Consider the following 112508-nt stretch of genomic DNA (forward strand, 5'->3'; position numbering starts at 1 on the left):
TCCGCAGACCGTCCTCAAGCGTCGAATGGTCCGGGCGTCCGAGACTCGGGATCGCACGGGGGGCGCCGATCCGGCGCAACGCCCCTGATCAGCCAGACGCGACGAAGGGCGTCACCATGCAGCAGAGCACCGTTCACCGCAAGCGCACGGCACGCACCATCACCGCCTTCGGGGCGGCGGGGATCGCGGCCGCCGGCCTGATCGCCGGGGCGGTTCCGGCCGGGGCCGCCACCCTGCAGGCGGCCGTGTTCCCCGACCACGTCGAGTTCCTCGGCAACGAGAGCAACGCCAACGTCTCCGGCCCGGTGAAGCTGTCCATCTGGCCGGACGGGACGTGGAACATCTACTCGCAGACCCGCAACGGGCGCCCCGCCTTCCGGAACGTCCACTGGACGTGCGTCGTCACCGTGACGATCGGCTCGACGAGCACCGCGACCAGTGTCAGGACCAACACCGTCAAGATCAGGACCAGGCAGAGCCACACGTTCAACGTGTCCGGCACCAACGCGGACCTCGCCGCCAACTACACCTCGATCATCAACCCCACCTTCGGCAGGGTCGACTGCGACATCCACTTCGGCTAGCCGACCGGCGGACCGCCTCGGCCGGAGGTGACCGCCGGTGGGCCGCCCGCGCGGAGGCTCCCCACCGGCGGTCACCTGATTCAGGAGAGGCGTTCGAGGAGTTGCTCGGTGCGGCGACCGATGTGTGCGAAGCCGAACTGAGCGGCGGTCGTCTTCGCTTCTGTGGCGAGAGAACGCGCCCGGTCGGGTTCGGCTTCGGCTTCGGCTTCGGCGAGCAGTTCGGCATGGGCGAGCCGGGTGCGGGCGACGAACAGGGGTGCCCACAGGCGGTGGTTGACGGTGAGTGCGAGGTCGTAGGCGTCGGCCGCGTCCTCGACGCGGCCGACGGTCGCGAGCGCGAGACCGAGCCCGTACGCGATCGCCCCCTCGGTGGTCGCTCCCGTGCTGGCGACCTGGCCCCGCCAGCGGCCGAGGACCGGCACGAGCCGGGACGCGGAGCCGGGAAGGGCGAGCGCATGGCAGACCTCCGCCCACAGCATCAGGGTCGTCGACCAGAACTGGGGCGCGCCGCCGGACGAGACGTCGAGGTGCTCGGCGAGCGCCCGTGCCTCCGATTCGCGGCCGAGTTCGCACCACACGTAGGCGAGTCCGGCCCTGAAGACCTCCAACGAGGGGTTCTCTTCATGGATCTGCTCGATCGGCTCGGCGACTTCGGCGAGGCGGTCCTGCGCTCGGCGGATCTGGAAGAGCTGGCCGGCGTAGCCGAAGAACGCCTCGGGCTGCCCGGTCGCGACCCCGATGTCGAGCGCGGCGTGGGCGGCGGCCTCGGCTCCGTCCAGATCGCCGTCCAGGAAGAAGTGGATCGAGCGCGTCTGCTCGTTGGTCCAGCGGACGTACGGTTCCGGGCTGCGCCGGGCGAACGAGTCCCGGATGCGCTTCTCCCGGTTCATCGCGTCGCGGTCGCCGCGTTCCAGCGCGATCTCCTCGTAGGACATCGAGAGCATGCCGCGCAACTGGGCGTCGCCGGTGCGTTCCGCGGCGGCGACGCCCTCGTGCAGCAGGACGACACGGCGTTCCAGCGCGTCCGGGATGCGCAGCGCACTCTCCGCGAGGCGCGCCGCACGCGCGATGACGCGATCGTCACCGGCCTCGCGGGCGAGTGCCAGCGCACGCGAGGCGGCCTCTTCGACCTGCTCGTCCGGGGCGCCGTGAAGCTCGATGGCGAGGATCGCGTGGAGGAGCGCACCGTCCGATACCCGGGGCCGTGTCGCGATCGCGCGGCGCAGGATCTCGACCCGCTCCTCGTCGATCATCGCGAACTGGCTGACGTCGCCGCGGTTGTTGGCGAGCGCCGCGCGGACGAGGAGGTCGTCGTGCCCGAGGCCGATGGCGAGGCGGCCTGCTTCGAGAAGCGTTCCGCGATGTGCGGGGTCACCGGCCTGGCGTTGCGCGGTGCCGAGACCGACCAGGGTCTCGCAGCGCTGCGTCACGTCTCCGCCGGGCAGGAGTTCGAGGGCTTGGCCGTACCAGGTGACCGCTTCGTCGGGCGCGAGGTGGGCCAAGGCATAGTCGCCCGCTCGCCGCGCGTACTCGGCGGCCTTGGCGCGGTTGTGGGGGGCGAGCGCGTGGATCCAGTGGTGGGCGATCTCGCCGGCCCGCTCGTCCGTGTCGCCGTCGTTCCGCCGCTCCAGCGCCGTGGCGACCGCCTGGTGGGAGATCGCCCGCGCGGTGGGGCTCAGCTCCGCGTACAGGGTGTGGGCGACGATGGCGTGCGTGAACGCGAACCGTCCGGCGGTGTCGGTGACGAGCGCGTTGTCGACGGCGGGTGCGAGGCGTTCGAACGTCCGGGCGGGGTCCTCGCCGAGCAGGGCGGCGAGCAGGTCGAGCTCGAAGTCCCGGCCGATGACCGACGCAGTGTCGAGTGCCTCGCGGGTCTTCGGCCCGAGGCGCTCGACGCGGCGGACCACGACCTCGCGCACGCTGACGGGGAGCCCGCGGGAGCGCAGGTGGTCCGGAGCCGTCCAGCGGCCGTCGTCCCGCTTGGCGACGGCTCCGGTCTCGGCGAGGTGGCGGAGGATCTCGGTGACGAAGAACGGGTTGCCCTCGGTCTCGGCCCGCAGCATGTCCCGTAAGGCGAGTCCATCGCGGTCCATCTCGTGGCCCGCGACGGACTCCAGGAGGTCGAGCACCTCGCCGTCGTCGAGACCGCGTAACGCCAGCCGGGTGACGCCCGGTTCGCGATGGGTCGCGGCCAGCAGCGCGGCCAGCGGATGCGAGGCGTCGAAGTCGGACTCCCGGAACGTCCCGATCACCAGCACCGGCGTCGTCAGCGCCCGCCCGACGAGGTGGCGCGCGAGAGCGAGCGTCTGCACGTCCGCCCAATGCAGGTCGTCGAGGACGACGAGCGCCGGTCCACCGCGCACCGAGACCGCACCGAGCACGTCGACGACCGAGCTGTAGACCGCGAAGCGTGCGGAGTCCGATTCGAGGTCGGCCGCGCCCGTCCCGCCCAGCAGCGGCGCGAGCGCTTCGCGGCGTCCGGCGAAGACGTCGGGGGCATGGTGGTCGAGGCTCGTCAGCACCTCCCGCCAGGGCTGGTACGGGATGGACAGCTCCTCGTCGCAACGCCCGTACAGCACCACCGCCTCGTGGTGCTTCGCCGCCGCGAACACCGAGCACAGCGTCGTCTTGCCGATCCCGGCCTCTCCGCTCACCAGAACCACCCGGCGCCTGCCCGAGGCGAGGACATCCTTCCAGGCGTCGGCGAGCACCACACGCTCATGGTCTCGGCCCGCGAACCCCAAGCCCGAGGACGCCGCCAGCCTGGCGGGCAGGGGGACGTCGCGCCGGGTTCCCGGGCCGTCCGCGGCCGGCGCCTGCTCGACCGTCCCGACGAACTGGTAGCCGCGCCGGAACACCGTGCGGATCAGCCGCTGCTGCCTGCCGGTGTCGCCGATCGCCATGCGGGCCGTCCGGAGCGCCGTGGTGACCGCCGCCTCGCTCACGAAGCGGTCGCCCCACACCGCGTCGAGGAGCTCCTCCTTGGACACGACCCGGTCGCGGTGCTCGATCAGGTGGTGGAGGACGTCGAGCGCCCTCGGCTCGACCGGGATGCGTTTTCCCGCGAGCCGTAATTCACAAAGGGAGGTGTCGAGCTCGAATCCGTCGAAACGGTACAAACCCCCATGCACGCGTGGATGCTACCACTCGGGCCCGCCCGAACTCCGCGACGCACCCGGGCACTACCTTGGCCAATTCCGGTCCGCAGCCCGGCCACACCGGACGGGCGCCAGATGGGACCGAGGACACCGAAATGCCCAAGAAATAACGTCCGCATCGGCCCCGAAAATGTCAGCCGCTACTCCACGCCGCTTTGCGGAAATTGGATTTGTATGATCGTCGCGGCTCCGCGCATTGGCCGCCCCTCGTGCATGGTGATGACGTCACCCGGTGCGAGATGGCACCAGTGGAGCGGCGTGAGCGGGAGCAGCCTGATCGCGCCGGATCCGCCTGGCGGGATCTCGGGCGCCGACTCGACGCGGATGGCGGCGACGCTCAGGTCATCGTGTCCCTCGGGGGCCGTCCGGCCGATGGACCACAAAGGCCGGAGCCGTCCATCGCTCGGGACGGGAAGGCTGCGTCCGCCCTCGTCCGGGGGAAGCAGCCGCAGGTGCGCTCTGATCAGGCCGTTCAGCGTCTCGGACCGTCGCCAGCGGAGCCAGGCGACGTCGCTTTGCAGCCACAACTGCTGAGCCGCGTCGATGAGCAGGTCCCAGTACTGGGCCGACTGCCACCGGATGCCGTCGAAGTCCTCGAGTACGCCCAGGGCGACCTCCCACTCGTCATGGCCGAGGTAGTCCCGTACGTCGTCGGCGCCGAGGCCCGCGTCGCTCCTTGCGTCCGCCGGAATGAGCTCAGTCGCACGGCGCAGGAGGTCGGGCACGTCCATCGAACGATTGTGACCTCCCACGGCTAATGGCCACATCCTCACGGCCTGCCCTGCCCGCCGAAGCTAGCTGAAGCCTGCGAGCAGGGAGGTCGAGACGTGGAAAGCCCGTCCGGTTCCGTTGGCCGGACGGGCTTTCTCACGCGTTCTCAGATCGGCTCCGGGGGTGGGTCGCCGGCCCTCGGGTCAGGCGGTGGCTCGTAGGTGGGGGGTCACGCCTCGGCGGCGGAGTTCGGGGAGGACGCCCTCGCCGAACCAGTAGGCCTCCTCGATGTGCGGGTAGCCGGAGAGGATGAACTCCTCGATGCCGAGGGAGGCGTACTCCTCGATGCGGTCGGCGACCTCGGTGTGGCTGCCGACCAGGGCCGTTCCGGCGCCGCCGCGCACCAGGCCGACGCCCGCCCACAGGTTGGGGTAGATCTCCAGCTCGCGGGGGTCCGTGCCGCCGCCGTCCCGGTACCGCTCGTGCAGGGCGCGCATGCGCCGCTGACCGACCGATTCGCTGGCGGCCAGGGCCTGCTGCGCCTTGGCGACGGACGCGGGGTCGAGGCTCTCCAGCAGGCGTCCGGCCTCGCGCCAGGCCCGCTCCGGGGTGTCGCGGCTGAGGGTGTGCAGCCGGATGCCGAACCGGAGCGTGCGGCCCTCCCGCTCGGCCAGCTCCCGGATGTGGGCGATCTTGGCGGCGACCTGGTCCGGCGGCTCGCCCCAGGTGAGGTAGACGTCGGAGTGGCGGGCCGCGACCGGGCCCGCTGCGGCCGACGAGCCGCCGAAGTAGATCGGCGGGACGGGGTCGGGCGGCTGGCGGACGGTGGCGCCCTCCACCTGGTAGTGCTCGCCGTCGTAGTCGAAGGGCTCCGCTCCCCAGGCGCCCCGCACGACGGACAGGAACTCCCCGGTGCGGGCGTAGCGTTCGTCGTGGTCGAGGTGGTCGCCGAATCGGCGCTGCTCGGCCGCCTCGCCTCCGGTGACCACGTTGAGCGCGAGCCGTCCGCCGGAGATGCGCTGGTAGGTCGCGGCCATCTGGGCGGCGAGGGTGGGCGAGATCAGGCCGGGGCGGAAGGCGACCAGGAACTTCAGCCGGCGGGTCTCGCGGATGAGCGCCGCGGTCACCAGCCAGGCGTCCTCGCACCAGGTGCCCGTGGGGGTGAGGACGGCCTCGAACCCGAGGTGCTCGGCGGTGCGGGCGATTTGGGCGAGGTAGTCGATGTCGGGGGCGCGGAAGCGGTCGGCGGTGCCGGCCTGCTCGGCGGGGACGCCCACGCCCTTGGGGACGCTGTGGCCTCCGCCGACGAGGGTCCGGCCGTCGCCGGTGGTGGGCAGGAACCAGTGGAATCGCAGGGTCATCGTGTTCACTTCCCTTCCTGTGCCGCCGCGGCGAGGTCGTTGAAGCGCCGGTCGAAGAAGTCGGCGATCGTGACCTTGCCGGGGATCAGGCCGACGCCGGAGAAGGAGTCGGCGATCTGCTGCTCGGAGGCGATCACCTGGTCGTCGATGGGGATGATGTCGGCGAGCCGGCGGTCGACGGCGCGCCGGGCGACCGGCTCGGCCAGCCGGGTCTGCTTCGCCCAGATGGCGGCCCATTGATCCGGGTGGGTGTTGGACCACTGGATCGCGCGCTGGTAGCGGGCGAGGAAGTCCTTGAGCGCGGCGGTGCGCCGCTTGTCCTTGAGGGTGTTCTTCGACGTGACCTGGAAGCCGTAGCCGTTGGTGTAGCCGCGGCCGTCGGCCAGGATGCGGGCGCCGTTCTCCAATTCGGCCTGGGCGGTGTAGGGCTCCCAGGTGGCCCACGCGTCCACGCGTCCGCCGGTGAGGGCGGTGAGCGCGTCGGCGGGCTGGAGGTACTGCGGCTGGATGTCGTCGAACCCGAGCCCGTTCTTCTTGAGCACCGACAGCAGGTGGTAGTTGGCCGAGCTGCCCTTGGCGACCGCGACCTTCTTGCCCTTGAGCTCGGCCGGCGAGCGCAGCGGCGAGTCCTTGGGCACGACGATCGCCTGCCCCGTCAGGCGGGACTCGGTGGCGCCGACGATGACGATCCGGGCCTTGGACGCCGCCGCGAACACCGGCGGGGTGTTGCCGACGGAGCCGAAGTCGACGGCCCCGGCGTTGACGCCTTCGAGGATCGGCGGGCCGGACGTGAACAGCGACCACTTGATCTTGTAGGTGAGGCCGTCGAGCTGGCCCGCGGCGCCGAGCATCTCCTGCAGGCTGGCGCCCTTCTGGTCGCCGACGCGCAGCACCACCTCCCCCGATTCGGTGCCCTCGTCGCCGGAGGAGCAGGAGGTGGCCGCCACGAGGAGCGCGGCCAGCAGGAGCACGGCGGCATGCCGTCTGGTCATGTCGTTCCTTCAGTGGTGACGCCCAGCCGGGCGAGGAGGGTGGAGCGCAGTTCGAGGAGTTCGCCGTGGTCGCGGCGCCGGGGGCGGGGCAGGTCGACCGCCGACTGGTGCGCGATGCGGCCTTCGTCCAGCACCAGCACGCGGTCGGCGAGCAGCAGCGCCTCGTCCACGTCGTGGGTGACCAGCAGGACGCCGGGACGGTGCCGGGCCCACAGGTCGAGCACGAGCCGGTGGATGTTGATGCGCGTCAGCGCGTCCAGCGCGCTGAACGGCTCGTCGAGCAGCAGCAGGCCGGGGTTGCGGACCAGGGCGCGGGCGAGGGACACCCGCTGGGCCTCCCCTCCGGAGAGGGTGAGCGGCCACACGTCGCGGCGGTCGGTCAGGCCGACCTCCTCCAGCGCCTGCTCGGCGGCGGCGACCGGGTCGCGGGTCCGGAGCCCGAGCGTGACGTTGGCCAGGACGCGCTTCCACGGGATCAGGCGCGGTTCCTGGAAGGCCACGGCCACCGTGCCGTCCACGTGCAGGTCGCCGGTGGCGTCGCGGTCGAGCCCGGCGAGGACGCGCAGCAGCGTGGACTTGCCCGAGCCGCTGCGGCCGAGCAGGGCGACGAACTCCCCGCGCTCGATGTCCAGGTCCACGCCGTCGAGGACGGTGCGGGGCCCGAACCGCTTGGCCAGGCCCCGGATCCGGACGACCGGGCCGGTGGGCTCCGGGTCCGCCGCGCCGGTGGGCCCGGGGTCCGTTGTGCCGGTGGGCCGCTCGCCGGTGCCGGCGGCGGTCACGTCCCGAGCAGTCCGCGTCGCCATGACAGCGCCCTCCTTTCCAGCAGGCGCACCAGCGCGTCGGTGGCGAGGCCGAGGATCGCGTAGACGAGCAGGCCGACCACGACGATGTCGATGCGCAGGAACTCGCGCGCGTCGTTGATCATGAAGCCGAGGCCGGAGCTCGCGTTGATCTGCTCGGCCACGATCAGGGCCAGCCAGGCGGTGCCGAGGCTCTGCCGCAGCCCGACCAGCGTCTGCGGCAGCGCGCCGGGCAGGACGATGTGCCTGATCAGCGCGGTCCGGCCGAGCCGCAGGACCTGGCCGACCTCGGCGAGCCCGGCGTCCACCCCGCGGATGCCCGAGTAGGTGTTGAGGTAGATCGGGAAGAACACGCCGAAGGCCACCAGGACGACCTTGGGAGTCTCCCCGATCCCGAACCAGAGGATGAACAGCGGGATCAGGCCGAACAGCGGGAGCGCGCGCAGCATCTGCATCGGCGGGTCGACGATGCTCTCGCCGAGGCGGCTGAGCCCGGCCAGCAGGGCGAGGACGAGGCCGGCGGCCGCTCCGATGAGGAAGCCGATGACGGCCCGCTGCAGGGAGATCGCGGCGGCCTCGCCGAGCGTCCCCTCGCGGGTCAGGGTGATCGCCGTGGAGGCGACGGTCGCCGGTGAGGCAAGCAGCCGCTCGGGCAGGACGCCCGCGCTGCTCGCAGCCTGCCAGAGGATCAGCAGCGCCAGCGGGCTGAGGGCGCGCAGCCCGACGCGGGGCCGCGGCAGGGAGGGAAGTTTGGGGCGCGCCCGTGCCGCCGGGCGCGCGAGATCGACGGAGGATGTGGACATGGGACTCCAAGCCCCTTCGTGAGAAGCCGGTCGGCGGACAGGGTCGGTCGGCGAGCAAGCGGGCGGGGCGGTGCGCCCCGGCCTCGCCGGATCGCGTCGTCAGCGCGGACACAGGGCGCTCGCCTGCAGCCGGAGATCGACGTGCAGGCGGGCGACGAGGGGGACGAGGGGACTCACGGCAGTCACTCTGAACGAGAATTCCTAGTAAGTCAATAGGAAATACATGGATTTGGCCGGGGGACGTCCGGCGGCGGGACGGTTCACGCGACGGTGCTCCGGCCCCCGAGGACGGCGGCCACCTGGGGCGCGACCCGGCCGGCCCAGCCGTCCAGGATCTCGCCCGCCCGGTCGATCTCCGCCTCCAGCAGCACCGCCCCGGGCGTCGGGACGAACGCCCCCAGTTCCACCAGCACCGGGCGCAGATGCACCTCGACGGCCAGCGCGTGCCGGGCGTCACCCATCACCAGCAGCGGCAGCGCCGCGGCCGAGGCCAGCGCCCCACCGGGCAGGCGGTCGAGGAAGAGCTTCAGCAGCCCGGTGTAGGTGCCCTTGTAGGTCGGGCTCGCCACCACGAGCACGTCGGCGTCGAGGACCGCCTGCTGCGCCTTTTCGACCGCGGCGGGAGGCGAGGCCGAGACCAGCCCCACCGCCAGCGCCGAGAGGTCGATGATCTCTTGGTCGGCCGCGCCGATGCGTCCGGCGACGGCCTCGGCGGCCAGGGCCGCGACCGCGCGGGTGCGCGACCGCGGCCGGGGGTTGCCGACGAGCGTGACGACGCGCGCGGCCGGCCGCGTCACCGGCCCGCCCCGTCGGTCAGCTGCGGCCGCGTCCGTGGAGAAAGCCCGGAGTACATGCGATCAGCATGAGCGGCATTCCCTACTTAGTCAACCGGAAATCCATGTATTTCGTCACCGCGCTCGATCCAGGACGTACTCGGCGATCTGGGCGTGGGTGGCGTACCAGACGCCCTGCTGCGCGTCGATGTGCTCCAGCAGCTCGCGCAGCGCGGTCATGCGCGACCGGTGGCCGATGACCTGCGGGTGCATGGTGAGCTGGAACAGCCCGCCCTCCTCCAGCGCGGCGTCGAACTCGTCGCGCCAGATCCCGGCCGCCTCCCGCGGCGGCGTCGTCGGCCGCAGCGTGCCGTCGAACTCCTGCAGCAGGTACGGCACGTCGTCCCGGATCCACTCGACCGGGATCTCCACGACGCCGGTCGGCTCGCCGTCGGCCAGCAGCTCGTACGGCTCGTCGTCGGCCATGAGGGAGGAGTCGTAGCGCAGGCCCAGCTCGCGCGTGATGGCCAGGGTGTGGTCGGAGAAGTCCCACGCCGGGGTGCGGATGCCGACCGGGCGGGTACCCGCCAGCTTCTCCAGGGTGTCGGCGGCGCGCAGGGCGAGTTCGCGCTCGTCGGCCGGGTCCAGCGTCATGTTGCTCTCGTGGATCCAGCCGTGCATGGCGACCTCGTGGCCCGCGGCGACGTAGTCGCGCACCTCCTCGGGGTGCAGCAGTGCCGAGACCGCCGGGATGAAGAACGAGGCCGGGATGCCGAAGCGCTCCAGGAGGCGGAGCACCCGGGGAGAGCCGACGCGGGAGCCGTACTCGCCCTGCGCGAGCTTGCCCGGCGCGGTCTCGCCGACGCGCAGGGCGATCGTCTCGTGGTCGCAGTCAAAGGACAGCGCGACCGCGACGCGCGCGCCGCCCGGCCAGGAGTCGGGGTGCAGGGAACGCCCGGCGCGGACCCGTGCCACGTGGCCGCGCCAGGTCTGCTCGTCCCACTGCCAGGGCTGCTGTTCGGTCACGGGAGGTGCTCCGTTCTGGAGTAACTGGCGGCGGGGCGGCTCATACGCGGTCGTGGTCCAGGTCGGGCAGCGCCTCCGCGAGCTGCTGGCGGGACGTGATGCCGAGCTTGGTGAACACCTTGCTCAGGTGGTACTCGACGGTGCGCGGGCTGAGGAAGAGCCTGGCACCGATCTCCGGGTTCGAGAAGCCCGCCCTGGCCAGCCGGGCGATCTGCCCCTCCTGGGGGGTGAGGCTGCCGCCGGGCGCGGCGGCCGCGCGCTTGCGGACGGTCTCGCCGGTCGCGAGGAGCTCGCGCTGGGCGCGGCTCGCGAACGCGGTGGCGCCGAAGTTCTGCAGCATCTCGTGGGCGGTGCGGAGCTGCTCGCGCGCGTCGGTGCGCCGCTTCTCGCGGCGCAGCCACTCGCCGTACACCAGATGGGTGCGGGCGAGGTAGACGTCGGCCCGGGTGCGCCGCAGGCACTCGATGGCCTCCCGGTACAGCAGGTCGGCGGCCTCGCCCTCGGCGAACATCGCCTTGGATCGGGCGAGAATCCCGAGGGCCAGGTCCGTCCCGCTGGCGGTGGTGCGTTCCTCAAGCTGCCGCAGCGCCGCCTCGGCCGCCTCGGGGGTCTTGCTGTAGGCGGCCGCCTCGGCCAGCTCGACGAGCGCGAAGCCGGTGACCCCCAGATCGTCGTGCGCGCACGCCTGCTCAGCGAAGTCCAGGGCTTCCTGGTACCGGCCGAGGGCGTTGTACACCAGGGCGGCCATGTAGCGGCACTGGCTGATCGCCCGTCCCTCGCCCCAGCTCCGCGCCGCTTCGGCGGCGGCCTCCAGCTCCGCCGCCACGTCGCCCTCGCCGCGCCAGCTCCGGAGCAGGTTGACGGCGAAGCCGAAGTAGGAGTTGCCGGTCACCTTCAGGATCGCGTCGGACTCCTCGATCAGCGTGGCCGCCGCGTCGAACTGCCCGGCGTAGACGTGGACGGCGGCGCGGTAGGTGAGGGCCTGCGGGAGGAAATGGAGCGCGCCGATGTCGCGCGCCGCCCGGAGCGCGTGGTCGGCCAGCTCGTGCAGGGTCCGGTCGTCCCACAGGTCCGCCGCGACGAGGAACGTCAGCCAGAGCCAGCGCATGTTCTCGTTCGGGTTGCCGCGGGCCTCCCGGCGGAACTCCCGCAGGACGCGCCGCAACTCCGGCGCCCCCTCGCCGAAGCCGTCGCAGAACCGTCCGGCCAGCGCGTCGAGCAGCGCGTCGACCGGCCGCGCCGGCAGCGGCCCCGCGGGCGCGGTGCGCGCCGCCTCGGCCACCGTCCGGACGAGCCCGGGCGCGCCCAGCTTGCCCGCGAAGACGGCCGAGCCGATCGCGTCGATGTACGCCTCGCGGGCCAGGCCCGCGTCGACGCGGGCCAGCCGGCCGGCCGCCTCCAGCAGCGGCTCCAGGGCCTCGCCGCCGCGCTTGCGCGCGAGGATGATCTGCGCCCGCAGCCACGCGACCCGTCCGCTCTGGACCTCGGTCAGCGGCCCCCGCTCCGCCGAGACGAGCAGCTCCAGCGCCATGTCCGGGGCGCCGGCGTCGAAGGCGGCCCGGGCCGCGGCCATCGCCCGCGTCCCGCGCCGGGCCGGATCGGGCGTCAGCTCGGTCGCGCGCCTCAGGAAGGCCGCCGCCGCGGCGATGCCGCCGCGCACCTGGGCCCGGTCGGCCAGCCGCTCCAGCTCGCCCGCCACGGCCTCGTCGAACCCCACCGCCGCGTGCGCGCGGTGCCAGGCCCGGCGCTCGGGATCCGACGCGGGGTCGGTCGCCTCGGCCAGCGCGCCGTGCGCCGCGCGCCGCTCCGCCGGCGACGCGGCCGAGTACACCGCCGACCGCACCAGCGGATGCCGGAACCGCAGCCACGTCCCGACCTCCAGCAGGCCGTCGTCCTCCGCGGGCTCCACCGCGGAACCCGGCACGCCGAGCCGCCCCGCCGCGCGCCGGATCAGCACCGGGTCGCCGGTCGGCTCCGCCGCCGCGACCAGCATGAACGACCGGGCCTCGGCCGGCAGCTCCGCCAGCCGCCGGCGGAAGCCCTCCTCCACCCGCGCCGGGACGGCCTGCGCCCCGACCAGCCCGAACCCGCCCGCGAGCTGCGCGGGGCCCAGCCCGCGCGGCAGCTCCAGCAGCGCCAGCGGGTTCCCGTTCGTCTCGGCGAGGATCCGCTCCTTGATGCGCTCGTCCAGCGGGAACCGGACCACGGTGCGCAGCAGCGCCTGCGCGTCCTGCTTGGCCAGACCGCGCACCTCCAGGTCGACCAGCCCGTGCAGCTGCCGGCCCGGCTCGCGCGCCGCGAAGATCAGCCCGACCGGCTCGGCCAGCAGCCGCCGGGCGACGAACGCCAGCACCTGCGCCGACGACTGGTCCAGCCACTGCGCGTCATCGACGACGCAGAGCAGGGCGCGCTCCTCCGCCGCCTCCGCCAGCAGGTTCAGCACCGCCAGCCCGATCATGAACCGGTCGGGCGCCTCGCCCTTGCGCATCCCGAACGCGATCTCCAGCGCGTCGCGCTGCGGGCCGGGCAGCTTCCCGATCCGGTCCAGCAGCGGCGCGAGCAGGAGATGCAGGCCGGCGAACGCCAGCTCCATCTCCGATTCCGTGCCCACGGTGCGGACCACCCGCATGTCGGCCGCCCGCCCGACCGTGTGCCGCAGCAGGGCCGACTTGCCCACGCCGGCCTCGCCGCGGAGCACCAGCGCCCGCCCGCGTCCGGAGCGCACATCCCTCAGCAGGCCATCCAGCTCGGCGCGCTCGTGCTGCCGGTCCAGCAGCGGCGTACGCCCAGATAGCGGCTCCATGCCCGTCATGCTCCCGTTTCAGCACCGACCCCGCGGCGCAGCCAAATCAGCAGCTATCGGGCGCTTTGTCGGAATGTCGCTTCCGCCTGACCTCGAGCAATGCTCGCCCGGTAACGTCGTAACTGTAGCGATATAGACATTCCGGCCGCGTTCCACAGCCGGATGGCGGCGGAGCCGCTGCCGACGGGAGCGGGTGTCCCGGCCATAGCCCTAGTCGCCCTGGTCGTCGCCGCGCAGGTGCCGAGCGAGGTACTGGCCGGTGATGGACGCGGGGTCGCGGGAGACCTGGGCCGGGGTCCCGGTGGCGACGATCTCGCCACCCGCCTCGCCTCCACCGGGCCCGAGGTCGATCACGTAGTCGGCGTTGGCGATCAGGTCGAGGTCGTGTTCGATCACGATGACGGTGGCGCCGCGGTCGGCCAGCCGCTGCAGGACGGTCAGCAGGGTGCGCACGTCCAGCGGGTGCAGGCCCACGCTCGGCTCGTCGAGGACGAACACGGCGTCGGTCTGGTCCCGGTGCATCTGGCTCACCAGCTTCAGCCGCTGGGCCTCCCCGCCGGACAGGGCCGGAGTGGCCTCGCCGAGGGTGAGGTATCCCAGCCCCAGTTCGTCCAATGCCGCCAGGCGCTTGTGGACCCGCCGCAGGTCGCCGGTGTTGGTGAGGGCTTCGCGGATGGTGCACCCGAGCAGGGCGGGCAGGGAGACGCCGTTGCGCCGGTAGGCGTCCGCGCGGGGAGCGAAGCGGCTTCCGCCGCACTCCGGGCAGACGATGTCCACATCCGGCAAGAACTGGACGTCCAGGGAGATCTCCCCGGTGCCCGTGCAGCGCGGGCAGGCCAGCGAGCCGGTGTTGTAGGAGAAATCGGAGGCCGTCAACCCGTCGCGGCGGGCCTCCGAGGTCTCGGCGTAAGCCTTGCGCAACTCGTCCATGACGCCGGAGTAGGTGGCCACCGTGGAGCGGACGTTGATGCCGATCGGGGTCGCGTCCACGACGTGGACCTTGATGCCCTCGGGTGCCTCCAGGTCGCGCACGTGCGCCGGCACCGCCGCCGACCGCGCCCGTGCCTCCAGGGCCGGGACCAGGCATTCGAGGACGAGCGTGGTCTTGCCCGAACCGGAGACGCCGGTGACGGCGGTCAGCCGGCCGAGGGGGAACTCGACCTCCAGCGGGTGGACGGTGTGGACGGCCTCGGTCTTGAGGCGGACCGCCCCCTCGCCGAACACCGCGTCCGGCTCGGCGCAGGCGCGGACGACCACCGGCTCCTCGCCCGTGAGGAAGCCGGCGAGCAGCGAGCGCGGCGCGGCGGCGAGGTCGCCGGGGCCGCCCTCGGCGATGACGGTGCCGCCGTCGTCGCCCGAGCCGGGGCCGATCTCGATCAGCCAGTCCGCCTCCCGCAGGATCTGCACGTCGTGGTCGACGAAGACGACCGAGTTGCCGTCGGCCAGCAGGTCGCGCATCACGCCCAGCAGCCCGTCGACGTTGGCCGGGTGCAGGCCGATGGACGGCTCGTCCAGGACGTAGAGGACGCCGGTGGTGCGATTGCGGACGGCCCGCGCGAGCTGGGCACGCTGCCGCTCTCCGGTGGACAGCGTCGACCCCGCCCGGTCCAGGGTGAGGTACCCGAGGCCCAGCTCGATGAGGCGCCGCCCCATGTCGAGCAGGGTGCCGGCCAGCGAGTCGGCCATCTCCCGCATGTCGGCGGGGAGGGTCTGCGCGATGCCGGGCGCCCAGGCCAGGACGTCGTCCAGGGTCATCGCGGTGACGTCGGCCAGGTTCCGGTCACCGATCCGCGGCGCCCGCGCGGCGGGGCTGAGGCGGGTGCCGCCGCAGTCCGGGCAGGTGCCCTCGCGCAGGAAGCGGCTGACCCTGGCCAGCCGCTTGTCGGTGTCGGCGCGCTTCAGTTCCTCCGTCACCGTCAGCCGCGCGTTGCGGAAGGTGAAGTCGAGCTCGTGGATCCCCTTCTTGCTGGTGACGGTGATGTGCTTGCGCTCCTCCGGACCGTTCAGCACGATCTCCCGCTCGGCGTCGGTCAGCTCGCTCCAGGGCACGTCGGTGCGCACGCCGAACTCGCGGGCGATGTCGGGCTGCACGTTGAACCCGAACATCTGCCAGGGAGCGACCGCACCGCCGTCCAGCGTCTTGGACGGGTCCGGGACGAGTGTCGCGTCGTCCACCGTGCGCACCACGCCGATGCCCTGGCAGCGGGGGCAGGCGCCGGTGGAGTTGAACGACAGGTCCTCCGCACCCGGCGGGCGCACCCGCTCACCGCAGACGGGACAGGTGAACGGCACCTCGGCCGCCACATCGATCGTCGGCGGGACCCGATGCCCGTTGGGACACACATGGGACGACAGCCGCGAGAACATCAGCCGCAGCACGTTCAGCAGTTCGCTGGAGGTGCCGAACGTGGACCGCACACCGGGCACACCGGGACGCTGCCGCAGTGCCAGGGCAGCAGGGACGTGCTCCACCGAGTCGACGGCCGCCCGTGGCGCCTGGGCCATCCTGCGTCGCGTGTAGGTCGACAGTGCCTCGATGTAGCGGCGGGAGCCCTCGGCGTACAGCACCCCCAGGGCCAGTGACGATTTCCCCGACCCGGACACGCCCGCGACCCCGACCAGGGAGCGCAACGGCACATCGACGTCGATGCTCCGCAGGTTGTGCACGCGCGCGCCGCGCACCATGAGCTGGTCGGGCTGAGCGGACCTCATCGCCGCATGCTCCCCCCGGGCGGTGTTCAGCGAACGTCTCCGGATCGGACGCCCATACCCCCAACACCGCCCGTGAACTCATCCGCTGCGGTCGAGTGATCTGTCGATGCGGTTCCGCAGGGAGTGCAGGGCGTCCCGTAGTTCTGCCGGTTCGATCTCCGTCATGTCGGCGTCGAAGGTCAGTAGGAGTCCCGCCAGCCCCGCCCATGACCACGCGCCGAGCGTGAGCCGGCAACCGGAGTCGGTGTCGTGCTCGACGGTCGACCCGCCGGGCGCGAACCTGGCGACGACGGGCGCGGGCAGGGCGATGAGCGCCGAGCCGCGGCACGGCCATTCCGCCGGGGTGTCGCCGCGGTCGTGCGTGCTCATGACGAAGGCGGCCGGGTCGCCGTGCGGGACGTCGCGCCGCTGGAAGGGCGTCCCCGTGGGCATGCGCGGTTCGAGGCGGTCGACACGGATCGCCCGCCACCGGCCGGCGTCCGGTTCGAACGCGACGAGGTACCAGCGCGCCGCCCAGACGACGAGGTCGTGCGGTTCCAGGACGAGCGTCGCCGTGCCGTCCTCGCCGGTGCAGTCCGCGCGGACGACGTGCCGCCGGTTGATCGCGGCGCCGAGGGACCGGACGGCCTCCGCCTCGATCGGCGCCGCCGGGAACTCCCAGTAGTTGCGCGCCGCGGAGACGGTGAACGCCTCGGCGTGGACGCGGCCCCGGGCCGGCATCGCCTGCCGCAGCGTGGCGAGGGCGCGGGCGGCGTTCTCCCGGATGCCGGACAGGATCGCCGGGACGGTCTGGAGCGCGACGGCCGCCGCGACGGCCTGGTCCTCGTCGAAGACGACCGGCGGCAACCGGGTGGCGCGGCCGAGCCGGTAGCCGCCGCCCGCCCCGCGCACGGCCTCGATCTCGTACCCGAGCTCCCGGAGCGTGTCGATGTCGCGCCGCACGGTCCGGACCGACGTCCCGAGCGCGGCGGCGAGGTCCCCGGCGGTCGGCGTCGCGCCGGTCCCGAAGATCGACAGCAGCTTGAGCGTCCGCGCGGAGGTGGCGGCCATCGATCCCACCCCTCACAACGAGCGGACAAAGCGGTCACTCGGCGGCAACTATAGCGGCGATGGTTGCCGGCATGACCGCTTCACAACTCCCTGACGAGGGCACACGGACGCCGGATGCGGCCCCCGTCTCCGGCGCGGGCGCGAGCGCCGCGCTGCTCGTGGTGCTCTCCGGTTCCTTCCTGGACCTCCTCGACGGGACGATCGTCACCGTCGCCGCCCCGGCGATCGCCCGTGACCTGGTGGCCGGTGACGCCCAGATCCAGTGGACGATCGCCGCCTACCTCCTCGCCCTCGGCGCGGGCCTGATCACCGGTGGGCGGCTCGGCGACCGGTACGGCCGCAAGCGCCTGTTCCTGATCGGCCTGGCCGGGTTCACGCTCACGTCCGCGCTCTGCGCGCTGGCCGCCGGGCCGGGCATGCTCATCGGCACCCGCGCCGCGCAGGGGCTGACCGCGGGGATTATGGTCCCGCAGGTGTTCGGGATCATCCGGGCGTTGTTCGCCCCGGGCGAGCGCGCCAGGGCATTCGGCGCCTACGGCGCGGTGCAGGGCCTCGCGTCGGTCGCGGGGCCGCTGCTCGGCGGGCTGCTGGTCGACGCCGACCTGTTCGGCCTGGGCTGGCGCACCATCTTCTGGATCAACGTGCCCGTCTCGGTCGCGGCGCTCGTCCTCGGCGCGACGGTGCTGCCCGAGTCCCGCTCGGCCTCGACCGCGCGCCTCGACCTGCCGGGCGCGGTGCTCGCGGCCGCGGGCATCCTGCTCCTGCTGCTGCCGATCATCCAGACCGGCTCCCGGGGATGGACCAGGTCGAGTTACGCCCTCCTCGCCGCCGGGGCCGCCCTCCTGGCGGTCTTCCTCGTCCACGAGCGGCGCCTCGCCGGACGCGGGAGCGAGCCCATCCTCGATCCGGCCCTGCTCCGGATCCGCGCGTTCGCGGTCGGCCTGTGCGCGTCCCTGCTCTTCTTCGGCGGCATCGGGGCGTTCTTCCTCACCCTGTCGGTCTACCTCCAGGACGGCACCGGCCGCACGGCGTGGGAGGCCGGCCTGGTGATCCTGCCCTACGCGCTCGGCTCGATCGTCACCTCCGGACTCGGCGTCGCCCTCGCCGCCAAGGCCGGACGGACCCTGCTCGTCGGCGGCTCGCTCACCGTCGCGGCGTCGCAGCTCATCCTGTGGACGGCCGTCGGAGACGGCGGCGACCCCGGATACCCGCTGCTCGCCCTCGCCCTCTTCATCGGCGGGCTCGGGCTCGGTCTCTGCGCCCCCATCCTCGTCAACGTCGTCCTCGCCGGAATCCCCGCGCGCGACGCCGGCGCCGGGGGCGGCGTGCTCTCCACGGTCAACCAGATCGGCGGCGCCGCCGGCATCGCCGTTCTCGGCACGGTCTTCTTCACCGCCGCCACCGGTTCGGCGACCGGCGCGCCGGAACGGGCCGACTACGGTGACGCGCTCAGCGTCGTCCTCGCCATCTCCGCCGTGCTCTACGTCGTGGCGGCCCTGGTGATGCTCGCACTCCCGAAGAGCACGGCCGAGCACGCCGACCGATGACGCGCGCGGGCGGACCGCTGCGCTCAGCTCGCCTGGGGTTCCTGGGCGGCCGGGCCGGTGCCGGCGTGGTGGTTCGCTCGCAGCTCGATGCGCTCTTGGGACGGCCAGCGGACGTCGTAGGCCCAGCCCGCCTTCTCCAGGAGCCGGATCAGGGCGGCGCTGGGGTCGGTCTGGCCCTTGAGGACGCCGTGGCGGGCGCTGGTCGGCTCCATGTGGTGCCAGTTGTGCCAGCCCTCGCCGAAGGTCAGCAGGGCCACCCAGCGGACGTTCGACGAGCGGTCGCGGGTGGGGAACGCCTGGTCGCCGTAGCAGTGCGCGATCGAGTTGACCGACCAGGTGACGTGGTGGACGACCGCGTAGCGGACGAGGCCGGCCCAGAAGAGCGCCGTCCAGAAGCCCGCCCACGACCAGGTGAGCAGGCCGCCCATCACGGCGGGCAGCAGGAAGGACGCGGCGGTGATCGCCGGGTAGGCGGCGTCCACCCGGCGGATGTCGCGGTCGGCGAGCAGGTCCGGAACCCAGTGCGCGCGGTTGGAGCGGTTGCGGGCGCTGTAGAACCAGCCGACCTGGGCGTGCAGCAGGCCGCGCAGCAGCGCGAAGCCGCTGTCGCCGTACGCCCAGGGCGAATGGGGGTCGCCGGGCTTGTCGGAGTACTTGTGGTGCCTGCGGTGCTCGGCGGCCCACAGTGAGGGCGGCCCTTCCAGGGCCAGGGCCCCCGCGAGCGCGAACGCCACCCGGACGGGGCGGGCGCACTTGAAGGAGCGGTGGGTCAGCAGGCGGTGGTAGCCGACGCTGATGCCGAAGATGCTGACGGTGTACATGACCAGGGCGAGCAGGACGTCCACCGGTCCGACCATGCGCCCCCAAGCCGCCGCCACCGCCGCGATCAGGGCCAGCGGAGGCACGACGACCAGGACGACCAGGTAGGCGTGCCTGCGGGTGCCGGATACCGGGACCGTCTCCCCCAACGCCCGATCCGCCATCCGCGCCTCCCCACCAGCCGGTCCCGCCCACAGGTCGGGCCCATTGAACTGCGGAGACGCGGTGGACGGCAGTCGCCTGGCAGATAGGCGACCATCACCGAGTGAAGCTATTTAACTACTCAAAGTGCCAAATCTCTTGGCGGTGACGGTTTGGACTCTTACTCTCTGGATCCGGCCGATCACGACTTGGGAGCTGATGCCATGCAGCCAGACGGGTACCTCGCCGCCTACGACGCGCTCGTCCAGGCCGATCCGGCCGCCGCGCAGGCCCGGCTGGCCGGGTGGCTGCGCACCGAGTGGCGGGAGCTGTTCGCCGAGCTGCGCGCGGACCGTCCCGTCCTCGCGGCGCCGGCCTTCACCCTGGTCACCCGGCACGCCGACGTGGCGGAGGTGCTGTCGCGGCCGGACGCGTTCCCGGTCAGCGCCTACCGCCCGGCGATGGAGTCCGCGCTCGGCGCGCCGATCATGCTGACCCGCGACGGTACCCCGATGAACTGGCGGGAGAAGGGCCTGATGCAGGTCATGCTCGCGCCCGAGGACGTGCCCGCCGTGCGCGCGCTCGCGGGAGAGCTCGCCGACGCGGCGCTGGACGCGGCCGGCGGGGAGCTCGACGCGGTCGGCGCGCTCTTCCGGGGCGTCCCGCTGAAGGTCTGCGCCCGCTACTTCGGCTTCCCGGGGCCGGACGAGCCGACGCTGTCGCGCTGGTCGCGGGCCGTCATGACCGACGTGACCGCCAACTTCGCCGGCGACCCCGGGGTGCGCGCGGCGTCGGTCGCGGCGGGCGCGGAGATGATGGCCCACCTGCGCGGCCTGGTCGCCGACCGGCGCGCCGCCGGCGACGGTACCGACGTGCTCGGCAGGCTGGTCCGCACCCGGCTGCCCGCCGAGCTCGGCTTCGACGACGAGCGCCTCGCGATCAACGTCGCCGGGCTGCTGCTCGGGTTCGTCGAGAACGCCGCCGGGTCCATGACGAACGTGGTGTCGCTGCTGCTCGGGCAGCCCGAGCTGCACGCCGCCGCCCGCGCGGCCGCCGGCGATCCCGGGCGGTTCGACGGCCATGTCTGGGAGGCGCTGCGGTTCGATCCCTTCCTCAAGATGATCGTCCGGTACTGCGCGCGCGACCACGTCCTGCCCAGCGGGGAGACCGTCCGGGCCGGGGGTCTGGTCCTGGCCGCGGTCGCGTCCGCGATGTTCGACGACGACGCCGTGGAGGACCCGGCCGCCTTCCGTCCCGACCGCGCCGAAGACGCCTGGATGCACTTCGGGCACGGCCCGCACACCTGCCTGGGCGTGCATCCGGCCCGGGTCGTGATCGCCGAGACCGTCCGCCGGGTCGTGCTGAGACCGGGCCTGCGCGCCGGCGGGGACGTGCGCCGCGACCGGGACGTCTTCCCCGACTCGTTCCCGCTGCGTTTCGACGCCCCCGCGCGCCTCGACCCTCCGGCACACCTCGACGCTCCGGCGCACCTCGACGCTCCGGCGCGGGAGGGGGCGTGACCGTGGCAGAGTCCCGTCCGAAGAGCGCCCGCGGCTTCGCGTCCGACGGCGCCCGCAACCGGCTGCGGTTCCTGGCGGTCACCCGCGGCCGGCCGCTGTGGCGGCTCGCCGAGTCGTCCACCGCGCTGCGCCGCCGCATCAACGCCGCCGTGATCGACCAGGCCGTCCGGGAGATGCCGCCGCGGCCCGAGCCGCTGAGCACGATGGCGCCGTACACGTCGTGGTCGTCGCTGACCGACCGCACCTACAGCGGCCGGCACCTGCCGCCCGTCCCCGACCAGGAGACCGGCCGCCCGACCGTCGAGCGCGCCGCCGACCTGTTCACCCGGGACGGGGAGATGGTGCCCTGCCCGCGGTCCACGGTCCTGTTCGCCTACTTCGCGCAGTGGTTCACCGACGGGTTCCTGCGCGGGGAGTCCGAGGAGCCCCGCGACCCGCGCCGCAGCACGTCCAACCACGAGATCGACCTCAACCCGCTGTACGGGCTGACCCCGGAGGCCACCGACGCCGTCCGCCTGCACGAGGGCGGGCTGCTGAAGAGCCAGCTGCTCAACGGCGGCGAGTTCCCGCCGTACCTGTGCGAGAACGGCAAGGTCAAGCCGGAGTTCTCGGCGCTGACGGCGGTCCGCATGGACATGCTGACCGACGCGCGGCGCGACACCCTGTTCGCGACCGGCGGCGACCGCGGCAACGTCCAGGTCGGCTTCACGATGATGACGGTGCTGTTCCTGCGCGAGCACAACCGGGTCGCCCGGACGCTCGCGAAGGAGAACCCCGGCTGGGACGACGAGCGGCTCTTCCAGACCGCCCGCAACATCGTCATCGTCGAGGTCATCCGGCTGGTCGTCGAGGAGTACATCAACCACATCACGCCGTACCACTTCCGGTTCCTGCTCGACCCCCGCCTCAGCCGGATGCTGCGGCGGGCGCCCTGGCACCGCCAGAACTGGGCGTCGGTCGAGTTCAACCTCGTCTACCGCTGGCACAGCCTCATCCCGTCCAGCCTGGTCGTCGGCGACACCGAACTGCCCACGGCCAGGACGCTGTTCGGCGGAGACCTGATCCCCGGCCCCGGGCTCGGCCGGCTGTTCGAGGACGCCTCCGAGCAGCGCGCCGGACGCATCGGCCTGTTCAACACCGACCCGGTCCTGCGCGACGTCGAGGTCTCCTCGATCGCCGACGCCCGCGCGCTGCAACTCGCGCCCTACAACGACTACCGCGCCCACTGCCGGTTCCCGAGGGCGCGGGACTTCGCCCAGGTCTCGGGCGACCCGCGCGTGCGGGAGGCCCTCGCCGACCGGTACCGGAGCGTGGACGACCTGGAGCTGTACGTCGGGCTGTTCGCGGAGGAGCCGGGCTCGCCCGCCGCCGTCCTGCCGCCCCTCCTCACCAAGATCATCGCGATCGACGCGTTCTCGCAGGCGCTCACCAACCCGCTGCTGGCCCCGCGGGTGCTGACCGCCGCGACCTTCACCCCCGGCGGCCTGCGGACGATCGCCGCGACCCGCACCCTCGGCGACGTGGTCGCCCGCAACACCCCCGAGGACCCGCGGCCCCGGTTCGTGAGCATGACGTGGCGGGGAGCCCTGCGATGACCGCCGAGAGCGTCGTCCCGGGCGCGCTTCTCCCGGAGGCCGCGCGGGAGCTGGCCGAAATCGCGAACACGCTCCGCGAGGCGTCCGTGCACGCCACGGCCGCGCTGTCCGACCCGCAGGTCGCCGCGGCGGTGTGCCGCGCGCCGCGGGACGGGTGGCGGGCGCAGCGGGCGCTGGCCCGCGCCGTCACCGACCCGGCCGGGCTCGGCTGGGCCCCGGCGGGCGGCGTGCTCGGCGTCCTCGGCGCCAAGCTCGGCGGGTTCGCCGGGGCGCCGAGCCTGCCCGTCGCGGTCATGACCACGTCGCTGCGGCTCCGCATCGCCGCGGTCGCCCTCGCCGAGCCCGCGCTCACCGGCGACCCGCTCGTCCGGCGGCTGATCGAGGCGGCCGGGGAGGGCCGCGCGGGCGTGCTCGGCGCGCTGCGCGACCTGGTCGCCGACCGCGGCGCGGCGGGCGCGCTGAGCGCCGTGGCCCCGGTGTTCGGCGAGGTCCTCGCGCTGCGCGCGCTGCTCGACCGCAACCCGCTGAACGACCGCACCGCCTGGCTCATCGCCACCGGCGCGGGCGCCGCGACCGCCGACCCGGTGACCGGGCTCAGCAACCGCGCCATCGCCCGGCTGGACCGGGGCCGCGGCGGCGCCGTGCGCGCCGAGCCGGCCCCGGCGGAGGCCGCGCTGTTCTGCTCCGAGGCGTCCCTGCCCGGCCTGCTCGGCGACCTCGTCGCGATCGGGCCGACCGGCCGCGCGCTGCTGCTCACCGTGCGCGGGCCGGACGGCGCCGAGCGGTACGTCCTGCTGGCGCCGGGGATGCGGCTCGGCGCACCCGACGGCGAGTCACCCGCCGACCTGCTCGGCGCGTTCAGCAGCACCGTCCAGGACAGCGGCCCCTACAGCCGCGCCCTCGCCAAGGCCATCGACGACTACCGGATCCCGGAGGGCGCCGACCTCGCCCTCATCGGCCACAGCGCCGGCGGCGCGGCGGTCATGAGCCTCAGCCAGGACGCCGCGCTCAGCGCCCGCTTCCGGATCACCCACGTCATCACGATCGGGTCGCCGATCGACTTCAAGGACCCCGCCGACCCGCAGACCTGGGTCGCCAGCGTCACCAACCGGCACGACATCATCCCGAGCCTCGACGGGCAGGGCGCGGGGAACTGCTTCACCGACCGGCCCGGACGGTACGTCGTGGACTACACCGACCCGACGCACCTGTTCCCCGCCTGCCACCGGCTTGAGCACTACGCGGCCAACATCGAGCACGACCTCCCCGAGGCGCGCGCGCACATCGAACAACAGCTCGCGCCTTACTGCGGCCCCGTCCTCCACCGGCGGCTCTACCAGCTCTACGACAACGCCCGCCGTCCGGAGGGCTTCCCCTTCCTGACGGTCGCCGCCCGAGCCGAGCCCACGCCGGACGGCCCGGTGGAGTTGCCCGTACGAACGTCGGACGCGGCGACTCTCACTGCTTGGTTCGCGGTCGACGCCGCTTCGGCCGCAGCCGTCCTGGGGGAAGCCGACGGAGCGGTCCCCGTGCGGGCCGGTGCGCGGGCGCTGGCCGCGCTGACCGTCCACGACCACCGCGCGAGCACGCTCGGGCCGCACCGCGAGGTCACCCTCGGGCTGCTCGTCCACGACCCGTGGTGCCCCCGGCCGCTCGGCGTCTGGTTCGGCCTGCTGCGCCGCCCGCACCTGCGCGGCGCCGGCCTGTGGACGCTCGCGACCGCGCTGAGCACTCCCGCCGCCGGCGCCGCCCACCGGCACCTGTGGAGCGAGCACGCCGCCACCGCCCCGATCCACGTCCGCCTGGACGGCCGGGCCACCGCGCTCACGGTCGGCGCCCCGGACGCCCCCGTCCTGGCCTTCGCCGGGCCGCTCGGCCCGAGCAGCCCGGGACGCTCCGGTGACCTGGTCGTCTACTCCACGCTCGCGGGCGAGACGCTGCGGACGCTCGTCCACACCCATGGCCAGGCCAGGCTGCATCCCGCGCCCCAGGCCAGGCCGGAAGCCGGGGCGGGCGACGACCCGCTGGCAGTCCGGCTGCGCGCCCTCGGCTTGGACGGCGCCCGTCCGATCCTCTGCATCGGCAGCCCGCACCGGATGCTCCGGCGCGATGCGGGCTCCCCCGTCTTCCCCGCTTAGGAGGCCGCTTTGCCCGCCCGCCGCTCGGTCGCCGAGTCCGCCGCCCTGCTGCGCGCCGACGCCGAGGCCGTCGAACACGCCGCGGCCCGCCTGCGCGCCCTGGTCGAGCGCCTGAAGGACGACCCGGCGACGCCGCCATGGTTCACCGCCGCGGCCGAAGCCCACATCGCGGCCGCCACGACCGCCGCCACCGACCTGGCGAGCGCCGCCGCCCACCTGCGCAGCCTGTCCCACTCGGCCGAGCGTCCCGCCGTCCCTCCTCCCCGCGCACCGGTCGGCCGCCGCGCGGGCGACTGACCGCGAGCCGTACCCCGGCGAGGCGCCGCCGCCCCCGCTGATCCGGGGATATGCCCGCGACCCGCGGGGGAAACGATCGGCGAACATTCAGATGTTCACATCATCCGGATGTTGCGAGTATGGTGGCGCCATGCGGAACGCCGAGGAGGCCCGATGGTGCGGTTGACGCGGGCTCAGCAGCAGGCTCGGACGCGGGCCGCCGTGCTCGCGGCGGCGGAGGAGGAGTTCACGGAGCACGGGTTCGCCGCCGCCAAGGTCGACCGCATCGCCGACCGCGCCGAGCTGACGCGCGGCGCCGTGTACTCGAACTTCCCGAGCAAGCGGTCGCTGTATCTGGCGGTGCTGCTCGCCTCCGTCGAGCGCGAGGCCGCGGCCGGGACGCCGGGTCCGGCCGAGCCCCTCGACCTGGCGGACGGTGCGGAGGCGTTCGCCCGCGCCTGGCTCGAACGGCTGCCCCTGGCGGGCGACACCCCCGACGCAGGGAGGGTGCGGTCGCGGTCGCTGACTGGGGTGTTCGAGGACGAGCCCGGCCGCGCCGCCATGGCCGGGCTCGCCAGGCTGGACGGTCTGCTGGTGGCGCTCGCCCTGGAGTCGTGCCGGGCACCGCGTCCGGGACGGCGGGTGCGGCTCGCGGAGCTGCTCCTGACGCTGCTGCACGGCGCCGGGCATCTGGCCGAGACGGCGCCCGGCTTCGGTGACCCGTTCGACGTGGCCCGCGCCTGCCGGCGGCTCGCCGCCGACGCGCCGGACGACGCGTGGGACCCACCGCACCTTCCCTACGTCGCCGCGCCGCGTTCGTGCCGCGATGCGTGGACGCCGCCCGCCGGTCTGACGGACGCGCTCACCGGCCGGGCCGTGGACTTCGACGACGGTGTCATCGTGGTCCTCGGCACGGGCCGCCTCGGTGCGGCCGAGGAGGCGGTGCGCGCGGCCCGGCCGGGGGAGGCCGCCACCGTGGCGGTGGTGACGGACGACCCGGCCGAGACCGGGGCGCTCGTCCGGCTGCGGATCACCGACCTCGCCGGATGCCTGCGGCGGGCGTTCGGGCCCGATGCCGGTCTGCCGCTGCGGCTCGTCCTCGACGACCGGGGCGCGCTCGCGACCGCCATCGGCGCCGGGACGGCCGCGGACACCGAGGCCGCCGTCCGCGTCCAGGACGGCGCGATCATCGCGCGGGCCTCGGGGAGGGGCGCCGGGTACGCGGCGGCGACCGCCGGGCGGCCCGCCGGAACGGAGCGGGCATGACCGGCCCCAACGGAACGGCCGTGCTGCACGTCCTGCGCTGCATCGGATACGCCGAGCTGCCCCGCGTCGCCGACGCCGCCGGACTCCCCGGGAGCGACGCGGAGTCGCACCTGATCGACCTCGCCGCGGCGGGGCTGGCGACGCGGGCGTCCGGGGCGTGGGGGCTCACCGAGGCCGGGCACGCCGAGGACGCACGGCGCACCGCCCGCGAGCTCGACACCGCCGGAACCCGGGACGCGCTGACCGCCGCGTACGAGCGGTTCATGGTGCTGAACCCTGAACTGCTGGACCTGTGCTCGGCCTGGCAACTGCGCTCCATGGACGGCCGCTCCGACCCGTCCTATGACGCCCGCGTCCTGGAGAGGTTCGCCGACCTGCACCTGCGCGCCGATGACGTCATCGCGGACCTGGCCGCCGCGCTCCCCCGGTTCGTGCGGTACCGGGTCCGGTTCGGCGCGGCGCTCGACCGCGCGCGCGCCGGTGCGATGGAGCACCTGGCGGACAGCATGACCTCGTACCACACCGTGTGGTTCCAGCTCCATGAGGACCTGCTCGCCACTCTCGGCATCCCGCGCCCGTGGACCGCCTCCCGATGACCTGGATCCATCCGCTCGACGCCGCGACCCGGGAGCCCGCGGACGTCCTCGGCGGCAAGGGGCACGGCCTGATCGTGATGCGGCGGCTCGGCCTGCCCGTTCCGCCGGGGTTCGTCATCGGTACCGCCGCCTGCCGGGCCTTCCTGCGCGACGGGCGCTTCCCGGACGGCCTGGACGCCGAACTCGCCGCCGCCGTCCGCGCACTGGAGGACGCCACCCGGCGGCCCCTGGCGGTGTCGGTACGGTCCGGGGCCGCCGTGTCGATGCCCGGCATGATGGACACCGTGCTCAACCTCGGTCTCACCGCCGGGACGACCGCCGCGATGGAGCGGCTCCACGCGGCGGTGCGGGCGGTTTTCGAGTCCTGGCACAGCGCGCGCGCCACGACGTACCGCGAGTTGAACGGCATCCCGCACGACCTCGGCACGGCGGTGGTCGTGCAGGCGATGGTGTTCGGCGACCGTGACGAGCACAGCGGTTCCGGCGTCGCCTTCAGCCGCGACCCGAACACCGGCGAGAAGGTCCCGTTCGGCGACGTCCTGTTCGGACGGCAGGGCGACGATGTCGTCTCCGGACGCTCCACCACCCGGCCGCTGTCCGACCTCGCCGCCCGCGAACCGGCGGTATGGGAACGGCTCGCCGCCGCCTTGCACCGCCTGGAACGGCACTACCGCGACGCCTGCCATGTGGAGTTCACCTACGACGCTGGCGTCCTGTGGTTGTTGCAGGTGCGGCCCGGCGGCCTCACCGGCCGCGCGGCCGTCCGTACCGCCGTCGACCTCGCCGACGAAGGGCTCATCGACCGTCGAACCGCCGTCCGCCGGGTCTCCCCGCGACACCTGCACGACGCCCGCACACCGCGCATGGAAACCAGCGGGACCGCCCTCCTCGCGCGCGGCCGGGGCGCGTGCCCCGGCGTCGTGTCCGGACGCGTCGCGGTCATTGCGGACCAGGCCGCCCGCATGGCCGCCGGCGGGCCCGTGATCCTCGTCCGCCCGGTCACCTCGCCGCTCGACATGCACGGCCTGGCCGCGGCCGCCGGGGTGGCGACGAGCCGGGGCGGCCCCACCAGCCACGCCGCCGTCGTCGCCCGCGCCATGGGCAAGCCCGCCGTCGTGGACGCCGCCGCCCTCACCGTCGACACCGCTGCCGATCAGGTGCGCGCCGGTGAACGCGTCGTCCCGGCGGGCACGCTCATCACCATCGACGGCACCGGCGGCGAGATCGCCCTCGGCGAACCGGCCGTCATCAGCGGGGCCGCCGACGTCCACCTGCACCGCCTGCTCGCGTGGGCGGACGAGGTCTCCGGCGACCGTTCACAACGCTCCGACCAGGAACGCCTCGGCGCGGCCCACGCCCTGATGAGGGAACCCACCGCCACCTAGGCGAAACGCAAGGTGTGCGGGAGCCGTCCGCCCGCCCAGACCATCCGGCTGTGCGGCACCCGGACGAGAGCCTGGATCTGGTTGGCGCCCTGCATCGGGACGTCCGCGACGGTCCAGGTGGTGCCGTCGAAGTGACGCAGCGTCCGGTACATGCCGTCCCCGACCCACACGCCGCCGCGCCCGTCCGTGGCGAGCGAGCCGAGGAACCCGACCGCCGACATGGTGCCCACGGCACTGGACGGTCCGGGCAGGCTGTGCACGGTGAAGCCCGTCCCGTCCCAGTGGACCAGGCGGGCGGTCATGTCCAGCGGATGCGTCCGCACCGTCAGGAACCAGGCTTCGCCGGACGAGACCTGCTCGATCTGGAGCACCCAGTGGCCGTATCCCGACGGGTCGGGGATCGTCCGGTCCGTCCAGGTCTGCCCGTCGAAGTGGCGGAGCGTGCCGTAGCCGCCGAGCCACATGTCGGACGCCGTCCGCACCGACAGCGCGGTGAACACCGTCTGGATCGGTTCGTACAGCAGCCGCGTCCACCCGGTCCGGTCCCGCCGGTAGACGGACGTGATCGGGCCGAGGTGGTCGTCCACCTCGCCGCCGATCATCCAGGGGCGGCCGTACTGGTCGAGGTCCAGCGCGACCCACTCCCCGATGGGCGCCTCGACGGCCTCCCACGCGCCGCCTCTCCAGCGCATCATCAGCGGGTCGTCCGTCCAGACCGAGGACTGGGCGATGGCCCAGGCGCGGCCGGGCGTGCGCGCGGCGACGTCCACCAGGTCGGGCACGACCCCGGCGGGGACGGGCACGCGCCGCCACGCCCCGGCCTCCCAGTGCAGCGCGACCGGGACCCTCCCGGCCGTCCCGGTCTCGACGCCGACCGCGAACGCGCTCCGCCGCGCCGGGGCGGCGATCGCGTTGATCGTCGTGTCCGGCCGCGCCTCCGGGATCGGCTGCGTCGTCCAACCGGCGGGGCCTGCGGCGCGCGCGGACCCCGGCAGCGACGGAACGGCCGCCGCGCCCAGCAGCGCGGCGGCGCCGAGCGTGAAGGCGCGGCGGGACGGGTGGGGGTTCGGGACGGATCGGGGCACGGTGCCTCCCTGGCCGGACGAACATCCACGCCAGTATTTGGTGGCATCGTTATGGCGATCCACCCCGTGGCCTGATACGGCCACCCCCGCTGGGCCCGCCGCTACGCGGTTATGCGCAGGAAGTCGGCGACCGGGCGGGTGCGGCGCGACGGCCGCGCGCACATGAACACGATGATCGCCGGCGTCACTCGGGGGCGACGTCCACGAGGACCTTGCCGACGGCGCCCTCCTCCAGGGCTCGATGGGCGGCGGAGGTCCGGGACAGCGGGAAGCGGTGGAGCGGCAGGCCGTGCTCCTCTCCCACCGGCAAAGCGTTGTCGCGGACGGCGGCGGCCACGTCTTCGACGGCCGCGGTGCGCACGTCCAGACCGGCCGTGTAGAGCACGAGGAACTGGAGGCGCGTGTTCAGCACCATGTTCCGCATCACGTCGAGGTCGACGGGCCTGCCGCCGTCGTTGGCGTAGGTCGCGATGGTGCCGCGCGCGCGGAGGACGGCCAGGTCCAGGGCGAGGTTCGCGCCGAGCGCCACCTCGGCGACGATGTCGACGCCGTCCGGGGCGACCGCGCGGATCGCGGCGGCCGGATCGCCCTCACGGTAGTTGACCACATGGTGCGCGCCCGCGGCGGTGGCGAGCCGGGCCTTCTCCGGGCCGCTGACCGTGCCGATCATGGTGGCGCCCGCCCAGCGGGCGAGCTGGATCACCGCGTGCCCGACGGCCCCGGCGCCGCCCGCGGCGAGCACCGTCCGGCCGGCGAGCGCGCCGGGCCGCAGGCGGCGCGGGCCGTCCTCGGACACGGTGAGCGCGCGGTGCGCCGTGAGCGCGGGGACGCCGAGGGCCGCGCCGGCGTCGAAACCGGCCGCGCCGGGCAGGGGGACGGCCTGCTCGGCGGGCACGACCGTGAACTCGGCGGCGGTGCCGGTGGGCCGTCCGGCGGCGGCCATGAACAGCCAGACCCGCTCCCCGGCCCGGCCGGGGTCGACCCCGGCGCCGACGGCGTCGATCACGCCCGCCCCGTCCAGGTGGGGCGTGACCTCGGGGAACCTCAGCGGACCTCCGGACCGGGCCTGGACGTCGGTCGGGTTGACCGCGGAGACCGCGACCCGGACACGGACCTCGCCGGAACCGGGCTCCGGCACGTCGCGGTCGACGAACTCGAGGACGCCGGGGCCGCCGTTGGCGCGGTAGACGATCGTCTTCATGGTCCGTCCTAGCCGATCGGGACTTCGCTGGAGCGGGACTCGACGGCGTCGAGGGCGGCGCGGGCGGCCCGGTCGAAGGCGATCTCGCCGACCGCCATGTTGGCCTCCAGGTGCGCGGGGTCGGCGGTGCCGGGGATCAGCAGCACGTTGGGAGCGTGGTGCAGCAGCCACGCGAGGCCGACCTGCGCGGGCGTCACGTCCAGCGACTCGGCCGCCGCGTGGACGGCCGGCTCGTCGGTGACCTTGGGGAGGCCCGGGAAGGCCCCGCCGAGCGGGAAGAACGGCACCCACGCGATGCCCTCCGCGGCGCAGAGCGCCAGCATGGCCTCGTCGTCCCGGGACACGACGCTGTAGGCGTTCTGCACGCAGACGATGCCGGCCGGCAGGGCCCGGCGCAGGTTCGCGAGGCTGACGCTGCTCAGACCGATCGCGCCGATCTTGCCTTCGTCGCGGAGGGCCGTCATGACCGCGAGCTGGTCGTCGAGGTCGACCACCTGGTCACCCGTGGGACGCAGGCCGGGGCCGGTGTCGAGGCGCCGGAGGTTGACCACGGGGAGCCGCTCGACGCCGAGGCTGCGCAGGTTTTGCTCGACGCCGGCCCGCAGCTGCTCGGGCCGCTGCGCGATCCGCAGTGGCAGGCGTCCGCCGGGGTCGGGCTCGGCGCCGACCTTCGTGACGACCAGCACGTCGTCCTCGGGGCGCAGGGCTTCGCGGATCACCGAGTTGGCGAAGCCGAAGCCGTAGAACTCGGCGGTGTCCACGTGGTCCACGCCCAGCCCGATCGCGCGGCGCAGCAGCGCGACGGCGTCGCCGGGACGGTCCCGCAGGCGGTCGAGCTGTGCCGCGCCGTAGCCGACGCGGAACACGGTGCGCCCGGCGAACGAGGCGGTCGGGGCTGCACGTCCATCCGTTGTCTCCATGGCCCGCACCGTACGGACAACAAATGACAGATGTCAATATCTGTCACCCAGACCAAGGTGACGCGCTGACAGACTTTGACATCCGTCAGTCCGCTGCCGTACGTTCGCGCCCAAGGCAGGGATGGGGAGATCTGATGCGCGGAGGCCCGCTCGACGCGGAGACGATCGTGTCGGCCACCGAAGAGGTACTGCGCCGCCACGGCCCGGAGAAGACGACCGTGCTCGACGTCGCACGGCTTCTCGGGGTGAGCCACGGCAGCGTCTACCGGCACTTCCCGTCCAAGGCGGCGCTGCGTGAGGCCGTCATACGGCGCTGGTTGGACCGGGTGCGCGACCAGCTCACCGCGACGGTCCGCGCCTCGGGACTACCGGCGCCGGACCGGCTGCACCTCCTGCTCACCACCATGTTCGCCACGAAGTGGACGAAGGCACGGGAGGACCCCGAGCTCTTCGCCACCTTCCGGGTGCTGGCGGCGGACCACAGCGAAGTCTCCGCCGCCCATGTCGACTTCCTGCTCGCCGAGGTCCGCGCCATCGTCGCCGACGGCATCGAGACGGGCGCCTTCGCACCCGGCGACCCGGAGGCGGTCGCGCGAGCCGTCCTGGACGCGACCACCCGCTTCCACGACCCGACCCACGCCGCGGAGTGGCAGTCACCGGCAGCCGGAGCGGAGTCCGAGGCCGTCATCTCCCTCCTCCTCAACGGCCTCCGAGCCCGCTAGACGAGCCGCGCACCACTTCGCGCGCGACCACGTCCCTTGGTCAGAGGGTGAAGGCTTCGATCAGGGTCCAGATGGCCAGGCCCGCCATGCACAGGCCGCCGATGCGCTGGACGGTCTTCAGCGGCACCCTGGTGGCGATGAAGCGGCCCGCCAGGAGGGCCAGGGCCGAGACCGACATCAGGGCGGCGGCCGAGCCGATCGCCGTCGGCAGCCATCCGTTGGTGGCGGCGAGGTTGGCGGTGGTGATCTGGGTCAGGTCGCCCCACTCGCTGATGAACACGGCCGTGAAGGCGGCGGCGTAGGACGGCCAGAACCGGGTGATGGCCTGGCCCGCCTTGTCGTCCTCATCGTCGTCCCCTCCGCCGCGCATCAGCATGAAGGCGCCGAAGGCGAACAGGGCCGCCGACACGAGCTTGACGGCCATGCCCGGCAGCAGGCTGAGCAGGCTGCCGGCGCCCACGGCGATCGCGACGTGCACGATGAACGCCGTGGACGTGCCGAACCACACGTAGAGCGGTCGCATGCGCGTGCCCATGGCCAGCGAGGCGAACATCGTCTTGTCGGGCAGCTCGGCAAGGAAGATCAAGCCGAAGGCGGTGAGGATCGCGAGCGGGTCCAGGGTCATGGGCGAAGCCTTCTGCCGGGGCCGGGCCGCGGACTTCGGCCGGCACCCTGGCGGGCGACGGGAGGACCACTCGGCCCGGCACGATGGGACGGCCCGCACGGTCGCACGGGCCACGTCATGCCGTGGCCGAAGGTCTCGTCCACCCCTTTACGGGGCCCGATGGCCGGGACGCCCTAGGACGTCCAGCGTGTCGACCAGCGGTATCGCAGGACTACTCCCCTTCGCCGACCCCAGTGTAGCCACAACGTCCAGCGACGTAGATCGCCGACCTCAGTGGTCCGCCATGTCCCACGGCACCGCCCCGGCCCCTCCATGCCCGCCCGCATGACTGAGTCATCTCTGAGATCTCCAGGGGTTCCGGGAATGAGCGCGACGCGCCGGAGGTTGCGCCGGGAACTATACCCCCCTAGGGTAAGCGCTCGCCGAGTCGATACCCCTAGGGGGTAGGAGGAGGAATCATGTCCGCACGTTCCGCACCGCCCGCCGGGCGCCGCTGGTGGGCGCTGGCGCTGATCGCGACCGCCCAGTTCATGGTGATCATGGACACGTCGATCATCGGGGTGGCGCTGCCCCGCATCCAGGCGGACCTCGGCTTCTCGCAGGAGAGCCTGTCCTGGGTGTTCAACGCCTACGTCGTCGGCTTCGGCGGTCTACTGCTGCTCGGCGGCCGGCTGTCGGACCTGTTCGGCGCCCGCCGGCTGTTCTCCACCGGGTGGGTCGTCCTGCTCGCCGGGTCCGCCGTCGCGGGCGCCGCCGGGAACGTCGGCGTGGAGCTGGCCGGACGCGCCGTCCAGGGCGTCGGCGCCGCGCTCATCGCGCCCGCCGCGCTGACCCTGCTGATGATGCTGTTCGGCACCGAGCCGCGCGAGCTGACCAAGGCGCTGTCCCTGTACGGCGCGGCGGCGCCGGCCGGCGGCACCGCGGGGGTGTTCCTCGGCGGCGTCATCACCGAGTACCTGTCCTGGCCCTGGGTCTTCTACATCAACATCCCCATCGCCGTCGTCGCGCTGGCCGCCGCGCCCGCGCTGATGCCCGCCGGCGGGGCCGGCGCCCGCGGCCGGGTGGACGCCCTCGGCGCGCTGACCGTCACCGCGGGGCTGGGCGGTCTGGTCTTCGCCGTCGTCCGCGCACCTGAGGTCGGGTGGGACGCGCTCGAGACCTGGGCGGTCATGGCCGGCGGGCTCGTGCTGCTGGGAGCGTTCCTGGCCCTGCAGGCCGGCCGCCGCGCCCCGCTGATGCCGCTGTCGATCTTCCGGGCGCCGAACCTGGCCGCCGCGAACCTCGCGCAGCTGCTGCTCGGCGGCGCATGGATCCCGATGTGGTTCTTCCTGAACCTGTACCTGCAGCAGGTTCTCGGCTACAGCGCCTTCCCGTCGGGCGCGGCGCTGGTGCCGATGACCGCGCTGATCATGCTCGGGATGATCGTCCTGGCGCCGCGGGTCATCGGGCGCCTCGGCGCCAAGGCCGCGACCGTCACCGGGCTGCTGGTGCTGGCCGCCGGGATGGGCTGGCTGTCGCTGATCCGCCCGGACGGGAACTACTGGGTGGACGTGCTGCCGGCCTCCCTGGTCGCCGCGCTCGGGATGTCGCTGGCCTTCATCCCCTCGCTCGGCACCGCGCTGTCGGCGGCCCGTCCGGAGGAGGGCGGGCTCGCCTCCGGCATCGTCAACACCGGCTACCAGGTCGGGTCGGCGCTCGGCCTGGCGGCCATGACCGCCATCGCCGCCGCCTCCGGGGCGGACCGGCTCGGGGACCTGCCCGCGCTCACCGACGGGTTCTCCGCCGCCTTCACCGGCGCCGCGCTCATCGCGCTCGCCGGCGCGGGGCTCGCCGCCGCCACCCTCCGGACCCCCCGGCCGGACGCCACCGCCGCAGCCGCGCCGCGGCGGGAGGACGAGAAGGCGGCCGGGCGCTGACCCGGCCATCAGGCGACGGCACGTCCACCGCACCAGGTGCGGGGCGCGTGCCGTCGTCCGCGTGTTGGACGGTCGGACGGAGGCGCGAAGTGACGGCCGCATGGCGGTCGTCGCGTTGGTGCGATGCGCCGCGTTGCCGTCGGGATCAGGTGTTCAGGTCGGCCGCGTGGCGCATGGCGGCGCGGGCGCGGGCCGGAGCCGAGGGGTCCTCCAGTAGCTGGATCTCCTGGTTGGCCGCCATGGCCAGGCCGGCCAGCACCGTGGCGACCTCCTCGGCGGGACGGTGCGGGCCGGGCAGCTCGGCCTGGGCGGCGGCGATCTCCTCCGTCAGCGACCGGCGCTGGGCCGCGACGATCTCGCGCAGCCGCTCGCGCAGCGGCCCCGGCCGCCCGTCCAGCTCGGCCGACGCGGCCGTGATGAAGCAGCCGCCGGGGAACGGGCAGTCGGCCAGGTACTCCACCCAGCCGTCGATCAGCCGGGCCAGGCGCTCCGGGCCGGGCGGCAGGTCCACCAGGGGTGCGATGACCGCCGCGCGGAAGACCTCGCCCGCCTGGTCGAGCGCGGCCATCTGGAGCCGGTCGCGAGAACCGAACGGGCCGACCAGGCCCGCCTTGCTCATGCCGAGCCGCTGCGCGAGCGTGCCGAGCGTCAGCCCCTCCAGCCCCAGCCGGGAGGCGTCCTGGACCGCCGCCCGCACGATCCGGTCGCGGGTGCGGGCCGCTTCGGCCGCCGAGTGACGCGGAGACATGCCCCCAGACTAGCGAACGGGCGTACGCTATTTTTAGCTGACGATCGTTCGCCAAACCTGAGAGGCCCGTCCGACATGACCGATCTGCTCCGGCTCGACGCCACCGCGCTCGCCCTGCTGGGCCACGATGTCGCCGTCATCCCCGACACCGCCATGGACGCCCCCACCCCCTGCGACGGATGGACGGTCGCCGACCTGCTCCGCCACATGAACGAACGGCACGAGGCCATCGCCCGGACGGTGCTGCCGCCCGTCGAGCCGGGCGCGGACCCGCGCGACGACTTCGCCCGCATCGCCGCACGGTGCCTCTCCGTCCTGGAGCGGGCGGGCCACACCGTGGAGCTGCCGCAGCGCGGCCCGACACCGACCGAACTGGTCCTCGGCGTCCACACTGTCGACATGCTGGTCCACCGCTGGGACCTGGCGCGCGCGCTGCGGACCACGCCGTTCGTGCCGTCCCGGCTGGCCGAGGCGGCGCTGCCGCTCGCCCGCGCCAACACCGCGCCGGGCAGTCCGTTCAACGGGCCCGGCGGCGTCTACGACCCGCCGCTCGCCGAGGACCCGGACCGTCCGGCGATCGACAACCTCGCCGCCCTCCTGGGCCGCGACCCGGAGTGGGCGCCGCCGGCCTGAGTCAGCGGGTGATCGCGGCCGCGCGCAGGCGGCCGTCACCCGCGCCGAAGTAGACGACCCCGCCGGACACCACGGCGGTGGGGTCCTCGTCGTCCGCCAGCGTGACCTTCCCCAGGGAGGCGCCGTCCTCGGCGTTCAGGAGGTGGAGCTCGCCGGAGCCGGTGCAGACGTACACCGTCCCGGACGCCACGGTCGGCGACGTGCTCACCTGGGGAAGGTCGCGGCGCCACAGCACCGCGCCGGTCTCGGCGTTGAACGCGAACGCCTTCCCTTCCTTCCCTTCGGAGGCCACGTTGCCGGCGACGTAGAGGACTCCGTCGGACACCACGGGAAGCGCCGAGTCCGAGAAGTCGTGGAGGCCCGTGGGGGTCCTCCACAGCAGCCTGCCGTCGCCCGGGTCGTGGGCCGAGACGGTGCCGTCCTCACCGAGCCCGTACATGACGCCGCCGATCACGTTGATCGACTCCGGTCGGCTCTCGAGTTCGTCGGCGAAGGGAGCCTTCCACAGGCGCTCGCCGGTGTCGGCGTTCAGCGCGTGCAGTTCCGGGCCGCTCGCGTCGAGACTGCTCGCGACGTAGTAGAGGACGTTCTGGTGGGCCGTGGTCTCCCACACGAACGCGGCTTCGTGGCTCCACGCCTTCTTGCCGGAGCGGGTGCTCAGCGCGTACACCGACGTCTTCCTGTCGCCGAGCCGTTCGTAGTAGTACACGTTCCGGCCGGACAGCGCCTCGTCCAGCAGCAGCGAACGGGCCGGGTACTCCCACACGCGGCGGCCGGAACCGGCGTCCAGCGCGAGCACGGCGCTGCTGTCACTGGTCCGGGACGAGTCGGAATAGGCGTGGACGTACATCCGGTCACCGGAAACGATCATTGACGCGCCGCTGCCCCAGGCCCGGTCGTGCTTCCAGCGGGCGTGGCCGGTCCGGGCGTCCACCGCGTGGATGACTCCGTCGCCGTCGCCGAAGTACAGCGTCCCGTTCTGGATCTGCGGCGACCAGCCCGGGTCGGCGGCATAGGACCACAGCTGCTTCAGCACCGGCGGGCGGGGCTCGGCGGTGGGTTCGGCGCGGCGTCCGCGGTCGGCGTCCGGCTCTCCGCCGGTGAGGAGCAGCGTGGTGGCGACCGTGACGAGGACGGTGACGGCGGCGACGCCCGTGAGGACGCGGCCCCGCGTGAGCAACCGCCGGGGAGAGGGCCCCGGGGGCGGGCCCTGGTACGGCGCCGTCGCCACGGCGGTGGGGGCGGCGGCTGGGTCGGCGGGTGGTGGTGGCGGCGCGGGGACGGTGCGGGTGATCTGGGTCGTCACCGGCTCGGGGAGCCAACCGACTCCGCCGGGCGGCCATGCCCGTGACGCGCGCCCCAGCTCCTCGACCAGATGGGGCACGGTCGGACGCCGGCCGGGGTCCTTTTCCAGGCAGCGGGTCACGACGTCCACCAGCCCGGACGGCACGCCGGAGAGGTCGGGGGCCCCGTGGACGACCCGGTAGTTCAGCGCGTGGACGGAGCCGCCGCCGAACGGCCCGGCCCCGGTCGCCGCGTACGCCAGCACCGCGCCGAGGGAGAAGACGTCGCTCAGCGGGCCGACCTCGCCGCCCCGCAGCTGCTCCGGGGACATGAAGCCGGGCGTGCCGACCATCGCCCCGGTCACCGTCAGCCGGGTACCCTCGGACGCCAGCGCGATCCCGAAGTCGATCAGGCGCGGGCCGTCCACGGCGAGCAGCACGTTCGACGGTTTGAGGTCGCGGTGGACCACCCCGGCGGCGTGGACGCTCTCCAGTGCCTCCGCCAGTGCGGCGCCGAGGGCCCGGACCGTCCCCTCCGGGAGTGCGCCGTGCGCGTCGAGCGCGGCCTTCAACGACAGCCCGGGGACGTACTCGGTGGCGAGCCAGGGCGGCGTCCCGTCCGGGTCGGCGTCGACCACAGCGGCGGTGAAGGGACCGCTCACGCGGCGGGCCGCCTCGACCTCGCGGACGAACCGGCGCCGGAACCCCGGGTCCTCCGCCAGTTCCGCCCGCACCACCTTCACCGCGACCGCGCGGCCGCCCGGCGACGACGCCAGGAACACCCGGCCCATCCCGCCGCCGCCGAGCCGCCCGGCGAGCCGGTAGGGCCCGAGCTGCACAGGGTCGCTCGCCTCCAGCGGCGCGTACGCGTCCACTCGGGTCTCCCTCTCCATCAGCCGGCGTCCGAGAACACGCGCAGGACGTCGTCTTCCTGGACGTAAAGGCGGCCGTCGATGACGCTCAGGTCTCCGCCGACGTGCTTCTTCCAGAGGCGGTCGCCGGTGCGGGCGTCGAGGGCGTAGAGGTAGCCCGCCTCCTCGTCGCCGCCGTCGTCGAACAGCACCGTCCCGTTCCGGACCGACTGGAGATGGACCTCCTTCGCGCCCGGCCTGTGGCGCCACAGCGGCTTGCCGGTGGCGGCGTCGAAGGCGCACACGTAGCCGTCGTTCTCGAAGTAGGCGACGCCGTCCGCGATGATCGGGGGGCCGGCCCCCTCGGCGATGGCGGGGTCCCAGGAGTCGCCCTCGAAGCCCTGCTTCCACGCGTACCGGCCCGTCGCGGCGTTCACCGCGTGCAGGGAACCGTCCCGGAGGCCGAAGTAGACGGTGCCGTTCACGCTCTTGGGGGACGTCTGGAGCTGCTCCCCGACCTTGAGGCGCCAGAGGTTCGCGCCGGTCTCCGCGTCCACCGCCCGCAGGGTGCCGTCATTGATCACCACGAAGACGACTCCTGCGGAGACGGACGGTCCCTTCTTCGAGAAGCCGTCGTAGACGTTCCGCCAGATCTCCCGCCCGGTGCGGGCGTCCCGCGCGATCAGCCGGACGTCCGACGCGTAGAGCCGCTCCCCGACGATCTCGATCTCCGGATGGATGCCGTGGTCCTTCGACTTCCACAGCTCCCTGCCGTCGCGGGCGTCCCGCGCGTAGGTGTACTCACCGGCGCCGTAGTACACCATCGACTCGGTGGCGCCCAGGAACAGCGGGCCCGTCGGGACATCGCCCAGGGGATGCGCGAACTTCCAGCGCAGGCGGCCGGTCTCGGCTTCCAGGGCGTACAGGACGCCTTTCTGGTCCTCGATGTACGCCGTGCCGCCGATCACCTGCAATAGGTGCATGCCCTCTTCCAGGGGGAAGGTCCACAGCTCCTTGCGCTCGCCCTTCCCGGTCGCCTCGGTCTTCTCCCCGTCCCCCGTCAGCCGGACGGCGAGGACGATCGCCGCGATGACGAGCGCGATCGCCGCGGCGGCGGCCGCCACGGCGAGGACCGGTCGCCGCGCGGGGTTCGGCGGCCGTGTTCGTCCCACCGACGCGGGCGGAACGGGCGGCAGGTCGGGCGGTACCTGCGGACCGGGCGGCGGCGAGATCGGGGCCGACCGGACGCGCAGGACCTCGGCGGCCACCGGGGCCGGCAGCCAGCCCGCCTCCGTGAAGAAGCCCGCGGCCAGCCCGGTCCCCGCCGCGCTGCTCAGCTCCTCGACCAGGTCGGGGACGGTGGGCCGCCGACCGGGGTCCCTGGACAGGCAGCGGGCGGCGACGTCCGCCAGCGCGGGCGGGACGCCGGTCAGGTCCGGTTCCTCGTGGACGACCCGGTAGTTCAGGGCGTGGGCGTGCCCGGCTCCGAACGGGCCGGTGCCGGTCGCCGCGAACACCAGCACGGCGCCGAGGGCGAAGACGTCGCCGGCGGCGGTGACCTCGTCGGCGACGAGCTGCTCGGGGGCGATGTAGCCGGGCGTGCCGATGACCATGCCGGTCTCGGTCAGCTCGGTGGACTCGGCCGCCCGCGCGATCCCGAAGTCGATGACGCGCGGGCCGTCGGCCGCCAGCAGCACGTTCGACGGCTTGAGGTCGCGGTGGACCACCCCCGCCGCGTGCACGCTCTCCAGCGCCTCGGCGAGCGCGGCGCCCAGCGCGAGCACCGTCCCCTCCGGCCAGGCGCCGTGCGCGTCCACCGCCGCCTCCAGGGAGAGGCCGGGCACGTACTCGGTGGCGAGCCAGGGCGGCGTCCCGTCGGGGTCGGCGTCGATCACGGCGGCGGTGAAGAAACCGCTGACCTGGCGGGCCGCGTCGACCTCCCGGACGAACCGGCGCCGGAAGCCGGGGTCGTCCGCGAGCTCGTCCCGCACCGCCTTCACCGCGACCGCGCGCCCGCCCGGCGACAGGGCGAGGAAGACCGTGCCCATCCCGCCGCCGCCGAGCCGCCCCGTGATCCGGTACCGGCCGAGCCGATCCGGATCGCCCGGCCGCGGCGGAGCGGCACCGCTCACTCGGCTCCCTCCCCGGCCGCGGTGCCGGGATACGGCCCGGACCTGCCCGGTGTCAGGCGCATGATCATAGTCGGGGCTCTCCATCGTCGGCGGGGGCAACGGGGGACTCGCCTACAGATAGACGCTCATGTTCGACAGAGAGTTCGCCCCGCTTCACCGCCGTCGTCCCCGGAGCCGAGCCGACCCCGTCAGCGGCGGGTCATGAGCGCCGTGCGGGCCACCAGGTCCGGTCGCCGAGCCAGGTGACCAGGGCGGGCACCTGGAGCGACCGGACGAGCAGGGTGTCGATCAGGACACCGGTCGCGACGGCCAGGCCCACCTGCGCGACGGTCACGTCCGGGATCTGGGTGAGGGCCAGGAACGTGCCCGCCAGGACGAGCCCGGCGGCGGAGATCACCCCGCCGGTCGCGGTGAGGCCCCGGCGGACCGCCTCCGCCGTCGCCGCGCGGCGGCGCTCCTCCCGGACGCGCTCCATCAGGAAGATGTTGTAGTCGACGCCGAGCGCGACGAGGAACACGAAGATGTAGACGAACAGGTCGGCGGCGACGCCCCCGTGGCCGAGGGCGTGGGTGAACAGCAGCGCCGAGACGCCGAGCGCGGCGGCGAAGGACAGCACGACGGTCGCGAGCAGCACCAGCGGCGCGACGGCCGACCGGAGCAGCAGCCCGAGGATCACGGTGATCGCCAGCAGCACGAGCGGGACGATCCGCGCGGTGTCGCCGAGGGCGGCGTCCCGGTAGTCGGCCTGGACCGCGGGCATCCCGCCGACGAGCGACCCGGGCGCCGCGTCGCCCAGCCGGTCGCGGAGCCGGTCGATGGCGCCGGCGGCGCCGTCCCCGTAGGGCGCGACGGCGAGTTCGACCCGCAGCGTGCTCCGCCCGGCGAGGGGAGGCGCCTGCTCGGCCTTCGCCACGCCGTCCGTCCCCGCGGCGGCCCGTTCGGCGGCGGCCACCGCCGCGGGCGGGGCACCGGCGGGCAGCACCACGGTGAGCGGGTCGGACGCACCGTCCGGGAAATGGTCGGCGAGCACCTGCCGGCCCGCGACCGACTCGCTGTTCGGCGGGACCTTGTCGACGGGGTCGGCGCTGACGTGCAGGCCGGTCAGCCCGAACGCGGCGAAGCCCAGCGCGCCGGTGACGAGGACGGCCACGAGCCGGGGGCGGCGCCCGACGAGGCCCGCGACGGCGCCCCACAGCCGGTGCCGCCCGGCGCCGCGGTCCCGCCCCGGGGACGGGACGCGCGGCCACAGCACCCACCGTCCGGCGCAGGCGAGCAGGGCGGGCAGCAGGGTCAGCATGGCCGCGAGCGCCACCGCGATCCCGGACGCGGCGACGGGCCCGAGCCCGCGCAGCCCGGCGAGGTCGGCGACCAGCAGGCACAGCAGCCCGGCGGTGACGGTCGCGGCGCTCGCGACGATGGCGGGCGCGGTGCGGCGCAGCGCCTCGGCGAGCGCCTCGTGCCGGTCGGCGTGCCTGGCCAGTTCCTCGCGGTACCGGTCGAGCAGCAGCAGCGCGTAGTCGGTCGCGGCGCCGAACACCAGCACGATGAGGATGGCGGACGACAGGTCGGTGACGGCGAGCCCGGCCCGCGCCAGTCCGTAGGCGCCGCCCCGGGCCACCATCACGGCCAGCCCGGCGGCGAACAGCGGCACCAGCCACAGGACGGGGCTGCGGTAGGTCAGCAGGAGGAGGATGGCGACGATCGCCATGCTGGTCAGCAGGAGCGGGCCGTCGACGTCACCGCCGTCGTTGTCGGTGTCGAGCGCGGCCTCCCCCGTCACCAGGGCGCGCAGCCCGGCGGAGTCAAGGCCGGAGGTCGCGTCGCGCAGCCGCTCCACGGCCGTCGCGACGGTGTCGTCATCGGCCTCGCGCGGCCGGACATCGACGCTGAACAGCGCCGCCGCACCGTCCTGCGACGTCCGGACCGGCCCCGGCGCCTGCACGCCCGGCACGCCGAGCGCACCGGCCCGCTCGCGGGCGTCCGCGATCGCCGCGCGGTCGGCGGCGGTCAGCGCCCCGCCGGACGCGCGGTGGAAGACGACGACGGCGGTCTCGGCGTCCGGGCGCGCGGGGTCGGGCTCGGCCAGCCGGGCCACCTCGCTCGACTCGAACCCGCCGGGCAGGTAGGCGGCGGAGTCGTCGCGCTGCACGTCGCCCAGCCGGGACGCGAACGCCGTCGCCACGATCGCGAGCGCGATCCAGGCCAGCAGCACCGGCCATTTCGCGGCTCTGACCGTCCGGCCGAGGCGGGTGGCCGGCGGCGGTGCGGGACGGGCGGCACGGGGCGGGTTCTCGGGCTCGGTCTGCGACATGGCGTCCAGTCCAGCCGCCGCGGCCGGGCCGCCGCATCGCCGGAACGAGTGCATCCGGCGGGCGCGGTACGGCCGGAGAGCCAGCGCCCGGTTGGCTCTTCCGGGCGATGCCGCGGGTCCCGGCCGCTCCCTAGCATCAAGGCGATGACCAGTATGGACGCGCCGGCGCTGCGGAAGGCCGGGGCCGAGGCGGCGCTCGCGGCGGCCGCGGTCGCCCCGGCGCTGATCGACCAGGCGACCACCGACACCTCGGCCGCGGCGTGGACGGCGCTCGGCGGCTACGGCGCCGTCGCGCTCGGCTGCCTCGCGCTGCGGCGGCACCGGCCGCTGACCGCGTTCGGGGTGCTCCTCGCCGTCCTCGCGGCGGTGCAGGTGATCGCCGCGTCCGCCGAGGTGAAGCTGAGCGGGCTGACCGTCCTGCCGGTGGCGTTCGCGCTGTACGCGGCGGGGGCCTACAGCGCGCCGCGCCGGTCGGCGGCGGCGCTGCTGCTCGGCGCCGCGCTCGTCGCCGGGGGCCTCGCCGCGAACCACCTCACCGCGCCCGAGGGCTGGCGCGGCGGCACCGACGTGCTCGCCTACGTCGCCGCGCTGCCGGTCGCGTGGGCGCTCGGGGTCGCCGCGCGGGGCCACCGGGGCATGCTGCTCGCGGCGGAGCGGCGCGCCGAGGACGCGCGCCGCGAGCAGCACCTGCTGGCCGAACGGGCGGCCGCCGCCGAACGCGTCCGCATCGCCCGCGACATGCACGACGTCGTCGCGCATTCGCTGACGCTGCTCGTCGTGCACGCCGAGACCGTCCGCGCCCGGTCCGGGGAGCTGCCGCCCTGGGCGCGCGAACGCGTCGACGCGATGGCCTCCGCCGGACGGCAGGCCACCGGCGAGATGCGCGAACTCCTCCGGGTGCTCCGCGACGGGGGCACCGCCGCCGCGCCCCGCGCGCCCGCGCCGACCCTCGCCGCGCTGCCCGCACTCGTGGACGACGCCCGCACGGCCGGAAACCCGACCAGCCTCACCGTCACCGGAGACGTCGCGGATCTGCCGGGGAACGTCCAGCTCACCGGCTACCGCGTCGTCCAGGAGGGGCTCGCCAACGCCCGCCGCCACGCGCCCGGCGCCGAGGTGGCGGTCCGGGTCGACGTCGAGGGGCCGGGCGTCCGGATCGAGGTCGGCAGCGGGGCGCCGGCCGGGGACGCCCCGGCAGCACCCGGCGCGGGCATCGGGCTGCCCGGCCTGCGGGAGCGGCTCGCCGCGCTCGGCGGCGCCCTCGACGCCGGCGCCACGCCCGGCGGCGGCTTCCGGGTCGCGGCCACGATCCCGCTCGGAGCACGCGATGCCGTCCGGTGACCGCCGCATCACGGTCGCGATCGCCGATGACGAGCGCGTCGTCCGGGACGGGCTCCGCGCCATCATCGAGACGCAGCCGGACATCGAGGTCGTCGGCACCGCCGGGGACGGCGACGCCGCGCTGCGCCTCGCCGCCTCCGTCGCCCCCGGCGTCCTGCTGCTGGACGTGCGCATGCCCGGCCGGGACGGGCTGTGGGTCCTCGACCGGCTCGCCCGGCGGGGGCTGCTCGCCCGCACCCGGGTGCTGATGCTCACCACCTTCGACCTGGACGAGTACATCGACGAGGCGCTCGCGGCCGGTGCCGCCGGGTTCCTGCTCAAGAGCTCCTCCTACGAGGAGCTGCTCGCCGCCGTCCGCGCCGCCGCGTCCGGCGACGCCGCGCTCAGCCCCGGCGTCGCCCGCCGCGTCATCGACGGCTACCTCGCGCACCGCCGCGCGACCCGTCCCGCGCCCGCCGACCTGGCCCGCGTCGAGGCGCTGACGCCGCGCGAGCGGGACGTCCTGGCCCTCATCGGCGACGGCCTGAGCAACGCGGAGATCGCCGAGCGCCTCGTCCTGTCCGAGCACACCGTGAAGTCGCACGTCAGCCGGCTGCTCACCAAGACCGGCTGCCGCAGCCGCGGCCAGGCCGCCGCCCTCGCCCACCGCACGGGCTAGCAGGAGTGGGGGCCGGGGTGCGGGACAGGGTGCGGGTCAGCCGCGCAGGGAGGCCGCCACCTCCAGGACGCGGCGCGCCTCGCCGTGGGGGCTGATCAACAGGTCGGTCGCGCCTGCGTCCGCGAAGCGGCGGAGCTCGCGGGCCACCGTCTCCTCGTTGCCCGCGATCACCGTCTCGTGCACGCCGGACAGGCCCTGGCGGCCGAGGACGGCACGGTAGGCGGGCAGGTCGGAGGCGGCGGCGTAGGTCCGGGCCAGCTCCCGGCGGACGGAGTCCGGGTCGGCGGTCACCGCCGTCACGACGCCCGCGAGCACGCGCGGCGCGGGCCGGCCGGCGTCCTCGGCGGCCTTGGTGATCGCCGGAACGACGTGGTCGGCGATCATCTCGGGGCCCGTCCAGGTCGTCACGGTCCCGTCGGCGAGCTCGCCCGCGACGCGCAGCATGACCGGGCCGAGCGCGGACACGATCACCGGCGGCGCGGTCGCGCCCGGCGCGTCCACCGTCCCGGCGGCGGTGAGCGTCTCGCCGCGGAAGTCGGCGTCCTCGCCGCGCAGCAGCGGCCGGAGCGCCGACAGGTACTCGCGGACGTGCCGCGCGGGCCGGTCGTAGGGGATGCCGTGCGCGCCCTCGATGTTCGGCGGGTGGCTCGGCCCGACGCCGAGGGTGAACCGCCCGCCCGCCATGGCCTGGGCGGTCAGCGCCTGGGACGCGAGGGCCAGCGGATGGCGCGGGTACGTGGGGACGATGGCGGTGCCGACCTCGATGGTGGGCACCTCCCGGCCCGCGAGCGCCGCCGCCATGAGGGCGTCCCACGACCCGATCTGCCCGAAGAAGACGCTGTCGAGCCCGGTGTCGCGGGCCAGCCGGGCCTGGGCGACGACCTCGTCCAGCGGTGCCGCCCCGGCGAGGCCGAACAGTCCGATGCGCATGGACCACTCCTAACATGAATCGGATGTTCCGGTTCCAGTTGAGGCCCACAGTAATATGAATCCGACGTTCCGGTTAGAGGTTCCGAGGAGAGCGATGCGCGCCGACGCCCGCCGCAACCGCGAGCGGATCACCGCGTCCGCGCTCGACCTGTTCGCCGCGCGGGGCCCCGGCGTGTCCATGGAGGAGATCGCGAAGGACGCGGGCCTCGGCGTCGGCACGCTCTACCGGCACTTCCCCGACCGCCGCACCCTGGTCGCGGAGATCTCCGAGAGCGCGCTCGTGTCACTGGCGGCGGAGCTCCGGCGGCTGGCCGACCAGGACGGCCCGCGCTGGGACGTGCTCACCCGGTTCATCGCCTACTGCGCGGGCCTGCCGCTCGCCCTGATCAAGTCGCTCACCGTGGACGGGACCCTCGATCTCGACGAGAACCCCTTGCAGCAGGAGGTCGACGCCCTCATCCGCGGCCTCATCGAGCAGGCCCAGCGCGAGGGGTCGCTGCGGGCCGACATCACGCCCGGCGAGGCGGCCGAGATCCTCAGCACCGCCACCTGCCGTCCGGGCGCCCGCCCCGACGACGCCCTGACCCGCGTGATCCTCGACGGGCTGCGGCCGTGAGCGCGGTCTCCCGACCGGCATCCTGATAGATATTTACGGGGAGTGTTGTCTCCCCGTCAGGTCTCGACTTCTGCTGCTACAACTGTAGTAACAGTGATGGCAGGAGAAGAGAGGGGCCCATGGTCTTCAAGCGGTTGCTCGGCGCCTTCGGTGTGGGGGGACCTTCGGTCGAGACCGTCCTCGGCACGGCGCAGGCGCGCCCCGGGGACCACCTGTCCGGCGAGGTCCGGATACAGGGCGGCGACCACGATGTCCACATCCACCAGGTGACGCTGAGCCTGGTCACCCGTACCGAGTACGAGCACGGCGACCACGAGGGCGCCGGGGTCCGCGAGTTCTACCGGGGCGCGGTCGCGGGTGCGCTGAGTCTCGGAGCCGGGGAGTACCGGGCGGTGCCCTTCCAGCTCCCGCTGCCGTGGGAGCTGCCCTTGACCGAGGTCAACGGGCAGCATCTGCCCGGCATGGCCATGGGCGTCCGCACCGAACTGGAGGTCGCCGGGGCCGTCGACGCCGGCGACCTGGACCCGCTCGCGGTGACGCCGCTCCCGTCCCAGCAGCGCGTGCTGTACGCGTTCGGGACGCTCGGCTTCGCGCTGAAGAGCGCCGACGTGGAGGAGGGCTACATCGCCGGCCTCCACCAGGAGCTGCCCTTCTACCAGGAGATCGAGTTCTACGCCCCGCCCGAGTACAGCGGGCGGATCAACGAGGTCGAGCTGACGTTCGTGGCCGACCCGCACGGGCTGGCGGTGATCCTGGAGGCCGACCGGCGCGGCACCGCGTTCACCGAGGGCGACGACGTGTTCGGCCGCTACCACGTCTCCCACGAGGAAGCCCTGCGCATGTCCTGGGAGCAGGAGCTGGAGAACTGGCTGCGCGCCGTCGCCGGGGACGGGCACGGCGGCTACGGGCACAGCGGCTACGGGCACGGCGGCCAGGGGCATGCCGGGCACGGTTTCGGCTCCGACTCCCACCATCACGGTCACGGGCCCGGCTGGGGCGGCGTCGCCGCGGGCGCGGCGGGCGGTCTGGCGGCCGGGGTCGCGGCGGGCGCCGTCGCCGGCGCGATGCTCGGCGGCGAGGACGAGCAGGAGGAGCAGGAGGAGCCGTCGGTCGGGGACGCTTTCGCCCAGGTGAGCGAGCAGGCCGTCCAGGACGCGTACGAGGACGCCTATGTGGACGCCTACGAAGCGGCCTATGAGGCGGCCTACGAGGACGCGGCGGAGGACTTCGAGGCCGAGGACTGATCCGGGCCGCCAACTACTACACTTGTAGCAGCAAGGGTGAGACGGACAGCGAGCGGAGGAGGATCCGATGGCCTTCTGGGACAAGCTGCGGGAGTCGACCCAGACCATGCAGACGCAGCTGCTCAGTAAGAAGAACGAACTCAAGAGCGGAGCGTTCCGGGACGCGAGCATGGCGATGTGCGCGCTCGTCGCGGCGGCCGACGGCAGCGTCGACCCGTCCGAGCGGCAGCGCACCGCGTCCCTGATCGCGTCCAACGAGGTGCTGCAGAACTTCCCGGCGGACGACCTGCAGCGCCGCTTCAACGACTACGTGTCCAAGCTGACGGCCGACTTCGACTTCGGGAAGGTCTCGGTCCTGCAGGACATCGGCAAGACCAAGAAGAAGCCCGCCGAGGCGCGCGCGGTCATCCAGATCGGCATCGTCATCGGCGGCGCGGACGGCGACTTCGACGACCGGGAGAAGGCCGTCGTCCGCGAGGCGTGCTTCGCCGTCGGCCTCGACCCAGCCGAGTTCGAACTCTAGGGCGACCCGTGACGGGCAGGGCGCCGGCCCCGCCCGTCACCGGAACGCGAGCAGCGCCAGGACGACGGGCACGAGCGCGTGGTCCAGCTGGAGGGTCGCGGCGGTCAGCGAGCCGGTGACGACCCCGTTTCCCAGCAGCAGCAGCGGGCCGGTCACCGCGTTCTTGGCCGGGGGTGTGCCCATCAGCGCTTCTACGCGCTGCACGACCCCCGAGTCGGCGAACGCGGTCACCGGCCCGGCGGCCGGGGGCTGGGCGAGCGCGACCTTCGCGAGCGTCCGGGCGACCAGGGCGCGGTCGCCGGACGCCTCGGCCGCGTCCTCGTCGGCCCACCGCTCGACCGCGAGCCGCAGCGCCCGGTCCAGCGGCCGGACGGGAGGCAGCACCGCCGCGGCGAGCGCTCCGGCCGCGAGGTAGCGGTGGTGGCGGTGGCGGAGATGGGACGTCTCGTGCTCCAGCACGACGTGCAGTTCGGCGGCGGTCAGGTCGCGCAGCAGGCCGCGGGACAGCAGCACCCCGCCGTGCCGGCCCGGGACCGCGACGGCGATCGGGGTGTCGGTCTCCAGCGGCCCGACCGTGTCGCGCCGGGCGTCGCGCAGCTCCCGCGACCAGCGGGCGGCCGTCCGGCCGGCGACCGCGAGACCGGCGGCGGTCAGCACGGCCGCCGGGAGCCCGACCGCGTCCGGGACGGGGCTGTCGTCGCCGAACAGCGCCCATTCGGGGACGTGCGCGGCGGCGGCCGGGGCCAGCGTCGCCGCGTAGTTGATCGCCACGAAGACGCCGGTACCGAGCGCCGCCACGGCCGTCATCGCCCCGGTCGTCGCGAGCAGCCGCGCCGACCAGGACGGGTGCAGCCGTAACGGGGCGGCCAGGCCGAACGCCAGGCTCAGCGCGACCATGACGGCCAGCGGCAGGAACGTGAACCAGTTCACCTGGCGCCGTCCGGGCGGTCGAGGACCTCGCGCAGCTTCCGCGCCTCCTCGGCGCTGAGCGACCGCGCGAAGCGGCTCAGCACGGTCCCGGGGTCACTGGCGTGCCGCAGGTGGTCGTGCATGCGCCCGGCCACCAGATCGGACTCGTCCACCGCGAGCCGGTACAGGTAGTGCCGCCCCGCGCGGGTGCGGGTGACGAGCCGCTTGTCGTGGAGGCGGTGCAGGATCGTGTTGACCGTCGTGTACGCCGGCTCGCCGTCGAGCCGTTCCACCAGCTCGGAGGTACTGGCCGATCCGCCGAGCCCGGCCAGGGCGGCGAGCACCTCCGCCTCCAGCTGCCCGAGCGGCCTGCGCGTCATCTCCGTCAGCCTCCCTTGCGCAGCACGTCCGGCTCCAGGTAGATGAGCCGGGCGATGGGCACGGCCTCGCGGATGCGCGCCTCGGCGTCGTTGATGGCGTCGGCGACCTCGCGGGCGTCGTCCTGCAGGTCCACGGCGATCTTGGCCGCGACGAGCAGCTCGTCCGGGCCGAGGTGCATGGTGCGCATGTGGATCAGCTCCGGGACGTCGGGGCTCGCCACGATCGCCCGGCGGATCTCCCGGACCTGCTCGGCGGTCGCGGCCTCGCCGATGAGCAGGCTCTTCACCTCGGCGCCCAGCACGATCGCGATGGCGGCGAGCAGCACGCCGATCGCCGCGGTGCCGATGCCGTCCCAGACGCCGTTGCCGGTGGCCAGGGTCAGGCTGACGCCGGCGAGCGCGAAGACCAGACCGGCGAGGGCACCGGTGTCCTCCAGCAGGATCACCGGCAGCTCGGGCGACTTCGACCGCCGGACGAACTGCACCCAGTTCGCCCGCCCGCGGCTGCGGTTGGACTCCTTGACCGCCGTGCGCAGCGCCGTCCCCTCCAGGACGATCGCGACCAGCAGCACGGCGATCGGCACCCACTGCCACTCCTTGATCTCGTGCGGGTCGGAGATCTTGTGCCACGCCTCGTACAGCGCGAACAGGCCGCCCAGGCTGAACAGCACGATCGCGACGAGGAACGCGTAGATGTAGCGCTCGCGCCCGTACCCGAACGGGTGCTCCTCGGTGGCGCGGCGCCCCGCCCGCTTCCCGCCGACCAGCAGCAGCACCTGGTTGCTGGAGTCGGCGACCGAGTGGATGCCCTCGGCCAGCATCGACGACGACCCCGTCAGCGCGAACGCCACGAACTTGGTGACCGCGATCCCCAGGTTCGCGCCCAGCGCGGTGATGACCGCCCGCGTACTTCCCTCGGCGCTCACGAGCTCCCCCGTCCCCCCGGCCGGCCTCCCCTGATGGACGTCCGGTCAAGCCTAGGCATGGACCACAAAACTACATGTGTAGCAGGACCCCCCACCCGCGTCTTGACCCTGATGCCCCGATCCGCCTACGTTGAATCGAAACAGCATTCCGAAAGGTGGAACAGACGGCGTGATCAGTGAGCTGCGGGCGGCGACGATCGCCGTCTCCGACCTGGAGCGTTCGCGCGCCTTCTACGCGGAGACCTTCGGATACACCGTCCACGGCGCGGAGACCGCGGTCGGCGGCGCCGAGGCCGAGCGGGCGTGGCGGATGCCGCGCGGGCTGACCGGCCGGACGGTCGTGCTCGGCCCCGAGGGCGCCGCGACCGGGCTGGTGCGGCTCGTGTCCTTCGACGCGCCCGGCGAGCGCATCTGGGGCGACTACTCCCGCGCCCATGACCTCGGGCACTACGCGCTCAACATCCGGGTCGGCGACCTCGGGCAGGCCCTGGACCGGCTGGCGCGGACGGGCGGCGGCGTCCGCTCGAAGCCCACGCACTGGACGGTCACCCCCGAGCTGTCCGCCTGGGACTCGCTCTCCTTCGACCCGGACGGCGTCGTCCTCGACGTGTTCCAGCTCGAACCCGCCCCCGGCACCGCGTTCGCCGACTACGACGGCCGGTCCAGCGAGTTGCAGACGGTCGCGGTGCACTCCGCCGACGCCCCCGCGTCCGCCGCCTTCTACGAGGCGCTCGGGTTCGTCAAGCTGTACGACAAGGTCGTCGAGGGGATGGAGTCGTTCTTCCAGTTCCCCGAGGGCACCGGGCTGCACAACATCAACATGTACGTTCCCGGCGACACGATGAACGGGCGCGTCGAGATCGCCCAGTACGTCGGGCTCGCGGGCCGGAGCCTGCGGGAGCGCGCCGTCCCGCCGAACCTCGGGATCCTGTCGGTCTCGCTGGAGACCGACGACCTGGCCGCCACCGCCGCCCTGCTCGCGGAACGCGGCGCCGAACCGGTCTGCGCGCCGGTCGGGCTCGACCTTCCGCCCCACGGGCCCGCGCTGGTCCAGCCGTTCTTCGGCCCGGACGGCGAGGTCCTGGAGTTCTACCAGCGCCGGTAGGGCGGGCGGCCGGCCCGCCTCAGCGGGTGGGCTGCCACAGCTCGACGCCGACCCCGTTCGGGGTGTCGACCATGGCCAGCCGCGCGTCCCCGTGCAGGGGCGTGGAGGCGGCGAACGGGCGGCACCGGACGCGCCCTCCCGCGCTCTCGGCCGCGGCCACGGCGCCGTCGAGGTCGGGGGTGACCGCGGACCAGCCGGAGTGGCCGAGCGCGCGGCCGGGACGCTGCGCCGCGCGCCGGTCGACGCCGCCGGGGTTGTCCGGCACATGGACGAGCTCGATGCGCGCGGTGCCGCCGCCCTCGCCCGCGACGAACGCGAGGCGCGTGCGCGTGCCGGGCGGCAGGTCGGCCATCGCCTCGAACCCCGGCGAGCCGAAGGTGACGTCGTATCCGGCCGTCATGCCGAGCGCGGCCCAGAAGCCGAGTTCGGCCTCGAAGTCGGGGGCGTGGCTCACGACCGACGTGACCTCTGTGTAGTGCCGTGCCGGGTCGGTCTCCCAGGCGGCGGTGGCGCGCGCGCTGGCCGGCTGGACGAAGACGAGGTCGGTGCCGTCCGGTCCGAAGCAGAAGCCCTCCGTGACCGTCACCGTGATGTCGCCGACCGGCACCTCGAAGGTCGACGGCGTGCCGCACCGGTACCCGGCCTCGGTCAGGCGGGCGTGGGTGGCGTGCAGATCCTTGGTGTAGATGTCGATGGCGGCCAGGCCGATGTCCAGGGTGTGGGGATGCTCCGGCGGCGCCACCGGGTCGTCCACCTTCAGCAGGTGGATGCGGCCCGTGGCCGCTCCGGCGGCGGCCAGCATCATCACCTCGGCGTCGCGGCGTCCGGCCTCGGCGCCCCAGAGGCGGGCCGCGTCCTCCGCCAGGACGACGCCTTCGGCCGCCACCTGGAAGCCCAGCTCGCCGCAGAGCAGGTCCAGGTGGGGCTGGAAGTCGCTGACGCCGACCAGCGCGGCGGTGATGCCGGTGACGAGCGGGGCGGGGTCGGTGCTCACGGGGCCTCTTCTCTCGTCGGCGGACGTCCGGTGCGTTCCGGGGCGGCGTTTTCCTGAGCCTGCGCGGCGCCCTCGCGGGCCTTGGTGGTGCCCTCGCGGGCTTGGGCGGCGAGGCGCGCGCCCAGCACGCGGCCGAGCGTCAGCGCCGGGCCGACGCTCATCCCGCCGACGTAGTTGTCCCCGGCGAACACGTCGTTGCCGAGCACCTCGCCCACCGCGTACAGGCCGGCGATGGTGCCGCCGTCGCGGTCCCGGACGGCGAGGTCGCCGCCGACCTTGAGGCCGTCCCGGCTGAGGATCGAGGCCCCGACGGTCGTCATGCCGTAGAAGGGCGGCGTCCCGATCGGCATCGGCAGCGTCGTCCGGCCGCGCTCGGGGTCGTGCCCGGCGGCGACGGCGGCGTTGTAGCGCTCGACGGTGCCGGTGAGGGCGGCCGCGTCCACGCCGAGCCGCCCGGCGAGTTCCTCCAGGGTGGGCGCGGCGACGATCCACCGGCCGCGCCGCAGCTCTTCGTCCATCCGCTCGCGGGTCCAGTCGCCCGCGCCGTTCCGCAGCAGCGGGTCGGCGACACGGGCGACGGCGTCGTCCCAGACGATGTGCATCGCGAGGCCGGGCTGCTCGGTCAGGGCGCGCTCGCGCAGTTCGGGGCTCGTCACGTCCTCCGCGACGAACCGCTCGCCGGCGCGGTTCACCCAGATCTCGTGGGGCGTCCGGTAGGCGGGCGCCACCTCGATGAACGCCTCGCGGTAGTCGACCGCGAAGCCGGGGCGGGCGGGGTCGGGGATCAGGCCCATGACGGGCAGGAACGTCCCGTTGCCGGTCACGTCGGCGCCCAGCCCGGCGGCCAGTTCCAGGCCGTCGCCGGTCGCGTGGTCGAGGCAGCCGATCAGCGCGTCCTCGCAGCCGGGCGGCAGGAACCGGTTGCGCAGCTCGCGGTTCGCGTCGTAGCCGCCGGTGGCCAGCACGACGGCGCCGCCGTGCGCGGTGAAGTCGCCGTCCCCGTCACGGGACGCGGTGACGCCGACGACGCGCCCGTCCTCCACGAGCGCGCCCGTGACGCGGGCGCCGGTGACCAGCCGCACCGCACCGGCGTCCACCCACCGCCGCAGCTCCTGCTCAAGGACGCGCAGCATCGACCGGCCCTGCTCGACGCCCCAGTAGGTGCGCGGCGCCGCGTAGACCTCGTGGCCGTGCACCAGCGCGGGGGTGTCGGGGTGGAAGTCGAAGCCGAGCCCCTCCAGCCAGTCGACCGTGCCGCCCTGCCTGCTCACGGTCTCCCAGGACAGGTCGGGGTCGGCCTTGCCGTGGGAGAGGCGCATCACGTCGCGCCAGTGCGCGCGCGGGTCGTCCTCGATGCCGCGCTCCGCCTGCCGCCGGGTGCCCGCGCCGCTGATCTCGCCGTTGGCGATGTGCAGCATGCCGCCGAGGGCGGGCCGCTTCTCGATCAGCAGGACGCTCGCGCCGCCCGCCGCCGCCTCGATGGCCGTGCACAGCCCCGCACCGCCGCCGCCGACCACGACGACGTCGAACCGACCCAGCCGCTCGACCGTCCGCACCGACCGCCTCCTGTTTCAAACAGCGGAATGCCGTTTCAGAACCTAGGAGGGCGGTCGGCGCCTTGTCAACGCCCCGGACGGCCGGCCCGCTACCCGCCGAAGCGGGCGCGCAGGGTCTTGCGGTCGAGCTTGCCCACGGCGGTCTTGGGGATCGCGTCCGCGAAGATGATCTTGCGCGGCTTCTTGTAGGAGGCGATCCGCGCGGTCACGTGCTCGACCAGCCGGTCGCCGAGCCCGTCGTCCGGCTCGGTCCCCTCGGCGAGGACGACGACGGCGGTGACCGCCTCCACCCACCGCTCGTCGGGCGTGCCCACGACCGCGGCCTCGCGCACGGCCGGATGCTCCAGCAGGACGTCCTCGACCTCGCGCGGGTACACGTTGTAGCCGCCGCTGATGATCATGTCGGACGTCCGGTCCTTGAGGAACAGGAAGCCGTCGCCGTCGAGGACGCCGACGTCGCGGGTGTGCACCCAGCCGTCGCGGAAGGTCTGCGCGGTCAGCTCCGGCGCGTCGAAGTACCCGGCGGTGGCCGAGGGGCCGCGCACCACGATCTCGCCGGGCTCGCCCGGGGCGGCCTCGCGGCCGTGCTCGTCCAGCAGCCGCAGCTCGATGTCGGCGGCGACCTGCCCGCAGGCGGCGAGCCGGTCGCCGGTGTGGTCCTCGGGGCGCAGCACCGCGATGCACAGCGGGATCTCGGTCTGCCCGTAGTACTGCCAGAAGCGGTCCCGGCCCCACGCGCGCATGGCGCGCTCGATGACGGGACGCGGCATCGGCGAGGCGCCGTAGATGACCCGGCGCAGCGTGGAGACGTCCGCCGCCGCGAAGGCCGGGTGCTCGACCAGCATCTGGATCATGGTCGGCACCAGGTTGACCGCCGTGGCCCCGTAGCGGGAGATCGCGTCCAGGAACGGCTCCGGCGCGAAGCCGGGGAGGATGACCGTGCGGCCGCCGCGCAGCCACAGCGGCAGCACGAACACACCGCTGGCGTGGATGAGGCTCGCCGCGTGCAGCATCACGTCGTCGGCCGTCGCCGGGAACAGGTTGAGCAGCACGTTCCGGCAGATCCCGGCGTAGGACGCCTGGGTGTGCTGCGCCGCCTTCAGCGTGCCGGTCGTCCCGGATGTGAACAGCGTGAGGATGACGTCGTCGGCGTCCACCTCGACCTCGGGCAGGGTCGCGGGGGCGCTCTCAGCCCGCTCCATGAGCGGCGGCTCGCCGTCCAGCGCGGTCTCCAGGCCGAGGAACGCGACGTCCGGCAGCGCGGCGGCCAGCTCGCGGGCGCGGTCGGTGAGGTCGGCGCCGAACACGACCAGCTCGCAGCGGGTCTCGGTGAGCATCGTGACGTGCTCGGCCACCGACAGCCGCGCGTTGAGCGGGACGCGGTTGATCCCGGCCTTCACGCAGGCGAAGTCGAGCGGCACGCTGAGCAGGCCGTTGTTCACCAGCAGGCCCACGCGCCGGCGGTGCCCGGCGCCCTCCCGCGCCAGCGCGTGCGCGAGCCGGTTGCTCAGCTCGTCGACCTCGCCGAACGTCAGCTCGCGGTCGCCGAACACCACGGCCGTCCGGCCGGTGTGCTGCCGCGCGCCGCGGACGATCAGTTCACGGGTGGTGGGGCTCACGGGGTGGTCTCCTCTCCGGCGAAGCGCCCGTGCCGGCCGGCACCGGCGACGAACCTGGCGGCGCCGCTCACGCCCTCGCGCGCCACGATCGGGACGCCCGCGGCGCCCTCGTCGCGCAGCGCCTCGGCGAGGGGCAGGTCGAGGCCGGCGTAGGTCGAGGCGCGGTCGGCCAGCACGCATTCGAACGGGAACGACGCGATCTGGTCGGCCAGCTCGCGCGCGGCGTCGACCGCCTCGCCCGGCTCGACGACCCGGTTGGCCAGGCCGATCGCGAGGGCCTCGTCCGCCTCGACGGGGCGTCCCGTCATGATCAGGTCGAGCGCGCGGCCGAGGCCGACGATCCGCGGCAGCCGGACGGTGCCGCCGTCGATGAGCGGCACGCCCCAGCGGCGGCAGAAGACGCCGAGCACCGCGTCGCGCTCGACGATCCGCAGGTCGGCGAGGAGCGCGAGCTCCAGCCCGCCCGCGACCGCGTAGCCGCTCACGGCGGCGATGAGCGGCTTGCTCAGCGCCATCCGGGTCGGCCCCATCGGGCCGCTGCCGCCGCCCTCGGGGTCCAGCTCGTTGCGGCGCTCGGGGTCGGCGACCGCGGTGAGGTCGGCGCCCGCGCAGAACGTCCCGCCGCTCCCGGCGAGCACCGCGACGCGCTGCCCCGGGTCGGCCTCGAACGCCGCGAACGCCTCCCGCAGCTCGGCGGCCATCGGCCCGTCGACGGCGTTGCGCCGGTCGGGGCGGTCCATCCAGATCGTGGTGGTCGTCCCCGCCACCTCGACACGCACGTCGGCCATCGCCACCTCCGCGTCCTACAGTGATACGAACGCCTCACTTATAACGCATGTTGGCAGATCCAGTCCATAAGGTGTTACAAATGCTCGAGCCGACCGCCCGCAAGCTGCTGCTGGACTTGGTCACGGCCCGTCCGCGCACCCGGTTCACGATCTCGGCGCTGTGCCGGGCCGGGGAGATCGTCGGGCTGAGCGCGCCGAGCGTCCGCATGGCGGCCAAGCGGCTGAACGAGGAGGGTGTGCTGGAGCGCGCCGGGCGCGGCGTCTACCTGCCTCGCCCCGAGCGGCTGCGCACCTACCCGCACGTCGAGCACTGGACGGCCCGCGACGCCACCCGCGTGCCCTGGACGGGACGCTGGGCCGCCGTGGAGAACTCCGCCACCGCCCGCACCGACCGCGCCGCCCTCCGCCACCACGACCGGGCCCTGGAGCTCCTCGGCTTCCACGCCTGGCGCGGCGCGCTGCACGTCCGTCCGGACAACCTCCGCGGCGGCGTTGCGGGGCTGCGCGAGACGCTCACCGGCACCGGCATGGCCCCCGGCGCCGTCGTCTTCGCGATCGACGGGCTCGACCCCGCCACCGACCTGGAGCTGCGCGGCCTCTGGGACACTGAGGCCCTCACCGCGGCCCTCGGCCGCACGGCCGACGAGCTGACCCGCAGCCGCGACCGCCTGCACACCCTCAGCCCCGAGGAGTTCGCCCGCGAGTCCCTGCTGCTCGGCAGCCGCGCGATCGCGACGATCCTGCACGACCCGCTGCTCCCCGAGGAGCTCTGCGACCCGGACCCGCACCGGCGCCTGGTCGCGCTGACCAAGACCTACCAGGACACCGCCCAGGAGGTCTGGGGCCGCCTTCTCGACCTGAGCGATTGACGCCGCTCAGCGAAGGAACGACTCCAGCCGCTCCTTCTCCTCGTCCACGGCGAGCCGCTCGCTCTTGGACAGCGGCCGCAGCTCGGTGACGGTCACGGCGCCCTCCTTCACGGTCCAGGTTCCGGCGACGCGTCCGTCCACCAGCACTGCGCGCTCACCGGCGACCGACAGGCCCCGGTCGGCGTCGTCGATGATCCGGCTCCGGTCCTGGTAGCCGAGGATCGCGTTGTCGAACGCCGGCAGGAAGCGCACCGGGGCGGGGGTGTCGGGGTCGGGGCGCGGGGCGTCCGGGAGGTCGAGCAGCTTGCGGCCCCGCTCGTCGCGGAAGACGACCAGCTCGTCCCGCAGCGCGGCGACCGCGGCGGGCAGGCCCGCGAGACCGCACCAGGCCCGCAGGTCGGACGAGGTCGCCGGCCCGAACGCGGCCAGGTAGCGCCGCACCAGCACCTGCCCGACCGGGTCGGCCTCGTCCTCGGGCAGCGGGTCCATCTCCCGCCCGAGCCAGCAGGACAGCAGCACATTGCGGACACCGCCCTTGGCGCGCCAGAGCCCGCGCGGCGGCGCCTGAATCGTCGGCAGCAGCGCGGAGACCAGCATCTCCCCCAGCGCCCGACGCCCCGGCGCGGGCCAGCGGTCGGCCACCGCCTCGACCAGCTCGGCCGTGGTCCGTGGCTGCCCGTCGTCCATGACGGCCCGTCCCGCCGCCGCGAGCTCGTCCAGGTCCACCCCGTCGAGTTCCCGCCGGTAGACCCCGAGCACCCGCTGCCGCAGCATGGCGTCGTGGCGCGCCCGCCAGGCCAGGGCGTCGTCCGCGGTGACGAGGTGGATGGTGCGGCGCATGAGCGGCATGCGCACCACACGGCGCCCGGTCAGCAGGCCGGACAGCTCCGCCGGGTCGAACCCGCGCAGCCGAGACCAGAGCCCGACGAACGGCTCCTGCGGCTCCTGCGCCTGCAACCCGCCCAGCCGGGCAACGGCGTCGAGCACCGGCACGTCGGCGCGGTCGAGCAACATCTGCCGGGCGAGCGCGGCCCGATTGAGCGCCCGATCATCCAGAACCGTCACTACCGCAACCCCTCCCAAGATGGACGCCTCGCCATCCACCCTGGCACCCATAACGGCCACTTCCTGACCGCTATCCCAGAGGAGAGACCGGTGTCAGACCCGGCTCACTCGCCGTCGTCGGGCTTGCGGAGGACGTAGACGCCCCGGCCCGCGATGCCGCGAAGGACGCCGTCCTCGCGAAGCGTCTTGACCGCCTCGGCGACGGTGCGCTCACTCACGTCGCACTCCTGGGCGAGCTGCCGCGTGGTGGGGATCTTGGAGCCGACGGGATAGGTGCCGTCCGCGATGCGGCGCAGGATCAGGGTCGTGATCTGCTCCCGCAACGGGCGCGGATCGGACAGATCAACCATGCCTGCAACGCTAGCGACGCACACACGCATGGAGCGCCGGTTCTTGCCTGACGAGCCAGCGCACCTTCTGGGCGATCGGTGTCAGACCTGGATCATTCGCCGTCGTCGGGCGTCCGCAGCACGAAGACGCCGCGTCCGGGGACACCGCGCACCAGACCGCGTTCCTTGAGGATGCGGACCGCCTCGGCCGCCGTTCGCTGGCTGACGCCGTAGATGTCGGCGAGTTGGGACGCGGAGGGGATCCGGCGCCCGACCTGGATCTCGCCGGACGCGATCTGCGCGGCCACCGCGTCGGCCACCTGGACCTTGAGCGGATCGGCCCCTTCAAGATCGATGCTCACAGATCGACGGTACCCATGGCACCGAGCTCATGTCGACCTGTGCACGCATATGCAAACCGGTGCCACGTCGCGGCCTCCGGCCTACCGGGGAGGCATCGGGCCACCTGGTGAGGTGGCCGTGTGCGGACAGGTGCGGAGTGCTCTTCCCACATTGTTGTGGGCGCGTTCCCCGTGGATCTGGGAGCATCACGACCACCGAAGGATGAAATCACCGAATTGCTCACCGTTACCGGACGATCTCGTCGCCGGTGATCGGCAGGCCGGGTATCGCCCTCCCCCTCATGCAAGGAGAACCATGTCCACTTCCGTCAAGCTCCACGTGAACGGCACGCTCGACCAGGTGCGCCCCGTCGTCGAGCAGGCCCTGCAGGCCGATGGCTTCCGCTTCACCTGGGAGGACCCGGCGCAGGCCATCATCGAGAAGGGCAGCCGCACCAAGGCGCTGCTCCTCGGGGCGTTCGCGACGCACTACAAGTACCGCGTGATGCTCGTCCAGCAGCAGGACGGCACCCTCGTCGTCGACCTCGGCCCCGCGACGACCGGCATGTCCGGCGGCGCCATCGGCGTCGCCAAGGTCCGCAGGAAGCTCGACGAGGTCGGCCAGATCCTGGCCGGCGCGTTCCAGCAGGGCGGCACCTTCATCCGGGCCCTATGACCCGCGCCCGCGCCGGGACGGCTCCGCTCAGGGCGTCCCGGCGCGGCATCCCCTTCGGGAGTGAGGGGTGCTCGGTTCAGCGTCAGCATGGGCGGGGGCGGGCGGCCGTGGAGCGGGCTCTGCCTGCGGCCCTCTGTAGGCGCTGACCATCAGATTTATTTTTCCGGAGCATTGACATTAATCTCCGGTGTCGTCCATGCTGCCGGACATGGAACGACGGGCGGACGCGCTGCAGCGGCTCCGGCAGACCCATGAGGAGGTCGTGCTCGCCGCGCTGCGCAGCGAGGGGCCGATGAGCCGCACGCAGCTCACCGCGCGGACCGGCCTGTCGCGCACCACCCTGTTCGCGATCATCTCCGAGCTGATGGCGCGGGGCGCGGTGATCGAGTCCGGGGCCGCAGACGACGGACGGCCGCGGGGGCGCGGGCGGCCCGCGACGCGGGTGTCGCTGAACCCGGACGCGGGCCTGCTGATCGGCGTCGACCTCGGCCGCCGCCGCATCCGGGTGGCGATCGCCAATGTCGCCCGGCAGGTCATCGCGACCGCCGTGGACGACTCGGCCTCCGACGCCGGCGAGGCCGAGCAGGCCGATCTGGCCGTGGCGCTCGTCCGCAAGGTGTGCGAGGACCGCCACATCGACCTGCGCGCCCTGGAGGCGGTCGGCGTCGGGCTGGTCGGCGCGATGGACGCCTCCAACCGGCGGTTCCGCGCGGCGGAGCGGCTGGCGGCGGCGTTCGAGACCCGTGTCGAGGCCGACAACAACGCCCGGCTGGCGGCGCTCGCCGAGCAGACGTGGGGCGCGGCGCGCTCGGCCGAGGACGTCGTGTACGTGCGGTGGTCGGTCGGCGTCGGCGGCGGCTTCATCTCCGGCGGGCGGCTGCTGCGCGGCGCGCACGGCGCGTCCGGCGAGCTGGGGCACGTGTCGGTCGACCCGGCGGGGCCGCGCTGCCACTGCGGCGGGCGCGGCTGCCTGGAGGAGCTGATCGGCGTGCCCGCGCTGCTGCGGGCGGCGGCCGCGCGGGGCGTGCGGCTGACCGGCACCGACGACCTGCTGGAGGAGGCGCAGGCGCGGACGCCCGCGGTGACCGGGGTCGTGGTGGACGCGGCCCGGACGCTCGGCCGGGTCCTCGCCGGCTCGGTCGCCCAGCTCGACCCCGAACGCGTCGTCGTCGGCGGCGACCTCGCGCAGCTCGGCGGCCTCGTCCTCGACCCGATCAGGACGGCGATCGGCGAGTACGCCCTGCCCGGCACGCGGCGGACCCTCGACATCGTCCCGGCCGACCTCGGGCCCGCCGCCTCGGCGATGGGCGCGATCGCCCTGGTGCTCCGGGACCAGGACCACCGGACCCCCGACCCGGCGGCCGCGGACATGTAGGACCGGCAGCGAAGATCGTCGACGGCAAGATAGCGCCCATTTCTGTAAACCCTTGGGAATTAATGAACGGAGCGTCGTGTCCTCTCGCAACGTCCTGATCCTCATGACCGACCAGCACCGGGTCGACACGCTGGGCTGCTACGGCAACCCCGTCGTCAGCACCCCGGCGCTGGACGGGGTGGCGGCCGAGGGCACCAGGTTCGACCGGTTCTACACGCCGACCGCGATCTGCACCCCGGCCCGCGCCTCCCTGTTCACCGGCACGCACCCGTTCCGGCACGGCCTGCTCGTCAACCCCGAGCGCAACGGCGGCGCCAAGGACGAGGTGGACGACGACTTCCCGAACTTCGTCCGGCCGCTCCTCGACGCGGGCTACAGCGTCGGCCACGTCGGCAAGTGGCACATCGGGCGCGAGCGCGGCCCCGAGTACTACGGCCTGGACGGCGAGCACCTGCCGGGCGCGCTGAACCCGTTCCACCACCCGTCCTACCAGGCGTGGCTCAAGGAGAACGGGCACCCGCCGTTCAAGGTCCGCGACGCGGTCTTCGGCAAGGCGCCCAACGACTCCGGGCGCGGCCACCTGATCGCCGGGCGGCTGGAGCAGCCGGTCGAGGCGACCATCGAGTCGTTCCTCGCGGACCGGACGATCGAGCTGATCGACCGGTACGCCGCCGCGGACAAGCCGTTCGTCCTGACGTGCAGCTGGTACGGCCCGCACCTGCCCTACCTGCTGCCCGACGCCTACTACGACCTGTACGACCCGGCGGACGTCCCGCTGCCCGCGTCGATGGCCGAGACCTTCGACGGCAAGCCCGACGTCCAGCGCCGCTACGCCGAGTACTGGTCGGCCGACCACTTCGACGCCGACGCCTGGCGCAAGCTCATCGCCGTCTACTGGGGCTACGTCACGATGATCGACGAGCAGGCCGGGCGGATCCTCGACCGGCTCCGCGAGCACGGCCTCTGGGACGACACCGCGGTCGTGTTCACCGCCGACCACGGCGAGTTCACCGGGTCGCACCGGCTGAACGACAAGGGCCCGGCGATGTACGAGGACATCTACCGGATCCCCGGGATCATCCGGGTGCCGGGCGCCCCGGTCCGGACGGTCGACGAGTTCGCCACGCTCATCGACCTGCACGCGACGATCCTCGACCTGGCCGGGCTGCCCACCGGCGAGCCGTGCGACGGCCGCAGCGTGCTGCCGCTCATCAACGGCGAGGACGACCCGCGCCCCGAGGTGGTCGCCGAGTTCCACGGCCACCACTTCCCGTACTCGCAGCGCATGATCCGGGACCGCCGGTACAAGTTCGTGTTCAACCCCGAGAGCGTCCACGAGCTGTACGACCTGGAGACCGACCCGCACGAGCTGCGGAACGTCTACACGGCGCCCGCGTACGCGGACGTGCGCCGCGACATGACCGTCCGGCTGTACCGGGAGCTGGTGCGCCGGGGCGACCCCGCCTACACCTGGATGAGCTACATGGCCGACATCGGCACGGGCCGCGCGCCCGACGTCGACGGCGTCGCGGACGAGGTCGCGTGATGGCCGCCGTGGAGAAGGCGAAGGCGCCCGCCGAGGTGAAGGCGCCGGAGACCGCCAAGGCGAAGGCCCGCAGGGCGCGGGTGCGCACCGCCGCGCTGACCGCCGCGTCCGCCGTCCTCGGCATCGGCGTGTGGATCGGGCTGTCCAGGAGCGGCATCGACGGGTTCCCCGGCCCGGTGTCGGTCATCGAGCGCGCCGGGGAGCTGATCGAGCAGGGGACGCTGTTCAGCGACCTGTTCGCCAGCCTCCGCCGGGTGCTGATCGGGTTCGTGCTGGGCGTCCTGCTCGCGATCCCCGTCGGATTCGCGATGGGCTGGTACCCGGTGGTGCGCGGCCTGTTCGAGCCGTGGCTCCAGTTCTTCCGGATGATCCCGCCGCTGGCGATCATCCCGCTGGCGGTCGTGCTGATGGGCATCGACGAGACCCCGAAGATCTTCGTGATCTTCCTGGCCTCGTTCCTGTCCTCGGTCGTGTCGACCTACCAGGGCGTCATCTCGGTCGACAAGACGCTGATCAACGCGGCGCGGGTGCTCGGCGCCCGGGACCGGACGCTGTTCACCGACGTCGTGGTGCCGGCCTCGACCCCGTTCATCCTCGTCGGCATGCGGATCGGGCTCGGCGCCTCCTGGGCGACGGTCGTGGCGGCCGAGCTGATCGCCGCGCAGGGCGGGCTCGGCTACCGGATGCAGCAGGCGCAGCTCTACTACGAGCTGCCCACCATCTTCGTGTCGCTGATCGTGATCGGGCTCGTCGGGCTCGTGATGGACCGCCTGCTGCTCCTCGCCGAGCGGCGGCTCACCGGATGGCAGGAGCGCCGATGACCAAGATCTCTTTCCGCGACGTCACGCACCGGTTCGAGGCGTTCACCGCGCTCGACCGCGTCTCGCTCGACATCGCCGACGGCGAGTTCGTGACGGTCGTCGGGCCGTCCGGCTGCGGCAAGAGCACCCTGCTCAACCTCGCCGCCGGACTGCTCGAACCGGGCGCGGGCACCGTCGAGGTGGACGGCCGGCGGGTCACCGGCCCCGGCCCCGAACGCGGCGTGATCTTCCAGCAGTACGCGCTGTTCCCCTGGATGAGCACCCGCAAGAACGTCGAGTTCGGGCTGAAGATCGCGGGGGTGCCGAAGAGGGAGCGCCGCGCCACCGCCGAGCACTACCTGGACCTCGTCGGGCTCGCCGACTTCGCCGACGCGCTGCCGAAGACGCTGTCCGGCGGGATGAAGCAGCGCTGCGCGATCGCCCGCGCCTACGCGGTGAACCCGTCGGTGCTGCTGATGGACGAGCCGTTCGGCGCGCTCGACGCGCTCACCCGCGTCCAGCTCCAGGACGGCCTGCTCGACACCTGGACCCGCGAGCGCCGCACCGTCATGTTCATCACCCACGACGTGGACGAGGCCGTCTACCTGGCCGGACGGGTCATCGTCATGGCCGCCCGGCCCGGCCGCGTGCACCGGGTCATCGACGTCGACCTGCCCTACCCCCGCACCGAGGAGATCCGGCTGTCGCCGGAGTTCGACGAGCTCCGCCGCGAGGTCTGGAAGGCCGTCTACCACCAGCCCCAGCCCCCCGCCCCGACCCCCGAAGGGACCACCCGATGAGATCACTGCGACTGCTGGCCGTGTCGCTGCTGCTGGTGCCGCTCGCCGCCGCGTGCGGCGGGGACGACGGCGGCGACGGCGCGAAGACCGTCAAGTTCGGCTACACCGCCGACTTCGCCGGCGCGGCGGCGCTCGCCGCCGCCGACAAGCTCGGCCTGTGGAAGAAGGCCGGGCTGAAGCCGGACACCAAGGTCTTCACCAACGGCCCGCTGCAGATCCAGGCGCTCGGCGCCGGCGACCTCGACTTCGGCTACATCGGCCCCGGCGCGACCTGGCTCCCCGCGTCCGGCAAGGCCAAGATCATCGCGGTGAACATGCTCGGCGAGGCCGACCGGATCATCGCCACCCCGAAGTCGGGCGTCACGGACATCGCCGGGCTGCGCGGCAAGAAGGTCGCGGTGCCCGAGGGGACGTCCGGCGACATGCTGCTCCAGCTCGCGCTGAAGAAGGCGGGGATGGCGCCGAAGGACGTCGAGCGCGTGCCGATGGACCCGAGCACCGTGGTCACCGCGTTCTCGTCCGGCAAGGTGGACGCCGCCGCGATCTGGTACCCGCTGATCGACACCATCAAGAAGCGCACCCCGGACCTGGTCGAGCTGTCGAAGAACGCCGACTTCTTCCCGGCCATGTCGTTCCCGAGCTCGTTCGTCGCCCGCAACGAGATCGTGAAGGCCGACCCGGAGACCAGCCGCAAGGTCGTGCGGGTGCTCCAGGAGGCCAACGACTGGGTGAACGGGCACACGGCCGAGGCTGAGGAGACCGCCGCCAAGTTCCTCAAGGTGCCGCCCGCCCAGTTCAAGGGCTCGTCCGCCGTGACCAAGACGTTCACCTCCGCCGAGCTGGCCAAGTACTCGGGCGACGGCACGGTGAACGGCTGGTTCAAGGGCCTGTCGGACATCTTCGTCGCGATGGGCAAGCTGCCGTCCTCCCCCGACCCCGCGACCTACTACACCGCCGACCTCTACACGAACGCCGCCGCCGGGAAGTGACCCGGTCCCCGGCCGGCGCCGCGCCGGCCGGGCCGCCGATGAGGAGGCAACACCCCCATGCCCCGTCCCCCCAGACCCCGTAAGCGGGCCACGGCGGCCGCCATGGCCGCCGCCCTCGCGTTCACCCTCACCTACCCGCTCGCCGCGGCCGCCCCGGCCTCGGCCGAGGCGCCGGCCGCCGACCCCGTCAACCTGGCGCTCGCCGGGACGGCGACCGCGTCCAGCGTCGAACTCGACCGGGACTCGTTCGCCGCGTCCCTCGTCAACGACGGCGACACCGGCACCCGGTGGTCGTCGAAGTACGAGGACGACAACTGGGTGCAGGTCGAGCTGCCCGCGGCGGCGAACATCGACCACGTCACCCTCGTGTGGCCGAACGCGTGCGCCCGCGACTTCGCGCTCCAGACGTCCGCGGACGGTGCCTCCTGGACGACCGTGACCCGGTCGCAGCACGACACCTGCCCCCGCACCGACACGATCGAGGTCGGGGCGACCGCGAAGTTCGTCCGGATGCAGGGCTACCGGCGCTGGGCGTCCTACGGCTACTCGATCTCGGAGTTCCAGATCTGGGACCGCCCCGCCCCGCGCTCGCTCGGGCTCGTGCCGAAGCCCGTGTCCGTCGCCGAGGCCGGCGGGCCCGGCTACCGGCTCGGCGCGTCCGCGTCCATCGCCGCGATCGGCTCCGGCGCGAAGGCGCCCGCCGACTACCTGGCGAAGGTGCTGCGGCCGTCCACCGGCTACGCGCTGCCCGTCGTGACGGCGCGGCGGGGCACCGGGCAGATCGTCGTCAGGGTCGGCTCCGGGCTCGGCCCGGCCGGGCGGCCGGAGGGCTACGCGCTCAAGACGAACCCGGCGGGCGCCACCATCGAGGCGTCCACCGCGAACGGCGCGCTCAACGGCGTCCAGACCCTCCGGCAGCTCTTCCCGCAGTGGGTCGAGTCGCCCGCGCGGGTCCGCGCGGACTGGACGGTGCCGCAGGTCGAGATCACCGACTACCCGCGGTTCGCGCACCGCGGCATGATGCTGGACGTCGCCCGCAGCTTCTACCCGGTGGACGAGGTCAAGAAGTACATCGACACCGCCGCCCAGTTCAAGATCAATCGGCTGCACCTGCACCTCAGCGACGACCAGGGCTGGCGGATCGCCCTCGATGAGCCGGCGGACAACCCGTCCGGGATCGAGTATTCGAAGCTGACCTCGGTGTCCGGCCGCACCGCGATGACCTACAACGACGCCGGGCAGCTCATGGGCACCGAGCTCGGCCTGACCGGCTTCTACACCAAGGCCGACTACCGGGAGATCGTCCGGTACGCGGGGGCGAGCGGCATGACCGTCGTGCCCGAGATCGACATGCCGGGCCACACCAACGCGGCGCTGCACGCGATCCCGCAGCTCAACAGCGCCGGGTCCAAGCCCGCGCTGGAGCCCGGCGAGACGACCGTCCCGGCGAACGGCACCCCGAACGTCGGGTACTCGTCCTTCGACGCCGCCAACCCGGTGACGTACGAGTTCACGAAGCAGGTCCTCACCCAGATCGCGGAGCTGACGCCCGGCCCATACCTGCACATCGGCGGGGACGAGTCGCACAGCACGAGCCACGCCGACTACACGACGATGGTGGACGCCTTCACCGGCCAGGTGAACGCGCTCGGCAAGACGGTCGTCGGCTGGAACGAGACCGCCGGGACCTCGCTGCCGCAGAACAACGCGGTGGTCCAGTTCTGGAACGGCGACCGCAACGCCGTGGCCGGCGCGGTCAACTCGCGGGGCGCCAAGGTGATCCTCTCCCCGGCGGGCAACACCTACGTCCCGCAGAAGCAGGACTCGCGGCAGCCGCAGGGCGGCACCTGGGCGTGCGGCGGGCCGTGCGGCCTCGACCGCCACTACGGCTGGGACCCCGGCACCTACATCCCCGGCATCTCCGAGCAGAGCGTGCTCGGCGTCGAGTCGGCGCTGTGGGGCGAGTGGATCAGGCGGCTCCCGCAGGCGCAGTACTGGAGCTACCCGCGCCTCATCGCGACCGCCGAGGTCGGGTGGACCCCTCAGGCCAAGCGCGACTACACCGACTTCACCGGGCGGCTCGCCGCGGTCGGCGGGCGGCTGACGCTCCAGGGCGTCAACTTCTTCCCGACCGCCGACGTGCCGTGGCCCGTGGCCGCGCTCGGCGCCGACCGGACCGTCCCGGCGGGCACGCCGTCCGGTGCGACCTGGACGGCCACCGCGCCCGCCGCCGGGACGCTCACCGGCACCGTCCGGTGGAGCGACGGGGTCGAGGAGAACGTCACGCTCACGACGTCCCGCTCCGCCAGCATCCCCGACATGCGGGGCAACGCCGCGTTCACGGCCGTCTCCAACCGGACGTTCACCGCGTCCGGCACCTACACCGCGACCCTCACGATCCGGCCGTCGTCCGGCCAGGCGCCCGTGGAAGCGCCGCTGACCCTGACCGTCTCCTAGACCTGCCCGTCTCCTGAACCCGACCGTCTCCTAGACCAGTGCGCGGGGACGGGGACCGTCGCCCGGCCCGTCCCCGCGCACGCCACACCTGGAACCCATGACCTCGAACGACATCCCGGCCTGCTGCGCCGCGTCCCGTGCCGCCTCTCCCGAGGCCGCGCGGGGCGCCGTGGCGCTGCCACGGCTCGCCGTCCCGCGCCCGTCCGCCCCGGCGCTCACGCGGATGATCGCCCTCCCGGGCGGCACCTTCCGGATGGGCAACGATGACGGCGACGCCAACCCCTTCGACGGGGAGGGGCCCGTCCGGGAGGTCCGCGTCGACCCGTTCCGGATCGACCCGCACACCGTCACCAACGCCGAGTTCGCCAGGTTCGTCGACGACACCGGATACCGGACGGAGGCCGAGCACTTCGGCTGGTCCTACGTGTTCAAGGGCCTGCTGAGCCGGGAGGCGGCGGACGCGGCCCCGTCACCGGCCGGGACGCCGTGGTGGCGCGCCGTCGAGGGCGCCGCGTGGAACCGTCCCGAGGGGCCCGGCAGCGATGTCGGCGACCGTCCCGCGCATCCCGTCGTCCACGTCTCCTGGAACGACGCGGCGGCGTACGCGGCCTGGGCCGGGAAGCGCCTGCCGACCGAGGCCGAATGGGAGTACGCCGCGCGCGGCGGCCTCGACCAGGCCACCTATCCGTGGGGCGACGAACTCGACCCGGACGGCGAGATCCGGTGCAACATCTGGCGGGGCGCCTTCCCCGACCAGCACGACGGACGCCCCGGGCCCGTCGCGGTCGACTCCTACGAGCCGAACGCCTACGGGCTCTACAACACCGTCGGCAACGTCTGGGAATGGTGCGCCGACCCGTTCACCTCGTCCGGTGACGCGCGCGCGATGCGCGGCGGCTCGTACCTCTGCCACGACTCGTACTGCAACCGCTACCGCGTCGCCGCCCGGACGGGCAACACCCCCGACTCCAGCACGGGCAACACCGGCTTCCGCTGCGCCGCCGACGCCTGACGAGCCCGCTTCAGCGGATCCGGACGCCCCGCGCGGCCGCCTCGACGGCGCCGCGGGCCGCCGGGGACAGCAGCCATCCCAAGGTATGCCTTAGAGGTAGGCGTCGCTCTGCGACTCCCAGTAGGTGAGGCCGAGGCGCCGGTGCACCTCCTGGGCCGCGCGTGCGTGCGCACGGGCGGCGTCCTCGTCGCCGAGGGTCCGGGCCAGTTCCGCCAGGACGAGCCGGGTCGACCCCCAGCAGCACGTGCCCATCCCCGCGACGACGAACTGATCGGCGTACGGGGTGAGGCGCTCGTAGAGGTCTTGGGGGTCGGGGGTGCCGAGGCGGGCGGCGACCAGGCCCCAGACCGGGAGGAGGAAGTCGGCCACCCAGTCGTCGGGGACGTCCGTCCCCCACCGGCCGATCAGCTCGCGGGCCAGGGCGGGACGGTCCGCCTCCACGGCCGCCAGGACGGCGACGGGCCGCAGCGGGACGAGCTGCGGCCCGTCGGCGGCGGTCACCAGCTCGTCCAGGATCTCTGGGACGCGGCCCTGGGCGCGGCGGCAGGTGAACGTGGTGACGAGGCGGCGGAAGGCGGCGCCCCAGACCGTCGAGCCGAACCGCATCTCGCCGTACCGGGCGAGCAGGTCCTCGGCCTCGTCCCAGCGCGCGTCGAGGGTGCTGCGCGCGGTCTGCGCGATGCGGACCATCGACTCCAGCTGGGGGCGCGGGGCCGCGCTCAGCAGCGCCTCGCAGCGGGCCAGCTCCCGGTCCCAGCCGGGCAGGTCGCCGTCGCGCAGCAGGCAGGACATCAGGAAGACCCGCGCGAGCACCTCGCCGCTCGCGGGCAGGCCGGGCAGCTCCGCCAGCTCGGCGGCCACCGCGCGGCGCGCGGCGTTGCGGCCGGGGCGGAACGCGGCGAGCAGGTAGTTGTTCATCGCGCGGGCCAGCAGGGGCGCCTCGCCGGTCTCGCGGGCGATCGCGACGGCCGCGGCGGCGTGCCGCTCGCCTTCGGCGCTGCGCGGGCCGTAGTGCAGTTCCAGGGCGAGCGCGCCCAGCAGTTCGGCGCGGGCGGCGTCGGGGAGCGGGCCGTCGAGGAGGTCCTCGATGGCGGTGACCATGGCGGCGTCGACGACTCCGTAGGGGCGCCAGTTCCACAGGGACGGCCCGCCGATCGCCGTCACGGCCGCGATGAGCGTGTCCCGGTCGCCGGTCTTGCGGGCGAGGCCGATCGCCTGCTCCCAGGGGCGGCGGGCGTCCTCCGGCCTCCCGGCGCTGCGCAGCGCCTGCCCCAGTTCGGTGAGCAGCCGCGCGCGCTCGTCGTCTCGTCCATGAGGGAGGGCTTGCAGCGCCATCGCCCAGAAGTCGGCGGCCTCGGTGTAGGCGAGCTGGCCGGACGCGTGCCTGGCCGCGCGAGAGGCGTACTTCACCGCCTTGTCCGCACCGCCCAGCGCGCGCGCCTGCACGAAGTGGTGCGCCAGGGTCGCCGCCTCGGCGTCCGGCAGGACGGGCTCCAGCGCCTCCCCGGCCCGCAGGTGCAGCCGGGACCGTTCCAGCCGGTCGAGCCCGGCGTAGAGCGCCTCCTGGACGAGCGCGTGCGAGAACCGGTAGTCGGGCCCGGACGGCGGCTCGACCAGCAGCCCCGCCGCCACGGCCGGCTCCAGCGCCGCCATGACCTCGGCGGCCGTCGCGTCGGCCACGGCCTCCAGCAGGGCGACGCCGGCGTCCCGGCCCGCGACGGCGGCGGCCCCGAGCATCGCGCGGGTCTCCGCGGGCAGCCGGGCGGCGCGCCGCTCGATCACGATCCCGACCCCGGCCGGCACCGCCGCCAGGTCGCCCCCGCCGCCGCGCAGCCGCAGGACCTCCGCCAGGTAGAAGGGGTTGCCGCCCGTCCTGCCGTGGAGCGCCGCGACCAGCCCCGGCTCCTCGGCGATGTTCCGGGCGCGCAGGTAGGACGCCACGTCCCCGGCGGTGAACGGGGGCAGCTCCAGCCGCTCCCCGGACCGCGCCAGCACCGCCAGCGCGTCGCGGAGGTCGCCGGGGTGGTCGCCGGGTTCCGGACGGCACGTGACGAGGACGAGCAGCCGGTGCCGCGCCGCCGCCTCGGCCACGAAGCCGAGCAGCCGCAGCGAGGACGCGTCCGCCCAGTGCAGGTCGTCCAGGACGATCACACGCGGCGCGTCTCCGCCGGTCAGGGCGTCCACGACCCGTTCGTACAGCCCGAACAGCGCGTCACCGGGATCGTGGCCGGGCTCCGGGGCGGAGAGCGTCCCCGCGCCCGCCCCGGCGTCGCGGAGGATCTGCGTCCACGGCCAGAACGCCGGTGCGGTGCCGTCCACGCAGCGGCCCCAGGCGACGCGGAAGCCGCGCGCCTCGGCCAGGTCGGCGGCGGCGCGGGCGAGCCGGGTCTTGCCGATCCCGGCCTCGCCGCCGATCAGGACGGCGCCGCCCCGGCCGCGCTCCGCCTCGTCCAGCGCCGCCGCGATGCGCTCCACCTGCGCGGACCGGGCGACGAGCGCGTCCTCGCCCGCCGCCTCCACCGCGACGGCCGCGGCGGGCGGCGGCGCGGGACGGCGCAGCCCGGGCGCCTGGTCGAACACGGCCCGCTCCAGTTCCCGCAGCTCGGGGCCGGGGGTGAGGCCGAGGTCGTCGGCCAGCCGCGCCCGGACGCGGCGCAGCGCGGCGAGCGCGTCGGCCTGCCGCCCGGCCCGGTAGAGCGCCAGGACGAGCAGCGACCAGGCCCGCTCCCGGTACGGCCCGTCCTCGACGAGCGCCTCCAGCCCCGGGACCAGGGAGGCGGCCTCGCCGAGCGCGAGGCGGGCGTCGAAGCGGTCCTCCAGCGCGGCGGCGCGCACCTCCGCCAGCCGCGCCACGGCGGGCTGCGCGAAGTCCCGATCCGCGAACTCGCCCACCGGATCGCCGCGCCACAGCTCGAAGGCCCGGTCCAGGGTCTCGACGGCCTCCCGGTGCGCGCCGCGCGCCAGGGCCGCCCGCCCCTCGTCCGCCAGGGCGGTGAACCGCCACAGATCGACCTGCTCGGGCGGGACGGCGAGCAGGTAGCCCGGCTCGCGGGTGAGCAGGACGCGGGGCGGGGTGCGCGGCGGCCGGTCAGGCTCCAGCACCTTCCGCAGGTGCGCGATGTAGGCGCGCAGGGTGGGCGTCGCCCCGGCGGGCGGATCCCCGGCCCACAGCTCGTCGACCAGCCGGTCCAGCGGCACCACCCGGCCGGGTTCGAGCGCGAGCATCGCCAGCAGGGCGCGCTGCTTGCGCGTCCCCGGGTCCAGCACGCCGCGTTCACCGTCGGCCACCTCGAACGGGCCGAACAGCCGGATCTCCAGCACCCCCACAGGCCCTCCCCCAACAGCCTGAAAGCTCACATTACGGCACCTCAATCCGACCCCAGCTCGATCCCAACCCCCGGACGCGAAGGTGAAGGCATCGAACCGACGGAAGGAAGAGACATGAGCATCGGGGACGAACTGCGGGCCGTGGTGAGCGGCACGGTGACGGCGGCGGGCGAGCGCGGGTTCGAGCAGGCGCGGAGCCCCTGGAACCTCGCGATCGAGCAGCCCGTCCGGGCCGTGGTCGAGGCCGCGGACGCCGACGACGTCGCCGCCCTGGTCCGGTACGCCCGGCAGGCCGGGCTGACCATCGCGACCCAGCCGAGCGGCCACGGCGCCACCGGCAACACCGGCGAGGTGATCCTGCTGCGCACCGCCCGCCTGGACGAGCTGCACATCGACCCCGCCCGCCGGATCGCGCGCGCCGGAGCGGGCGTCCCGTGGGGCCGCGTCCTGGAGGCGGCGAGCCCGCACGGCCTGACCGGCCTGGCCGGGAGCAGCCCGGTCGTCACCGTCACCGGCTTCACCCTCGGCGGCGGCCTCAGCTGGTTCGGCCGCAAGCACGGCTTCGCCGCCGCGTCCGTCCGCGCCTTCGACGTCGTGGACGCCGCCGGGGAGCGGGCCCGCGTCACCGCCGACGACGACCCCGACCTGTTCTGGGCGCTACGCGGCGGGGGCGGCGACTTCGCGATCGTCACCGCGATCGAGTTCGACCTGCACCCGGCGCCGTACCTGTACGGCGGCCGGATGCTCTGGTCCGGAGAGCACGCCGCCGCCGTCCTGGACGCCTTCCGCGACATCACCGCGACCGCACCGGACGAGCTGACCACCTGGTACGAACTCCTGCACTTCCCCGGCGCGGACCCGATGGTCGCGGTCGACGCGACCTACCTCGGCCCGGAAGGCGACGCCGAGGCCCTGCTGCGGCCGCTGGAGAAGATCCCCGGGCACCTCGCCGACACCCGCGCCGCGCTGCCGCCGGCGGCGCTCGGCTCCATCACCGCCGAGCCCACCGACCCCGGCCCCGGCCTGTCCCGCGCCGAACTCCTCACCGGCCTGGACGACGAGGCCGCCGCCGCCCTGCTGAGGCGGCCCATCGCCCCGCTCCTCAGCGTCCAGGTCCGGCACCTCGGCGGGGCGCTCGCCCGCCCGTCCGGCACGCCCGCCGGGCACCTGGACGAGCCGTTCGCCCTCTACATGTTCGGCATCCCCGGCGCGGACGGCGGCGCCGACGCCCGCGAACGGCAGGGGGAGATCGCGGGTGCGCTCGCCCCGTACGTCACGGGACGCAAGCCGTTCACCTTCCTGGCTCCGGGAGAGCGCGCCGCCGCCGCGTTCAGCGGCCCGGTGCTGGAGCGGCTCCGCACCCTCAAGCGGGTCCGCGACCCGCGCGGGACGTTCCGCAGCAACGTCCCCGTCCTCGGCTGACGCCGGCCCGGCGCCGCGACCGGACGGATCACGCCGATCCCCCGCAGGCACGGAACACATGATCGCCGCGCCGCGTCGAACCGGTGTGCTGAGGACCGGTGTGCTGAGGAAGGGTCCGCGGCTCCGGCGCGGCGTTCATGTGGGCTTCGCGTTCGGTGCCGTGGTGCTGGGGCTGATCGCGGTGACGTGGGGCGGCGGCTCGGCAGCCGCCGCCCTCGACCAGTGGGGCAAGCACAGGACGACCGCGCGGGTGGTGTCCGTCCACGCGCACGAGTACCCGAAGTTCCTCGGCATCCGTTACACGACCCGCGAGGGCCGCGACGTCCTCACCGTCATGGACGAGCGGCACGCCGAGGACGTCGCGAAGGGCGAGCGGATCGAGATCCTCTACGACCCCGGCGACCCCGAGCGGGCGCAGCGGTACCAGCGGCTCGGGTCGGCGCCGGTCGTGGTGCTCTCGTTCGCGGCCGCGGCGGCCGTCCTCGGCGCCGCCGCGTACCGGACGCGCGGAAGGCCCGCCGGTTAGCCGATCTTGGTGTCGCGGTTCTCCCAGTACGGGTCGCGGAGGCGGCGCTTCAGCGTCTTCCCGGACGGGTTGCGGGGGATCTCGTCGATCCGGTCGAAGCCGCGCGGCACCTTGTAGGAGGCGAGGTGCTCGCGGCAGAACGCGCGCAGGTCCTCGTCCTCGACCCCGGCGCCGGGCGCGACGACGATCGCGGCGTGCACCGACTCGCCCCACTCGTCGGACGGGATGCCGAACACGGCCGCGTCCGCCACCGCCGGATGCGCGGTCAGCACCGCCTCGATCTCCGCCGGGTAGATGTTCACCCCACCCGAGATGATCATGTCGGTGCGGCGGTCGCAGATGTAGTAGAAGCCCTCCTCGTCGCGGTAGGCGATGTCGCCGACCGTCAGCCAGTCGCCGTGGCGCGCGTCCTGGTACTTCCCCTCGGCCTTGTAGTAGGCGTCGAAGGTCGCGATGCCGCGCACGTACAGGTCGCCGGGGACGTGCGGCTCCTCCACGGGCCGCCGGTCGGCGTCGAAGAGCGCGATCTCGACGCCGGGGGCGGCCCGGCCGCAGCTTCCGGGCTTGCGGAGCTGGTCCTCGGGCCGCAGGATCGTGTCGACCCCGAGCTCGGTGGACCCGTACACCTCGAACAGCGATCCGTCGCCGATCAGCTCGATGTAGCGGCGCTTCAGCTCGAACGGCCACGGCGCCGCGTTGGCGATCGTCCGGCGCAGCGAGGACAGGTCGCGGGCGCGGATCTCCTCCGGCGGCAGGTCCACCACCCGGCGGATCGGCGTCGGCGCCGAGAACGTCGTCGTCACCCGGTGCCGCTCCACGAGCTCCAGCCACCGCCGCGGGTCGAAGTCGCGCATCACGACCACCGTCCCGCCCATGAGCTGGACGATCAGCATGAAGCTCTGCGGGCCGGAGTGGTAGAGCGGCCCGGTCGTGAGGTAGACGTCACCGGGCTGGAAGCCGATCTCGGTGACCAGCCCGAGCACGAGGGCCTGGTCGATCACGCCCCGCACCACGCCCTTCGGCTTGCCGGTCGTCCCGGAGGTGTAGAACATCGAGGACCCGGCGGCCGGGTCCTCGCCGAGCGGCTCCGGCTCGGTGTCCGGGCTCGCGGCGGCCAGCGCGTCGAGCGAGGACGCCCACCCCGGCACGTCCCCGCCCGCGCGGCTCCACGCCAGCCAGGCGCGGACGCCCGCGACCCGGCCCGCCGCCTGCTCCAACTGGCCCGCCTGCTCGGCGTCGAACAGCACCAGCGCGGCGTCGGCGTTCTCGATGACGTAGGTCGTCTCCTCCGGGCTGAGCCGGTAGTTCAGCGGGACGCCGACGGCCAGGCACTTGCGCAGCGCCGCGATCAGCGCGACGACCTCGGTGCTGTTGCGGCCGCACCACACGACCTTGGTGCCCGCCCGGACGCCGTGCTCGACCAGCAGGTTGGCGTACCGGTTCACGAGCGCGTTGTACTCGGCGTAGGTGAGGTGCCGGTCGTCCTCGATGACCGCGGTCTTGGTCGGGGTGGCGGCGGCGAGCTGGGCGAGCGGGTCCTGGACGGGTGCGGTCACGGTGATCGGCCTCCTGGTCGCCGGGTCCGGACGTGTCACGTGGGGCGGGGGGCGGCTTACCTCTCTGGCGCTTCCTGGCGAGCGTAGATCGTCCGCTTACATCCTGCGCTCACATCGGCCGGTGCGCGAGGGCCCGCTCCAGCCGCTCCTGGGCACGGGCCGCCTGCCGGGCGCGGTAGGCGATCGGCATGTACCGGAGGCGCTCCGGCAGCAGCGGCGTGCTCCGCCCGATGACCCGCGCGGCGAGCCGCAGCCGCCGCTCGTCCGCCGCGGTCCAGGAGACGCCGAGCTTCTCGCGCGCCGCCTCCGGCAGGGTGCCGATCGTGATCAGCCGGCCGAGCCGCCCGCCGGCGTCGCTCAGCGGCGCCAGCGCCGGGCGCAGCGCCCGCGGCACGTTCGGCGGCACCTGGCCCATCTGCGCGAGCACCTCGTACGCCACCTTGTGCGGGACGAGGGTGTTCGCCACCATGTCGTCGAAGTACTCCCAGTACTCGGGGATGCTCGCCGGGAGCATCCGCTCCGGTACCCGCAGGATGCGGCCGAGCTGGAGGAACTCGTCGAAGATCTGCTGCTCCTCCTCGGGCGTCATCGGCGCGGGCGCGAAGTACTCGGACGCGGTGACGGCGGCGTAGAAGCCGGTGAGGTGCACCCAGGCCCAGGGCTCGGCCGACAGCGCGTGGTGCCGCCGCCCGTCCTCGTCGACCGCGCTGAGCGTCTTGTGCATCTCGCGCAGCCGCCGGCCCTCCTCGATGGCGGTGCGGCCGCCGTACACCCAGGTCTGCACCGAGGCGAAGCTGCGCGCCGCCCGGCCGAGCGGGTCGGTGCGGAAGCTCGACCGCCGGTCGACGACGGTCCCGATCGCCGGATGCATCACCTGCAGGATGAACACGCTGTTGCCCGCGATCGCCGACGTGTAGAGCCCCATCTGCTCCCACAGCAGCGACCCCGGCCCGAACGGCTCGGCGGGCGGGCTCGCGGGCGTCCCATCGGTCACCGTCATCTGCGCTACCTCCTGACAGAGCGACTCCTGTAAGTTGAACGCGAATAAGCAGTCGCTTACAAGTCGCGTTTCGACAGGACCGGCAGATGGCCTCCTCACCTGGGCTCTCGCCCCGCAGGATCCCCTCGCAGGACCGCTCGCGCCGCACCGTGGAACGCATCCTGGAGGCCGCCACTCGCGTTCTGTCCGAGCGCGGGTACGACGGCGCGTCCACCAACCGGATCGCCAAGGCCGCCGGCATCGGCAACGGGTCGCTGTACCAGTACTTCCCGAACAAGGACGCGATCGTCATCGCCGTCCTGGACCGGTTCGCCGACCACCTCGCCGACCGGCTCGGCGCCGAGATCGAGACCACGATGAACCTGCCGTGGGAGGAGGCGGGGCGGGCGCTGCTGGACGTCCAGATCCGGCTGTTCGAGGAGAACGCCGACCTGCTGCGGATCATCGTCGAGCAGGTGCCCCGGCTCGGCCCGTTCGACAAGCTCGCGGCGCTGCAGCGGCGGCTGACCGATCTCGTCCGCGTCTACCTGCTGCTCAACCGGGCCGAGTTCCGCCCGGACCTCGACATCGACGCGACGCTGTGGATCATCACCGAGACCGCCGGGCTGCTGTCCATCAAGTACGTCCTGGACCGGCCGCCCATCCCGCACGAGCGGATGGTGGACGAGCTGGCCGAACTCGTCATCGGCTACATCCGCGGCTGACCCGCGCGGCGCCCGGCGCCGCTCCGGGCACGTCCATGATGGGGTGGGGCAGATGGACGAGTGGCTGTCTCCGGAGACGCTCAACACCGTCACGCGCTACCTCGACCTGGCCGGGGTGCTCGCGTGCGGGCTGCTGGGCGGCGTCGTCGCGCGCGCCGAGGGCCTCGACCTGTTCGGCTACCTCGTCGTCGGCACCATCTCCGGGCTCGGCGGCGGCATCATCCGCGACACGCTGCTCCAGCACGGCACCCCGGTGGCCCTGACGGACGCCGCCTACCTGCCGACCGCGTTCGCGGGCGCGTTCCTCGCGTTCCTGATCAGCCTGAGCGAGGAGCAGTGGGACCGGCTCTTCACCCCGCTGGACGCGGCCGTCATCAGCTTCTGGGCGGTGGCCGGCGCGCAGAAGACCCTCGCCGCCGGGCTCGGCTGGCTGCCCGCGGTGCTGCTCGGCACCATCACCGCCGTCGGGGGCGGCGCGGTCCGCGACCTGCTGCGCGGCCGGGTACCGAGCGTGCTCGGCGGCAACGCGCTCTACGCGACCGTGGCCGTTGCGGTCGCCGCCATCTACACCCTCTGCTCCTACCTGGACGCGCCGACGATCGGGATCATCGTCGGGATACCGCTGGGGCTGGCCTTCCGCATGGTCGCCCACCGCCGGGGATGGCAGCTCCCCGGCGGGCTGGCGCTGGAGCCGTCCACCGCGCTGCGGAGCGTCCGCGGGAGGCGGCGGCGCGGCACGCGACGCGGGAAGCGGCCCTGACGGCCGCGCGGTGAACGTCCAGGTGAAGGTCACTGTGCGGCGCGGCAGGCGGCTTGACCTTCGAGACGGGTCGAACGTTTAGCGTCGAAGCATGACGACGATGCGGATCTCCCAGCTGGCCGAGCGCAGCGGCGTCCCCGCGACGACGCTGCGGTTCTACGAGGACGCGGGGCTGCTGACCGCCGGCCGCAGCCCGGCCGGCTACCGGATGTACGGGGAGGACGCGGTCACGCGCCTGGCGTTCATCGGCTCCGCCAAGCACCTCGGCCTCCCCCTGGAGGAGATCGGCGAGCTGCTCGCGGTGTGGGAGGACGGTGCCTGCGCGGACGTGAAGGCCGACCTGCGCCCGCGCGTCGCCGCCCGCCTGGCCGAGGCGGAGCGGCGGCTCGGCGAACTCTCCGCGTTCACCGACTCGCTGCACCGCGTGCTCCGCGACCTGGACGCGCTGCCCGACCGGCAGGTCCCGTGCGACGGCGAATGCGGCTTCCCGGACGGGCACCGGGCCGCGGACGCGCCCGCCGAGCAGCCGATCGCCTGCTCGCTGACCGGCGAGGGCATGGCCGACCGCGTGGCCGCCTGGCGGTCGGTCACCGAGGGAGCCGTGCGGACGGAGTTCCCCGGCGGCCTCCGGCTGGCGCTGCCCGCCGACCGGTCCGCCGCCGTCGCGGAGCTGGCGGCGGCGGAGCGGCGCTGCTGCCCGTTCCTCGATTTCCGGCTCCGCTTCGGAGACGAGATGATCGAGCTGGAGGTACGGGCCCCGGCGGACGCCGCGGACCTGCTCACCGACCTGTTCGCCTGACATCCGCAGCCTGGCATCCGCGGCCTGGCACCCGCCACCCGACGTCCGCTGCTCGACGCCCGCTCTGGAGGACGCGTGCTCGTCGCCCGCTCGATCGCGCTGTTCGTCCTGGCCGCCGTCCTGGAGATCGGGGGCGCGTGGCTGGTCTGGCAGGGCTGGCGCGAGCACCGGGGCTGGGCCTGGATCGGCGCGGGCGTCGTCGCGCTCGGCCTGTACGGCTTCGCCGCCACCTTCCAGCCCGACGCCCACTTCGGCCGCGTCCTCGCCGCCTACGGCGGGGTCTTCGTCGCCGGGTCGATCCTGTGGGGCGCGGTCGCGGACGGCTACCGCCCGGACCGCTACGACATCGCCGGCGCCCTCGTCTGCCTGGCCGGTATGGCGGTCATCATGTACGCCCCGCGCGGCGACTGATCCCCGCGCCGCCTACGAACCGCCGAGGTACTCGGCCTTCAGCTGCGCCTTGTGGATCTTGCCGACGGGGGTCAGCGGGACCTCGGCGGTGATGGCGAACTGCCGGGGCACCTTGTAGTCGGCGAGGTGCTCGCGGCAGTGCGCGGCGAGCTCCTCCTCGGTGGGCGGCTCGGCGCCGGGGCTCGGGACGACGTAGAACCGGCCGACCTCGCCGAGCACCGGGTCGGGGACGCCGATCCCGGCGGCCATCGCGACCTTCGGGTGCGCGGTGAGCACGTTCTCGATCTCGACCGGGTACACGTTGAAGCCGCCCTGGATGTACATCTCCTTCTTGCGGCCGCGCAGCACGAGGTGCCCGTCCGGCTCCATCTCGACCATGTCGCCGGTGGCGAGCCAGCCGTCCGGCAGGAACACCTCGGCGGTCTCGTCCGGCATGTCCCAGTAGCCGGCGGTCACGCAGCCGCCGCGGATCTGGAGCTCCCCGGCCTCGCCCGCCGGGAGGACGGCGCCGTCCGGGCCGGTGACGCGGCCCTCGAAGTCGCCGATGACCACGCCGAGGGTGCGGGCGACGGTCTCGGGGCCGTCGTCCAGCCGGGACAGCACGCACGCGCCGGAGGTCTCCGACAGGCCGTACAGGCCGTAGAGGGGCGCGCCGGGAAAGCCGCGGCGGATCGACTCGGCGAGCGCCGGCTCCACGTTCGACCCGCCCGCCATGCACAGCCGGACGGACGAGACGTCGTGGTCGGCGAAGTCGGGCCGCCCGAGCATCAGCACGTACATGGTCGGGACGGCGCCGAGGAACGTGACCCGGTGGCGCTCGATGGCGCGGAGCGCGCCGTCCGGGGAGAAGGCGGGCAGCAGCGCCACCGATCCGCCGCTGACGAGGGCGGCCATGATGGTGCAGGTGATGCCGCCGACGTGGTTGAACGGGAGGTGCCCGAGGAGCACGTCGGTGTCGGTCATCGCGAAGTGCTCGGCCTGCGCGCGCGCCGACGCCAGGATGCTCCCGTGCGTGATCACCGCGCCCTTGGGCCGCCCGGTCGTGCCGGACGTGTAGAGGATCATCAGCGGGTCGGACGGCTCGACCGCCGCGCGCGCCTCCGCCAGCGCGGCCGGGTCGGCGGGCGCCGCGGCCAGCTCGTCGAACTCCGCGCCGAAGAAGACGTAGTCGGTGACGCCGGGCACCCGCGACCGGAACTCCGCGAAGAACTTCGCGAAGTCGAAGCCGGGGACCTCGGGCTCGCTGACGACCATGCGCGCGCCGCTCTGGCCGAGCATGTAGGACAGCTCCTGGTCCCGGTAGCGGACGTTGAGCGGGACGATGACGGCGCCGATCCGCGCCGCGCCGAAGAACACGGCCAGCCACTGCGGGGTGTTGAGGCCGAGGAGGCCGATCCGGTCGCCGCGCCGGACGCCGCGGGCCAGCAGCCCGGCCGCGACCCGGTCGGTCAGCTCGTCGAACCCGGCATAGGTGACCGTGCCGTCGCCGTCGTGCAGGAACGCCCTGCCCCGCGCCGCCGCCTCTTCCAGCGCGACCCCGACCGTGCTCGCCCGCATGCTGCCGCCTCCCCTTCGGCGCGCCGCCTCCGGCGCGCCCGATGCCGTCCCGTCATCAACGATCACGTACTGGGAGCTTTCGGCCTACACCCTCACAATTTGCGGCCTACCCCCGCATAGAACCAGATGGGCAGGGCCTCTTCCAGGCTGATGGACCGTTCCGGGCGCCAGAGCGGCGCCCAGACGATGCCCGGGTCGAGGAGCTCGAAGTCGCCGAACAGGCCCGCCACCTGCTCCTTGGTGCGGGGCGTGCCGGGCGCGGACGTCCGCTTGTAGACCTCGACGACCTTGGCGACCACGTCCGGGACGCCGTCGGCGGAGGCGTGGGTCAGCGCGAGATGGCTGCCGGGGGGGAGCGCGTCGCGGAGCTGCGCCATGATGCCCTGCGGGTCGTCCTCGTCCGGGACGAAGTGCAGGGTCGCGACGAGCAGCAGCGCGATCGGCTTGCCGAAGTCGAGCAGCCGCCGGATCTCGTCGTTCTCCAGGATCTGCCGCGGGTCGCGGGCGTCGGCCTGGATCATCCGCGTGCCGGGCGAGTCGGCGAGGATCGCCCGGCCGTGCGCGACGACCTGCCCGTCGTAGTCGACGTAGGCGACGCGGGCGGCGGGGTTGACCGACTGCGCGATCTGGTGGACGTTCTGCTGCGTCGGCAGCCCGGTGCCGATGTCGAGGAACTGGTCGATGCCCCGCTCGGCCAGGTACCGGACGGCGCGGCCGAGGAAGGCCCGGTTCTCCCGGAGCAGGGTCAGCAGGGTCGGATCGGCGGCGATCGCCTCGTCGGCGGCGGCCCGGTCGGCGGCGTAGTTGTCCTTACCGCCGAGGTAATAGTCGTACATCCGCGCGATGTTCGGGACATTCGGGTCGAAACCGCTCACCTGCGGGCGCTGACCTGCCACCAGTTCTCCTCACGGCCGCGGGCGCCGGCCCGCGGCTGCCACCAGATTACGCGATCATGAACGGTCCCCGCGCCCCGCGGGTTCCGGCGGGGTCTCGTCGAAGATCAGCCAGGTGCGGGTGGAGCGGACCCCCTCCACGGCGTGGATGCGGGCGAGGACGACGTCGCGCAGCGAGGCGTTGTCGGGGGTGCGGACTAGCATGACCAGGTCGACGTCGCCGCCGACGAACGCCATGTGCTCGATGTGCGGCACGTCGCGCAGCCGGTCCGAGACCTTCCGCCAGGAGTTCTGCTCGATGTTGACCAGGACGTAGGCCGCCGTGCCCAGCCCCGCCCGGACCGGGTCGACCCGCGCGGTGAAGCCGGTGATGACGCCGTCGGCGACGAGCCGCTCCACCCGCGTGTAGGCGTTGGAGCGGGAGACGCTGACCCGCTCGGCGAGGGCCCGCATCGACATCCGGCCGTCCGCGCGCAGCTCCCGGATGATCGCCTGGTCGAGCTCGTCGAGCGCCGCCGCCGAATGTCCGGTCTGCCCCGGGCCGGATGCCGCCTCGGAAGACAGTTGGTCCATGTGAACTCCACTGTTTGGCCGAATGTCCTGGATTTGGGCCGCCTATTGAGACCTATGGCCGACCTGGTTCATATTCCTAGCACCGGACGACTGCGGAGGTGGAGGCGTATGGCGACGGGTCGGATCGAGGCGCTGCTCCCCTCGGAGGAGCCCGTGCGGTTCCTGACCGACGGCGGCGCGGCGGTGCGCGGCAAGCAGCCGTACCCGGTGCCGGATCCGGAGCTGCTGCGCCGGGCGCACCGGGCGATGGTCGTCGGGCGGCGGTTCGACGCCCAGGCGACGGCGCTGACCAAGCAGGGCCGGCTGGCGGTGTACCCGTCCAGCCACGGGCAGGAGGCGTGCCAGGTCGGCTCGGTCCTCGCCCTGGAGGACGGCGACTGGTTCTTCCCCACCTACCGCGAGTCGATGGCGCTGGTGACGCGCGGCATCGACCCGGTCGAGGTGCTCTCGCTGCTGCGGGGCGACGCCCACTGCGGCTACGACCCCGAGCTCCACCACACCGCGCCGCAGTGCACGCCGCTGGCCACGCAGACCGTCCACGCGGCGGGCGTCGCCTACGCGGAGCGGCGCAAGGGGACGGGACGGGTAGCGCTGGCCTGCGTCGGCGACGGCGCCACCAGCGAGGGCGACTTCCACGAGGCGCTCAACTTCGCCGCCGTGTTCAAGGCGCCGGTGGTGTTCCTGGTCCAGAACAACCAGTACGCCATCTCCGTGCCGCTGGACCGGCAGACTGCCGCGCCCTCCCTCGCCCACAAGGGCATCGGGTACGGGGTGCGCTCGGAGCGGGTGGACGGCAACGACCCGGTCGCGGTGCTGGCCGTCCTGGCGGCGGCCGTCGAGCACGCCCGCACGGGGAATGGACCGTTCCTGGTCGAGGCGCTCACCTACCGGCTCGAATCGCACACCAACGCCGACGACGCGTCCCGCTACCGGACCGACGCCGAGGCGGACGAATGGCGCGGGCGCGACCCGGTCGCCCGGCTGGAGCGCTACCTGCGCCGGCGCGGGCACCTCACGGACGCCGACGTCGAGGCGGCGTCGGCGGAGGCCGAGGAGTTCGCCGCGCGGCTCCGGGACCGGATGAACGCCGATCCCGAGCTGCACCCGATGGGGCTGTTCGAGCACGTCTACGGCACCCCGACCCCGCAGCTGGACGAGCAGCGGGCCCAGCTCCGCGCCGAGATCGAGGCCGAGGAGGCGCTGTCATGATCACGATGGCCCAGGCGCTGAACACGGCGCTGGCGGACGCCCTCGACGAGGACGAGCGGGTCCTGGTGTTCGGCGAGGACGTCGGCACGCTCGGCGGCGTCTTCCGCGTCACCGACGGCCTCACCGCCAAGTTCGGCGACGACCGCTGCTTCGACACCCCGCTCGCCGAGTCGGGCATCGTCGGGTTCGCCGTCGGCATGGCGATGGGCGGCTTCCGGCCCGTCGTGGAGATGCAGTTCGACGCGTTCGCCTACCCCGCGTTCGAGCAGATCGCGTCGCACGTGGCGAAGATGCGCAACCGCACGCGCGGCCGGGTCGCGCTGCCGATCGTGATCCGGATCCCCTACGCGGGCGGGATCGGCGGCGTCGAGCACCACTGCGACTCCAGCGAGGCGTATTACGCGCACACCCCCGGCCTGAAGGTCGTCACCCCGGCCACGGTCGAGGACGCGTACTCGCTGCTGCGCGAGGCGATCGACGACCCCGACCCGGTCGTGTTCATGGAGCCGAAGAAGCTGTACTGGTCGAAGGCCGACGTCGGGCGGCTGGACCGGACGGAGCCGTTCGGCCGCGCCGCCGTCCGGCGGACCGGCCGCGACGCGACGCTCGTCGCGTACGGGCCGAGCGTGCCGGTCGCGCTGGAGGCGGCGGCCGCCGCGCGGGACGAGGGCTGGGACCTGGAGGTCGTCGACCTGCGGACGATCGTCCCGTTCGACGACGCGACCGTGGCGGCGTCGGTGCGCAGGACGGGCCGCTGCGTCGTGGTCGGCGAGGCGGCCGGGTTCGCGGGCGTCGGGGCGGAGATCGCGGCCCGCGTCCAGGAGCGCTGCTTCCACAGCCTGGAGGCGCCGGTGCTGCGGGTGACCGGGTTCGACATCCCCTACCCGCCGCCGATGCTGGAGCACCACCACCTGCCGAACGTCGACCGGATCCTGGACGCGCTCGACCGCCTCCAGCGGGACGACCAGCCCGACCCCAAGTACCTGGGGGGTGCGGCATGAGCGGAGCGAACCGGGGGGTGCGGGGGGTCGTCCCCCCGCAGGAGGCACGCATGACGGCCACGGTCTTCAAGCTGCCGGATCTCGGTGAGGGGCTCACCGAGGCGGAGATCCTGGAGTGGAAGGTGTCGGTCGGCGACACCGTGACGACCGACCAGATCATCGTCGAGGTCGAGACGGCGAAGGCGGCGGTGGACGTCCCGGTCCCGATCGCCGGGACGGTCGCGGAGCTGTTCGCCGAGGCGGGCACGGTCGTGGACGTCGGCTCCCCGCTCATCGCGATCTCCCCGGAGACCGCCCTGCCCGACGCCGCCGCCGAGCGGTACCGGGAGGAGGAGCAGGCCGGTTCGGGCAACGTCCTGGTCGGCTACGGGACGACCGAGACCCGCCGCTCCCGCCGCCGCGCCGCACGTCCGGAGCCCGCCCATCCCGCGGCGGTGGCCCAGGACGAGGCACCGCGCGTGATCTCGCCGGTGGTACGGCGCCTCGCCAAGGACAACGGCATCGACGTCGCCACGCTCACCCCGACCGGCCCCGGCGGCGTCATCCTCCGCTGCGACGTCGAGCAGGCGATCGCGGGCACCGCCCCCACCGCCGCCCCGCCCGCCGCTCAGGCGACCGCCCCGGCCGCCGAGGAGCACCGGGAGGCCGCCGATGTCGTGCGCGTCCCGCTGAAGGGCGTCCGGCGGACGATGGCCGAGAAGCTGTCCCGCAGCCGCCGCGAGATCCCGGACGCGACGACCTGGGTGGACGTGGACGCGACCCGCCTGGTCAAGCTCAAGAAGCGGATCGGCGAGGCCGATCCGGACGCCGGTGTCGGGATGCTGGCCCTGTTCGCCGCGATCTGCGTGGCGGGGCTCCGTCGCTTCCCCGAGCTCAACGCCTACGTCGACACCGAGCGCGAGGAGATCGTCCGGCTGCCGCACGTCCACCTCGGGTTCGCGGCGCAGACCGAGCGCGGCCTGGTCGTGCCGGTCGTCCGGGACGCGCACCTGCTGCCGCTCGCCGACCTCGCCGCCGCGCTGCGGGAACGGACGGAGGAGGCCCGCGAGGGGCGGCTCTCCCCGGGCGACCTCACCGGCGGCACGTTCACGCTCAACAACTACGGCGTGTTCGGCGTGGACGGCTCGACGCCGATCATCAACCACCCGGAGGCGGCGATGCTCGGCGTCGGCCGGATCGCCGAGCGGCCCTGGGCGCACAAGGGGAAGGTGCGGCTGCGGCAGGTGACGCAGCTGTCGTTCACGTTCGACCACCGGGTCTGCGACGGCGGCGTCGCGGGCGGGTTCCTGCGGTTCGTCGCGGACTGCGTGGAGCGGCCCGAGATGCTGGTCAGTCGCCGGTAGCCGCCGCGCGGCGGCGCAGCCCGTCGAACGCGACCTTGCACAGCGCGTCGGCGATCTCCCCCCCACTGGCGCCGCCGCGCGGTCTGTACCACTCGATCAGCGAGTTGACCAGGCCGAACAGCAGCCGGGCGGTGATCGCCGGGTCGATGTCGGCGCGGATGTCGCCCTCCGCCTCGGCCTGCGCGACGAGCGCGGCGACCCGGTGGTCGAACTCGCGGCGGCGGGCCAGCGCCCGCTTCTCGACGGCGGTGTTGCCGCGCACCCGCAGCAGCAGGGTCACGAACGGCTGCCGCTCGACGAGGACGGCGACGCTGGCGCGCACGAGGTGCTCCAGCCGGTCGATGGCGCGGCCCTCGACGGCGGCGGTCTCCTCGGCGGCGGCGAACAGCCCGTCGAGGGCCCGGTCGACCGCGAGCTGGAGCAGCTCGTCCTTGCCGCTCACATGGTGGTAGATCGCGGACTTGCCGATGCCGAGCCGCTTGGCCAGGTCGTCCATGCTGGTGCCGTCGTAGCCGCGCTCGTTGAACACCTTGACGGCGACGAGCAGCAGCGACTCCCGGTCGTAGCCCGGCCTTCCCCGCCGGTTCACCCGCCCGCCGTCCGCAGTAGCCACGGGCCCATTATCGCAGCGCCGAACGCCGTTCAGCTCTTCTCCCGGGCCCCCGGACCGGGTTAATATCTGACTGAACGGACGGTCAGTAAATCGAGGAGGCCCGATGGCTCCGCTGCCCAGTTACGTGTCCGGTGCCTGGCACGTCCCGCCGGACGAGGGCGCGCCGCTCACCGACGCCGTGACCGGGGCGGAGGTCGCCCGGATCTCCTCGGCCGGCATCGACATGGGGGCCGCGCTGGAGCACGGCCGCCGGACGGGCGGCCCGGCCCTGCGGGAGCTGACGTTCCACCAGCGCGCCGCCCTGCTGAAGCAGCTCGGCCTGGCCCTGCGCGAGCACCGCGACGAGCTGTACGCGCTGTCGGCCCGCACCGGCGCGACGCTCGCCGACTCGAAGATCGACGTGGACGGCGGCATCGGCGTCCTGCTGGCGTACGCGAGCAAGGGCAAGCGCGAGCTGCCGAACGACACGGTCCTGGTCGACGGGGACGTGGAGCCGCTCAGCAAGGGCGGCACGTTCGCCGGGCGGCACGTCTGCACGCCGCTCCAGGGCGTCGCGGTGCAGATCAACGCGTTCAACTTCCCCGTCTGGGGTCCGCTGGAGAAGCTCGCGCCCGCGTTCCTCGCCGGGATGCCGAGCCTGGTGAAGCCCGCGCCGCAGACGGCGTACCTGACCGCGCGGCTGGTCGAGCTGATCGTCGAGTCGGGCGTCCTGCCGGAGGGGACGCTCCAGCTCGTCTGCGGCGACCCCGGCGACCTGCTCGACCACCTGACCGAGCAGGACGTGCTGGCGTTCACCGGGTCCGCCGCGACGGGCCGGCTGCTGCGCGCGCACCCGGTGGTGACCGGGCGGTCGGTCCGGTTCAACGCGGAGGCCGACTCGCTGAACTGCGCGATCCTCGGCCCGGACGCCCGCCCCGGTACGGCCGAGTTCGACCTGTTCGTCAAGCAGCTCGTCACCGAGATGACGGTGAAGGCGGGGCAGAAGTGCACGGCCATCCGGCGGGCGCTGGTGCCGTCCGACCTGATGGACGAGGTCGCGGAGGCGGCGAGCGAGCGGCTCGCCCGGGTGAAGATCGGGAACCCGGCCGAGCCGGACGTGCGGATGGGCGCGCTCGCGACCCTCGAACAGCGCGAGGAGGTCCGCCGGCAGCTCAAGAAGCTCCTCGACGCGGGCCGGATCGTGTACGGCGACCCCGAGCGCGTCGAGGTGGTCGGCGCCGACGCCGAGCGCGGCGCGTTCATGTCCCCGGTGCTGGTGCGCGTGGACGACACCGCCCGCCCCGAGCCGCACGAGGTCGAGGCGTTCGGCCCGGTCAGCACCCTGCTCCCTTACGACGGCGCCGAGCAGGCCGTGGCGCTCGCCGCGCGCGGCCTCGGCAGCCTGGTCGGGTCGGTGGTCACCGCCGACCCCGACTTCGCGCGCCGCGTCGTCCTCGGCGCCGCGCCGTGGCACGGGCGGCTGCTCGTGCTGAACGAGGAGGACGCGAAGGAGTCCACCGGCCACGGCTCGCCGATGCCGGGCCTCGTCCACGGCGGCCCGGGACGCGCGGGCGGCGGCGAGGAGATGGGCGGCGTCCGCGGCGTCCTGCACCACATGCAGCGCACCGCCGTGCAGGCCGGGCCGTCGATGCTGTCGGCGATCACCGGCCGCTGGACGCCGGGCGCGCCCCGCACCGAGACCGGCGAGCACCCGTTCCGCAAGCACCTGGAGGACCTGCGGATCGGCGACACGGTCGTGGCCGGGCCGCGCACCGTCACCCTGGAGGACATCGAGCACTTCGCCGAGTTCACCGGCGACACCTTCTACGCCCACATGGACGAGGAGGCCGCCAAGGCGAACCCGTTCTTCGGCGGCCGGGTCGCGCACGGCTACCTCGTCGTCTCGTTCGCGGCGGGCCTGTTCGTCTCGCCCGAGCCCGGCCCCGTCCTCGCGAACTACGGGCTGGAGAACCTGCGGTTCCTCGCCCCGACGTTCCCCGGCGACGAGCTGACGGTGAAGCTGACCGCCAAGCAGATCACCCCGCGCGAGAACGCCGGCTACGGGGAGGTCCGCTGGGACACCGAGGTCACCCGGCAGGACGGCGCGGTCGTCGCGCAGTACGACGTCCTGACCCTGGTCGCCAAGCGCCCGGAGGAGAAGGCATGACGCAGCAGCCCGAGCAGGAGCGGCGGCCGGAGCAGGAGCACTTCGAGCGGACGATCGAGCGCGACCAGCGCATCGAGCCGCGCGACTGGATGCCGGAGAGGTACCGGGCCACGATGATCCGGCAGATCGCGCAGCACGCCCACTCCGAGATCATCGGGATGCAGCCGGAGGGGCACTGGATCACCCGCGCGCCGTCGCTGCGCCGCAAGGCGATCCTGCTCGCCAAGGTGCAGGACGAGGCGGGCCACGGCCTGTACCTGTACTCGGCGGCGGAGACGCTCGGCGCCGACCGGTCCGACCTGACCGCGAAGCTGATCTCCGGGAGGCAGAAGTACTCCTCGATCTTCAACTACCCGACGCTGACGTTCGCGGACGTCGGCGTGATCGGCTGGCTGGTGGACGGCGCCGCGATCTGCAACCAGGTGCCGCTGTGCCGCAGCTCCTACGGCCCGTACGCGCGGGCGATGATCCGGATCTGCAAGGAGGAGTCGTTCCACCAGCGGCAGGGCTACGAGCTGCTGATGACGCTCATGCGCGGCACCGAGGCCCAGCGGGAGATGGTGCAGGACGCCGTGAACCGCTGGTGGTGGCCGTCGCTGATGATGTTCGGCCCGCCGGACGCCGACTCGACGCACACCGCGCAGTCCATGGCCTGGAAGATCAAGCGGCACACCAACGACGAGCTGCGGCAGCGGTTCGTCGACATGACCGTCCCGCAGGCGGAGGCGCTCGGCGTCACGCTCCCCGACCCGGACCTGCGGTGGAACGAGGAGCGCGGCCACCACGACTTCGGCGAGATCGACTGGTCGGAGCTGAAGCGCGTGATCAGCGGCGACGGCCCCTGCAACGCCGAGCGGGTCGAGCGGCGCCGCGCGGCCCACGAGGACGGCGCCTGGGTCCGCGAGGCCGCCGCCGCGTACGCCGCCAAGCACGCGGGCGGCCGCACGGAGAGGGAGGTGGCGTGATGGAGAGGGACTGGCCGCTCTACGAGGTGTTCGTCCGCGGCAAGCGCGGCCTGAACCACGTCCACGTCGGCTCGCTGCGCGCCCCCGACGCCGAGATGGCGCTGCGCAACGCCCGCGACCTGTACACGCGGCGGAACGAGGGCGTCAGCATCTGGGTGGTGCGGTCGGAGGACGTCACCGCGTCCAGCCCCGACGAGAAGGACCCGTTCTTCGCCCCCAGCGGCGACAAGGTCTACCGCCACCCGACGTTCTACGACATCCCCGAGAACGTCCCCCATATGTGAGGCTTCTGATGTCGTCCGACAATCCGTTCGAGGCGCTCTCCGAGGAGAGCGACGACAGCCGCTGGGCGTTCGGCACCGGGTTCGAGGACCCGCTCGCCGGGATCGACCCGTCCGTGCCGGACGGGATCGACCGGGACGCGCTGGCCGCGTACTGCCTGATGCTCGGCGACGACGCGCTCGTCATGTCGCACCGCCTCCAGGAGTGGTGCACGCACGCGCCCGAGCTGGAGGAGGAGGTCGCGCTCGCCAACATCGCGCTCGACCTGCTCGGCCAGGCCCGGCTGCTGCTGGCCCGCGCCGGCGCAGCCGAGGGCAAGGGCCGCGGCGAGGACGACCTCGCCTACTTCCGGGACGCGTCCGAGTTCCGCAACGTCGGCCTCGCCGAGGCGGAGAACGGCGACTTCGCGTACTCGACCGTCCGGCTGCTGCTGTTCGCGACGTGGCGGCTCGCGCTGCTGGACCGGCTCACCGCGTCCGCGGACCCGGTCCTCGCCGCGATCGCCGCGAAGGGCGTCAAGGAGGTCGCCTACCACCGCGACCACGCCGCGCTGTGGACGGTCAGGCTCGGCGACGGCACCGACCTGTCCCACGACCGCGCGCAGGCCGCCGTCGACGGGCTGTGGCCGCTGACCGGGGAGCTGTTCGCCACGCACGAGACCGAGCGGCTGCTGGCCGGCGCCGGGGTGGCCGTCGACCCGGCCGACGTCCGCGACGAGTGCGACGCGGTCATCGGCGAGGTGCTGGCCAGGGCGACGCTGCGGCGTCCCGAGCCCGTCCCGCCGCACCTGGCCGGGCGCGACGGCGCGCACTCGCCCGCGCTGGCCGCCCTGCTCGCCGAAATGCAGAGCCTCGCCCGCGAGCATCCGGAGGCGGAATGGTGAGCGCCCGCGCGGTCGCCGAGACCGTCACCGACCCCGAGCTGCCGATGCTGACGCTCGCGGAGCTCGGGGTGCTGCGCGACGTCCGGGAGGAACCGGGCCGCGTCGAGGTGACGATCACCCCGACCTACACCGGCTGCCCGGCCGTGGACGCGATGCGCGCCGACCTGCGGCGCAGGCTCGCCGACGCCGGGTACGCCGAGGTCGAGGTGCGGACCGTCCTCGACCCGCCGTGGACGACCGACTGGATCAGCGAGCCCGGCCGCCGCAAGCTCCGCGAGGCCGGGATCGCACCGCCCGGCCCGGCGCCGCGCCGCGCGTCCGGGCCGGTCCCGCTCACCCTCGGCCCGACCCGGCGCGTTCCGTGCCCGCGGTGCGGCTCGTCCGACACGGTCGAGCTGTCCCGGTTCGGCGCGACCGCCTGCAAGTCGCTGCGCCGCTGCGAGTCCTGCCGCGAGCCGTTCGAGCACTTCAAGGAGATCTGAGTGACGCTCACCGAGGCCGCACCCCGCCGCACCGGCTTCCACGCCCTGCGCGTCGCCGGGGTGGAGCGGCTGTGCGACGACGCGGTCGCGGTCACCTTCGACGTCCCGCCGGACCTGGCGGCCGAGTACGCGTTCCGGCCCGGCCAGTTCCTCACGCTGCGCCGGGTGATCGACGGCCGCGAGGAGCGCCGCTCGTACTCGATCTGCGCGCCCGCCGGGGCCGCGCCGCGCATCGGCGTCCGCGAGATCCCGGACGGGCTGTTCTCCCAGTGGCTGGTGCGCGACGTGCGTCCGGGCGACACCGTCGAGGTGCTGCCGCCGTCCGGGACGTTCGTGCTCGGCGCGCGCGCCGGGCACCACGTGCTGATCGCCGCCGGGTCCGGGATCACGCCGGTGCTGTCGATCGCGGCGTCCGCGCTCGCCGACCCGGACGGTCGCGTCACCGTCCTGTACGGCAACCGGAGCAGCGGCACCGTCATGTTCGCCGACGAGCTGGCCGACCTGAAGGACGCGCACCCCGGCCGGTTCGAGCTGGTGCACGTCCTGTCCCAGGAGCCTCGGGAGGCGGAGCTGTTCAGCGGCCGCCTGGACGCCGACCGGCTGCGCACGCTGCTCCCCCTCCTCGTCCCCGTCGCCGACGTGGACCACTGGTGGCTGTGCGGCCCGCTGGGCATGGTCACGGACGCCCGTGACGTCCTCCAGGGGTTCGGTGTGCCGCGCGAGCGCGTCCACCAGGAGCTGTTCTACGTGGACGAGCCGCCGCCCGAGCCGGTGCGGAGGCGGAGCGCCCCGACGGGCCCGGCCTGCGAGGTGACGGTCGTCCTGGACGGCCGCTCGACGACCCTGACCCAGCCCCAGGACGCGACCGTCCTCGACTCCGCCCAGCGCGTCCGGCCGGACCTGCCGTTCGCGTGCAAGGGCGGTGTCTGCGGAACGTGCCGGGCCAGGGTCGTCGAAGGCGAGGTCGACATGCGCCGCAACTTCGCGCTCGACCCCGCCGAGGTCGCAGCCGGATACGTCCTGACCTGCCAGTCCGTTCCGGCCACGCCGCGGCTCACCGTCGACTACGACGCCTGAGGTTCGGGGGCGCAGACGAGGTCGCGATCGGGCAGGCGGCCGGTCGCGAGGTAGTCGTTCACCGTGTCCCGCACGCACAGGTTCGGGTATCCGCGCTGGTAGGGCGCGTGGACGTTCGCCGGCAACGTGATCATCCGCGAGCCGGGCAGCATCCGGTGGACGATCTGGTTGCTCTCGTAGGTGGTGCGGGTGTCACCGGTCGCGGCGACCATCAGCGCGGGCAGCGGCCCGCCGGTCCGGACGGGCGGCTCGGCAGGACGCACCGGCCAGAACGCGCACGGCCCGATGCCCTGGGCCAGGGGCCCGAACAGCGGGCTGTCGGCGCGGTGCCGCTGGACGCCCCGCCAGTAGACCTCCGGGTCGCGCGGCGCCACCGCGTCACCGCAGATGATGGCGCTCTGCCCGCTGCCGTACCGCGACTCCGCCCCGGTCAGCAGGAAGGCGAGTTCCTCGTCCAGGTCGGGGGTGGGCTTCGCGGGGCGCCCGGCGGCGGCGTCCGCCAGCACCCGCATCGACGCGGCGAAGCTCGCCCGAGCCGTGTCCTCGTCGTTGCCGAGGTTGTCGAACAGCACCACCGGCATCATCGTGTCGTCCAGGCGGTACCGGCCGACGGCGAGCGGCGCGCTCGCCGACGCCTCGTAGACCCGGTGGACGGTGGCCAGGACCTCGCGTCGCGTCTTCCCGAGCCCGTACGCCGCGTGCCGCTCCGCCGTCCACGCCGCCCAGGCGCCGAGCGCCCGGTCGTTCGCCGGCCCCAGGGTGGAGATGAGGCGCGGGCCCCATGACTGCGCGGCCTGCGAACTGTCGAGGACGACCCGGTCGAAGCGGCCCGGGAACATCGCCGCGTACACCTGGCCGAGGTAGGTGCCGTAGGACGCGCCGTTGTACGACACCTTCCGCTCGCCCAGCACACCGCGGACGACGTCCATGTCCCGGGCGATGTGGCGGGTGCTGATGTACGGGAGGACGTCGCCGTCCGTCCGCGCACAGCGCCGCGCCGAGTCCTTCGCGAACGCGACCGACCGGTCGAACGAGCGGCGCGTCGCGCCCGCCCCCTTGATCCACGTGGCGCTCGGCCAGCCGCAGTCGACGCCGCGGCTGCGGCCCAGCGAGCGCGGGTCCAGGCCGACGAGGTCGTAGCGCGGGCCCGCCGCGCCCATGAGGTCGCGCATGTAGGGCGGCAGGTCGATCGACGGCCCCGGCCCGCCCCCGTTGAGGATCATCGTCCCGATGCGGTGCCGGGTGTCGGACGCCGCGAGCCGGGAGATCGCGACGGTGATCGTGCGGCCGTCCGGCCGGGCGTAGTCGAGCGGGACGGTCACGTCGGCGCACCGCGCGCCCGCCCGGTCGAGTTCGGCGCCGACCTCGTCGCCCGGCCCGAGCGTGCACGCCTTCCAGGTGAGCCGCTGGTGGTAGAACCGGTCGAGACCGCCTCCCCCCGCGGCGCCGCGCTCCCCGGCCTGGGCCGCCGTGGCGGCGGGGGCGAGCAGGGCCAGCGCGGCGGCCGCTCCGGTCAGCGGCGCCGCCCATCGCATCGTCTTCACGCAGCCTCCTCGCACAGGGCGGTCTGGACGAGGTCCAGTTCGCCGGTGAACGCTTCGAAGGTGGACGGGTTCTCGTTGAAGGCGACCGCGACGCGGCGCCCGGACGGCGCCGTGCCGGAGATCGCCGTGAAGCCGTCGATGTCGCCGGCATGGCCCCACCAGGTGCCGCCGCAGCGCAGCGGCGTGCCGATCAGGCCGAGGCCGTACCGCGCGCCCTCCCACAGGCGGTCGGGGTCGGTGGGGACGGTCTGCCTCATCTGCGCGAGCATCGCCGCAGGCAGCAGCCGCCCGCCCGTCAGCGCCCCGAAGAACGCGCTGACGTCGCGCGGAGTGGAGATGAGCGCGCCACCGGCCCCGCCCGCCGAGATGTTCATCTCGGTGTAGTCGGTGTACGAGCCGTCCTCCTCGCGGACGTAGCCGCGCGGGTGCGGGCCGCGGATCCAGATCTCGTCACCGGGCCAGTAGGTGTCGTGGAGCCGCAGCGGCTTGATGATGCGGCGCGCGACCTCGTCCTCCACCGGACGCCCCGTGACCTTCTCCACGACGAGCCCGGCGATCACGTAGTTGGTGGTGGAGTAGTGCCACCCCGGCGCGGGACGCGGCAGCGCGAGCGCCCGCGCGACCAGTTCCTCCGGCTCGAAGTGCCGGAAGCGGAAGTCGCCGGTGCTCTCGAAGCTCTCCATGTGGTCGGGCAGGCCGCTGGTGTGCCGCAGCAGGCTCCGCACGGTGATCTTCCGGCCGTCGTGGCCGTTCCGGTCGAGCAGGCCGGGCAGGTAGCGCGCGACGGGCGCGTCCAGCCGGACGCGGCCCTCCGCCGCCAGCGCGAGAACGGCGGTGGCCGTGAACGTCTTGGTGACGCTGCCGATCCGCCCCCGCAGGTCGGCGCTCATGGCGCGGCCCGTCCGCCGGTCGGCGACGCCGCTCGCGTGCGTCCACGTCCCGCAGCGCGGGTCGTCCACCCGCACCGCCGCGCCCGTCAGGCCGTGGACCCCCGTCATGCGCTCCAGAGCCGTCCGCAGGGCCTCATGGTCGCCGCAGCGCGCCTGGTCGCCCCGCGCCGGCGGTGCGGCCGCGGCGGCGGCTATCGCGGCCGCACCCAGCAGCAACGCAATGATCCGATGCATTCTGCTCATGTGATCAGACGCTAAGCAGGCACGCTTCTCGACACACTGGTGTGCCCTCCCAGATTGGAGGTGGGGCCATCCCCCCTTTGAGGACAACGCGGCATTCCGGTCATTGGGACAGGGCCTTGGCGGCGCATTCCGGTCCTCTTACGATCGGCCCACCCATTACCCGCCCATGCGGCGGTGCAGACCGGGCCAGGCGCGGGCCCTCGACTGGGGTCGCCCGCGCGTGCGCGGACGGCGCTGGAGGATGACATGGACCAGACCGCTGACTACGTCGTGGTGGGGGCCGGGAGCGCCGGGTGCGTGCTGGCGCGGCGCCTGGCCGACTCGGGGGCGAGCGTCGTCCTGCTGGAGGCGGGCGGCCCGGACCGGACGCCGCTGGTCCGCAAGCCGGGCCTGATCGCCGTCTTCCACAACGTCCCGCAGCTGAAGAAGAAGCTGGACTGGGGCTTCTACAGCGCCCCCCAGGGCAACGCGCTCGACCGGAAGATCCCGCAGACCCGCGGGAAGGTCCTCGGCGGCTCCGGGTCGATCAACGGGATGCTGTTCGTGCGCGGGCACCGCAAGAACTACGACGACTGGGCGGCGGAGGGCTGCACCGGCTGGGGCTACGAGGACGTCCTCGCCAGCTACAAGCGCATGGAGAACTGGGAGGACGGCGCCAGCGAGCTGCGCGGCGCCGGAGGACCGATCCAGGTGACGCGGCAGCGCGACCTGACGCCCGCGGCGGAGGCGTTCATCGAGGCCGTGATCCAGACGGCCGGGGTGAAGCGGAACGACGACTACAACGGCGAGGAGCAGGAAGGCGCCGGCGTCTTCCAGCAGAGCGTCGACAAGGGGCTGCGCTACAGCTCGTCCGTCGGGTACCTGGACGACCACGGCCTGGCGAACCTGACCGTCGTGACGGGCGCCACCGTCGGCCGCGTGAACATCGAGAAGGGCCGCGCGACGGGCGTCGAGGTCGTCACCAAGAAGGGCAAGGGGACGATCCGGGCGACCAAGGAGGTCATCCTGGCGGCGGGCGCGTTCGGTTCACCGCACCTGCTGATGCTGTCGGGCGTCGGCCCCGCCGCGCACCTGCGCGAGCACGGCATCGAGGTCCACGCCGACCTGCCCGTCGGCGACAACCTGCACGACCACATGTTCGTCCCGATGACGTTCGTCATGGACACGGCCCGGCACAAGGGCACCGCACCCTACTTCGCCAAGGGCGTCGCCAAGGAGTGGACGAAGGGCGGGACGTGGGTGGCCCGCAGCGTGTTCGAGGCGGTCGGGTTCGTCCGCAGCGGGCAGGCCGGCGACATCCCCGACATCCAGCTCCACGCGCTGCCGTGGTCGTACCCGTTCCCGAACCAGGACGCGCCGGTGCGGCACAAGGTCGACAAGCGCCGCGCGCTGACGATCATGCCGACGCTGATCTACCCGAAGAGCCGCGGCACGGTCCGGCTGGCGTCCGCGGACCCGGCCGCCGCGCCGGTGATCGACCCCGGCTACCTGTCCGAGCCCGACGACGCCCGGCTGCTGCTGGACGGCATGGAGCTGGTCCGCGAGGTGATGAGCAACAAGGTCATCGCCGGGGACGTGAAGGCGGAGCTGTCGCCCGGCCCGTCCTTCGCCGACCGCGCCGCGCTGGCCAAGGAGCTGCCGAACCGCGCCACGACCGTCTACCACCCGGTGGGAAGCTGCCGGATGGGCGCGGACGAGCGCGCCGTCGTCGACCCGGCGCTGCGGGTCCGCGGCGTCGAGGGCCTGCGCGTCGCGGACGCGTCGATCATGCCGAGCATCATCGGCGGCAACACCAACGCGCCGAGCATGATGATCGGCGAGCACGCCGCGACCCTGATCCTCGGCGCCTGACGGCGGCTACCCGCCGGCCGGGGCCGGGGAACCGGGCGGCCCAGCGGCGCTGCCAGGGCGTCTCGACGGCGCGCGGGTGGTGGTGCTCGCGCGCCCAGGCGACCGCCCCGGACGGCTCGACCCCGGCGAGGACGGCCAGGCAGGCGATGACGGTGCCGGTGCGCCCGACGCCGCCGCCGCAGGCGACCTCCACCGCCTCGCCGGCGCGGGCCCGCTCGTGCAGGGCGCGGATCTGCCGGACGGCCTCGTCCCGGTCGCGGGGCAGCCGGAAGTCGGGCCAGTCGAGCCACACCGACTCCCAGCGCAGCTCCGGCTCGTGGCGGCGCCGCAGCTTCGCGGTGCCCAGATAGAGCCCGAACGCGGGCTCGGGTCCGCCGGGCGGCTCGTTGCGCAGGCCGCGCCCCCGGACCCAGGCGCCGTCCGGCAGCCGGATCGCTCCGTCGAGCGGGGCGTCGAGCGGGGCGGTCACCGGGCCACCCCCTGGCGGCGGGCGCGGTGGTTGGCGACGTTGAGCCGGTTCCCGCACCGGTCGGGCATGCAGTAGCGGCGGCGTCCGGCGCGGCTCGCGTCGGCGAACACGCCCGCGCAGCCGGGGGCCTCGCACGACCGGAAGCGCTCGTGCCCGAGCGCCCGGACGAGGCCGAGCAGCGCGACGCCCGCGACGGCGGCCACCTCGCCGACGAGCGAGGCGTCCCGGACCGTCGGCACGTACCACTGCCACCGGCCGGACGGGTCGCGGCGCAGCACCGGCGCCATCCCCGCGTGCCCGGCGAGCAGCGCCGCGCTCTCGACCGCCCGCTCCTCGGTCTCGGTCTCCATGACTGCGCGCACCTCGCGGCGCAGCAGGCGGACCTTCTCGACGTCCCCGGCCTCCGGCGTCCGGAAGCCGAGCGGCGGGAGGAGACGGCTCAGCGCGTCCGCGTCCCCCAGCACCTCGCTCCCGCGGACCTCGGGCGACGTCGCCACCAGCGCGTTCGCGAACTCGACGCCGCGCGTGTAGTCGGCGATCGGGATGTGCATGGGCGACTCCCGCACTCCTTGTAAGGGTTACAAGGGAACCTTAACCCTTACCGGCTGGAGACGTCGAACTGGAGGCCGCCGTTGACCGCCGACACCTCCACGTGCCGCCCGTGCTCCAGGCCGCCGGACAGCAGCAGGTCGGCGAGCTGGTCGTCCACCTCCCGCTGGATCGTGCGGCGCAGCGGCCGGGCGCCGAACTCGGGCTGGTAGCCGCGCTCGGCGAGCCAGTCCACCGCCTCCTCGGTGAAGTCGACGTCGACGTCCTGCGCGCGGAGGCGGCGGCGCGTCTCGTCCAGCAGCAGGTCGGTGATCTGCCGGAGCTGCCCCGCCTCCAGCCGCCGGAACACGATGATCTCGTCGATCCGGTTGAGGAACTCGGGCCGGAACGACTCGCGCAGCCGCCGCATGATCCGGTCGCTGAGCGCGCTCGCCTCCGCGCTCGCCTCCCCGCCCGAGGAGCCGAACCCGATCTCGCCTGTCCCGGTGATCAGCTCCGAGCCGAGGTTGCTCGTCATGATCACCACGGTGTTGCGGAAGTCGACGGTGCGGCCCTGCGCGTCGGTCAGCCGCCCGTCGTCGAGGAGCTGGAGCAGGACGTTGAACACGTCCTGGTGCGCCTTCTCGATCTCGTCCAGCAGGATCACCGAGTAGGGCTGCCGCCGGACGGCGTCGGTCAGCTGCCCCGCCTCCTCGTAGCCGACGTATCCGGGCGGGGCGCCCATCAGCCGGCTGACGGTGTGCCGCTCCTGGAACTCGCTCATGTCGAACCGGATCAGCCGGTCCCGGCTGCCGAACAGCGCCTCCGCGAGCGCCTTCGCCAGCTCGGTCTTGCCGACGCCGGTCGGGCCGAGGAACAGGAACCCGCCGATCGGGCGGTCCGGGTCTCCCATCCCGGCGCGCGACCGCCGCACGGCCCGCGCCACCGCCGCCACCGCGTCCTCCTGCCCGACGACGCGCTGGTGCAGGTGCTCCTCCAGCCGCGTCAGCCGCTCCCGCTCCGCCTCCGTGAGCTGCGTGACCGGCACCCCGGAGATCCGGGACACGACCTCGGCGATGTCCTCGGTCGTCACCTCCGGGACGGTCACCGGGGCGTTGTCATCGCGCGCCGCCTCCAGGTCCTGCTCCAGCCGGGCGATCTCGTCGCGCAGCTCCGACGCCTTCTCGTAGTCCTCGTCGGCGACGGCCTGGTCCTTCTCGCGGCGCCGCCGGTCGAGCCGCTGCTCCAGCTCCCGCCGGCTGCCGTCCCGCGTCCCCGAGCGCAGCCGCACCCGCGCGCCCGCCTGGTCGATCAGGTCGATCGCCTTGTCCGGCAGGAACCGGTCGGTCAGGTACCGGCTGGACAGGTCCACGGCCGCGACCAGCGCCTCGTCGGTGAACCGCACCGCGTGGTGCGCCTCGTACCGGTCGCGGAGCCCGCGCAGGATCTCGATGCTGTCGTCGCCGCTCGGCTCGCTCACCAGGATCGGCTGGAACCGCCGCTCCAGCGCCGCGTCCTTCTCGATGTTGCGGCGGTACTCGTCGATCGTCGTCGCGCCCACGACGTGCAGCTCGCCGCGCGCCAGCGGCGGCTTCAGCATGTTCCCGGCCGACACCGCGCCCTCCGCGCCGCCGGCCCCCACGATCGTGTGGATCTCGTCGATGAACACGACCAGCTCGTCGGCGTGCGCGCGGATCTCGTCCACGACCTTCTTCAGCCGCTCCTCGAAGTCGCCCCGGTACCGGGTGCCCGCGACGACGCCGCTCAGGTCGAGCTGGACGATCCGCTTGCCGCGCAGCGTCTCCGGCACGTCGTCGTCGACGATCCGCTGCGCGAGCCCCTCCGCGATCGCGGTCTTGCCCACCCCCGGGTCGCCGATCAGCACCGGGTTGTTCTTGGTGCGCCGCGACAGCACCTCGACGGTCTCCTCGATCTCCTCGTGCCGCCCGATCACCGGGTCGATCCGGCCCTCCCGGGCCAGCGCGGTCAGGTCGCGGCCGAACTCGTCCAGCGTCGGCGTCTCGGACGGCTGCCCGCCGCCTCCGCCGGGCGGCTGCCCCGTCCCGCCGCCGGTCGCGGCCTGCTGCAGCGAGTCCGGCGTCACGTGCTCGTGGTCGAGGATCCGTCCGGCGCTGGACCCGCGGTCGAGCGCCAGTGCGAACAGCACATGCTCGGGCCCGATGTAGGACGACCCGAGCGCCCGCGACACCTGGTGCGAGTCCAGCAGGGCGCGCTTGGCGGACGGCGTCAGCTCCGGCGGCACGTCCCGCGGCTCACCCCGGCGCGCGTGCCCCTCGATCTCCCCTTTTATCTTGTCGGGGTCGGCGCCGGCCCGCGCGATCCACTGCCGCGTCCCCTGCTGCCGCGTCGCCGCCCACAGCAGGTGGTCGGTGTCCAGATCGACGCTGCCCCACTGGGCCGCCTGCGCGGCCGCGTCCCGCACCAGCTCCCGCGCGGGCTCGCTCATCAGCCGCGCGATGCTGATCCGCTCCTGCGGCCGCCGCTGCGCCCGCGCCCCGAAGAAGCGGGCGAGCATCTCCTCGAACGGATCCATCCCGCTCGGCCCGTACCATCCCGAGGTCATCTCGGAACCCCCCGGTCGTCGAATGACACGTCGTGGCAACGGTCGAACACGTGCCCGTGGCACGCCCCCGGAAACCCCTCGTCACCGGCCTCCGCGCCGCTCGACCCCGCGGCGCATGGCCTCCAGGAAGACCTTAGCGGCGAGACCGAGGAAGACCAGGTCACCGGCCATCTGCACGGTGGTCAGAACCCGCGCCGGCTGCGATACCGGGACGATGTCGCCGAATCCGACGGACGAGAAGACCGTCATGGTGAAGTAAAGGGCGTCCACATGCGTGAGCCGCTCGGAGAAACCGGACGGCGCCCCGTTGCCCATCAGGCAGTAGCTCGTGGAGAACGCGACGAGGAACAGCGCGGCGGACGTCATGAGCGCCTCGACGGCGCGCAGCCGCGGCGCCGGATGCCGCGCGATCGCCCGCGCCTGCCACCAGACCACCACGGCGAGCACCGCCAGGACCACCAGCAGCACCACGCCGCTGAGGGCCGTGAAGTCGCCCTCCAGCGGCGCCGCGAAGTAGGCCGCCAGCAGGAACACCGTGGTCAGCGCCGAGCGCAGGACCGTCCGGAGCGCGAGCCGGCGGCCGTCCCGCCGCGAAGCGTCGTCCACCCCGCCTTCATGCCCGGGAGCGCGCCCTCCGCACGAGATCCCGCGCGGCTTCCGGCCACCGCTCGTGCTCGAACCCGAACCCGGCGCCGAGCAGCCGCCCCGGCACGACCCGGCGGCTCTTCAGCAGCAGCTCGGTGTCGGAGCGGATCACGAGCGCCCCGATCTCCGCCATCCACGCGGTGGCGGGCAGCCCGACCGGCACCCGCCAGGCCGTGCGCAGCGCCCGCATGAACGCCCGCTGCGGCAGCGGCCCCGGCGAGGCGAGGTTCACCGGCCCCTCGATGTCGTCCCGCCCGATCAGGAACTCGACCGCCCGGACGAAGTCCCGGTCGTGGATCCACGAGATGTACTGCGCGCCCCCGGCGACGGGCCCGCCGAGCCCGAGCCGCGCCATCCACGACAGGTAGTCGAACACGCCGCCCCGGTCCGGGCTCATCACCATGGCCGCCCGCAAGGCGACCTTCCGGGTGCCCGGCGTCTCGGCCAGTTCCTGCGCCCGCTCCCAGTTCCGCGCGATCCGGACGCTGTACTCCCAGTACTTCGGCACCCCCGGCTCGGCCCCGCCGATCACCCCGCCGGCCTCGTCGTTGGCGGCGTCGAACCGGTGCGCGTAGATGGTCGCCGTGCTCATCTGCAACCACACCCTGGGCGGCCGTGCCGCCGCCGCGATGGCCTCCCCGACGACCTGCGCGGAGTGGACCCGCGAGTCCATCATCTGCTGGAGGTTGGCGGGCGTGTAGCGGCAGCTGACGCTGCGCCCGGCCAGGTTGATCACCACATCGCTGCCGTCGACCTCCTTCGCCCAGGAGCCGAGCGTCCGCCCGTCCCAGCCGACTTGGCGCGGCCCCTCGGGCGACCTGCTCAGCACGACGACCTCGTGCCCCGCCGCCGTCAGGGCGCGATCCAGCACCGCCCCGACCTGCCCGGTGCCACCGGGAATCACGACCCGCATCCCAACCGCCCTCCGCCGACTGCGAGGAGCCTAACCCGCAAAACTGAACATGTTCAAATGGTTTCGCGGGGAGGGGAGGCCTCGCTTGCCGGGGCGGGACGGTCGTCCTACGGCGGCGGGCGCGTCACGCGTGCTCGGCGGGCTGCACCAGCGGGCGCAGGAGTGTCGCCTGGACGCGCTGGTCCTCACTGACGCCCGTCATCGGGTACTTCTGCGCCGTCTGGAGATGCCCGCGCAGCAGCCGGGCGACCCCCTCGGCGTCGCCCTCCTCGATCAGCGCGAGCGCCTGCGCGTGCTCGTCCAGGGCCTGGCGGCGCAGCGCGGGCTCGGGGAAGAACCCGGCGCGGGTCGCATGCTCGGACCAGTCGCGCTCCTGCGCCGTCCACAGCGTCTCCAGCGCGCCCGCCACCACGAACAGCGTCTCGTTCCCGCACAGCCGGACGATCGCCTCGTGGAACTCGCGGGACGCGGGCGTCGCGCGCTTCTCGTCCCCCGTCTCGACGGCGTGCACGAGGCTCTCGTGCGCGCGCCGCAACTCCGGGACGACGGCGGTGTGCCGGTCCGGGCGCTGCGCGCACAGCGCCGCGCAGAACGGCTCGATCTGCTGGAGCGCGAACCCGACGTCCGGCAGCGCCGCCTGCCGCGACTCCAGGACGAGCGCCAGCATGTAGGCGACGCTGTCGCGCTTCGGCGCGTGCACCACCGAGCCGCCGGTGTTGCCGCGGCGGACGGTGATCAGCCCCTCGGTCTCCAGGATCCGCAGCGCCTCGCGCGCGGCGAGCTTGCTGACCCCGAACTCCTCCAGCAGGTCGGACTGCTTGGGCAGCAGGCTGCCGTCGGGCAGCTCGCCGCTCAGGATGCGGGCCCGCAGCGTGTCCGCGAGCAGGTCCGCGACCCGCGGCTGGCGCATCTGCGCGCGCGGCTCCGGGGTACCGGTGTCCTCCACCGTGTCCGTGTCCTCTCGGATGTCGTCCTGGCTTGGTCGGTCATCGTGCGCGTCTCATCTTCCACCCGGCGGCGCCGCCGCACGCGACTCCGCGTGCAGCACCGCCTCCGCCTCTCCGGCCGTGACGCCCATGGCGCGCTGGTAGGCGGCGTCCAGCTCCCGGCCGCCCTCCACGGGCCCCGACACCTGCCCGCGCAGCAGCACGTAGCCGCGGTCGAGCCGGTCCCGGATGGCCCCGATGGACGGTTCGACGACCACCACCACGGTGCCCTCCTCGGCGAGCCGCCGGGCGGTGTCCATCAGCTCGGCCACGATCAGCGGCGCGAGGCCGGTGGACATCTCGTCCAGCAGCAGCGCCTTCGGCGACCCCATCAGGGCGCGCGACACCGCGAGCATCTGCTGCTCGCCGCCGCTCAGCACCCCGGCGAGCGCGCGCGCCCGCTCGCGCAGCACGGGGAACCGGTCGAGCGCCGTCTCGACCTCGGCACCGCGCAGGCCCAGCGTGTCGGCCATGACCTGGAGGTTCTCCCGGACGGTCAGGCGCGGGAAGATCTGCCTGCCCTGCGGGACGATCGCGAGCCCGCGTCCGGCGCGGCGGGCGGCGCTCAGCCCGCCGATGTCGTCGCCGTCCAGCGTGACCCGGCCGGTCGCCGCGACCGACCCGTACGCGGCGAGGAGCAGGCTCGACTTGCCCGCCCCGTTCGGCCCGACGACGCCGGTGACGGCCCCGCCCGTGAAGGTCAGGGAGGCGTCCGCCACCGCGACGGACTCGCCGTACCGCACCGAGACTCCGTGCAGGCTCAGCTCATGGGGCAACGGTCTCACCACCGGTTCCGAAGTAGACGTCCTGCATCTCGGGGCTGGCCAGGCACTCGGCCGGGTCGCCGTCGAACACCACCGTGCCGGAGCGCAGCAGCATGATCCGGTCGACCAGGGACGCGACGATGTCCACGTTGTGGTCGACGAGGATGATCCCGCAGCCCGCCGCGCGCACCTTCCGGACCGCCGCCGAGATCGCCGCGATGCCGCCGGCGTCGGCGCCCGCGAACGGCTCGTCCAGCAGCAGCACCGACGGATCCTGCGCGAGCGCCCGCGCCACCTCCACGAGCCGCTGCTCGCCGAGCGTGAGGTCGCCGCAGCGGCGGTTCAGATCGCCGAGTTCGAGGGACTCGGCGACATGCCGGAGCGTCCCCTCGAACCGGGCCCCGGCCGGCCGGAACGCGCCCGCGGCGAGCCCCGCGATGAGCCCGCCGACCCCGGCGAGCTTGCGCGCGGACGCGCCGAGCAGGATGTTCTCCCGGACGGTCAGGTCGTGCGCCAGGTGCGGGTGCTGGAACGTCCGGGCGAGCCCGGCGCGCGCCCGCCGCGACGGCGGCCCGCCGAGCTTGCGGCCGCGGAGGGTGAGCGTGCCCCGGTCGGCGGGCTGGGCGCCGTCGAGCAGGTCCACCAGCGTCGTCTTCCCGGCGCCGTTCGGCCCGATCAGGCCGAGGACCTCGCCGCCCGACAGCCGCAGGTCGACGCCGTCGACGGCGTCGACCCCGCCGAAGCTCTTCCCGAGCCCGCTGCCTTCGAGGAGAACCGTCATCGTGTCCCTTCCGTTCGGGTGAGCAGCCGCCGCAGCAGCCGGGCGCCCTGCCCGGCATGGCCCAGGATGCCGCGCGGCGCGATCAGCAGGACGGCGAGCACCGCCACCCCGAAGATCAGCGACCCGGCGCGCTCGAAGATCTGCAGGTTGAACGTCAGCTCCACGACCAGGACCGCGCCGAGCACCGCGCCCCACGCCGACCCCTGCCCGCCGAGCAGCGGCATGAAGATCGCCAGCATGACCAGGTGCAGGGTGAAGGTGTCCGGCCCGATCGTCTGGTTCGCGGTGGTGAACAGCCCGCCGCCGACGGACGCGATCGCGGCGCCCGCGCCGAGCACGGTCAGCCGCAGCGCCGGGACGCCGATCCCGGCCGCCTCGACCGCGGCCGGGACGTCCCGCGAGCTCTGCAGCGCCACGCCGAACGGGGACCGGCGGATCCGGTCGACGGCGACCGCCGTGATCCACACGACCAGCAGGGTGAGGGCGATGAACGTCCGCCGGTCCAGCTCCGTCCCGAAGAAGGTGAGGGGGCGGATGGAGCCGATGCCGAGCGCGCCGCCGGTGAGGTCCTTGGCGTCCAGCAGGAAACTCTGGAACGCCATGCCGAACAGCAGCGTCACCGCCGCGAGGTAGAAGCCGGAGAGTCGCCGCGTCGCGAACCCGAGCGCGACAGCGAGCGCCGCGGACGCGACGGCGCCGAGCAGGTACGCGACGGGCAGCGGCCAGCCGGTCTTCGTCGCGACGAGCCCGACCGCATACCCGCCGATCGCGACGTAGGCGCTGTAGGCCAGCGACAGCGCGCCCGCCAGGTTGAACGGCATGTACATGCCGAGCGCCAGCAGCGCGTACGTGGCGCCGAGCAGCGCGAGGTCCTGCCGGAACAGGTCGCCGCCCGCCCAGGCGATGACGCCGAGCGTCAGCACCAGCGTGCCGAGGACGCGCGCCGCCTCCGCCGACCGGAACCGCCCGAGCGCCCCGGCCGCCGCCCCTTCCCGCACCGATACCGCACTCATACGCGAACCTTCCGAACGAACAGCCCGTTGGGCCGCAGGGCGAAGAACAGGATGGCCACCGCGAGGACCGCGTAGTCGAGCGAGGCGCTGCCCAGGTAGTAGGGGACGAACGTCTGGGCGAGCGCCAGCAGCAGCCCGCCGGCCAGCGGCGCCCACACCGAGCCCGTCCCGCCGATGACGAGCGCGAGGAACCCCGACAGCGCCCACCCGAAGCCGGACTGGAAGCTCACCCCCGCCTTCGCGGAGAACAGCTGCCCGGCGAGCCCGACGACGAGCCCGGCGAGCGCGAACGCGACCAGCCGGACCCGGCCGACCGGCATCCCGAGGGTGCGCGCCGCCTCCCGGTTGCTGCCGACGGCGCGCAGGATGCGGCCGTACTTGGACTTGCGCGTCCACACCCACACCCCGGTGAACGAGACGAGCGTGCAGGCGACGAGGACGAGCGTCTGCCCGTCCACCTTGACGAAGCCGAGGTCGAGGTCGAGCCCCGGCAGCCACGACCGGCCCGGCATGAGCTGCCGCCCGAACAGCGTGCCGGCGAGCTGCTCGACCGCGAACAGCACGGCGACGACGGCGATGAGGGACGGCAGTTCGCCGCCGCCCGTGCGCGCGTCGATCGGCCGGACCAGCGCGACCTCGGTGACGACCGCGAGCACGGCGGCGATCGCGATGCCGAGCACGGCCGCGAAGCCGAGCGGCCATCCCCGCTCCGCCATCAGCCACGACGCCGTGAGGCCGGAGAACATCGCGAACGGCCCGAGCGCGAAGTTGAAGAAATCGGCTCCTTCGAGGACGAGGTAGTAGCCGAGGGCCACCAGTCCGAAGAAGCACCCGATCTGGACGACGGAGACCCACAGTTGCGCAGACATCCCGCTCCTTCTGAGCTGCTTCTGTGGGATCTTATGTTTAAAAGAAAGCTATGACAATGATAACTTCGGGGCAGCTTGGGAGACCGGGGAGGCAGCTGTGACCAGTCCGTTCGACGCGGCGACCACCGAGGAGTACCGGGCGGCCGGATGGTGGGGCACGACGACGATCGCCGACCACGTCCGCCGCCACGCGGCCGAGCGCCCCGGCGCCACCGCCTACACGACTCCGGACGCGACCCTCTCCTGGGCCGAGTACGAGTCGAACTCGACGACCCTCGCCCGCCATCTCGCTGCACTCGGCCTGGAGCCGGGCGACCGCGTCGCGGTGCTCCTCCCCGACACTCCGGCCTGGCACGTGGCGGCCGTGGCGGCGGAGAAGGCCGGCCTCATCCTGGTCGGCGTCGGAGCCCGCGCGGGCCACCGCGAACTGCGCTTCCTCCTGGAACGGACCGGCTCCCGCGCCCTGATCACCCTCGCGACCCACCGCGGCGAACCGTCGCCCGCCCTGGTGGACGGCCTACGCGCGGACGGCGTGTCCCTCGCCCGGCACGTCATCGTCGACCGCCTGGGCACCCTCGAAGCCCCGCTTCCCGGCGACATCACGGGCCGCGCCCTGGGCCCGGACGACCTGTCCATCCTGAACTCGACGTCCGGAACGACGGGCCTGCCGAAGTGCGTCTCCCACACCCAGAACCGCTGGTTCTACTTCCACGAACTGGCCCGCCGCGCGGGCGACCTGAACCCGTCCGACGTGTTCATGGGCGCCGTCCCGTCCCCGTTCGGCTTCGGGCTGTGGACGGCGCACTTCTCGCCCGCCGCGCTGGGCGTCCCGACCGTCCTCATGGAGAGGTTCCACGCGCACACCGCGCTCGACCTGATCGAGCGGCACCGGGTGACCGTCCTGCACTGCGTGAGCACGCAGTTCATCATGCTGCTGAACGCCCAGGCCGAACGCGAACGCGACCTGAGCTCACTCCGCTGCATGTTCACCGGCGGCGAGGCCGTCCCCTACGACCGCGCGGCCCGCTTCGAGGAGACGACGGGCGCGAAGGTCCTGCAGTTCTACGGCTCGAACGAGACGGGCGCCCTCAGCCACACGAGCCTGACCGACACCCGCGAGCACCGCCTCCGCACCGCCGGCCGGATCATCCCCGAGATGCGGGTGCGCCTCTTCGACCCGTCCGACGGCTCCGACATCACCGGCTCCGGCCGCCCCGGCCAGCCCGCCTGCAAGGGCCCGGCCACCTGCCCCGGCTACTACGACGACTCGGAGGCGAACGAGAAGCTCTACACCCCCGACGGCTGGATGCTCATGGCCGACATCGTCGAGATCGACCCCGACGGCTACCTCCGCGTCGTCGGCCGCCTGAGCGACCTCATCATCCGGGGCGGCAAGAACATCAGCGCGGCCGCCGTCGAAGAAGAGGTGAGCACCCACCCCTCGGTCGCCCTCGCCGCCGCCGTGGCGATGCCGGACGAGGTCTTCGGCGAACGAGTCTGCGTCTACGCCGAACTGCACCCAGGCACGAAGCTGACCCTGGAAGATCTGACCGCCCACCTCACGGAGCGGGGCGTCTCCCGCGAATGGCACCCGGAACACCTGATCGTCCTGGACGCCCTCCCCCGCTCGTCCGGCGGCAAGGTGGCCAAGGGCGACCTACGCAAGGACATCCGCCGCCGCCTGACAACCTGACCCCACCCAACGGCCCTCCGCGACCAGCGAAACGGAAGGCCGCCTGGCTCGGCAGGCGATCCTCACCCGCAAAGAACCAGCTCCGCCCAGGATCATCTGCCTGCTGCCTGAAACGGTGCTCTGGCCACCTCGGATCCTTCAGCATCGCCCGCCTGCCGGGCGGAGAGTCGGTCGCATACTGTGAGGGCAAACCACACGGAAGGAACATGGATGGCCGTTCCGTGATCGAACGGCTCAACGAGCGGTTCATGCACCTTTCGACCTGCGCACTCTCAGCCGACCAGTCGGCGACGCTGATCAGGCAGACGGCGGAGGAACGATGGAAGAACTGAACACCACCTGGCGCAAGTCCACCCATTCCGGCAACGACGGCGGTCACTGCGTGGAACTCGCCGACCTTGGCGAAGTCGTCGGCCTCCGCGACTCCAAAGACCCCGACGGCCCGAAACTGATCATGCAGCACGCCGACTTCTCCGCCCTCCTCACATCCCTCAAGCGTTAGATCACAGACCGGGCGTAGAGGCCGACACGGCGGCGATCGACGCGTTCACCGACGCCAACGCGTCCTTGTACGCCGCACTCGCCGACCGGCGTCCCGTCGCCACCTGGCTCGACGCGAACGGTAGCGCCTAGGGTTGTCTACCTACGAGCAGCCCAATGAGCGCTTCATGGACCTCTCGACCTACGCGCTCCCGGCCGACCAGTCGGCGACGCTGATCAGGCAGACGGCGGAGGAACGATGGAAGAGCTGAACACCACCTGGCGCAAGTCCACCCATTCCGGCAACGACGGCGGCGACTGCGTCGAACTGGCCGACCTTGGCGAAGTCGTCGGCCTCCGCGACTCCAAAGACCCCGACGGCCCGAAACTGGTCGTGCGGCGCGCCGAGTTCTCCGCCCTCCTGACATCCCTGAAGCATTAGGCCGATGGGAGCCCGGCCTCGTCGAGGGCGTGAGCCTACCGGTCGATTCGCTGCTTTTCGGCGTCGAGCCAAACGTACTGGTCGGCGGGGGTGACGGTCAGGCCCCAGCGGTCGGCGGAGGGGCGGTCGAGGCCGTCCCACCAGTGGTAGGCGTCCTCTACCTCCTGCCACAGGGCGCGATCGCCGAACTGTCGGACTGGGAACTCCGCCGCACCCGGTTCGACGTCCACGCAAGCCCATGAACCCGACCACGGATCGACCAGCCACACCGCGTACGTACCGCCGTCGTGGTGGGTGACGATCAGCTTGCAGCGCGGCACCTTCAGTCCGATCGCCAGCGACGCGTCATACTCGCCCAGCACGGAGTAGGGGTGCGTGTGGGTGGACGACCTGCGGGCCTCGGCCGCCGCGTCCACGTCCCGGGCCAGCAAGGCACGCTTGCCGCGCTGGGCTCGCAGGCGCATGAACGCCACGTTCCCGACAATGCGGCCTCGCATGGTGGCATCTCGTGACACCACGAAGGACACCAGCGCGCCGTTGTGGAAGTCAGTGGTCCACGGCACCAGGACCCGACCGCCCGGACGTGTCTGCTCCGCCCAGGCGTGCGGCACCCGGTCGGCCGCCGCCGTTGCGATGATCCGGTCGAACGGCCCCGACGCCGGGTGGCCCAGTGCGCCGTCGCCGACCGCGACCGTGAGTTCGTGACCCGCGGCCCGCAGGGCGCGGCGGGCGCGCTCGGCCACCACCGCATCCACCTCCACCGTAGTCACCCGGTCGGCTCCGGTCCGTTCAGCCAGGAGCGCGGCATTCCACCCCGTGCCCGTGCCGATCTCCAGCACGTTCATGCCCGGCTCGACTGCCAGGGCCGCCAGCATCCGCGCGACGACGTCGGGGCGGCTGGCCGAACTGGTGATCTCCCGGCCGACCCGCCCCGGCAAGGACGGGACGCCGTCGTCAACCTGCGTGATCACCGCCTCGTTGGCGTAGCACAGTTCCAGCCACGCGGCTTCGTCGTCCGCCCGGTCCACCGGCACCAGGAAGTCGCCGTCCTCGACCCACACCGTGTCAGGGACGAACCGGTGCCTGGCGACCGCCTCGAACGGTCCGCGCCACTCCGGAACCAGGTCGCCGGCCTCGGCGAGTAAGCCGATCAGCCGGGCGGAGAGCTGCGCCGCGTCGGCCACCTACGTGCCACCCTTCTCGTGCCTGCCTCCGCCGCGCCCATGCGAACCTCCCGCGTCTTCAACACATTGTGCGTTGACCGCTACGCCAAGTCAGCGGGCTTCATGAGCACTATGGGTATAGCAATGTGTGGCACGGCCGTCAGGCCAGCGCCAGGCAGACGGCGGAGGAACGATGGAAGAGCTGAAGGCCACCTGGCGGAAGTCCACCCATTCCAGCAACCAGGGGGACGACTGCGTCGAACTGGCCGACCTTGGCGAAGTCGTCGGCCTCCGCGACTCCAAAGACCCCGACGGCCCGAAACTGGTCATGCGGCGCGCCGAGTTCTCCGCCCTCCTGACATCCCTGAAGCGTTAACTCGCAGACCGGGCGTAGAGGCCAGCACGGCGGCGGACGACGCGTTCGCCGACGCCAACGCGTCCTTGTACTCCGCACTTGCCGACCGGCGTCCCGCCGCCTGGCTTGAGGCGATGGCCTCGGCCGCCCGCCTGTGGTCCGCCTACCGCCGGTAGACGGTCATGCTCGGCGACGGGCATCTCGGGCGGGCTTCCTGAATGCGGCCCTGCCGAAAACCAGGTGAGCGCCGCACCCTATTGCTGGGACGATCGCACGAAAAGCGATCTTCCGGAGGTGCTCCCATGGCCAGTGCCGTCACCCTGATTCGTTCCGCGTCGCTCTCGGACGTCGCCGAGTACGCCTACGCGGCCACCGCGCCCGCCAACGCGCGGCTCATCTTCCTCGCGGGGGCATGCCCGCTCAACGCGGACGGTTCCACCGCCGCGATCGGCGACTACGCGGCGCAGGCCGCCAAGTGCGTCGACAACCTCAAGACCGCTCTCGCCGACGCCGGTGCCACGTTGCAGGACGTCATCAGCACGCGGGTCCTCGTGGCGTCCACCCGCCAGCAAGACCTTGGGACGGCGTGGGCGGTCGTGCGCGACGCCTTCGGCGACCACGACGTGCCCAGCACCCTGATGGGCGTGACCGTCCTCGGCTACAACGACCAGTTGGTGGAGCTGGAGGCCGTCGCAGCGGTCGTCGACTGATCCCCCGCACCGTGGCCTTCACCGGCTACGGCCGGTGAAGGGTGCGGTAGCGGCCCGGGGGTGTGCCGAACTCTCGTTTGAAAGCGTTGGCGAAGGCGTACTCGGAGGTGTAGCCGACGCGCTTCGCGATCGCCGCCAGCGGGGCGTCTTCGCGGGTCAGGATGCGTGCCGCCGTCGTGAGGCGCCACCAGGTCAGGTAGCCGAGTGGGGGACGTCCGACCAGGGTCGCGAAGCGGCGCGCGAACGCGGCTCGGGACAGGCCTGCCGTCTTGCCCAGTTCCTCGACCGTCCAGGGCTTCGCGATGTCGTCGTGCATCGCGCGGAGCGCCGCGCTGACGCCGGGGTCGCCGAGGGCTCCGGCCCAGCCGGTGCCGGGCTGCTCCTCGTACCACGCCCGCAGGATGAAGAGCAGCAGCGTGTCGAGCAGAGCCGGGACGGCGGCGTCGGTGCCGGGTCCGGGGCGTTCCAGTTCGGCGGCGAGCAGGCCGGTCGCGGCCTGGAGGCGCGGGTGCCCCGCGGGCAGGTGGATGATCTCGGGGAGGTCGTCGAGGAGCGGGTGCGAGCGGGACCGGTCGGTGCGGTAGGCGCCGCAGAGTGTGACCGCGTCCGCGCCGTCGTCGGCGGCGGCGGTCACCTCGTTCAGGACGACCTGCTCGTAGGACTCCAGCGGTCTGGAGGGGTCGTCAGTCAGGCCGTGGGCGCTGCCCTTGGGTGTGAACACCACGTCGCCGGGGCCGAGAGGCACCGGCTCTCCGGCCGGCGGCACCAGCCAGCCCGTTCCGGCGAGCATGACGTGGAAACCGGCCGCCGGGGAGGCGCGGAACCAGCCGCCCCAGGGCGCCCGTTTCGCGGACCGGGCCGAATGCGGCAGGCCCGTCCGGACGGAGGCGACCACATCACTCAGAACGTCCATGGTGAGACGACCACGTATCCAGAAGAGACAATGGATTATTCACAGTCTCACACCCCGCCCGTACTTTCGAAGCCATGAAGAAGATCGCAATCTATGGCGCGTACGGCTACCAGGGCAGGCTCGTCCTCGACGAGCTGGGCCGGCGCGATGCCGAGGTCATCCTGGTGGGGCGTGACGCCGAGCGCCTCGCCGCCGTCGGCGGGGGCCGTGAGACCCGTACCGCCGGCATCGACCATGGCGAGCTCGTCGCCGCCTTCCGGGGCGTGGACGCGGTCGTCAACTGCGCGGGCCCGTTCACCCCGGCGGGGACGACCGTCGTCCGCGCCGCCATCGCCGCCGGGTGCCACTACGTCGACACCTCGGGCGAGCAGCTCCACATCAAGCGCGTCCACGACACCTGCTCGGCGGACGCGCGCCGCGCCGGGGTGATCGTCACGCCCGCGATGACCGACGGCGGCGTCCCGGGAGACCTCCTCGCCCGCGCCCTGGCCGATCATCTGGGCGGTGGGCCGCTGTGCGAGGTCCTGACCGGGCACTCGGCGACCGGCGGCGGAGGGATGTCCCGCGGTTCGCTGCGCTCGCTCCTCGGCACGGCGGACGTCGTGAAGTCCGGCGGTCTCGCCTACGAGGCCGGAGAGTGGCGCGCCGATGCCGCGCCCCGTCTCGCCGACCTGGAGTTCCCCGGCCTGGGCGCCGTGCCGATGGCCAGGTTCGCGCTGCCGGAGGTCGTCACCATCCCCCGGCACGTCGAGGTCGAGCACGTCCAGGGGTTCGTCGAGGCCGACCTCGCCGCGCGGTTCTCGGGGGCC

The 112508-nt window shown here is 73.6% G+C and carries 101 protein-coding genes (1 of these 101 only partly in view); 49 read left to right on the forward strand and 52 right to left on the reverse strand.

Features of this window, described 5'->3' with window-relative positions; translation table 11 throughout:
* Nucleotides 1–116: 116 nt before the first annotated feature.
* On the forward strand, nucleotides 117–584 hold the full coding sequence (locus CHF16_RS07535) for a hypothetical protein (RefSeq protein ID WP_089325186.1): 468 nt from the start codon (nucleotides 117–119) through the stop codon (nucleotides 582–584).
* Nucleotides 585–664: 80 nt separating this feature from the next.
* Here the strand turns inward: CHF16_RS07535 and CHF16_RS07540 are convergent, their stop codons facing one another.
* From CHF16_RS07540 to CHF16_RS07590, 11 genes are all read right to left on the reverse strand, one after another.
* The gene (locus tag CHF16_RS07540; RefSeq protein WP_089325187.1) at nucleotides 665–3715 is read right to left on the reverse strand and encodes an AAA family ATPase; all 3051 of its coding nucleotides are present in this window, start codon (nucleotides 3713–3715) and stop codon (nucleotides 665–667) included.
* A gap of 167 nt (nucleotides 3716–3882) precedes the next feature.
* Complete coding sequence (locus tag CHF16_RS07545; RefSeq protein ID WP_089325188.1) at nucleotides 3883–4473, reverse strand: hypothetical protein; 591 nt, start codon at nucleotides 4471–4473, stop codon at nucleotides 3883–3885.
* 183 nt (nucleotides 4474–4656) lie between these two features.
* Nucleotides 4657–5814 carry an LLM class flavin-dependent oxidoreductase gene (locus CHF16_RS07550; RefSeq protein WP_089325347.1) on the reverse strand — a complete coding sequence of 386 codons (1158 nt, stop codon included), beginning with the start codon at nucleotides 5812–5814 and terminating at the stop codon, nucleotides 4657–4659.
* 5 nt (nucleotides 5815–5819) lie between these two features.
* The gene (locus tag CHF16_RS07555; RefSeq protein ID WP_089325189.1) at nucleotides 5820–6806 is read right to left on the reverse strand and encodes an ABC transporter substrate-binding protein; all 987 of its coding nucleotides are present in this window, start codon (nucleotides 6804–6806) and stop codon (nucleotides 5820–5822) included.
* A complete protein-coding gene (locus CHF16_RS07560) occupies nucleotides 6803–7612 on the reverse strand; it encodes an ABC transporter ATP-binding protein (protein ID WP_089325190.1) in 810 nt (269 codons plus the stop codon). Before CHF16_RS07560 ends, CHF16_RS07555 begins: the two co-directional genes overlap by 4 nt.
* Nucleotides 7585–8412 (reverse strand): ABC transporter permease, encoded by an 828-nt coding sequence (locus tag CHF16_RS07565; RefSeq protein ID WP_089325191.1) that lies wholly within the window; start codon nucleotides 8410–8412, stop codon nucleotides 7585–7587. The genes CHF16_RS07560 and CHF16_RS07565 overlap by 28 nt, the downstream gene beginning before the upstream one ends.
* 260 nt (nucleotides 8413–8672) lie before the next feature.
* The gene (locus CHF16_RS07570; RefSeq protein WP_089325192.1) at nucleotides 8673–9209 is read right to left on the reverse strand and encodes an NADPH-dependent FMN reductase; all 537 of its coding nucleotides are present in this window, start codon (nucleotides 9207–9209) and stop codon (nucleotides 8673–8675) included.
* A 111-nt stretch (nucleotides 9210–9320) separates the two neighbouring features.
* Nucleotides 9321–10211, reverse strand: a complete 891-nt coding sequence (locus CHF16_RS07575; RefSeq protein WP_089325193.1) for a polysaccharide deacetylase family protein — start codon at nucleotides 10209–10211, stop codon at nucleotides 9321–9323.
* 40 nt (nucleotides 10212–10251) lie between these two features.
* Nucleotides 10252–13014 carry an ATP-binding protein gene (locus CHF16_RS07580; protein WP_089325348.1) on the reverse strand — a complete coding sequence of 921 codons (2763 nt, stop codon included), beginning with the start codon at nucleotides 13012–13014 and terminating at the stop codon, nucleotides 10252–10254.
* A gap of 210 nt (nucleotides 13015–13224) precedes the next feature.
* A complete protein-coding gene (locus CHF16_RS07585) occupies nucleotides 13225–15726 on the reverse strand; it encodes an excinuclease ABC subunit UvrA (protein ID WP_089325194.1) in 2502 nt (833 codons plus the stop codon).
* A 78-nt stretch (nucleotides 15727–15804) separates the two neighbouring features.
* Nucleotides 15805–16776: a helix-turn-helix transcriptional regulator gene (locus CHF16_RS07590; RefSeq protein ID WP_089325195.1), complete on the reverse strand. Its 972-nt coding sequence runs from the start codon at nucleotides 16774–16776 to the stop codon at nucleotides 15805–15807.
* A gap of 71 nt (nucleotides 16777–16847) precedes the next feature.
* On the opposite strand from CHF16_RS07590, the gene CHF16_RS07595 reads away from it, so the two are divergent.
* Entirely contained in the window at nucleotides 16848–18323 is a 1476-nt protein-coding gene (locus CHF16_RS07595; protein ID WP_089325196.1) for an MFS transporter, read from the forward strand.
* Nucleotides 18324–18346: 23 nt separating this feature from the next.
* Here CHF16_RS07595 and CHF16_RS07600 read toward each other — a convergent pair whose 3' ends face one another.
* Entirely contained in the window at nucleotides 18347–19306 is a 960-nt protein-coding gene (locus CHF16_RS07600) for an acyl-CoA desaturase (RefSeq protein ID WP_089325197.1), read from the reverse strand.
* A 201-nt stretch (nucleotides 19307–19507) separates the two neighbouring features.
* Between CHF16_RS07600 and CHF16_RS07605 the strand changes: the two genes are divergently transcribed.
* From CHF16_RS07605 to CHF16_RS07635, 7 genes are all read left to right on the forward strand, one after another.
* Complete coding sequence (locus CHF16_RS07605; protein WP_143227907.1) at nucleotides 19508–20803, forward strand: cytochrome P450; 1296 nt, start codon at nucleotides 19508–19510, stop codon at nucleotides 20801–20803.
* The gene (locus CHF16_RS07610; RefSeq protein ID WP_245868280.1) at nucleotides 20800–22398 is read left to right on the forward strand and encodes a peroxidase family protein; all 1599 of its coding nucleotides are present in this window, start codon (nucleotides 20800–20802) and stop codon (nucleotides 22396–22398) included. The genes CHF16_RS07605 and CHF16_RS07610 overlap by 4 nt, the downstream gene beginning before the upstream one ends.
* A complete protein-coding gene (locus CHF16_RS07615) occupies nucleotides 22395–24536 on the forward strand; it encodes an alpha/beta hydrolase family protein (RefSeq protein ID WP_089325198.1) in 2142 nt (713 codons plus the stop codon). Before CHF16_RS07610 ends, CHF16_RS07615 begins: the two co-directional genes overlap by 4 nt.
* Before the next feature lie 9 nt (nucleotides 24537–24545).
* Complete coding sequence (locus tag CHF16_RS07620; RefSeq protein WP_089325199.1) at nucleotides 24546–24833, forward strand: hypothetical protein; 288 nt, start codon at nucleotides 24546–24548, stop codon at nucleotides 24831–24833.
* 153 nt (nucleotides 24834–24986) lie between these two features.
* Nucleotides 24987–26078 carry a TetR/AcrR family transcriptional regulator gene (locus tag CHF16_RS07625; RefSeq protein WP_089325200.1) on the forward strand — a complete coding sequence of 364 codons (1092 nt, stop codon included), beginning with the start codon at nucleotides 24987–24989 and terminating at the stop codon, nucleotides 26076–26078.
* Nucleotides 26075–26674: a transcriptional regulator gene (locus CHF16_RS07630; RefSeq protein WP_089325201.1), complete on the forward strand. Its 600-nt coding sequence runs from the start codon at nucleotides 26075–26077 to the stop codon at nucleotides 26672–26674. The genes CHF16_RS07625 and CHF16_RS07630 overlap by 4 nt, the downstream gene beginning before the upstream one ends.
* Nucleotides 26671–28059, forward strand: coding sequence for a PEP/pyruvate-binding domain-containing protein (locus CHF16_RS07635; protein WP_089325350.1), 1389 nt, complete (start codon nucleotides 26671–26673; stop codon nucleotides 28057–28059). The genes CHF16_RS07630 and CHF16_RS07635 overlap by 4 nt, the downstream gene beginning before the upstream one ends.
* Here the strand turns inward: CHF16_RS07635 and CHF16_RS07640 are convergent.
* The 3 genes from CHF16_RS07640 to CHF16_RS07650 all read right to left on the reverse strand — a co-directional run bounded on the left by CHF16_RS07640 (nucleotide 28056) and on the right by CHF16_RS07650 (nucleotide 31265).
* The gene (locus tag CHF16_RS07640; RefSeq protein ID WP_089325202.1) at nucleotides 28056–29144 is read right to left on the reverse strand and encodes a hypothetical protein; all 1089 of its coding nucleotides are present in this window, start codon (nucleotides 29142–29144) and stop codon (nucleotides 28056–28058) included. The genes CHF16_RS07635 and CHF16_RS07640 overlap by 4 nt on opposite strands.
* A gap of 184 nt (nucleotides 29145–29328) precedes the next feature.
* Nucleotides 29329–30345, reverse strand: coding sequence for an NADPH:quinone reductase (locus CHF16_RS07645; RefSeq protein ID WP_089325203.1), 1017 nt, complete (start codon nucleotides 30343–30345; stop codon nucleotides 29329–29331).
* Nucleotides 30346–30353: 8 nt separating this feature from the next.
* A complete protein-coding gene (locus CHF16_RS07650; protein WP_089325204.1) occupies nucleotides 30354–31265 on the reverse strand; it encodes an aldo/keto reductase in 912 nt (303 codons plus the stop codon).
* 134 nt (nucleotides 31266–31399) lie between these two features.
* Here CHF16_RS07650 and CHF16_RS07655 point away from each other — a divergent pair, with 134 nt between their 5' ends.
* Nucleotides 31400–31987 (forward strand): TetR/AcrR family transcriptional regulator, encoded by a 588-nt coding sequence (locus CHF16_RS07655; RefSeq protein ID WP_089325205.1) that lies wholly within the window; start codon nucleotides 31400–31402, stop codon nucleotides 31985–31987.
* A gap of 40 nt (nucleotides 31988–32027) precedes the next feature.
* On the opposite strand, the gene CHF16_RS07660 is transcribed toward CHF16_RS07655, so the two are convergent.
* Nucleotides 32028–32612, reverse strand: a complete 585-nt coding sequence (locus CHF16_RS07660; RefSeq protein WP_089325206.1) for a TMEM165/GDT1 family protein — start codon at nucleotides 32610–32612, stop codon at nucleotides 32028–32030.
* Between the two features lie 458 nt (nucleotides 32613–33070).
* Between CHF16_RS07660 and CHF16_RS07665 the strand changes: the two genes are divergently transcribed.
* Nucleotides 33071–34528 (forward strand): MFS transporter, encoded by a 1458-nt coding sequence (locus tag CHF16_RS07665; protein ID WP_089325207.1) that lies wholly within the window; start codon nucleotides 33071–33073, stop codon nucleotides 34526–34528.
* Between the two features lie 145 nt (nucleotides 34529–34673).
* Here the strand turns inward: CHF16_RS07665 and CHF16_RS07670 are convergent, their stop codons facing one another.
* Nucleotides 34674–35276, reverse strand: a complete 603-nt coding sequence (locus CHF16_RS07670; RefSeq protein ID WP_089325208.1) for a TetR/AcrR family transcriptional regulator — start codon at nucleotides 35274–35276, stop codon at nucleotides 34674–34676.
* Between the two features lie 75 nt (nucleotides 35277–35351).
* On the opposite strand from CHF16_RS07670, the gene CHF16_RS07675 reads away from it, so the two are divergent.
* Nucleotides 35352–35909 (forward strand): TIGR03086 family metal-binding protein, encoded by a 558-nt coding sequence (locus CHF16_RS07675; protein WP_089325209.1) that lies wholly within the window; start codon nucleotides 35352–35354, stop codon nucleotides 35907–35909.
* Between the two features lies 1 nt (nucleotide 35910).
* Here CHF16_RS07675 and CHF16_RS07680 read toward each other — a convergent pair whose 3' ends face one another.
* The 3 genes from CHF16_RS07680 to CHF16_RS07690 all read right to left on the reverse strand — a co-directional run bounded on the left by CHF16_RS07680 (nucleotide 35911) and on the right by CHF16_RS07690 (nucleotide 42486).
* Nucleotides 35911–38067, reverse strand: a complete 2157-nt coding sequence (locus CHF16_RS07680; RefSeq protein ID WP_245868281.1) for a protein kinase domain-containing protein — start codon at nucleotides 38065–38067, stop codon at nucleotides 35911–35913.
* Nucleotides 38068–38084: 17 nt separating this feature from the next.
* Nucleotides 38085–40175 (reverse strand): outer membrane protein assembly factor BamB family protein, encoded by a 2091-nt coding sequence (locus tag CHF16_RS07685; RefSeq protein ID WP_218826572.1) that lies wholly within the window; start codon nucleotides 40173–40175, stop codon nucleotides 38085–38087.
* A gap of 199 nt (nucleotides 40176–40374) precedes the next feature.
* Nucleotides 40375–42486, reverse strand: a complete 2112-nt coding sequence (locus tag CHF16_RS07690) for an MMPL family transporter (RefSeq protein ID WP_179271429.1) — start codon at nucleotides 42484–42486, stop codon at nucleotides 40375–40377.
* 144 nt (nucleotides 42487–42630) lie between these two features.
* On the opposite strand from CHF16_RS07690, the gene CHF16_RS07695 reads away from it, so the two are divergent.
* Both CHF16_RS07695 and CHF16_RS07700 read left to right on the forward strand, forming a co-directional pair.
* Nucleotides 42631–43827 (forward strand): sensor histidine kinase, encoded by a 1197-nt coding sequence (locus CHF16_RS07695; RefSeq protein WP_218826573.1) that lies wholly within the window; start codon nucleotides 42631–42633, stop codon nucleotides 43825–43827.
* Nucleotides 43814–44485 carry a response regulator gene (locus CHF16_RS07700; RefSeq protein ID WP_089325214.1) on the forward strand — a complete coding sequence of 224 codons (672 nt, stop codon included), beginning with the start codon at nucleotides 43814–43816 and terminating at the stop codon, nucleotides 44483–44485. The genes CHF16_RS07695 and CHF16_RS07700 overlap by 14 nt, the downstream gene beginning before the upstream one ends.
* Before the next feature lie 36 nt (nucleotides 44486–44521).
* Here the strand turns inward: CHF16_RS07700 and CHF16_RS07705 are convergent, their stop codons facing one another.
* On the reverse strand, nucleotides 44522–45415 hold the full coding sequence (locus CHF16_RS07705; protein ID WP_089325215.1) for an LLM class F420-dependent oxidoreductase: 894 nt from the start codon (nucleotides 45413–45415) through the stop codon (nucleotides 44522–44524).
* A gap of 94 nt (nucleotides 45416–45509) precedes the next feature.
* Here CHF16_RS07705 and CHF16_RS07710 point away from each other — a divergent pair, with 94 nt between their 5' ends.
* The 3 genes from CHF16_RS07710 (at nucleotide 45510) to CHF16_RS07720 (ending at nucleotide 47798) form a co-directional block, all read left to right on the forward strand.
* A complete protein-coding gene (locus CHF16_RS07710; RefSeq protein WP_089325216.1) occupies nucleotides 45510–46031 on the forward strand; it encodes a TetR/AcrR family transcriptional regulator in 522 nt (173 codons plus the stop codon).
* A 119-nt stretch (nucleotides 46032–46150) separates the two neighbouring features.
* On the forward strand, nucleotides 46151–47275 hold the full coding sequence (locus CHF16_RS07715) for a sporulation protein (protein ID WP_089325217.1): 1125 nt from the start codon (nucleotides 46151–46153) through the stop codon (nucleotides 47273–47275).
* Between the two features lie 67 nt (nucleotides 47276–47342).
* Nucleotides 47343–47798 carry a tellurite resistance TerB family protein gene (locus CHF16_RS07720; RefSeq protein WP_089325218.1) on the forward strand — a complete coding sequence of 152 codons (456 nt, stop codon included), beginning with the start codon at nucleotides 47343–47345 and terminating at the stop codon, nucleotides 47796–47798.
* A gap of 36 nt (nucleotides 47799–47834) precedes the next feature.
* Here CHF16_RS07720 and CHF16_RS07725 read toward each other — a convergent pair whose 3' ends face one another.
* Genes CHF16_RS07725 through CHF16_RS07735 form a run of 3 tightly spaced genes read right to left on the reverse strand, consistent with a single transcriptional unit; the run spans nucleotide 47835 to nucleotide 50013 of the window.
* Complete coding sequence (locus CHF16_RS07725; protein WP_089325219.1) at nucleotides 47835–48728, reverse strand: M56 family metallopeptidase; 894 nt, start codon at nucleotides 48726–48728, stop codon at nucleotides 47835–47837.
* Nucleotides 48725–49087: a BlaI/MecI/CopY family transcriptional regulator gene (locus tag CHF16_RS07730; RefSeq protein ID WP_089325220.1), complete on the reverse strand. Its 363-nt coding sequence runs from the start codon at nucleotides 49085–49087 to the stop codon at nucleotides 48725–48727. Before CHF16_RS07730 ends, CHF16_RS07725 begins: the two co-directional genes overlap by 4 nt.
* Nucleotides 49088–49092: 5 nt before the next feature.
* Nucleotides 49093–50013 carry a cation diffusion facilitator family transporter gene (locus CHF16_RS07735; RefSeq protein WP_089325221.1) on the reverse strand — a complete coding sequence of 307 codons (921 nt, stop codon included), beginning with the start codon at nucleotides 50011–50013 and terminating at the stop codon, nucleotides 49093–49095.
* A 169-nt stretch (nucleotides 50014–50182) separates the two neighbouring features.
* On the opposite strand from CHF16_RS07735, the gene CHF16_RS07740 reads away from it, so the two are divergent.
* Nucleotides 50183–51118, forward strand: coding sequence for a VOC family protein (locus CHF16_RS07740; RefSeq protein WP_179271430.1), 936 nt, complete (start codon nucleotides 50183–50185; stop codon nucleotides 51116–51118).
* Nucleotides 51119–51137: 19 nt separating this feature from the next.
* On the opposite strand, the gene CHF16_RS07745 is transcribed toward CHF16_RS07740, so the two are convergent.
* The 4 genes from CHF16_RS07745 to CHF16_RS07760 form a co-directional block, all read right to left on the reverse strand.
* Entirely contained in the window at nucleotides 51138–52112 is a 975-nt protein-coding gene (locus CHF16_RS07745; protein ID WP_089325223.1) for a VOC family protein, read from the reverse strand.
* Nucleotides 52109–53668 carry an FAD-dependent oxidoreductase gene (locus CHF16_RS07750; RefSeq protein ID WP_089325224.1) on the reverse strand — a complete coding sequence of 520 codons (1560 nt, stop codon included), beginning with the start codon at nucleotides 53666–53668 and terminating at the stop codon, nucleotides 52109–52111. Before CHF16_RS07750 ends, CHF16_RS07745 begins: the two co-directional genes overlap by 4 nt.
* Before the next feature lie 89 nt (nucleotides 53669–53757).
* Nucleotides 53758–55287 carry an AMP-binding protein gene (locus CHF16_RS07755; protein ID WP_089325225.1) on the reverse strand — a complete coding sequence of 510 codons (1530 nt, stop codon included), beginning with the start codon at nucleotides 55285–55287 and terminating at the stop codon, nucleotides 53758–53760.
* Entirely contained in the window at nucleotides 55284–56075 is a 792-nt protein-coding gene (locus CHF16_RS07760) for a crotonase/enoyl-CoA hydratase family protein (RefSeq protein ID WP_089325226.1), read from the reverse strand. Before CHF16_RS07760 ends, CHF16_RS07755 begins: the two co-directional genes overlap by 4 nt.
* 80 nt (nucleotides 56076–56155) lie before the next feature.
* On the opposite strand from CHF16_RS07760, the gene CHF16_RS07765 reads away from it, so the two are divergent.
* Entirely contained in the window at nucleotides 56156–56944 is a 789-nt protein-coding gene (locus CHF16_RS07765) for a hypothetical protein (RefSeq protein ID WP_089325227.1), read from the forward strand.
* A 6-nt stretch (nucleotides 56945–56950) separates the two neighbouring features.
* Here the strand turns inward: CHF16_RS07765 and CHF16_RS07770 are convergent, their stop codons facing one another.
* The 3 genes from CHF16_RS07770 to CHF16_RS07780 all read right to left on the reverse strand — a co-directional run bounded on the left by CHF16_RS07770 (nucleotide 56951) and on the right by CHF16_RS07780 (nucleotide 58700).
* Nucleotides 56951–58009 carry a winged helix DNA-binding domain-containing protein gene (locus CHF16_RS07770; RefSeq protein WP_089325228.1) on the reverse strand — a complete coding sequence of 353 codons (1059 nt, stop codon included), beginning with the start codon at nucleotides 58007–58009 and terminating at the stop codon, nucleotides 56951–56953.
* A 104-nt stretch (nucleotides 58010–58113) separates the two neighbouring features.
* Nucleotides 58114–58359 (reverse strand): GntR family transcriptional regulator, encoded by a 246-nt coding sequence (locus CHF16_RS07775; RefSeq protein WP_218826574.1) that lies wholly within the window; start codon nucleotides 58357–58359, stop codon nucleotides 58114–58116.
* A gap of 92 nt (nucleotides 58360–58451) precedes the next feature.
* Entirely contained in the window at nucleotides 58452–58700 is a 249-nt protein-coding gene (locus CHF16_RS07780) for a winged helix-turn-helix domain-containing protein (protein ID WP_089325230.1), read from the reverse strand.
* Between the two features lie 295 nt (nucleotides 58701–58995).
* On the opposite strand from CHF16_RS07780, the gene CHF16_RS07785 reads away from it, so the two are divergent.
* The 8 genes from CHF16_RS07785 (at nucleotide 58996) to CHF16_RS07820 (ending at nucleotide 68334) form a co-directional block, all read left to right on the forward strand.
* The gene (locus CHF16_RS07785) at nucleotides 58996–59355 is read left to right on the forward strand and encodes a hypothetical protein (RefSeq protein WP_089325231.1); all 360 of its coding nucleotides are present in this window, start codon (nucleotides 58996–58998) and stop codon (nucleotides 59353–59355) included.
* Between the two features lie 208 nt (nucleotides 59356–59563).
* On the forward strand, nucleotides 59564–60730 hold the full coding sequence (locus CHF16_RS07790; RefSeq protein WP_089325351.1) for an ROK family transcriptional regulator: 1167 nt from the start codon (nucleotides 59564–59566) through the stop codon (nucleotides 60728–60730).
* A 76-nt stretch (nucleotides 60731–60806) separates the two neighbouring features.
* Nucleotides 60807–62276 (forward strand): sulfatase family protein, encoded by a 1470-nt coding sequence (locus tag CHF16_RS07795; protein WP_089325232.1) that lies wholly within the window; start codon nucleotides 60807–60809, stop codon nucleotides 62274–62276.
* A complete protein-coding gene (locus tag CHF16_RS07800) occupies nucleotides 62276–63097 on the forward strand; it encodes an ABC transporter permease (protein WP_089325233.1) in 822 nt (273 codons plus the stop codon). Before CHF16_RS07795 ends, CHF16_RS07800 begins: the two co-directional genes overlap by 1 nt.
* Entirely contained in the window at nucleotides 63094–63876 is a 783-nt protein-coding gene (locus CHF16_RS07805) for an ABC transporter ATP-binding protein (RefSeq protein ID WP_089325234.1), read from the forward strand. The genes CHF16_RS07800 and CHF16_RS07805 overlap by 4 nt, the downstream gene beginning before the upstream one ends.
* The gene (locus CHF16_RS07810; protein ID WP_089325235.1) at nucleotides 63873–64865 is read left to right on the forward strand and encodes an aliphatic sulfonate ABC transporter substrate-binding protein; all 993 of its coding nucleotides are present in this window, start codon (nucleotides 63873–63875) and stop codon (nucleotides 64863–64865) included. The genes CHF16_RS07805 and CHF16_RS07810 overlap by 4 nt, the downstream gene beginning before the upstream one ends.
* A gap of 102 nt (nucleotides 64866–64967) precedes the next feature.
* Nucleotides 64968–67322 carry a family 20 glycosylhydrolase gene (locus CHF16_RS07815; RefSeq protein WP_245868282.1) on the forward strand — a complete coding sequence of 785 codons (2355 nt, stop codon included), beginning with the start codon at nucleotides 64968–64970 and terminating at the stop codon, nucleotides 67320–67322.
* 223 nt (nucleotides 67323–67545) lie between these two features.
* Entirely contained in the window at nucleotides 67546–68334 is a 789-nt protein-coding gene (locus CHF16_RS07820; RefSeq protein WP_218826586.1) for a formylglycine-generating enzyme family protein, read from the forward strand.
* 90 nt (nucleotides 68335–68424) lie between these two features.
* Here the strand turns inward: CHF16_RS07820 and CHF16_RS07825 are convergent, their stop codons facing one another.
* On the reverse strand, nucleotides 68425–71661 hold the full coding sequence (locus CHF16_RS07825) for an ATP-binding protein (RefSeq protein ID WP_089325238.1): 3237 nt from the start codon (nucleotides 71659–71661) through the stop codon (nucleotides 68425–68427).
* Nucleotides 71662–71775: 114 nt separating this feature from the next.
* Here CHF16_RS07825 and CHF16_RS07830 point away from each other — a divergent pair, with 114 nt between their 5' ends.
* Together CHF16_RS07830 and CHF16_RS07835 are read left to right on the forward strand one after the other, a co-directional pair.
* The gene (locus tag CHF16_RS07830; protein WP_089325239.1) at nucleotides 71776–73083 is read left to right on the forward strand and encodes an FAD-binding oxidoreductase; all 1308 of its coding nucleotides are present in this window, start codon (nucleotides 71776–71778) and stop codon (nucleotides 73081–73083) included.
* Nucleotides 73084–73183: 100 nt separating this feature from the next.
* Nucleotides 73184–73609 carry a DUF3592 domain-containing protein gene (locus CHF16_RS07835; protein ID WP_143227909.1) on the forward strand — a complete coding sequence of 142 codons (426 nt, stop codon included), beginning with the start codon at nucleotides 73184–73186 and terminating at the stop codon, nucleotides 73607–73609.
* On the opposite strand, the gene CHF16_RS07840 is transcribed toward CHF16_RS07835, so the two are convergent.
* Nucleotides 73606–75165, reverse strand: coding sequence for a class I adenylate-forming enzyme family protein (locus CHF16_RS07840; RefSeq protein ID WP_089325241.1), 1560 nt, complete (start codon nucleotides 75163–75165; stop codon nucleotides 73606–73608). The two genes, CHF16_RS07835 and CHF16_RS07840, sit on opposite strands and share 4 nt — an antisense overlap.
* 109 nt (nucleotides 75166–75274) lie before the next feature.
* Nucleotides 75275–76165: an oxygenase MpaB family protein gene (locus tag CHF16_RS07845; protein ID WP_089325242.1), complete on the reverse strand. Its 891-nt coding sequence runs from the start codon at nucleotides 76163–76165 to the stop codon at nucleotides 75275–75277.
* An 86-nt stretch (nucleotides 76166–76251) separates the two neighbouring features.
* Here CHF16_RS07845 and CHF16_RS07850 point away from each other — a divergent pair, with 86 nt between their 5' ends.
* The 4 genes from CHF16_RS07850 to CHF16_RS07865 all read left to right on the forward strand — a co-directional run bounded on the left by CHF16_RS07850 (nucleotide 76252) and on the right by CHF16_RS07865 (nucleotide 78839).
* Nucleotides 76252–76869, forward strand: a complete 618-nt coding sequence (locus CHF16_RS07850; RefSeq protein WP_089325243.1) for a TetR/AcrR family transcriptional regulator — start codon at nucleotides 76252–76254, stop codon at nucleotides 76867–76869.
* 52 nt (nucleotides 76870–76921) lie between these two features.
* On the forward strand, nucleotides 76922–77629 hold the full coding sequence (locus CHF16_RS07855) for a trimeric intracellular cation channel family protein (RefSeq protein ID WP_089325244.1): 708 nt from the start codon (nucleotides 76922–76924) through the stop codon (nucleotides 77627–77629).
* 91 nt (nucleotides 77630–77720) lie between these two features.
* Entirely contained in the window at nucleotides 77721–78428 is a 708-nt protein-coding gene (locus tag CHF16_RS07860; RefSeq protein ID WP_089325245.1) for a MerR family transcriptional regulator, read from the forward strand.
* Nucleotides 78429–78503: 75 nt separating this feature from the next.
* Nucleotides 78504–78839, forward strand: a complete 336-nt coding sequence (locus CHF16_RS07865; RefSeq protein ID WP_089325246.1) for a YnfA family protein — start codon at nucleotides 78504–78506, stop codon at nucleotides 78837–78839.
* Between the two features lie 12 nt (nucleotides 78840–78851).
* On the opposite strand, the gene CHF16_RS07870 is transcribed toward CHF16_RS07865, so the two are convergent.
* From CHF16_RS07870 to CHF16_RS07880, 3 genes are all read right to left on the reverse strand, one after another.
* Entirely contained in the window at nucleotides 78852–80396 is a 1545-nt protein-coding gene (locus tag CHF16_RS07870) for a class I adenylate-forming enzyme family protein (protein WP_089325247.1), read from the reverse strand.
* A gap of 92 nt (nucleotides 80397–80488) precedes the next feature.
* Nucleotides 80489–81292: an SAM-dependent methyltransferase gene (locus tag CHF16_RS07875; protein WP_245868283.1), complete on the reverse strand. Its 804-nt coding sequence runs from the start codon at nucleotides 81290–81292 to the stop codon at nucleotides 80489–80491.
* A 54-nt stretch (nucleotides 81293–81346) separates the two neighbouring features.
* Complete coding sequence (locus CHF16_RS07880) at nucleotides 81347–81862, reverse strand: Lrp/AsnC family transcriptional regulator (protein WP_089325248.1); 516 nt, start codon at nucleotides 81860–81862, stop codon at nucleotides 81347–81349.
* Between the two features lie 108 nt (nucleotides 81863–81970).
* On the opposite strand from CHF16_RS07880, the gene pdhA reads away from it, so the two are divergent.
* The 3 genes from pdhA to CHF16_RS07895 are packed head-to-tail and all read left to right on the forward strand — an operon-like array spanning nucleotide 81971 to nucleotide 85415.
* On the forward strand, nucleotides 81971–83071 hold the full coding sequence (gene pdhA, locus CHF16_RS07885) for a pyruvate dehydrogenase (acetyl-transferring) E1 component subunit alpha (protein ID WP_089325249.1): 1101 nt from the start codon (nucleotides 81971–81973) through the stop codon (nucleotides 83069–83071).
* A complete protein-coding gene (locus CHF16_RS07890; protein ID WP_089325250.1) occupies nucleotides 83068–84072 on the forward strand; it encodes an alpha-ketoacid dehydrogenase subunit beta in 1005 nt (334 codons plus the stop codon). The genes pdhA and CHF16_RS07890 overlap by 4 nt, the downstream gene beginning before the upstream one ends.
* A 50-nt stretch (nucleotides 84073–84122) precedes the next feature.
* Nucleotides 84123–85415, forward strand: coding sequence for a dihydrolipoamide acetyltransferase family protein (locus CHF16_RS07895; protein ID WP_089325251.1), 1293 nt, complete (start codon nucleotides 84123–84125; stop codon nucleotides 85413–85415).
* Here CHF16_RS07895 and CHF16_RS07900 read toward each other — a convergent pair.
* Nucleotides 85402–86028, reverse strand: coding sequence for a TetR/AcrR family transcriptional regulator (locus tag CHF16_RS07900; RefSeq protein ID WP_281259332.1), 627 nt, complete (start codon nucleotides 86026–86028; stop codon nucleotides 85402–85404). The genes CHF16_RS07895 and CHF16_RS07900 overlap by 14 nt on opposite strands.
* Before the next feature lie 103 nt (nucleotides 86029–86131).
* Here CHF16_RS07900 and paaZ point away from each other — a divergent pair, with 103 nt between their 5' ends.
* Genes paaZ through paaE form a run of 6 tightly spaced genes read left to right on the forward strand, consistent with a single transcriptional unit; the run spans nucleotide 86132 to nucleotide 91863 of the window.
* Nucleotides 86132–88174 carry a phenylacetic acid degradation bifunctional protein PaaZ gene (gene paaZ, locus CHF16_RS07905; RefSeq protein ID WP_089325253.1) on the forward strand — a complete coding sequence of 681 codons (2043 nt, stop codon included), beginning with the start codon at nucleotides 86132–86134 and terminating at the stop codon, nucleotides 88172–88174.
* Nucleotides 88171–89139 (forward strand): 1,2-phenylacetyl-CoA epoxidase subunit PaaA, encoded by a 969-nt coding sequence (gene paaA, locus CHF16_RS07910; protein ID WP_089325254.1) that lies wholly within the window; start codon nucleotides 88171–88173, stop codon nucleotides 89137–89139. The genes paaZ and paaA overlap by 4 nt, the downstream gene beginning before the upstream one ends.
* Entirely contained in the window at nucleotides 89139–89423 is a 285-nt protein-coding gene (paaB, locus tag CHF16_RS07915) for a 1,2-phenylacetyl-CoA epoxidase subunit PaaB (RefSeq protein ID WP_089325255.1), read from the forward strand. The genes paaA and paaB overlap by 1 nt, the downstream gene beginning before the upstream one ends.
* A gap of 8 nt (nucleotides 89424–89431) precedes the next feature.
* Nucleotides 89432–90304, forward strand: coding sequence for a 1,2-phenylacetyl-CoA epoxidase subunit PaaC (gene paaC / locus CHF16_RS07920; protein WP_089325256.1), 873 nt, complete (start codon nucleotides 89432–89434; stop codon nucleotides 90302–90304).
* Entirely contained in the window at nucleotides 90298–90786 is a 489-nt protein-coding gene (gene paaD, locus CHF16_RS07925) for a 1,2-phenylacetyl-CoA epoxidase subunit PaaD (RefSeq protein WP_089325257.1), read from the forward strand. The genes paaC and paaD overlap by 7 nt, the downstream gene beginning before the upstream one ends.
* Nucleotides 90787–91863: a 1,2-phenylacetyl-CoA epoxidase subunit PaaE gene (paaE, locus tag CHF16_RS07930; RefSeq protein WP_089325258.1), complete on the forward strand. Its 1077-nt coding sequence runs from the start codon at nucleotides 90787–90789 to the stop codon at nucleotides 91861–91863.
* On the opposite strand, the gene CHF16_RS07935 is transcribed toward paaE, so the two are convergent.
* On the reverse strand, nucleotides 91851–93398 hold the full coding sequence (locus CHF16_RS07935; protein WP_089325353.1) for an alpha/beta hydrolase: 1548 nt from the start codon (nucleotides 93396–93398) through the stop codon (nucleotides 91851–91853). The genes paaE and CHF16_RS07935 overlap by 13 nt on opposite strands.
* A 5-nt stretch (nucleotides 93399–93403) precedes the next feature.
* A complete protein-coding gene (locus tag CHF16_RS07940; protein ID WP_218826576.1) occupies nucleotides 93404–94540 on the reverse strand; it encodes a serine hydrolase domain-containing protein in 1137 nt (378 codons plus the stop codon).
* A 246-nt stretch (nucleotides 94541–94786) separates the two neighbouring features.
* Here CHF16_RS07940 and CHF16_RS07945 point away from each other — a divergent pair, with 246 nt between their 5' ends.
* On the forward strand, nucleotides 94787–96391 hold the full coding sequence (locus CHF16_RS07945; protein ID WP_089325259.1) for a GMC family oxidoreductase: 1605 nt from the start codon (nucleotides 94787–94789) through the stop codon (nucleotides 96389–96391).
* Here the strand turns inward: CHF16_RS07945 and CHF16_RS07950 are convergent.
* The 10 genes from CHF16_RS07950 to CHF16_RS07995 form a co-directional block, all read right to left on the reverse strand.
* Nucleotides 96318–96860, reverse strand: a complete 543-nt coding sequence (locus CHF16_RS07950; RefSeq protein ID WP_143227910.1) for a protein-tyrosine phosphatase family protein — start codon at nucleotides 96858–96860, stop codon at nucleotides 96318–96320. The genes CHF16_RS07945 and CHF16_RS07950 overlap by 74 nt on opposite strands.
* The gene (locus tag CHF16_RS07955) at nucleotides 96857–97411 is read right to left on the reverse strand and encodes a CGNR zinc finger domain-containing protein (protein ID WP_089325260.1); all 555 of its coding nucleotides are present in this window, start codon (nucleotides 97409–97411) and stop codon (nucleotides 96857–96859) included. The genes CHF16_RS07950 and CHF16_RS07955 overlap by 4 nt, the downstream gene beginning before the upstream one ends.
* A 47-nt stretch (nucleotides 97412–97458) precedes the next feature.
* The gene (locus tag CHF16_RS07960) at nucleotides 97459–99972 is read right to left on the reverse strand and encodes an ATP-dependent Clp protease ATP-binding subunit (protein WP_089325261.1); all 2514 of its coding nucleotides are present in this window, start codon (nucleotides 99970–99972) and stop codon (nucleotides 97459–97461) included.
* Nucleotides 99973–100053: 81 nt separating this feature from the next.
* Nucleotides 100054–100578 carry a potassium channel family protein gene (locus CHF16_RS07965; protein WP_089325262.1) on the reverse strand — a complete coding sequence of 175 codons (525 nt, stop codon included), beginning with the start codon at nucleotides 100576–100578 and terminating at the stop codon, nucleotides 100054–100056.
* 7 nt (nucleotides 100579–100585) lie between these two features.
* Nucleotides 100586–101530 carry an epimerase gene (locus CHF16_RS07970; protein ID WP_089325263.1) on the reverse strand — a complete coding sequence of 315 codons (945 nt, stop codon included), beginning with the start codon at nucleotides 101528–101530 and terminating at the stop codon, nucleotides 100586–100588.
* 124 nt (nucleotides 101531–101654) lie between these two features.
* Entirely contained in the window at nucleotides 101655–102476 is an 822-nt protein-coding gene (locus CHF16_RS07975) for a FadR/GntR family transcriptional regulator (RefSeq protein ID WP_218826577.1), read from the reverse strand.
* Between the two features lie 54 nt (nucleotides 102477–102530).
* Nucleotides 102531–103292 (reverse strand): ABC transporter ATP-binding protein, encoded by a 762-nt coding sequence (locus tag CHF16_RS07980; RefSeq protein ID WP_218826578.1) that lies wholly within the window; start codon nucleotides 103290–103292, stop codon nucleotides 102531–102533.
* Nucleotides 103282–104061, reverse strand: a complete 780-nt coding sequence (locus CHF16_RS07985) for an ABC transporter ATP-binding protein (RefSeq protein ID WP_089325264.1) — start codon at nucleotides 104059–104061, stop codon at nucleotides 103282–103284. Before CHF16_RS07985 ends, CHF16_RS07980 begins: the two co-directional genes overlap by 11 nt.
* Nucleotides 104058–105074 carry a branched-chain amino acid ABC transporter permease gene (locus tag CHF16_RS07990; RefSeq protein ID WP_089325265.1) on the reverse strand — a complete coding sequence of 339 codons (1017 nt, stop codon included), beginning with the start codon at nucleotides 105072–105074 and terminating at the stop codon, nucleotides 104058–104060. Before CHF16_RS07990 ends, CHF16_RS07985 begins: the two co-directional genes overlap by 4 nt.
* Nucleotides 105071–105943: a branched-chain amino acid ABC transporter permease gene (locus CHF16_RS07995; protein WP_089325266.1), complete on the reverse strand. Its 873-nt coding sequence runs from the start codon at nucleotides 105941–105943 to the stop codon at nucleotides 105071–105073. Before CHF16_RS07995 ends, CHF16_RS07990 begins: the two co-directional genes overlap by 4 nt.
* Before the next feature lie 97 nt (nucleotides 105944–106040).
* Between CHF16_RS07995 and CHF16_RS08000 the strand changes: the two genes are divergently transcribed.
* The 3 genes from CHF16_RS08000 (at nucleotide 106041) to CHF16_RS08010 (ending at nucleotide 108558) form a co-directional block, all read left to right on the forward strand.
* The gene (locus tag CHF16_RS08000; protein ID WP_089325267.1) at nucleotides 106041–107636 is read left to right on the forward strand and encodes a class I adenylate-forming enzyme family protein; all 1596 of its coding nucleotides are present in this window, start codon (nucleotides 106041–106043) and stop codon (nucleotides 107634–107636) included.
* Nucleotides 107637–107955: 319 nt separating this feature from the next.
* Entirely contained in the window at nucleotides 107956–108138 is a 183-nt protein-coding gene (locus tag CHF16_RS08005; protein ID WP_089325268.1) for a DUF397 domain-containing protein, read from the forward strand.
* A gap of 237 nt (nucleotides 108139–108375) precedes the next feature.
* Entirely contained in the window at nucleotides 108376–108558 is a 183-nt protein-coding gene (locus CHF16_RS08010) for a DUF397 domain-containing protein (protein ID WP_089325269.1), read from the forward strand.
* Nucleotides 108559–108593: 35 nt separating this feature from the next.
* Here the strand turns inward: CHF16_RS08010 and CHF16_RS08015 are convergent, their stop codons facing one another.
* A complete protein-coding gene (locus tag CHF16_RS08015; RefSeq protein WP_089325270.1) occupies nucleotides 108594–109742 on the reverse strand; it encodes a methyltransferase domain-containing protein in 1149 nt (382 codons plus the stop codon).
* A gap of 172 nt (nucleotides 109743–109914) precedes the next feature.
* On the opposite strand from CHF16_RS08015, the gene CHF16_RS08020 reads away from it, so the two are divergent.
* Nucleotides 109915–110097: a DUF397 domain-containing protein gene (locus tag CHF16_RS08020; RefSeq protein ID WP_089325271.1), complete on the forward strand. Its 183-nt coding sequence runs from the start codon at nucleotides 109915–109917 to the stop codon at nucleotides 110095–110097.
* A gap of 281 nt (nucleotides 110098–110378) precedes the next feature.
* The gene (locus CHF16_RS08025) at nucleotides 110379–110786 is read left to right on the forward strand and encodes a RidA family protein (protein ID WP_089325272.1); all 408 of its coding nucleotides are present in this window, start codon (nucleotides 110379–110381) and stop codon (nucleotides 110784–110786) included.
* Nucleotides 110787–110811: 25 nt separating this feature from the next.
* Here CHF16_RS08025 and CHF16_RS08030 read toward each other — a convergent pair whose 3' ends face one another.
* Nucleotides 110812–111699 carry an AraC family transcriptional regulator gene (locus CHF16_RS08030; protein WP_089325273.1) on the reverse strand — a complete coding sequence of 296 codons (888 nt, stop codon included), beginning with the start codon at nucleotides 111697–111699 and terminating at the stop codon, nucleotides 110812–110814.
* A 74-nt stretch (nucleotides 111700–111773) separates the two neighbouring features.
* On the opposite strand from CHF16_RS08030, the gene CHF16_RS08035 reads away from it, so the two are divergent.
* Nucleotides 111774–112508, forward strand: partial view of a saccharopine dehydrogenase NADP-binding domain-containing protein gene (locus tag CHF16_RS08035; RefSeq protein ID WP_089325274.1) — the 5' portion only. It continues 273 nt past the right edge of the window; the window shows 735 of its 1008 coding nt (coding positions 1–735); it begins with the start codon at nucleotides 111774–111776; its stop codon lies beyond the right edge, outside the window.

Source organism: Actinomadura meyerae (assembly GCF_900188445.1).
GTDB lineage: Bacteria > Actinomycetota > Actinomycetes > Streptosporangiales > Streptosporangiaceae > Spirillospora > Spirillospora meyerae.

What these genes read in the sequence shown, in the direction of transcription:
- CHF16_RS07655 (WP_089325205.1), top strand. Translation starts at nt 31,400, where the DNA reads ATGCGCGGAGGCCCGCTCGACGCGGAGACGATCGTGTCGGCCACCGAA.
- CHF16_RS07670 (WP_089325208.1), bottom strand. Translation starts at nt 35,276, where the DNA reads ATGTCTCCGCGTCACTCGGCGGCCGAAGCGGCCCGCACCCGCGACCGG.
- CHF16_RS07810 (WP_089325235.1), top strand. Translation starts at nt 63,873, where the DNA reads ATGAGATCACTGCGACTGCTGGCCGTGTCGCTGCTGCTGGTGCCGCTC.
- CHF16_RS07940 (WP_218826576.1), bottom strand. Translation starts at nt 94,540, where the DNA reads ATGAGCAGAATGCATCGGATCATTGCGTTGCTGCTGGGTGCGGCCGCG.
- CHF16_RS07760 (WP_089325226.1), bottom strand. Translation starts at nt 56,075, where the DNA reads ATGGCCGACGTGCGTGTCGAGGTGGCGGGGACGACCACCACGATCTGG.
- CHF16_RS07590 (WP_089325195.1), bottom strand. Translation starts at nt 16,776, where the DNA reads ATGGCCGCCACCTCCGCGCGGACGCTCAAGCTGCTGTCGATCTTCGGG.
- CHF16_RS07645 (WP_089325203.1), bottom strand. Translation starts at nt 30,345, where the DNA reads ATGAAGACGATCGTCTACCGCGCCAACGGCGGCCCCGGCGTCCTCGAG.
- CHF16_RS07790 (WP_089325351.1), top strand. Translation starts at nt 59,564, where the DNA reads ATGGAACGACGGGCGGACGCGCTGCAGCGGCTCCGGCAGACCCATGAG.
- paaD (WP_089325257.1), top strand. Translation starts at nt 90,298, where the DNA reads ATGGTGAGCGCCCGCGCGGTCGCCGAGACCGTCACCGACCCCGAGCTG.
- CHF16_RS07535 (WP_089325186.1), top strand. Translation starts at nt 117, where the DNA reads ATGCAGCAGAGCACCGTTCACCGCAAGCGCACGGCACGCACCATCACC.
- CHF16_RS07960 (WP_089325261.1), bottom strand. Translation starts at nt 99,972, where the DNA reads ATGACCTCGGGATGGTACGGGCCGAGCGGGATGGATCCGTTCGAGGAG.
- CHF16_RS07880 (WP_089325248.1), bottom strand. Translation starts at nt 81,862, where the DNA reads ATGGACCAACTGTCTTCCGAGGCGGCATCCGGCCCGGGGCAGACCGGA.
- paaA (WP_089325254.1), top strand. Translation starts at nt 88,171, where the DNA reads ATGACGCAGCAGCCCGAGCAGGAGCGGCGGCCGGAGCAGGAGCACTTC.
- CHF16_RS07815 (WP_245868282.1), top strand. Translation starts at nt 64,968, where the DNA reads ATGGCCGCCGCCCTCGCGTTCACCCTCACCTACCCGCTCGCCGCGGCC.
- CHF16_RS07600 (WP_089325197.1), bottom strand. Translation starts at nt 19,306, where the DNA reads ATGGCGGATCGGGCGTTGGGGGAGACGGTCCCGGTATCCGGCACCCGC.
- CHF16_RS08025 (WP_089325272.1), top strand. Translation starts at nt 110,379, where the DNA reads ATGGCCAGTGCCGTCACCCTGATTCGTTCCGCGTCGCTCTCGGACGTC.
- CHF16_RS07715 (WP_089325217.1), top strand. Translation starts at nt 46,151, where the DNA reads ATGGTCTTCAAGCGGTTGCTCGGCGCCTTCGGTGTGGGGGGACCTTCG.
- CHF16_RS07860 (WP_089325245.1), top strand. Translation starts at nt 77,721, where the DNA reads ATGACGACGATGCGGATCTCCCAGCTGGCCGAGCGCAGCGGCGTCCCC.
- CHF16_RS07560 (WP_089325190.1), bottom strand. Translation starts at nt 7,612, where the DNA reads ATGGCGACGCGGACTGCTCGGGACGTGACCGCCGCCGGCACCGGCGAG.
- CHF16_RS07705 (WP_089325215.1), bottom strand. Translation starts at nt 45,415, where the DNA reads ATGCGCATCGGACTGTTCGGCCTCGCCGGGGCGGCACCGCTGGACGAG.
- CHF16_RS08030 (WP_089325273.1), bottom strand. Translation starts at nt 111,699, where the DNA reads ATGGACGTTCTGAGTGATGTGGTCGCCTCCGTCCGGACGGGCCTGCCG.
- CHF16_RS07845 (WP_089325242.1), bottom strand. Translation starts at nt 76,165, where the DNA reads ATGACGGTGACCGATGGGACGCCCGCGAGCCCGCCCGCCGAGCCGTTC.
- CHF16_RS07820 (WP_218826586.1), top strand. Translation starts at nt 67,546, where the DNA reads ATGATCGCCCTCCCGGGCGGCACCTTCCGGATGGGCAACGATGACGGC.
- CHF16_RS07650 (WP_089325204.1), bottom strand. Translation starts at nt 31,265, where the DNA reads ATGGAGACAACGGATGGACGTGCAGCCCCGACCGCCTCGTTCGCCGGG.
- CHF16_RS07765 (WP_089325227.1), top strand. Translation starts at nt 56,156, where the DNA reads ATGCTCGAGCCGACCGCCCGCAAGCTGCTGCTGGACTTGGTCACGGCC.
- CHF16_RS07555 (WP_089325189.1), bottom strand. Translation starts at nt 6,806, where the DNA reads ATGACCAGACGGCATGCCGCCGTGCTCCTGCTGGCCGCGCTCCTCGTG.
- CHF16_RS07895 (WP_089325251.1), top strand. Translation starts at nt 84,123, where the DNA reads ATGACGGCCACGGTCTTCAAGCTGCCGGATCTCGGTGAGGGGCTCACC.
- CHF16_RS07995 (WP_089325266.1), bottom strand. Translation starts at nt 105,943, where the DNA reads ATGTCTGCGCAACTGTGGGTCTCCGTCGTCCAGATCGGGTGCTTCTTC.
- CHF16_RS07850 (WP_089325243.1), top strand. Translation starts at nt 76,252, where the DNA reads ATGGCCTCCTCACCTGGGCTCTCGCCCCGCAGGATCCCCTCGCAGGAC.
- CHF16_RS07630 (WP_089325201.1), top strand. Translation starts at nt 26,075, where the DNA reads ATGACCGGCCCCAACGGAACGGCCGTGCTGCACGTCCTGCGCTGCATC.
- CHF16_RS07635 (WP_089325350.1), top strand. Translation starts at nt 26,671, where the DNA reads ATGACCTGGATCCATCCGCTCGACGCCGCGACCCGGGAGCCCGCGGAC.
- CHF16_RS07955 (WP_089325260.1), bottom strand. Translation starts at nt 97,411, where the DNA reads ATGCACATCCCGATCGCCGACTACACGCGCGGCGTCGAGTTCGCGAAC.
- CHF16_RS07985 (WP_089325264.1), bottom strand. Translation starts at nt 104,061, where the DNA reads ATGACGGTTCTCCTCGAAGGCAGCGGGCTCGGGAAGAGCTTCGGCGGG.
- paaB (WP_089325255.1), top strand. Translation starts at nt 89,139, where the DNA reads ATGGAGAGGGACTGGCCGCTCTACGAGGTGTTCGTCCGCGGCAAGCGC.
- CHF16_RS07870 (WP_089325247.1), bottom strand. Translation starts at nt 80,396, where the DNA reads ATGCGGGCGAGCACGGTCGGGGTCGCGCTGGAAGAGGCGGCGGCGCGG.
- CHF16_RS07945 (WP_089325259.1), top strand. Translation starts at nt 94,787, where the DNA reads ATGGACCAGACCGCTGACTACGTCGTGGTGGGGGCCGGGAGCGCCGGG.
- CHF16_RS07615 (WP_089325198.1), top strand. Translation starts at nt 22,395, where the DNA reads ATGACCGCCGAGAGCGTCGTCCCGGGCGCGCTTCTCCCGGAGGCCGCG.
- CHF16_RS07730 (WP_089325220.1), bottom strand. Translation starts at nt 49,087, where the DNA reads ATGACGCGCAGGCCGCTCGGGCAGCTGGAGGCGGAGGTGCTCGCCGCC.
- CHF16_RS07805 (WP_089325234.1), top strand. Translation starts at nt 63,094, where the DNA reads ATGACCAAGATCTCTTTCCGCGACGTCACGCACCGGTTCGAGGCGTTC.
- CHF16_RS07625 (WP_089325200.1), top strand. Translation starts at nt 24,987, where the DNA reads ATGGTGCGGTTGACGCGGGCTCAGCAGCAGGCTCGGACGCGGGCCGCC.
- CHF16_RS07545 (WP_089325188.1), bottom strand. Translation starts at nt 4,473, where the DNA reads ATGGACGTGCCCGACCTCCTGCGCCGTGCGACTGAGCTCATTCCGGCG.
- CHF16_RS07580 (WP_089325348.1), bottom strand. Translation starts at nt 13,014, where the DNA reads ATGGAGCCGCTATCTGGGCGTACGCCGCTGCTGGACCGGCAGCACGAG.
- CHF16_RS07565 (WP_089325191.1), bottom strand. Translation starts at nt 8,412, where the DNA reads ATGTCCACATCCTCCGTCGATCTCGCGCGCCCGGCGGCACGGGCGCGC.
- CHF16_RS07675 (WP_089325209.1), top strand. Translation starts at nt 35,352, where the DNA reads ATGACCGATCTGCTCCGGCTCGACGCCACCGCGCTCGCCCTGCTGGGC.
- CHF16_RS07785 (WP_089325231.1), top strand. Translation starts at nt 58,996, where the DNA reads ATGTCCACTTCCGTCAAGCTCCACGTGAACGGCACGCTCGACCAGGTG.
- CHF16_RS07690 (WP_179271429.1), bottom strand. Translation starts at nt 42,486, where the DNA reads ATGTCGCAGACCGAGCCCGAGAACCCGCCCCGTGCCGCCCGTCCCGCA.
- pdhA (WP_089325249.1), top strand. Translation starts at nt 81,971, where the DNA reads ATGGCGACGGGTCGGATCGAGGCGCTGCTCCCCTCGGAGGAGCCCGTG.
- CHF16_RS08020 (WP_089325271.1), top strand. Translation starts at nt 109,915, where the DNA reads ATGGAAGAGCTGAAGGCCACCTGGCGGAAGTCCACCCATTCCAGCAAC.
- CHF16_RS07605 (WP_143227907.1), top strand. Translation starts at nt 19,508, where the DNA reads ATGCAGCCAGACGGGTACCTCGCCGCCTACGACGCGCTCGTCCAGGCC.
- CHF16_RS07660 (WP_089325206.1), bottom strand. Translation starts at nt 32,612, where the DNA reads ATGACCCTGGACCCGCTCGCGATCCTCACCGCCTTCGGCTTGATCTTC.
- paaZ (WP_089325253.1), top strand. Translation starts at nt 86,132, where the DNA reads ATGGCTCCGCTGCCCAGTTACGTGTCCGGTGCCTGGCACGTCCCGCCG.
- CHF16_RS07970 (WP_089325263.1), bottom strand. Translation starts at nt 101,530, where the DNA reads ATGCGGGTCGTGATTCCCGGTGGCACCGGGCAGGTCGGGGCGGTGCTG.
- CHF16_RS07700 (WP_089325214.1), top strand. Translation starts at nt 43,814, where the DNA reads ATGCCGTCCGGTGACCGCCGCATCACGGTCGCGATCGCCGATGACGAG.
- CHF16_RS07720 (WP_089325218.1), top strand. Translation starts at nt 47,343, where the DNA reads ATGGCCTTCTGGGACAAGCTGCGGGAGTCGACCCAGACCATGCAGACG.
- CHF16_RS08010 (WP_089325269.1), top strand. Translation starts at nt 108,376, where the DNA reads ATGGAAGAGCTGAACACCACCTGGCGCAAGTCCACCCATTCCGGCAAC.
- CHF16_RS07855 (WP_089325244.1), top strand. Translation starts at nt 76,922, where the DNA reads ATGGACGAGTGGCTGTCTCCGGAGACGCTCAACACCGTCACGCGCTAC.
- CHF16_RS07585 (WP_089325194.1), bottom strand. Translation starts at nt 15,726, where the DNA reads ATGAGGTCCGCTCAGCCCGACCAGCTCATGGTGCGCGGCGCGCGCGTG.
- CHF16_RS07550 (WP_089325347.1), bottom strand. Translation starts at nt 5,814, where the DNA reads ATGACCCTGCGATTCCACTGGTTCCTGCCCACCACCGGCGACGGCCGG.
- CHF16_RS07830 (WP_089325239.1), top strand. Translation starts at nt 71,776, where the DNA reads ATGAGCATCGGGGACGAACTGCGGGCCGTGGTGAGCGGCACGGTGACG.
- CHF16_RS07595 (WP_089325196.1), top strand. Translation starts at nt 16,848, where the DNA reads ATGACCGCTTCACAACTCCCTGACGAGGGCACACGGACGCCGGATGCG.
- CHF16_RS07775 (WP_218826574.1), bottom strand. Translation starts at nt 58,359, where the DNA reads ATGGTTGATCTGTCCGATCCGCGCCCGTTGCGGGAGCAGATCACGACC.
- CHF16_RS07665 (WP_089325207.1), top strand. Translation starts at nt 33,071, where the DNA reads ATGTCCGCACGTTCCGCACCGCCCGCCGGGCGCCGCTGGTGGGCGCTG.
- CHF16_RS07710 (WP_089325216.1), top strand. Translation starts at nt 45,510, where the DNA reads ATGCGCGCCGACGCCCGCCGCAACCGCGAGCGGATCACCGCGTCCGCG.
- CHF16_RS07800 (WP_089325233.1), top strand. Translation starts at nt 62,276, where the DNA reads ATGGCCGCCGTGGAGAAGGCGAAGGCGCCCGCCGAGGTGAAGGCGCCG.
- CHF16_RS07695 (WP_218826573.1), top strand. Translation starts at nt 42,631, where the DNA reads ATGACCAGTATGGACGCGCCGGCGCTGCGGAAGGCCGGGGCCGAGGCG.
- CHF16_RS07990 (WP_089325265.1), bottom strand. Translation starts at nt 105,074, where the DNA reads ATGAGTGCGGTATCGGTGCGGGAAGGGGCGGCGGCCGGGGCGCTCGGG.
- paaC (WP_089325256.1), top strand. Translation starts at nt 89,432, where the DNA reads ATGTCGTCCGACAATCCGTTCGAGGCGCTCTCCGAGGAGAGCGACGAC.
- CHF16_RS07935 (WP_089325353.1), bottom strand. Translation starts at nt 93,398, where the DNA reads ATGCGATGGGCGGCGCCGCTGACCGGAGCGGCCGCCGCGCTGGCCCTG.
- CHF16_RS08005 (WP_089325268.1), top strand. Translation starts at nt 107,956, where the DNA reads ATGGAAGAACTGAACACCACCTGGCGCAAGTCCACCCATTCCGGCAAC.
- CHF16_RS07890 (WP_089325250.1), top strand. Translation starts at nt 83,068, where the DNA reads ATGATCACGATGGCCCAGGCGCTGAACACGGCGCTGGCGGACGCCCTC.